Annotated in this window: 111 protein-coding genes (2 of these 111 cut by a window edge); 35 read left to right on the plus strand and 76 right to left on the minus strand. The window is 58.2% G+C overall.

What is annotated here, in order from left to right; all coding sequences use genetic code 11:
* The 5 genes from mmsB to QVZ43_RS14075 all read right to left on the minus strand — a co-directional run.
* On the minus strand, positions 1-131 hold the beginning of the coding sequence (mmsB, locus tag QVZ43_RS14055) for a 3-hydroxyisobutyrate dehydrogenase (RefSeq protein WP_302910435.1). The gene continues 763 nt to the left of window position 1, outside the view; only the first 131 of its 894 coding nucleotides appear in the window; its start codon is at positions 129-131; its stop codon lies off the left edge, out of view.
* A 72-nt stretch (positions 132-203) separates the two neighbouring features.
* Complete coding sequence (locus QVZ43_RS14060; protein ID WP_302910436.1) at positions 204-1277, minus strand: enoyl-CoA hydratase/isomerase family protein; 1074 nt, start codon at positions 1275-1277, stop codon at positions 204-206.
* Positions 1278-1310: 33 nt separating this feature from the next.
* Complete coding sequence (locus tag QVZ43_RS14065) at positions 1311-2090, minus strand: enoyl-CoA hydratase (protein WP_223792939.1); 780 nt, start codon at positions 2088-2090, stop codon at positions 1311-1313.
* Between the two features lie 38 nt (positions 2091-2128).
* Entirely contained in the window at positions 2129-3295 is a 1167-nt protein-coding gene (locus QVZ43_RS14070; RefSeq protein ID WP_302910437.1) for an acyl-CoA dehydrogenase family protein, read from the minus strand.
* A gap of 60 nt (positions 3296-3355) precedes the next feature.
* Complete coding sequence (locus QVZ43_RS14075) at positions 3356-4849, minus strand: CoA-acylating methylmalonate-semialdehyde dehydrogenase (protein ID WP_302910438.1); 1494 nt, start codon at positions 4847-4849, stop codon at positions 3356-3358.
* A 164-nt stretch (positions 4850-5013) separates the two neighbouring features.
* On the opposite strand from QVZ43_RS14075, the gene QVZ43_RS14080 reads away from it, so the two are divergent.
* Together QVZ43_RS14080 and QVZ43_RS14085 are read left to right on the plus strand one after the other, a co-directional pair.
* Positions 5014-5889, plus strand: coding sequence for an AraC family transcriptional regulator (locus tag QVZ43_RS14080; protein WP_302910439.1), 876 nt, complete (start codon positions 5014-5016; stop codon positions 5887-5889).
* Between the two features lie 104 nt (positions 5890-5993).
* The gene (locus QVZ43_RS14085; RefSeq protein ID WP_302910440.1) at positions 5994-6422 is read left to right on the plus strand and encodes an SRPBCC family protein; all 429 of its coding nucleotides are present in this window, start codon (positions 5994-5996) and stop codon (positions 6420-6422) included.
* A 68-nt stretch (positions 6423-6490) separates the two neighbouring features.
* On the opposite strand, the gene QVZ43_RS14090 is transcribed toward QVZ43_RS14085, so the two are convergent.
* The 3 genes from QVZ43_RS14090 to QVZ43_RS14100 form a co-directional block, all read right to left on the minus strand.
* Positions 6491-6829, minus strand: a complete 339-nt coding sequence (locus QVZ43_RS14090) for a hypothetical protein (protein ID WP_302910441.1) — start codon at positions 6827-6829, stop codon at positions 6491-6493.
* A gap of 277 nt (positions 6830-7106) precedes the next feature.
* Positions 7107-7412 carry a hypothetical protein gene (locus QVZ43_RS14095; protein WP_302910442.1) on the minus strand — a complete coding sequence of 102 codons (306 nt, stop codon included), beginning with the start codon at positions 7410-7412 and terminating at the stop codon, positions 7107-7109.
* A gap of 309 nt (positions 7413-7721) precedes the next feature.
* Positions 7722-8030, minus strand: coding sequence for a hypothetical protein (locus tag QVZ43_RS14100; RefSeq protein ID WP_302910443.1), 309 nt, complete (start codon positions 8028-8030; stop codon positions 7722-7724).
* Positions 8031-8334: 304 nt separating this feature from the next.
* Here QVZ43_RS14100 and QVZ43_RS14105 point away from each other — a divergent pair, with 304 nt between their 5' ends.
* The gene (locus QVZ43_RS14105) at positions 8335-9066 is read left to right on the plus strand and encodes a YebC/PmpR family DNA-binding transcriptional regulator (RefSeq protein WP_302910444.1); all 732 of its coding nucleotides are present in this window, start codon (positions 8335-8337) and stop codon (positions 9064-9066) included.
* A 42-nt stretch (positions 9067-9108) separates the two neighbouring features.
* Here QVZ43_RS14105 and QVZ43_RS14110 read toward each other — a convergent pair whose 3' ends face one another.
* Genes QVZ43_RS14110 through QVZ43_RS14120 form a run of 3 tightly spaced genes read right to left on the minus strand, consistent with a single transcriptional unit; the run spans position 9109 to position 11883 of the window.
* Complete coding sequence (locus QVZ43_RS14110; protein ID WP_302910445.1) at positions 9109-9459, minus strand: FHA domain-containing protein; 351 nt, start codon at positions 9457-9459, stop codon at positions 9109-9111.
* Positions 9460-9484: 25 nt separating this feature from the next.
* Complete coding sequence (locus tag QVZ43_RS14115) at positions 9485-10237, minus strand: PP2C family protein-serine/threonine phosphatase (protein WP_302910446.1); 753 nt, start codon at positions 10235-10237, stop codon at positions 9485-9487.
* Positions 10237-11883, minus strand: a complete 1647-nt coding sequence (locus QVZ43_RS14120) for a serine/threonine-protein kinase (RefSeq protein WP_302910447.1) — start codon at positions 11881-11883, stop codon at positions 10237-10239. Before QVZ43_RS14120 ends, QVZ43_RS14115 begins: the two co-directional genes overlap by 1 nt.
* A gap of 155 nt (positions 11884-12038) precedes the next feature.
* Here QVZ43_RS14120 and QVZ43_RS14125 point away from each other — a divergent pair, with 155 nt between their 5' ends.
* From QVZ43_RS14125 to QVZ43_RS14135, 3 genes are all read left to right on the plus strand, one after another.
* Positions 12039-13499, plus strand: a complete 1461-nt coding sequence (locus QVZ43_RS14125; RefSeq protein WP_302910448.1) for a phospholipase D family protein — start codon at positions 12039-12041, stop codon at positions 13497-13499.
* Positions 13500-13606: 107 nt separating this feature from the next.
* Positions 13607-14008 (plus strand): PA2779 family protein, encoded by a 402-nt coding sequence (locus QVZ43_RS14130; RefSeq protein WP_223792926.1) that lies wholly within the window; start codon positions 13607-13609, stop codon positions 14006-14008.
* On the plus strand, positions 14009-15025 hold the full coding sequence (locus QVZ43_RS14135) for a PA2778 family cysteine peptidase (RefSeq protein ID WP_302910449.1): 1017 nt from the start codon (positions 14009-14011) through the stop codon (positions 15023-15025).
* Here QVZ43_RS14135 and QVZ43_RS14140 read toward each other — a convergent pair.
* From QVZ43_RS14140 to thpR, 5 genes are all read right to left on the minus strand, one after another.
* A complete protein-coding gene (locus QVZ43_RS14140) occupies positions 15012-15662 on the minus strand; it encodes a class I SAM-dependent methyltransferase (RefSeq protein WP_302910450.1) in 651 nt (216 codons plus the stop codon). The two genes, QVZ43_RS14135 and QVZ43_RS14140, sit on opposite strands and share 14 nt — an antisense overlap.
* 115 nt (positions 15663-15777) lie before the next feature.
* Entirely contained in the window at positions 15778-16584 is an 807-nt protein-coding gene (locus QVZ43_RS14145) for an ABC transporter permease (protein WP_302910451.1), read from the minus strand.
* A complete protein-coding gene (locus tag QVZ43_RS14150; RefSeq protein ID WP_302910452.1) occupies positions 16571-17176 on the minus strand; it encodes an ABC transporter ATP-binding protein in 606 nt (201 codons plus the stop codon). Before QVZ43_RS14150 ends, QVZ43_RS14145 begins: the two co-directional genes overlap by 14 nt.
* Positions 17177-17192: 16 nt before the next feature.
* Complete coding sequence (locus QVZ43_RS14155) at positions 17193-17600, minus strand: hypothetical protein (RefSeq protein WP_302910453.1); 408 nt, start codon at positions 17598-17600, stop codon at positions 17193-17195.
* An 82-nt stretch (positions 17601-17682) separates the two neighbouring features.
* Entirely contained in the window at positions 17683-18219 is a 537-nt protein-coding gene (thpR, locus tag QVZ43_RS14160; protein ID WP_302910454.1) for an RNA 2',3'-cyclic phosphodiesterase, read from the minus strand.
* A 150-nt stretch (positions 18220-18369) separates the two neighbouring features.
* On the opposite strand from thpR, the gene rluF reads away from it, so the two are divergent.
* Positions 18370-19314 (plus strand): 23S rRNA pseudouridine(2604) synthase RluF, encoded by a 945-nt coding sequence (gene rluF / locus QVZ43_RS14165; protein ID WP_302910455.1) that lies wholly within the window; start codon positions 18370-18372, stop codon positions 19312-19314.
* 21 nt (positions 19315-19335) lie between these two features.
* On the opposite strand, the gene QVZ43_RS14170 is transcribed toward rluF, so the two are convergent.
* Positions 19336-19764: an organic hydroperoxide resistance protein gene (locus tag QVZ43_RS14170; RefSeq protein ID WP_302910456.1), complete on the minus strand. Its 429-nt coding sequence runs from the start codon at positions 19762-19764 to the stop codon at positions 19336-19338.
* 136 nt (positions 19765-19900) lie between these two features.
* Positions 19901-20221, minus strand: a complete 321-nt coding sequence (locus QVZ43_RS14175; RefSeq protein ID WP_302910457.1) for a putative signal transducing protein — start codon at positions 20219-20221, stop codon at positions 19901-19903.
* Positions 20222-20330: 109 nt separating this feature from the next.
* Between QVZ43_RS14175 and QVZ43_RS14180 the strand changes: the two genes are divergently transcribed.
* Positions 20331-21413, plus strand: coding sequence for an alpha/beta hydrolase (locus QVZ43_RS14180; protein WP_302910458.1), 1083 nt, complete (start codon positions 20331-20333; stop codon positions 21411-21413).
* Here QVZ43_RS14180 and arfB read toward each other — a convergent pair.
* Positions 21404-21817: an alternative ribosome rescue aminoacyl-tRNA hydrolase ArfB gene (gene arfB / locus QVZ43_RS14185; protein WP_223792915.1), complete on the minus strand. Its 414-nt coding sequence runs from the start codon at positions 21815-21817 to the stop codon at positions 21404-21406. The two genes, QVZ43_RS14180 and arfB, sit on opposite strands and share 10 nt — an antisense overlap.
* 55 nt (positions 21818-21872) lie before the next feature.
* On the opposite strand from arfB, the gene QVZ43_RS14190 reads away from it, so the two are divergent.
* Positions 21873-22556, plus strand: coding sequence for an SOS response-associated peptidase (locus QVZ43_RS14190; protein ID WP_302910459.1), 684 nt, complete (start codon positions 21873-21875; stop codon positions 22554-22556).
* A 79-nt stretch (positions 22557-22635) separates the two neighbouring features.
* Here the strand turns inward: QVZ43_RS14190 and QVZ43_RS14195 are convergent, their stop codons facing one another.
* Positions 22636-23241 carry a LysE/ArgO family amino acid transporter gene (locus tag QVZ43_RS14195; RefSeq protein ID WP_302910460.1) on the minus strand — a complete coding sequence of 202 codons (606 nt, stop codon included), beginning with the start codon at positions 23239-23241 and terminating at the stop codon, positions 22636-22638.
* Between the two features lie 86 nt (positions 23242-23327).
* On the opposite strand from QVZ43_RS14195, the gene QVZ43_RS14200 reads away from it, so the two are divergent.
* From QVZ43_RS14200 to QVZ43_RS14210, 3 genes are read left to right on the plus strand one after another with little or no spacing between them, the layout of a single operon-like run.
* Positions 23328-24203 (plus strand): LysR family transcriptional regulator ArgP, encoded by an 876-nt coding sequence (locus tag QVZ43_RS14200; protein ID WP_302910461.1) that lies wholly within the window; start codon positions 23328-23330, stop codon positions 24201-24203.
* A gap of 11 nt (positions 24204-24214) precedes the next feature.
* Positions 24215-24787 (plus strand): NnrU family protein, encoded by a 573-nt coding sequence (locus QVZ43_RS14205; protein ID WP_302910462.1) that lies wholly within the window; start codon positions 24215-24217, stop codon positions 24785-24787.
* A gap of 4 nt (positions 24788-24791) precedes the next feature.
* Positions 24792-25145, plus strand: coding sequence for a gamma-glutamylcyclotransferase family protein (locus QVZ43_RS14210; protein WP_302910463.1), 354 nt, complete (start codon positions 24792-24794; stop codon positions 25143-25145).
* A 19-nt stretch (positions 25146-25164) separates the two neighbouring features.
* On the opposite strand, the gene QVZ43_RS14215 is transcribed toward QVZ43_RS14210, so the two are convergent.
* Together QVZ43_RS14215 and QVZ43_RS14220 are read right to left on the minus strand one after the other, a co-directional pair.
* On the minus strand, positions 25165-25764 hold the full coding sequence (locus QVZ43_RS14215; RefSeq protein WP_302910464.1) for a CPBP family intramembrane glutamic endopeptidase: 600 nt from the start codon (positions 25762-25764) through the stop codon (positions 25165-25167).
* Positions 25765-25767: 3 nt separating this feature from the next.
* A complete protein-coding gene (locus QVZ43_RS14220) occupies positions 25768-26622 on the minus strand; it encodes a crotonase/enoyl-CoA hydratase family protein (RefSeq protein WP_302910465.1) in 855 nt (284 codons plus the stop codon).
* A gap of 210 nt (positions 26623-26832) precedes the next feature.
* Here QVZ43_RS14220 and QVZ43_RS14225 point away from each other — a divergent pair, with 210 nt between their 5' ends.
* Positions 26833-27705 carry a pirin family protein gene (locus QVZ43_RS14225; protein ID WP_302910466.1) on the plus strand — a complete coding sequence of 291 codons (873 nt, stop codon included), beginning with the start codon at positions 26833-26835 and terminating at the stop codon, positions 27703-27705.
* Here the strand turns inward: QVZ43_RS14225 and QVZ43_RS14230 are convergent.
* Positions 27702-28769, minus strand: coding sequence for a mechanosensitive ion channel family protein (locus tag QVZ43_RS14230; protein ID WP_302910467.1), 1068 nt, complete (start codon positions 28767-28769; stop codon positions 27702-27704). The two genes, QVZ43_RS14225 and QVZ43_RS14230, sit on opposite strands and share 4 nt — an antisense overlap.
* 180 nt (positions 28770-28949) lie before the next feature.
* On the opposite strand from QVZ43_RS14230, the gene QVZ43_RS14235 reads away from it, so the two are divergent.
* Positions 28950-29369 (plus strand): universal stress protein, encoded by a 420-nt coding sequence (locus QVZ43_RS14235; RefSeq protein ID WP_302910468.1) that lies wholly within the window; start codon positions 28950-28952, stop codon positions 29367-29369.
* A 45-nt stretch (positions 29370-29414) separates the two neighbouring features.
* Here the strand turns inward: QVZ43_RS14235 and QVZ43_RS14240 are convergent, their stop codons facing one another.
* From QVZ43_RS14240 to QVZ43_RS14255, 4 genes are all read right to left on the minus strand, one after another.
* The gene (locus QVZ43_RS14240; protein WP_302910469.1) at positions 29415-30086 is read right to left on the minus strand and encodes an SDR family oxidoreductase; all 672 of its coding nucleotides are present in this window, start codon (positions 30084-30086) and stop codon (positions 29415-29417) included.
* 17 nt (positions 30087-30103) lie between these two features.
* A complete protein-coding gene (locus QVZ43_RS14245) occupies positions 30104-30496 on the minus strand; it encodes a DUF2784 domain-containing protein (protein WP_302910470.1) in 393 nt (130 codons plus the stop codon).
* A 137-nt stretch (positions 30497-30633) separates the two neighbouring features.
* Positions 30634-31038, minus strand: coding sequence for a hypothetical protein (locus QVZ43_RS14250; protein WP_302910471.1), 405 nt, complete (start codon positions 31036-31038; stop codon positions 30634-30636).
* Between the two features lie 105 nt (positions 31039-31143).
* Positions 31144-31833, minus strand: coding sequence for an aspartate/glutamate racemase family protein (locus tag QVZ43_RS14255; RefSeq protein WP_302910472.1), 690 nt, complete (start codon positions 31831-31833; stop codon positions 31144-31146).
* A 217-nt stretch (positions 31834-32050) separates the two neighbouring features.
* Here QVZ43_RS14255 and QVZ43_RS14260 point away from each other — a divergent pair, with 217 nt between their 5' ends.
* Positions 32051-32845, plus strand: a complete 795-nt coding sequence (locus QVZ43_RS14260) for an SDR family NAD(P)-dependent oxidoreductase (RefSeq protein WP_302910473.1) — start codon at positions 32051-32053, stop codon at positions 32843-32845.
* Between the two features lie 33 nt (positions 32846-32878).
* Here the strand turns inward: QVZ43_RS14260 and QVZ43_RS14265 are convergent, their stop codons facing one another.
* On the minus strand, positions 32879-33760 hold the full coding sequence (locus QVZ43_RS14265) for a LysR substrate-binding domain-containing protein (protein WP_302910474.1): 882 nt from the start codon (positions 33758-33760) through the stop codon (positions 32879-32881).
* 183 nt (positions 33761-33943) lie between these two features.
* Here QVZ43_RS14265 and QVZ43_RS14270 point away from each other — a divergent pair, with 183 nt between their 5' ends.
* Positions 33944-34087, plus strand: coding sequence for a DUF1127 domain-containing protein (locus QVZ43_RS14270; RefSeq protein ID WP_302910475.1), 144 nt, complete (start codon positions 33944-33946; stop codon positions 34085-34087).
* A gap of 59 nt (positions 34088-34146) precedes the next feature.
* Here the strand turns inward: QVZ43_RS14270 and QVZ43_RS14275 are convergent, their stop codons facing one another.
* From QVZ43_RS14275 to QVZ43_RS14285, 3 genes are all read right to left on the minus strand, one after another.
* Complete coding sequence (locus QVZ43_RS14275) at positions 34147-35112, minus strand: zinc-binding metallopeptidase family protein (RefSeq protein ID WP_302910476.1); 966 nt, start codon at positions 35110-35112, stop codon at positions 34147-34149.
* Positions 35113-35408: 296 nt separating this feature from the next.
* A complete protein-coding gene (locus tag QVZ43_RS14280; RefSeq protein ID WP_302910477.1) occupies positions 35409-36074 on the minus strand; it encodes an AbiTii domain-containing protein in 666 nt (221 codons plus the stop codon).
* A gap of 433 nt (positions 36075-36507) precedes the next feature.
* Entirely contained in the window at positions 36508-37191 is a 684-nt protein-coding gene (locus QVZ43_RS14285) for a glutathione S-transferase family protein (RefSeq protein WP_302910478.1), read from the minus strand.
* A 101-nt stretch (positions 37192-37292) separates the two neighbouring features.
* Here QVZ43_RS14285 and QVZ43_RS14290 point away from each other — a divergent pair, with 101 nt between their 5' ends.
* The gene (locus QVZ43_RS14290) at positions 37293-38117 is read left to right on the plus strand and encodes a hypothetical protein (protein WP_302910479.1); all 825 of its coding nucleotides are present in this window, start codon (positions 37293-37295) and stop codon (positions 38115-38117) included.
* A gap of 55 nt (positions 38118-38172) precedes the next feature.
* On the opposite strand, the gene QVZ43_RS14295 is transcribed toward QVZ43_RS14290, so the two are convergent.
* From QVZ43_RS14295 to pdhA, 5 genes are all read right to left on the minus strand, one after another.
* Positions 38173-38673, minus strand: coding sequence for a copper chaperone PCu(A)C (locus tag QVZ43_RS14295; protein ID WP_302910480.1), 501 nt, complete (start codon positions 38671-38673; stop codon positions 38173-38175).
* Between the two features lie 82 nt (positions 38674-38755).
* Positions 38756-41038, minus strand: coding sequence for a putative bifunctional diguanylate cyclase/phosphodiesterase (locus QVZ43_RS14300; RefSeq protein ID WP_302910481.1), 2283 nt, complete (start codon positions 41036-41038; stop codon positions 38756-38758).
* Between the two features lie 119 nt (positions 41039-41157).
* Positions 41158-42279 (minus strand): dihydrolipoamide acetyltransferase family protein, encoded by a 1122-nt coding sequence (locus tag QVZ43_RS14305; protein ID WP_302910482.1) that lies wholly within the window; start codon positions 42277-42279, stop codon positions 41158-41160.
* Positions 42276-43268: an alpha-ketoacid dehydrogenase subunit beta gene (locus tag QVZ43_RS14310; protein ID WP_302910483.1), complete on the minus strand. Its 993-nt coding sequence runs from the start codon at positions 43266-43268 to the stop codon at positions 42276-42278. Before QVZ43_RS14310 ends, QVZ43_RS14305 begins: the two co-directional genes overlap by 4 nt.
* The gene (gene pdhA, locus QVZ43_RS14315) at positions 43265-44344 is read right to left on the minus strand and encodes a pyruvate dehydrogenase (acetyl-transferring) E1 component subunit alpha (protein ID WP_302910484.1); all 1080 of its coding nucleotides are present in this window, start codon (positions 44342-44344) and stop codon (positions 43265-43267) included. Before pdhA ends, QVZ43_RS14310 begins: the two co-directional genes overlap by 4 nt.
* 202 nt (positions 44345-44546) lie before the next feature.
* Between pdhA and QVZ43_RS14320 the strand changes: the two genes are divergently transcribed.
* Complete coding sequence (locus QVZ43_RS14320; RefSeq protein ID WP_302910485.1) at positions 44547-45341, plus strand: tellurite resistance TerB family protein; 795 nt, start codon at positions 44547-44549, stop codon at positions 45339-45341.
* A 74-nt stretch (positions 45342-45415) separates the two neighbouring features.
* Here the strand turns inward: QVZ43_RS14320 and QVZ43_RS14325 are convergent, their stop codons facing one another.
* Positions 45416-45988, minus strand: coding sequence for a histidine phosphatase family protein (locus QVZ43_RS14325; protein WP_302910666.1), 573 nt, complete (start codon positions 45986-45988; stop codon positions 45416-45418).
* Positions 45989-46147: 159 nt separating this feature from the next.
* Here QVZ43_RS14325 and QVZ43_RS14330 point away from each other — a divergent pair, with 159 nt between their 5' ends.
* The 3 genes from QVZ43_RS14330 (at position 46148) to QVZ43_RS14340 (ending at position 49056) form a co-directional block, all read left to right on the plus strand.
* A complete protein-coding gene (locus QVZ43_RS14330; protein WP_302910486.1) occupies positions 46148-46600 on the plus strand; it encodes a YaiI/YqxD family protein in 453 nt (150 codons plus the stop codon).
* An 84-nt stretch (positions 46601-46684) separates the two neighbouring features.
* Positions 46685-47809, plus strand: coding sequence for a PQQ-dependent sugar dehydrogenase (locus QVZ43_RS14335; RefSeq protein ID WP_302910487.1), 1125 nt, complete (start codon positions 46685-46687; stop codon positions 47807-47809).
* Between the two features lie 113 nt (positions 47810-47922).
* Positions 47923-49056 (plus strand): PQQ-dependent sugar dehydrogenase, encoded by a 1134-nt coding sequence (locus tag QVZ43_RS14340; protein WP_420890920.1) that lies wholly within the window; start codon positions 47923-47925, stop codon positions 49054-49056.
* Between the two features lie 3 nt (positions 49057-49059).
* Here QVZ43_RS14340 and QVZ43_RS14345 read toward each other — a convergent pair whose 3' ends face one another.
* A complete protein-coding gene (locus QVZ43_RS14345; protein WP_223792885.1) occupies positions 49060-49473 on the minus strand; it encodes a GFA family protein in 414 nt (137 codons plus the stop codon).
* A gap of 119 nt (positions 49474-49592) precedes the next feature.
* Here QVZ43_RS14345 and dkgB point away from each other — a divergent pair, with 119 nt between their 5' ends.
* Positions 49593-50402 (plus strand): 2,5-didehydrogluconate reductase DkgB, encoded by an 810-nt coding sequence (gene dkgB / locus QVZ43_RS14350; protein ID WP_302910488.1) that lies wholly within the window; start codon positions 49593-49595, stop codon positions 50400-50402.
* Here the strand turns inward: dkgB and QVZ43_RS14355 are convergent.
* Positions 50338-51048, minus strand: coding sequence for a DUF6064 family protein (locus QVZ43_RS14355; RefSeq protein WP_302910489.1), 711 nt, complete (start codon positions 51046-51048; stop codon positions 50338-50340). The two genes, dkgB and QVZ43_RS14355, sit on opposite strands and share 65 nt — an antisense overlap.
* Entirely contained in the window at positions 51045-51875 is an 831-nt protein-coding gene (locus QVZ43_RS14360) for an aldo/keto reductase (RefSeq protein WP_302910490.1), read from the minus strand. Before QVZ43_RS14360 ends, QVZ43_RS14355 begins: the two co-directional genes overlap by 4 nt.
* Positions 51876-52240: 365 nt before the next feature.
* Between QVZ43_RS14360 and dacB the strand changes: the two genes are divergently transcribed.
* Positions 52241-53812: a D-alanyl-D-alanine carboxypeptidase/D-alanyl-D-alanine endopeptidase gene (dacB, locus tag QVZ43_RS14365; RefSeq protein ID WP_302910491.1), complete on the plus strand. Its 1572-nt coding sequence runs from the start codon at positions 52241-52243 to the stop codon at positions 53810-53812.
* A 51-nt stretch (positions 53813-53863) separates the two neighbouring features.
* On the opposite strand, the gene QVZ43_RS14370 is transcribed toward dacB, so the two are convergent.
* Together QVZ43_RS14370 and QVZ43_RS14375 are read right to left on the minus strand one after the other, a co-directional pair.
* Positions 53864-55270 carry a DUF4397 domain-containing protein gene (locus tag QVZ43_RS14370; RefSeq protein ID WP_302910492.1) on the minus strand — a complete coding sequence of 469 codons (1407 nt, stop codon included), beginning with the start codon at positions 55268-55270 and terminating at the stop codon, positions 53864-53866.
* Between the two features lie 243 nt (positions 55271-55513).
* Positions 55514-56917 (minus strand): DUF4397 domain-containing protein, encoded by a 1404-nt coding sequence (locus QVZ43_RS14375; RefSeq protein ID WP_302910493.1) that lies wholly within the window; start codon positions 56915-56917, stop codon positions 55514-55516.
* 209 nt (positions 56918-57126) lie between these two features.
* Here QVZ43_RS14375 and QVZ43_RS14380 point away from each other — a divergent pair, with 209 nt between their 5' ends.
* Entirely contained in the window at positions 57127-58005 is an 879-nt protein-coding gene (locus QVZ43_RS14380) for a DUF6279 family lipoprotein (RefSeq protein ID WP_302910494.1), read from the plus strand.
* 5 nt (positions 58006-58010) lie between these two features.
* Here the strand turns inward: QVZ43_RS14380 and QVZ43_RS14385 are convergent, their stop codons facing one another.
* The 5 genes from QVZ43_RS14385 to QVZ43_RS14405 all read right to left on the minus strand — a co-directional run bounded on the left by QVZ43_RS14385 (position 58011) and on the right by QVZ43_RS14405 (position 62785).
* Entirely contained in the window at positions 58011-58781 is a 771-nt protein-coding gene (locus tag QVZ43_RS14385) for an SDR family oxidoreductase (protein WP_223792877.1), read from the minus strand.
* A 19-nt stretch (positions 58782-58800) separates the two neighbouring features.
* On the minus strand, positions 58801-59490 hold the full coding sequence (locus QVZ43_RS14390) for a histidine phosphatase family protein (protein WP_302910495.1): 690 nt from the start codon (positions 59488-59490) through the stop codon (positions 58801-58803).
* Positions 59490-60554, minus strand: coding sequence for a phosphotransferase family protein (locus QVZ43_RS14395; RefSeq protein ID WP_302910496.1), 1065 nt, complete (start codon positions 60552-60554; stop codon positions 59490-59492). The genes QVZ43_RS14390 and QVZ43_RS14395 overlap by 1 nt, the downstream gene beginning before the upstream one ends.
* 28 nt (positions 60555-60582) lie before the next feature.
* Positions 60583-61404, minus strand: coding sequence for an SDR family oxidoreductase (locus QVZ43_RS14400; protein WP_302910497.1), 822 nt, complete (start codon positions 61402-61404; stop codon positions 60583-60585).
* Between the two features lie 169 nt (positions 61405-61573).
* Positions 61574-62785: an acyl-CoA dehydrogenase family protein gene (locus tag QVZ43_RS14405; protein WP_302910498.1), complete on the minus strand. Its 1212-nt coding sequence runs from the start codon at positions 62783-62785 to the stop codon at positions 61574-61576.
* 136 nt (positions 62786-62921) lie between these two features.
* Here QVZ43_RS14405 and QVZ43_RS14410 point away from each other — a divergent pair, with 136 nt between their 5' ends.
* Positions 62922-63815 (plus strand): LysR family transcriptional regulator, encoded by an 894-nt coding sequence (locus QVZ43_RS14410; RefSeq protein ID WP_223792872.1) that lies wholly within the window; start codon positions 62922-62924, stop codon positions 63813-63815.
* 9 nt (positions 63816-63824) lie between these two features.
* Here QVZ43_RS14410 and QVZ43_RS14415 read toward each other — a convergent pair whose 3' ends face one another.
* Entirely contained in the window at positions 63825-64181 is a 357-nt protein-coding gene (locus QVZ43_RS14415; RefSeq protein ID WP_302910499.1) for a hypothetical protein, read from the minus strand.
* 176 nt (positions 64182-64357) lie between these two features.
* Between QVZ43_RS14415 and QVZ43_RS14420 the strand changes: the two genes are divergently transcribed.
* A complete protein-coding gene (locus QVZ43_RS14420; protein ID WP_302910500.1) occupies positions 64358-65512 on the plus strand; it encodes an isocitrate/isopropylmalate dehydrogenase family protein in 1155 nt (384 codons plus the stop codon).
* Between the two features lie 38 nt (positions 65513-65550).
* On the opposite strand, the gene QVZ43_RS14425 is transcribed toward QVZ43_RS14420, so the two are convergent.
* From QVZ43_RS14425 to QVZ43_RS14435, 3 genes are all read right to left on the minus strand, one after another.
* Positions 65551-66120 carry a YceB family lipoprotein gene (locus QVZ43_RS14425; protein ID WP_302910501.1) on the minus strand — a complete coding sequence of 190 codons (570 nt, stop codon included), beginning with the start codon at positions 66118-66120 and terminating at the stop codon, positions 65551-65553.
* An 89-nt stretch (positions 66121-66209) separates the two neighbouring features.
* A complete protein-coding gene (locus QVZ43_RS14430) occupies positions 66210-66401 on the minus strand; it encodes a CPXCG motif-containing cysteine-rich protein (RefSeq protein ID WP_302910502.1) in 192 nt (63 codons plus the stop codon).
* An 8-nt stretch (positions 66402-66409) separates the two neighbouring features.
* Positions 66410-67636, minus strand: a complete 1227-nt coding sequence (locus QVZ43_RS14435; protein WP_302910503.1) for a pyridoxal phosphate-dependent aminotransferase — start codon at positions 67634-67636, stop codon at positions 66410-66412.
* Positions 67637-67861: 225 nt separating this feature from the next.
* Between QVZ43_RS14435 and QVZ43_RS14440 the strand changes: the two genes are divergently transcribed.
* Positions 67862-68854 (plus strand): D-2-hydroxyacid dehydrogenase, encoded by a 993-nt coding sequence (locus tag QVZ43_RS14440; protein WP_338140899.1) that lies wholly within the window; start codon positions 67862-67864, stop codon positions 68852-68854.
* Positions 68855-68872: 18 nt separating this feature from the next.
* The gene (locus QVZ43_RS14445) at positions 68873-70504 is read left to right on the plus strand and encodes an FAD-binding oxidoreductase (protein ID WP_302910505.1); all 1632 of its coding nucleotides are present in this window, start codon (positions 68873-68875) and stop codon (positions 70502-70504) included.
* 84 nt (positions 70505-70588) lie between these two features.
* On the opposite strand, the gene QVZ43_RS14450 is transcribed toward QVZ43_RS14445, so the two are convergent.
* The 5 genes from QVZ43_RS14450 to QVZ43_RS14470 all read right to left on the minus strand — a co-directional run bounded on the left by QVZ43_RS14450 (position 70589) and on the right by QVZ43_RS14470 (position 77223).
* Positions 70589-71674 carry a fatty acid desaturase family protein gene (locus tag QVZ43_RS14450; RefSeq protein ID WP_223792864.1) on the minus strand — a complete coding sequence of 362 codons (1086 nt, stop codon included), beginning with the start codon at positions 71672-71674 and terminating at the stop codon, positions 70589-70591.
* Between the two features lie 276 nt (positions 71675-71950).
* Entirely contained in the window at positions 71951-72616 is a 666-nt protein-coding gene (locus tag QVZ43_RS14455; RefSeq protein ID WP_223792863.1) for a LuxR C-terminal-related transcriptional regulator, read from the minus strand.
* Positions 72617-72656: 40 nt separating this feature from the next.
* Positions 72657-74606 (minus strand): acetate--CoA ligase, encoded by a 1950-nt coding sequence (acs, locus tag QVZ43_RS14460; protein ID WP_223792862.1) that lies wholly within the window; start codon positions 74604-74606, stop codon positions 72657-72659.
* A gap of 312 nt (positions 74607-74918) precedes the next feature.
* Complete coding sequence (locus tag QVZ43_RS14465; protein ID WP_302910506.1) at positions 74919-76457, minus strand: fatty acyl-CoA reductase; 1539 nt, start codon at positions 76455-76457, stop codon at positions 74919-74921.
* A gap of 235 nt (positions 76458-76692) precedes the next feature.
* Positions 76693-77223, minus strand: a complete 531-nt coding sequence (locus QVZ43_RS14470) for a hypothetical protein (RefSeq protein ID WP_302910507.1) — start codon at positions 77221-77223, stop codon at positions 76693-76695.
* 216 nt (positions 77224-77439) lie between these two features.
* Between QVZ43_RS14470 and QVZ43_RS14475 the strand changes: the two genes are divergently transcribed.
* The 4 genes from QVZ43_RS14475 to QVZ43_RS14490 all read left to right on the plus strand — a co-directional run bounded on the left by QVZ43_RS14475 (position 77440) and on the right by QVZ43_RS14490 (position 83549).
* A complete protein-coding gene (locus tag QVZ43_RS14475; protein ID WP_302910508.1) occupies positions 77440-79485 on the plus strand; it encodes an HDOD domain-containing protein in 2046 nt (681 codons plus the stop codon).
* Positions 79443-81617, plus strand: coding sequence for an EAL domain-containing response regulator (locus QVZ43_RS14480; protein WP_302910509.1), 2175 nt, complete (start codon positions 79443-79445; stop codon positions 81615-81617). Before QVZ43_RS14475 ends, QVZ43_RS14480 begins: the two co-directional genes overlap by 43 nt.
* A gap of 232 nt (positions 81618-81849) precedes the next feature.
* Positions 81850-82503: a class I SAM-dependent methyltransferase gene (locus tag QVZ43_RS14485; protein WP_302910510.1), complete on the plus strand. Its 654-nt coding sequence runs from the start codon at positions 81850-81852 to the stop codon at positions 82501-82503.
* A 38-nt stretch (positions 82504-82541) separates the two neighbouring features.
* Positions 82542-83549: a DUF2156 domain-containing protein gene (locus QVZ43_RS14490; RefSeq protein ID WP_302910511.1), complete on the plus strand. Its 1008-nt coding sequence runs from the start codon at positions 82542-82544 to the stop codon at positions 83547-83549.
* Here the strand turns inward: QVZ43_RS14490 and murI are convergent.
* On the minus strand, positions 83532-84377 hold the full coding sequence (gene murI, locus QVZ43_RS14495) for a glutamate racemase (protein ID WP_302910512.1): 846 nt from the start codon (positions 84375-84377) through the stop codon (positions 83532-83534). The genes QVZ43_RS14490 and murI overlap by 18 nt on opposite strands.
* Positions 84374-85201, minus strand: a complete 828-nt coding sequence (gene nudC, locus QVZ43_RS14500) for an NAD(+) diphosphatase (protein ID WP_302910513.1) — start codon at positions 85199-85201, stop codon at positions 84374-84376. Before nudC ends, murI begins: the two co-directional genes overlap by 4 nt.
* A gap of 140 nt (positions 85202-85341) precedes the next feature.
* Here nudC and plsB point away from each other — a divergent pair, with 140 nt between their 5' ends.
* A complete protein-coding gene (plsB, locus tag QVZ43_RS14505; protein WP_302910514.1) occupies positions 85342-87810 on the plus strand; it encodes a glycerol-3-phosphate 1-O-acyltransferase PlsB in 2469 nt (822 codons plus the stop codon).
* Positions 87811-87812: 2 nt separating this feature from the next.
* On the opposite strand, the gene QVZ43_RS14510 is transcribed toward plsB, so the two are convergent.
* The 4 genes from QVZ43_RS14510 to ppc form a co-directional block, all read right to left on the minus strand.
* Positions 87813-88637 (minus strand): class I SAM-dependent methyltransferase, encoded by an 825-nt coding sequence (locus QVZ43_RS14510; protein WP_302910515.1) that lies wholly within the window; start codon positions 88635-88637, stop codon positions 87813-87815.
* A gap of 189 nt (positions 88638-88826) precedes the next feature.
* Positions 88827-89525, minus strand: coding sequence for a tRNA (adenosine(37)-N6)-threonylcarbamoyltransferase complex dimerization subunit type 1 TsaB (gene tsaB, locus QVZ43_RS14515; protein ID WP_302910516.1), 699 nt, complete (start codon positions 89523-89525; stop codon positions 88827-88829).
* A 20-nt stretch (positions 89526-89545) separates the two neighbouring features.
* Positions 89546-90199 (minus strand): adenylate kinase, encoded by a 654-nt coding sequence (gene adk / locus QVZ43_RS14520; RefSeq protein ID WP_223792850.1) that lies wholly within the window; start codon positions 90197-90199, stop codon positions 89546-89548.
* Between the two features lie 354 nt (positions 90200-90553).
* Positions 90554-93199 (minus strand): phosphoenolpyruvate carboxylase, encoded by a 2646-nt coding sequence (ppc, locus tag QVZ43_RS14525; RefSeq protein WP_302910517.1) that lies wholly within the window; start codon positions 93197-93199, stop codon positions 90554-90556.
* Positions 93200-93301: 102 nt separating this feature from the next.
* On the opposite strand from ppc, the gene QVZ43_RS14530 reads away from it, so the two are divergent.
* A complete protein-coding gene (locus QVZ43_RS14530) occupies positions 93302-93538 on the plus strand; it encodes a hypothetical protein (protein ID WP_223792848.1) in 237 nt (78 codons plus the stop codon).
* A 98-nt stretch (positions 93539-93636) separates the two neighbouring features.
* Here QVZ43_RS14530 and QVZ43_RS14535 read toward each other — a convergent pair whose 3' ends face one another.
* The 5 genes from QVZ43_RS14535 to cysM form a co-directional block, all read right to left on the minus strand.
* Positions 93637-93981, minus strand: coding sequence for a pilin assembly protein (locus tag QVZ43_RS14535; RefSeq protein WP_223792847.1), 345 nt, complete (start codon positions 93979-93981; stop codon positions 93637-93639).
* Positions 93982-94115: 134 nt separating this feature from the next.
* Complete coding sequence (gene mazG / locus QVZ43_RS14540) at positions 94116-94967, minus strand: nucleoside triphosphate pyrophosphohydrolase (RefSeq protein ID WP_302910518.1); 852 nt, start codon at positions 94965-94967, stop codon at positions 94116-94118.
* On the minus strand, positions 94964-97201 hold the full coding sequence (gene relA, locus QVZ43_RS14545) for a GTP diphosphokinase (RefSeq protein ID WP_223792845.1): 2238 nt from the start codon (positions 97199-97201) through the stop codon (positions 94964-94966). Before relA ends, mazG begins: the two co-directional genes overlap by 4 nt.
* Before the next feature lie 56 nt (positions 97202-97257).
* Positions 97258-98607, minus strand: a complete 1350-nt coding sequence (gene rlmD / locus QVZ43_RS14550) for a 23S rRNA (uracil(1939)-C(5))-methyltransferase RlmD (RefSeq protein WP_302910519.1) — start codon at positions 98605-98607, stop codon at positions 97258-97260.
* Between the two features lie 26 nt (positions 98608-98633).
* Positions 98634-99527 carry a cysteine synthase CysM gene (cysM, locus tag QVZ43_RS14555; protein ID WP_302910520.1) on the minus strand — a complete coding sequence of 298 codons (894 nt, stop codon included), beginning with the start codon at positions 99525-99527 and terminating at the stop codon, positions 98634-98636.
* A 236-nt stretch (positions 99528-99763) separates the two neighbouring features.
* Here cysM and QVZ43_RS14560 point away from each other — a divergent pair, with 236 nt between their 5' ends.
* Positions 99764-102652 carry an ATP-binding protein gene (locus QVZ43_RS14560; RefSeq protein WP_302910521.1) on the plus strand — a complete coding sequence of 963 codons (2889 nt, stop codon included), beginning with the start codon at positions 99764-99766 and terminating at the stop codon, positions 102650-102652.
* Between the two features lie 25 nt (positions 102653-102677).
* Here QVZ43_RS14560 and pdxJ read toward each other — a convergent pair whose 3' ends face one another.
* From pdxJ to QVZ43_RS14605, 9 genes are all read right to left on the minus strand, one after another.
* Entirely contained in the window at positions 102678-103418 is a 741-nt protein-coding gene (gene pdxJ, locus QVZ43_RS14565; protein ID WP_302910522.1) for a pyridoxine 5'-phosphate synthase, read from the minus strand.
* On the minus strand, positions 103408-104136 hold the full coding sequence (recO, locus tag QVZ43_RS14570) for a DNA repair protein RecO (RefSeq protein ID WP_302910523.1): 729 nt from the start codon (positions 104134-104136) through the stop codon (positions 103408-103410). The genes pdxJ and recO overlap by 11 nt, the downstream gene beginning before the upstream one ends.
* Positions 104137-104143: 7 nt before the next feature.
* Positions 104144-105061: a GTPase Era gene (gene era, locus QVZ43_RS14575; protein WP_302910524.1), complete on the minus strand. Its 918-nt coding sequence runs from the start codon at positions 105059-105061 to the stop codon at positions 104144-104146.
* Entirely contained in the window at positions 105061-105750 is a 690-nt protein-coding gene (gene rnc, locus QVZ43_RS14580) for a ribonuclease III (protein ID WP_302910525.1), read from the minus strand. Before rnc ends, era begins: the two co-directional genes overlap by 1 nt.
* Complete coding sequence (locus QVZ43_RS14585) at positions 105747-106136, minus strand: DUF4845 domain-containing protein (protein ID WP_223792837.1); 390 nt, start codon at positions 106134-106136, stop codon at positions 105747-105749. The genes rnc and QVZ43_RS14585 overlap by 4 nt, the downstream gene beginning before the upstream one ends.
* 27 nt (positions 106137-106163) lie before the next feature.
* Positions 106164-106964, minus strand: coding sequence for a signal peptidase I (lepB, locus tag QVZ43_RS14590; protein WP_302910526.1), 801 nt, complete (start codon positions 106962-106964; stop codon positions 106164-106166).
* Between the two features lie 15 nt (positions 106965-106979).
* Positions 106980-108782, minus strand: coding sequence for a translation elongation factor 4 (gene lepA, locus QVZ43_RS14595; protein WP_223792835.1), 1803 nt, complete (start codon positions 108780-108782; stop codon positions 106980-106982).
* A gap of 105 nt (positions 108783-108887) precedes the next feature.
* Positions 108888-111614 (minus strand): bifunctional diguanylate cyclase/phosphodiesterase, encoded by a 2727-nt coding sequence (locus QVZ43_RS14600; RefSeq protein WP_302910527.1) that lies wholly within the window; start codon positions 111612-111614, stop codon positions 108888-108890.
* A 125-nt stretch (positions 111615-111739) separates the two neighbouring features.
* Positions 111740-113015, minus strand: the 3' portion of a protein-coding gene (locus tag QVZ43_RS14605) for a DegQ family serine endoprotease (protein ID WP_302910668.1). It continues 143 nt past the right edge of the window; 1276 of the gene's 1419 nt are visible here — the last part of the coding sequence; its start codon lies beyond the right edge, outside the window; the stop codon is at positions 111740-111742.

Genomic DNA, 113015 nt, shown 5'->3' on the forward strand with positions numbered 1-113015 from the left:
CCTTCGGCTTCCAGCGACTTAACCGCCGCTTCGGACAGGTCAAATACGGTAACGTCATGCCCGGCTTTCACCAGGTTGGAGGCCATGGGGCCACCCATGTTACCGAGGCCAATAAATGCAATCTTCGCCATGTCTGTTCTCCTTGTTGTTGTGTCTGGCTGCCGCCACTCAACCGGGGCAGCCGTGCGATCTCGCTTTACCTCTCAGGCGGTAAAGAAATCTTCCAGCCAGGCATCGTCGATTTCGGACAGCGTGGCGTAGTGCCAGCGTGGCTGCTGGTCCTTGTCGATCAGCAGTGCCCGGATGCCTTCGGCGAACTCACCTTTTTTCAGGGCCTTGGTAGACATCACCAGCTCTTTATCGAGCACCTCGGTCAGACTGTCGCGGCGGCAGCGTTCAAGGTGGTGCCAGAACAGGGCCAGAGACGTCGGAGATGCGTTGCCCAGGGACCGGACTGACTTCGCCAGCCAGCCCTCACCGCCAGCCAGCTCGGTAAGCTGCCCAACGACAGCCTCCAGCGAATCGCCGTCAACCGCCTGATTGATCTCATCGAAGTGGTGACGCACAGGGGATTCCGGCAAGGCCTCGCGGCTCTGCTGTTCAAACTGCCGCAGGACGCTGCCAACCACTGCGCTGGCGTCTTCATCCTGCCAGTTACGCTGGCATAACTCGCCAATCACATCGGCCTTCATCTGATGCTGGATAAAGCGGTCGGCCAGACCAGTGAACAGAGCATCGGCCCCGTTCATGCGAGCCCCGGTCAGCCCCAGGAACAGACCGGTTCGCCCCGGAGCCCGGTTCAGGAACCAGCCGGCGCCCACGTCTGGATAGAGGCCGATGGAAACCTCCGGCATCGCCAGTTTGGAGCCTTCCGTCACTACCCGGTGGGAGGCGCCCTGGAACAGTCCCATGCCACCGCCCATCACGATGCCGTGGCCCCAGCACAAAACGGGCTTGGGGAAGCTATGAATCAGCTGGTCCAACTCGTACTCTTCGGCGAAGAAGGCTTCACCCTCGCCGCTGGCATTGGGCTCGGTCATGCTGCGATACAACGCGACTATGTCACCACCGGCACAGAAGGCCTTGTCACCCTCTGCCTCCAGCCAAACGGCGCAGACTCGCGAATCGTCCGCCCACCGGCGCAATTGCGGGGTCAGCAGGCGGATCATTTCCAGTGACAGGGAATTCAGCGCCTTGGGCGCATTCAGGCGGGCAACGGCAATCAACGCGCCATCCGCGGTTACCCACTCTTCAAATACAATGGGTTGCTCACTCATGTTCATTCCTCAATCCGGTGCTTGGCCGGAGCTTTAACGGTTCTTCCACTCGGGCGTGCGCTTTTCAAGAAACGCATTCACGCCTTCTTTCTGGTCTTCGGTGGAGAACAGTTCGACAAACAGCTCCCGTTCCATGCGCCAGCCATCTTCGTGGCTGCGGCCGTCACGGGCGCTCATGATCAGCTGTTTGCAGCGTGCGGTGGAGGATGGGCTCTGCTTGCAGGCACCTTCGGCCAGCTTCATGGCCGCGTCGAGGCTGGCGCCGGACGGAACGACCTCTTCCACCAGTCCAATTTCCAGTGCCTTATCGGCTTTGACTCGCTCGCCGCACAGAATCATGCGCTTGGCCCAGCCTTCACCCACCAGCCAGGGCAGGTTCTGGGTGCCACCGGCGCAGGGCAGCAGGCCAACGGTGGCTTCTGGCAACGCCATCTGGGCGTGTTCTTCAGCAATGCGAATGTCGCAGGCCATGGCGCATTCGAGACCACCGCCCATGGCATAGCCGTTAATCGCGGCGATAGAGACGCCCCGGAAATCGCTCAGGGTCGCGAAGGCCTCGCCGAACAACTGGGCCATCTCGTTGGCCCGGGCCTTGTCGCCGTCGGCAAAGGTTTTCAGATCGGCGCCGGCGGAGAAGAACTTCTCGCCCTGCCCGGTTACCACCAGCGCGAAGATGTTGGTGTCGGCGTTCAGGTCCTGCACGATGTCGCGCAGAGCCGGCAGGGATTCCGCCGTCCAGGTGTTGGCCGGCGGATTGTTGATGGTCAGTACCGCAATATGTCCGCGTTTTTCGATCTGGATCAGATCACTCATTGATTCTCTCCCTTATCCCTTGCGGTTTTATTGGTTGTTTACTGGATGGCCTCAGCCACACCGTCTTCCAGAATGCGACGGGCGACGATCAGGCGCATGATTTCGTTGGTGCCTTCGAGGATCTGGTGCACCCGGAGGTCTCGCAGGTAGCGCTCCAGCGGGTATTCCCGGATGTAGCCGTAGCCACCGTGCAGCTGCAGGGCTTCGTTCACGACGTCAAAGCAGGCGTCGGTGGCAAATCGCTTGGCCATGGCGCAGTGCAGTGTGGCTTCCGGGTCGCGGTTATCCAGCTTGCAGGCACCCAGCCGGACCATCTGCCGGGCAGCCACCAGATTGGTGGCCATGTCGGCGATCTTGAACTGCAGCGCCTGGAAGGCGGCCAGGGGCTTGCCGAACTGCGCCCGCTCGTGCAGGTAGTTACGGGCCCGCAACAGGGCCGCCTGGGCACCACCCAGTGAACAGGTGGCGATGTTCAGGCGGCCACCGTCGAGGCCCTTCATGGCGATGGCAAAGCCCTCGCCTTCGGCACCGATGCGGTTGGATGCCGGGATGCGCACATTTTCCAGACTCACCATGCGGGTGGGTTGACTGTGCCAGCCCATCTTTTCCTCATTTTTGCCGTAGGAGATGCCGTCGGCATCGGCGGGCACCACGAACGCGGAAATACCCCTGGAGCCGCTGTCGGCGTCTCCCGTGCGGGCCATCAGCACCAGTACATCGGTACTGCCGGCGCCGGAAATGAACATCTTGCTACCCGTGATCACGTAGCTGTCGCCATCGCGCACAGCCTTCGTCCGCAGGCTTGCTGCGTCAGAACCGGCACCGGGCTCGGTGAGGCAGTAGGAGGCCAGCCATTCGCCACTGGCCAGCTTAGGCACGATCTCCTGCTTGAGGTCGTCGGAGGCGAAGCTGGCGACCATCCAGGTGGCCATGTTGTGAATGGTGATAAACGCGGCGGTGGATGGGCAGGCAGCGGCCAGTTCCTCGACAATCACCGAGGTATCCAGGCGCGAAAGCCCCATACCACCGTAGGCTTCCGGGGTGTACATGCCCATAAAGCCCATCTCGCCGGCTTCTTTCAGGACATCCACCGGGAAAATGTGTTCGTCGTCCCACTTGGCGGCGTGGGGCGCCATGGACTTTTCCGCGAAGGCGCGGGCGGCGTCGCGAAACGCCAGCTGATCTTCGTTCAGGTCAAAATTCATGCTTTTACTCCCGGGAGCAGGAACAGGGCCGGTTTGGCCCTGCCCCACTCCACAGGCCTATCAACGCAACTGGATGGAGAAGTTTGCTTCGGTAGAGGCCACTTCGTTGGAGAACCAGCGAGAGGTGACGGTCTTGGTTTCGGTGTAGAAACGTACCGCCTGCTTGCCGTAGGCATGCTGGTCGCCGTAGAAGGAGCCCTTCCAGCCGGTGAAGGAGAAGAACGGCAGGGGTACCGGAATGGGTACGTTCACACCTACCTGACCCACGTCGATCTCGTGCTGGAAGCGACGGGCACAGCCACCGGAGGAGGTGAAGATGGAGGTACCGTTGCCATAGGGGCTTTCATTGATCAGCTCGATGGCATCACCCAGGGTGTCCACTTCCATGCAGGACAGGACCGGGCCGAAGATTTCTTCTTTGTAGATATCCATGTCGGTGGTGACACCGGAGAACAGGGTCGGTCCAACCCAGTTGCCGTCCGGGTAGCCATCCACGGTGCAGCCGCGACCGTCCAGCAGCAGGTTAGCGCCCTGGGCTTCACCAGCGGCAATCAGGGATTCGATGCGGTCCTTGGCCTGCGGGCTGATGACCGGGCCGTAGCTGGCTCCGGCATCGTCCCACGCACCCGGGCGCACCTTCGCCATGGCTTCTTTCAGTTCCGGGATCCATTCCTGGGCCTGACCAACGAAGACGGCCACGGAGATCGCCATGCAGCGCTGGCCAGCTGCACCGACGGACGCACCCACCAGGGCATTGATCACCTGCTGTTTGTCGGCGTCCGGCATGATCACCATGTGGTTCTTGGCGCCAGCGAAGCTCTGTACACGCTTCATATTTCGGGTACCGGTTTCGTAGATATAACGGCCAACCGGCACGGAGCCGACAAACGAGACCGCCTTGATGGCCGGATCGGTCAGCAGGGTATCCACCTGCTCCTTGCCACCGTGAACCACCTGCAGCACACCCTTGGGCGCACCGGCTTCTTCGAACAGCTCGGCGAGGCGCATCGGGGTCAGCGGATCCTGCTCGGACGGTTTCAGGATGAAGGTGTTGCCGCAGGCAATGGCCATCGGGAACATCCACAACGGAATCATCGCCGGGAAGTTGAACGGCGTAATACCGGCGCACACGCCCAGCGGCTGGGTCCAGGAGTGGGTATCCACGCTGCGGGCCACATTCTCAACGGTCTCGCCCATCATCAGAGACGCGACGTTGCCGGCGTGCTCAACCACCTCGATACCGCGCCATACATCACCCTTGGCATCTTCAAAGGTCTTGCCGGTTTCCTGGGCGAGGATTTCGGCGATTTCGTCATGGTGTTCTTTCAGGAGCGCCTGGTAGCGCAGCATCACCCGGGCGCGCTCGGAGACGGGCACTTCTTTCCAGGTCTTGAACACTTCACCGGCGTATTTAATGGCCTGCTCCATCTCCGCGTGGGTGGCGCAGGGTGCCTTGGCAATCACTTCGCTGGTGGCGGGATTGGTAACGTCAATCCACTCAGAGGTCTGGCTCTGAACGAACTCGCCGGCCAGGTACAGAGGTACGTTTTTCATCTTGATGGTCCCTGTTTGTTGTTGTGTGGGAATTAAGCCGAAACCCGAACTGGTTTCGTCCACGATTGAAAACAGCCTAGCATGCACCCCGGCTCCTGATGATTGACTAAATTTCGCCCTTGATGGACTATCTTTCGATTACCTAGCAAGACATTGGTCGAACTATGATTAAAACGTCGCAATGGCCGGTACCCAGGGACAGCGTTCGCTATGTCGTTCCCGAGCCCACTATAAAAAGGCTGGCCGCTCATCCGCTTACACGCGACTTGTACCCACTGGCCTTCGGACACTACCGGCGAGCAGCGGGCCACCACATGCACCGCGAGCACCACAGCGACAATCTTTTGATTTACTGTACGGAAGGGAAAGCTTTTCTTAATGTCGAGGGGGAGCCTTACACGGTTGGCGCAGGTGACCTGCTTCTGCTGCCGGCCGGTGCCGACCACCGTTACACCGCCGATCCCGACGATCCCTGGACCATTCACTGGGTCCACTACACAGGCCCCCTGGCAGAGGATTTCCAGCACTACATGGGGTTCTCGGGCACGACTCGCGTCCGGCAACTTGGGCGGCAGCCGCGCCTGCTGGTGGATTTCAACGGCCTGCTGTCGGTTCGGCAGACCGGTTTCCGAACCGTCGGACTGATACACGCCGCCAACCGCCTGCGCCAGTTGATGACGGCCATACCCCTGAACATTGATGACGCCAGTCAGCAGCGCAGCGAGGAACTGGAGACCCTTCACAATTACATGCGGGAACACCTGGATGAACGACTGTCACTGGAGCAACTGGCGGAATTGAGCGGCCTCTCGCCCGCCCATTTCGCCACCCGCTACCGCCAGCAGACGGGCACCTCCCCGATCCAGCATTTCCTGCACCTGAAAGTGGAACGGGCCTGCCAACTGCTGGACAGCACCGACGTCAGTTTTGCCGAAATCAGCCGTCGCCTGGGCTACGACGATGCCTATTATTTTTCCCGGCTATTCAAGAAGGTGATGGGGCAGTCGCCGCGGGACTATCGGCACACGGCAAGGCACTGACAAGGCATCGCAGGCCAGCTCAAACATATGTCCATCCTTGCGACTGTTGTTGTCGGCGGGAAACCGCTACCCTTGCAACCAACACCTATAAGAAGAGCAACTTCATGGCCGCGTACAACATTGAAATCATAGAAACTATTGATGCCCCCCGGGACAAGGTCTTTGCGCTGTTTGCAGACCATCAACGCTTCGGACAACTGCTCGGTGCCCCGATCAAGCGAATCAAAGACAGCGACCAGGCCGATCCAAACGGCATTGGCTCCGTCCGCAAGATTGGCTTTGGCCCGGTGGGATTTGAAGAAACCGTGCTGAACTTCGAGCCGGACTCCCTGATCGAATACAGCATCACCACCCTGAGCCCCATCAAGAATCACGTGGGCCGCATCTGCTTTGCGGACACGCCAGAAGGGCAAACCCGAATTAATTACACCATCAGCTTTGAAGACGTCGTGCCATTTACCGGCAAGATGGTGAGCTCCGCACTGGAGCAGGCCATACGCCGGGGCATTAAAAAGGCGCCAAGCCTGGCCTGAGCCTTTCAGGAAAACCTTCCGCCGGGTAACGGAACGTTACCCGGCCAGTGCCATCCGTCTTGGCCGCATTACTGGTATAACCCACGCTCCAGTTGCATCCGGCGATTGCCCTCGATTAAATGCCAGTCCATATCCGTAGACATGGAGGAGTCATCCGTGTCGGGGCTACCCGCTGCCGTTGGCGGCAGGCTCTCGAAATCAAACTCATCGTAAAGCCCCCGTTCCAGCTGAATCCGGCGATCGTTTTCCACCCCTTTGGGATTGAAGCTCACCGGGTTAGTTGTCCCCATACGTTCCTCGTTCATCGGGGAATCCTCAGGCGCTAGCTCTTCCCAGTACTCACCGTATGATGGCGAAACCGCGAGCAACAACGCCAGGGATGCAGAATAGGTGAATAGACGTTTCATGATTCGTCCTCCTCAACTTCTCTCCGATGGTGCCCACCGGAAGACTCTGAGAAGACGGACGTGTTGTTATCGAATAGGCCCGCCACCTCGGTTATCGCCAACCCTGATCCGAAGTAACTAGGAATTAGAGGACGATTGCGCGGATTAGTTACAGCTGGCGTAGAAAAAACATTGTTGAAATATTTAGTCTGAACACATAACCGTGAGGAGGTGCAAAGGCAGGACCGAGCAAGGGAATGGCAGCAAGCATTCCTGCCCGCTGCCACGTTTAAACCTATCAGTAGTCTGAATCCGATTCGTCCTGCTCCAGAGTCCTGGGATCGGTTTCATCAGGCGGTATGGCCATATTGTCTTCCATCTCAGAGTCCATGCTGTCCCCGGACTCCTGCCCCGCTGCGGTGGGTGGAAGATCCTCGACATCCACGGTCTCGTCCATCGCCTCTTCCCCATGCGCCTCCATAGCCGGAGCGTCCTTTTCCATGGAGTCCTTACCCTCGTCATGTCCGTGGCTGCTCCCGTAGGCTGGCCCGAAGGCGAGCGCAACTGCCAGGGATGCAGAAGAAATCAGTAAACGTTTCATCATGAGTTCTCCCAGAATAGTAATCAGCGCCATCCTGGGCTGTCAGTCAGTTGGAAAATGGCGGGCGCCGCGTCGGATCTCACCCACCTATGAACAGAAATTCAGTCGGTATAACCCGGGACTGATGAGAGGGAATTGACCACGATTAGTTTCATAGGTTTGAGTTATCAGGCGAAAACCAGTAATCCACTCAATCTATACATAATGATGCGCTTAGTTGATCGACAAAGCTGATATGACCGATTAGCAAGGTGGTGAGAGAAGCACGAAGGATGGCAGCGAGCGCCCTGCCCGCTGCCTCGTTGGCCAGAATTACATTTCTGAACCGGGCTCCTCCATATCCATTCGAGGGTCTCCTTCGCCATGCTCATCCATGTTGTCCTGCATGGTATCGTCCATTCCGCCCTCGGACTCCTGTCCTGCGGCTGTTGGCGGCAGCTCTTCAATATCGGGACCCTGGTGTGCACCGCGGTCCATCGCTTCCTCCCGATGCTCCTCCATCGCCTTACCATCTTCTTCCATGGAGTCCATCCCACTGTCGTGCCCGTGACTGGATCCATAGGCTGGCGCAAAAGCCAGCGCGAGAACCAGGGATGCTGCAGAAATCAGTAAGCGTTTCATCTTGAACTCCTGAACTGATCGACTCTGAACCGAGCCTTCTGGATTTCGTGAAAAACACAGGCTGACAACAGGACCACCTGTGCACCTAGTTCAGCAGTTACCACAAGTACGTCAAGTACGCTCCCTGCAGAGGTATCCTAAGTCCATCTAACTGAAGCCAATTTTGCCGGCCCCGAAAGAAACATGTCATGTCTCCCGGTCGCCCCGTGCAGTGCAGAACCCGAGGCGACCAATCAGGCCTGTCCTGAACGCCGAATGTTGAGTAAAATCCCGCACTTTCCGCATCAAACAAGAGGCAGCGAAGATGGGCAGAGCCTACCAGAATCGCAAAGAATCCATGGCCAAGACGGCCGCGGCAAAAACCAAGGTGTACAGTAAGTTCGGTCGTGAGATTTACATGTGCGCAAAGTCCGGCGGCATTGACCCGGACGGCAACCTGGCCCTGCGGGGACTGATTGACCGTGCCAAGAAAGCCCAGGTACCGGCGCACGTGATCGATAAAGCGATCGACAAAGCCAAGGGCGGCGGTGGCGAAGATTACGCAGCAGCCCGTTACGAAGGTTACGGCCCGGGCAACTGCATGGTGATTGTGGATTGTCTGACCGACAACCCGAACCGCACGTTCGGTGATGTTCGTTTTGCCTTCACCAAGACCAAGAGCAAGATCGGCACTCCGGGCGCAGTCGCCCACATGTTTGACCACTGTGCCATTTTCGCCTTCAGAGGTGAGGATGAAGAAGCTGTACTTGAGAGTCTGATGGAAGCGGATGTGGATGTTCAGGACATCGAAAGCGAAGACGGCATGATCACCGTGTTCACGCCGAACACCGAGTTCGCCAAAGCCCGTCAGGCGCTGGTGGATGCTTTCCCGGATATCGACTTTGAAACCGACGAAATCCAGTTCCTGCCTAAAACGACCTCACCGATTGAGGGTGACGACATTCCCATGTTCGAAAAATTCCTCGACATGCTGAATGAACTGGACGATGTCCAGAACGTGTTTCATAACGCCGAGTTGCCGGAAGAGTCCGAGTAACCCGACACCCGCCCTGCCGGAAGGCCCGGGCGGGAGCCCACCTCAGTCCAGGATATACGCCGTCTTTTCCAGGGCGCTTTCTTCTTCATCCACGAACCGGAACTCGTTCCAGCCTACCCGCACCATATCGTTGCTGTTGAGCCGCTGACGGGCTCCGATGCGAATGTCGTTTACAAAGGTGCCGTTTGTGCTGTCCAGATCCGTAATGTAGTAATCCACGGTACCTTCCAGATAGATGTTAGGCACAGTTTCAATAATCGCGTGCTGGCCGCTGACCGAGATTTCATCAATCTGGATGTCGTTGCCGGCAGCGCGGCCAATACGGATTTCAGACTGGTCCAAATCGAACGTGTTAACGACCACGCTATCAACCAGTTGGGAAAACGATGCCATATCAGGCTCCTATGTGTTGAAAGGGTTACTTCAGAGTCAGTAAAACAACCGACACATTGTCCGAGGCCTGACGCTCCAAAGCGGCTTCGATCAATGCGTTCACTGCGCTCTCCCTGCTTTCAGATTCCTTCAAAATCCTGTTCCACTCGGCCTCGGGCACGGAATGGGTCAGCCCATCCGAACACAGAAGCAAGCAATCCCCGGTGCGCACCGGCTGGCTGCAGAACGTCAGTTCCAGTGGGTTCATGGCCCCCACCGCCCGGGTCAGTACATTGCGAAAGGGGACATTGGCCACGTCGGCCTCGTTGATGCTGCCGTCTTCCAGCATGTTCTGAACCACGGTGTCATCCCGGGTCAGGCAGGTCGGCTGGCCGTCACGGATCAGGTAACAACGGGAGTCCCCGGCATGGGTAATGTGCGCCGTGTTACCCTCCACCCAGGCGACAACCAGAGTGGTGCCCATTTTCTCCAGACGCTCATCGGTCTTGCGCCGTTCCAGAATTCGGTCATTGGCCAGGTCAAAGGCCGTTTCCAAGCAGTCGTTCGGATCGATCTCACCTTTGTCGGCTTCGTCCATAAACAGCACCGGCACCATCACTTCCATCACCGAATCAGCGGCCAGCCGGCTGGCGATTTCTCCCCCCTGATAACCGCCCATACCATCAGCAACCACCAGCAGCGCCGAACCACCATCATCGGTCACCTGCCAGGCGACCACGTCCTGGTTGGATTCCCGAACGGCCCCCGTATGACTGATGCCAGCAACTTCCAGCTTCATCAGGACAACTCCATGGCTTCTTTGGTGGCTAGCCTGCGGATGGATTCGGCCATATTGGTGGCGGAGGAAAAGCGCTTGTCCGGCTCCCGCTGTATGGCTTTGTTGATCAGGCGCACCAGGCCACCAGGCAAGTCCTGGTTGAACTCGCGGACACTGCGCGGGCGCTTGTTGAGGATCTGATAAGTGAGATTGGCCAGGGTATCGCCTTGATAGGGTGTCTCGCCGCTGACCAGCTTGTAGAGGGTGACGCCCAGACTGTAGATGTCCGACGCCCCGGTCACTTTCTGTCCCTTCAGCTGTTCCGGGGACATGTAAAGCGGGCTACCCATCACGCTGCCAGTGCGGGTGCGGGAGTCATCGGAGATCTTGGCAATACCGAAATCGGTGATCTTGATACCACCGGTATCCGGATTGTAGATAATGTTTCCGGGCTTGATGTCCCGGTGCACGATCTTCTGGCTATGGGCGTAGGCCAGTGCCTCGGCAACACGAACCACGATGTCCAGCACGGTGGGCAACGGCAGCAATTTTCCCGGTTTGGCGAACTCGCTCAGGGGCCGCCCCTGGGCATAATCCATGGCAATGTACGCCAGGTCGGATTCTTCTCCCACGTCGTAGACGGTGACAATATCCGGATGACTGAGCCGGCCTGCGGCCTCGGCTTCGCGGAAAAACCGGGCCTTCAGCTCCTGCAACTGGCCGTCATCAAAGGCGTCGTAACTGAGGGTTTTGATCGCTACCGTACGAGCAATCTTGGGATCGGTTCCCAGATACACCACGCCCATGGCCCCACGACCGATTTCCCGCTCGATTTCATAACGGCCCAGCGCGGGCCGGCTGACCGACTGCTGGGGCATCAGCAGAGTTCGGGTCGCATCCATAGCGCCGGCCTGCACAGAGGGCGCATTGGCCGCCATGTTTTGCAGCGCCGCCAGACGCTCTGCGGTATCCCGGAAGTTTTTCTTGCGCTCAAGGATGCTGCGGTAGGTGCGTATCGCCTTGTCGTACTGGCGCTTGCGCTCTTGCTGGATGGCTATCTCGTGGCGAACATCCAGCGCCTCGTCACAGGCCGGGCAGGCATCAATGGCTTCCAGAGACTCATCGGTGTTGCCCTGCTGCAGGAGTATGCGTGCAAGGCGCAACCGGGCGGTCCGGGCATTCTCCGTCAGTGCCCGGATCTCCCTGCGGGGCTGAAGCCAGAACAGCATCACCAGAAACCCTGCAGCCAGCAGCAGAACCACTTCGCCCAGGGGCAGCCACTCGTTCCGGCTGACCGCCAACGCTGCCTGCGCAACCACCAGAGAACCACCCATCAGCAGGGTAACCGGCAAGGCCACTGAGGCGCCCATACGGGGAACCGCCAGCATCAGGTAACCGGCCATCAGGAGCAGACCAGAATGTACCGCCAGATCGGACCACAGGGGTTCCGACCAGCCCCGGCTGGCCAGCAGAACGGGCACGGCATCCACCGGCACTGGCAAAGCCGCCAGCCGGGAATCACCGGACGCAGTCAGCCCGAGCACAACGCGATCCACCCAGCCCAGAAAGGCAAGATGCTCACCAAACAGCACGGCCACGACGGCTGCTAGCAGGATCAGCAACCTGAGACTGAACAGGTGTGTTAATAAAAAGGCTATGGATTTCACAGGCAACTTTGTTCTAAATCTTTGATCTTGCTAGTTTAGAAACACCGAAGCCGCGATTGATACAGGTGATCGATTGCTTTTTGTAAGGGTTTGTTGAGCTGGGAGGCAGCGCACACGCTGCCCTGCTGTAAACACCACAGGATGGACAAACAGGGATGACACTGAAGTTACTGCTGACACTGACCGGCCTGTTGCTGCTGGCCACAGGAATCTACCATTCCTGCAAACCCCTGCCCCCTGGCATCCGTTACGAGGGTGAGCCCGCGCCGCTGGTGAATGCAAGGCTACACACAGACACCACGATGCATCACAAAGATGGCTCGGAAACCCGGCAACATGAAATCTTTGATGAGGTGTTCCGCCTGATTGCCGGGGCTGAGCAGTTCGTTCTGCTGGACATGTTTCTCTACAACAGCACCCGGCCCGAAGGCGTTCCCCACCGCCCGCTCGCGCAGCAGCTGACAGACACCCTCATAGCGCGCAAGCAATCACAGTCCGACATGGAGATCATCGTCATCTCCGATCCTCTGAACACCATGTACGGCGGCACCACATCGTCGTTCTTCAAGCAGCTTCGCGAGGCAGGCATAACGGTGGTGGAAACCGACCTCCGCCCACTCCGGGACAGCAACCCCACCTGGTCCGCACTCTGGCGAGTGTGCTGCCAATGGTTCGGCAACAACGCACAGGATGGATGGCTGGACAATGCCCTGGGGGAACACCCGGTTACCCTGCGCAGCTATCTGGCCTTGCCAAACTTCAAAGCCAATCACCGCAAACTGCTGGTAGCCGATCACGATGGGCGTTTGCAGGCACTGGTCACCTCCGCCAACCCACATGACGGAAGCAGCCGGCACAGCAACCTTGGCCTAACCTTTGGCGGTACGGCCGTCGCGGATGTGCTGCGGAGCGAGCAGGCCGTCATGGCCATGTCGGGCGAGGATGATTCGATTCTTGGGCCATGGATCAAGCTGGCTCAGGAAAGCCGGGCACAAGAAATGCCAGAGGGCCAGAAACCGCACAGTGGCACCCTTCGCCTGCTGACCGAGTCGGCCATTCGAGACAAAGCACTGGACATGATCGATCGTGCCGGCAAAGATGACGGTGTTGATATGGCCATGTTCTACCTGTCCCACCGGGCCATCGTGCAGAGTCTTTTGGCCGCGCACGAACGGGGCGTCGGCCTCAGAATACTGCTGGACCCTAACAATGAGGCGTTCGGCCACCAGAAAAGCGGAATCCCAAACCGACAGGTAGCCATGGAGCTGCACCGGGCAGGCATCCCGGTTCGCTGGTGCAATACCCGGGGCGAGCAGTGTCACAGCAAGCTACTTATGCTGCACCCAGCGAACGGCGATACCGAGATCCTTCTGGGGTCGGCAAATTTAACCCGACGCAATCTGGATGATCTTAATCTGGAAACGGATGTCTGGCTGTCTGTAGCACGCGAGTCACCTCTGGCCGGGAAAGCAACCAGCTTTTTCGACAGCCAGTGGCAGGCAGGTCCGGCGGAGGATCCCACGCTCAGCCTGCCCTACGAAGCATGGGCGGACGAATCCTCCTTCAAGTACTGGCGTTATCGCCTGATGGAGGCCAGCGGATTATCCACCTTTTGAGCCGTCGCCCGGGCAGAATCAAAGACCATGACAACTTTGTATGTTGAACCACCAACAAGCTGTGCTTTATTGTTTACCGTCAAATAGTTAATAAAAGGAAGCTCCCGATGTCAGGCATCAGAAAACACCTCAGACACATTTCATTTTTTATGGCACTGGTACTGGCAATGGGGACGGTATGGTCCTCCGCCGCCACCGCAGCCATGGTGGGCACCGGCGAAATGATTCATGGCCAACAGCAGGAACTGGATCGCCAGCAACTGATGGACATGCTCGACACCGAGGAGGTTCAGAACAAGCTTCTGGAGCTTGGCGTGAGTGAGGATCAGGTCCGGGACCGAATCCAGAATCTGACCCCAACCGAGCTGGCCGATTTTGAGCAGCAACTGGCCGAGGCGCCAGCGGGTCAGGATGTGGTCGGCATTATCGTGCTGTTCCTGCTGGTGTTTATTGTCACCGACATGCTCTGCGCCACCAACATATTCAGCTTTATCAACTGCATCCGGTAAGTGCAGGTACAAGCAACCAGAAGCTCGTTCAAGCACATCGCCGGCGCACTGCTGGCGATCGCACTGCTGGCGATGATGCTGAGTGCCTGTGCGTCCACGGACCACTGGCCTCAATCGGGCCCCGATTCCCACTCCCTGCCCCAGCGTGTCCTGCTGGAGGATGTGCCGTTTTATCCTCAGGAGCGTTTTCAGTGTGGGCCGGCCTCGCTGGCCATGACCCTGAACAGCCAGGGGCTGACAACGAACCCGGATGTGCTTCGGGAACTGGTTTATATCCCCGGTCGGGAAGGCACCCTCCAGGTTGAACTGATCGCCGCAGGCCGGGCCCACAATTTTCTGGTCTACCAACTCGATGGCACCCTGGACAGCCTGCTGAAGGAACTGGCGGCGGGCAACCCGGTGCTTGTGATGCAGAACCTGCGTTTTGGCTGGTGGCCACAATGGCACTTTGCCGTTGCCGTGGGATTTGATGCCGAAGAACGCACGCTGATTCTGAACACCGACACCCGGAAACACTACGAAGCTCCCATTCGTGCCTTTATCAATACCTGGGGCCGCGCCGATAACTGGGCTGTCGTCATGCTGCCCCCCGATCAGGTGCCGGCAACGGCCGAACCTCTGAAATTCCTCGACGCCGGGTACGACCTGGAAAGCACCGGGCAAACCCTCGCGGCCATGACCGCCTACCAGACGGCCGAGCAGCAATGGCCGAATCAACCAGCGGCGGTGTTTGGCCAGGGAAATCTCGCTTACGACATGGGTAACCGGAAGCAGGCAGTTCGTCACTTCAGCCGCATGGTCACCCGCTTTCCCGACATAGCCGAGGGCTGGAACAACCTTGGTCACACTTTGGGAGAGCTGGGGTGTCGCCAGCAGGCCACCGAGGCCCAGCTGTGTGCTTCGCGGCTGGCCCCCCTGCGCTTTTCGGCACCGGCCGAGGTGGAACCGCCCGACGAGATTGCCCCGGAATACTGCTCGATTCCCGACTGCCCTCAGACGCCAGTCACAGGCGAGTAAGCGGCTTCCGGAACAGCGCCACATCCTTTCTCGGAATACTCAGCTGCCAGCCACGCTGTTCGGCGATGATTCCGAGCGTCTTTTCCCGGAAAAACACCACATGAGTTGGGTCCCTGCGATAGTGCCAGTTGGCAAACCGGTCATCGTCGGTCTGAAAGCAGGTCATCACACCCAGCCAGCTGCCAGGCTTCATTAGCCTATCCAGTTGCCGGAAGACCCTGGCCGGCTGATGCAGATGTTCCACCACCTCGGTGCAGGTAATGAAATCGTAGGTGTCCGACAGGGCGCCGGTGTCCGGATAGAAAAACGGATCGTACAGCGACATCGACATACCCGCAGCCGTCAGCATGTCCGCCAGCGCCGGGCCCGGGCCACAGCCGAAATCGAGGCCACGCATCCCCGGCTCCAGCTCGGCCAGCAGCGGATCAAGGAGCTTGCTCAGAAAACGCCGGTAGCCTGGGTCCGCCGGATCGTTCTCGTGGCAGTCATAGATACCCCGCTCTTCATCAGCCGATAGCCGACAACCCTCCGCCATTACGGTGGCTTCGCACACGGGGCACCGAAGATAGGTGTATTGCCTGATCGTCTGGAAGGCGCTCAGCTCTGCCTGCTGGCACACCGGACAACGACTCACCATTTGCCACAACTCCTTACAGATTTCATGACCATTTGCAGCGGTAGCGACCGGGCCCCGGCGGATAAGCCTACGGCCCTCCCTCGCGTCAGGGGATATGAATCCGGTGCTGCATCAGTTAACGATTCCCGGCGCTGACCAGACGATCGAGTCGGAGCCGCTCACGCTCATCGAACAACCGGCGACCGCCCCAGGATACGGCCATCAGGGTGCCGAAACCGGTACCGACCGTGATGGTCAGCATCACCAGTATCTGGTATTTCACCGCCACCGCCGGTGGGCTTCCCGCCAGAATCTGACCGGTCATCATGCCCGGCAGGCTGACGATGCCGGCGGCCGCCATGGCGTTGATCGCGGGCATCATGCCGCTGCGCATGGCGTGACGACGGATGTCCTCCAGCGCTTCGCGCCAGGTTTCACCCAGCATCAGACGGTTCTCAATCACCGCGCGCTGACTCCAGACGGATTCGTTGAGCCGGTCCAGGCTCAGGGCCACGCCGGTCATGGTGTTGCCCAGCATCATACCCAGCAGGGGGATCGCATACTGGGGCGCGTACCAGGGCTCCGGCCCTATGACAACCGTGAGGGTCAGTACGGTAACGGTAAATGAAGAGACGAACATGGCGCCGGTGCCAATCCCGAAAGACCAGAAGCCCTTCAGCCGACGCTGCTGGCGAGCCATGACCTCCCGGCCCGCCACCAGCAACATCACCAGTGCCAGCAGGGCAATCCAGTAAAATTCCGATGAGGCGAACAAGGCCTCCAGAACCAGGCCAATGAGCGCCAGCTGAATCACCGTCCGGGTAGCTGCAATCAGCAGACTTTTCGCGATGCCCAGCCGGGTCATAAGGCTGACGCCTGCCAGCGCCAGCACCAGGACGGCTACCAGTGCCAGTTTCCACCAGGCCAGATCAATGATTTCCATGGACGGCCTCCAACTGGCTGCCAGCAAGGCGATAATGACGATCGGCTACCCGCTGAATCTGCGCGGAATCGTGAGCCACCCAGAGCACCACCAGATTTTGCCGCCGGATCTCGGCCTTCAGCCAGGCCTCCACCTGCTCGATCAGGGCTTCATCCAGGTTGGCTGTGGGCTCGTCCAGTAGTAGCACCTTCGGTTGACGGACGAGGGCACGAAACAACGCCAGGCGCTGTCGCTCACCGGAGGATAACCGGCTTACCGGCCACGCCATTACATCCGCGGGGAAACCCAGAGCATCCGGCACCCCCACTGGCGGAGGCTGGAAGTGTTCCCCAACCTGCTCGGACCACCATTGGCTGTCGACCGGAACCATCATAACCTGCTGGCGCCAGAGATGCCCCGGCACGGAACCTTGCGGGGTATCGTCCAGTTGCACGGCGCCCTCGTGGGGATCTAGATCGGCAATGGCCCGCAACAGGCGACTCTTGCCGCTGCCGGAAGGGCCGGACAGACAGACAATCTCTCCTCCCCTCAGCTCGAGATTAACGCCCTCCAACGCACCAGCGGAAACCTGTTCCAGTGTGAGAGTGGTCAAGGGGTTCCCCTGAACATCAGGACAGGTCGTCCTGTCCCAGAAACAGCCGGGTCATCCGGTCCGACAAAAACACATGGGCGAACGCAGGATACGGAAGGTAATGGGACAGCAGGGTCGCGACACCCAGCGTATCCAGGCCGGCATCCGACGACACCCAGGCCCCGAAAGCGGCAAACAGTGCCGCCAGGAAGCCCCCGTAGATCCACAGAATTCTGGATCGTTCGGCGGGGGTGAGTTCTCGCTCCAGCATTCGGGCCGCCGAAAAGCCCATGTAGGCCGCAATGAGCACGGCAATGACCACGGACGCCAGTACGCCGGAAAATCCGAGCAGATACCGGCACAGATAGTTGGCCAGGAAGAACAGGACGACGCCCGTCACTGCAACCATGGCTGTTCGTGTTTTTTCCATAGTATCCACTGTCATAAGGAAATCTTACTCACCAAAAAATTCTCCGTTTAACCGGCAGTTACCGGCACCTCTGTGGCACAGAATGGCAAAATCGGGACTAAGCTTCCAGAGCAAATCGCTCCACCACGGTGTAGACAGAGCCACCGGCACCTTGGGTGCTTTGATACAGCACAAATTCCGTCACCTGAAAACTTCCGAAGTCAGCATCACGGTATTCCTCGAGGAGTCCGGCCACCGATCCGCGCTGCTTCTTGAATCGTGCCAGGGTGATATGGGGGCGAAAGGTACGTTTCTCGAACTCAAATCCGAGTGGGCCAAGATTCTCTTTCAGGGCGGCTTGCAGAGCCACCAGAGGCTCTCTCGGGCTGGCTCCCACCCACAGGTTTCGGGGTGATGCCGGTTGCCCGAAACACCCGACACCAGCCACCGATAAATCGAATGGGGGCAGGCGCAAACACCGCGCGGCGTCACAGAGTTCGGATACCCGGCCCTCCGACACCTGCCCCAGAAACAGGAGCGTGAGGTGCAGCTGTGCCGAACTCTGCCAGCGGGCGCCGGCCACGGACGCCCTGACCTGCAACAGACGCTCCTTGACCGGAGCAGGCAGTTCTATGGAGAAGAACAGTCGCGGCATCCGAGCTCCTCTTCGTCAAGCCATTCACACCGGCCAACAAGGCCGGCAGTTATCCTCGAGAGCGTCTGGCAAACGAGCATCACCAAGGCAGCTGTAAGCCCAAAGCCCCCCTGTTATCATAACGCTTCAAAGTCACCGGCCGGATCACTCATGACCAACGACGCCTCTACCCGCCTGAACAAATATATCAGCGAAAGCGGTCTCTGCTCGCGACGCGAGGCCGACCGATACATCGAACAGGGCAACGTGTTCATTAACGGCCAGCGGGCTACCGTGGGCGACCAGGTTCGGGCAAGAGACACGGTCACGGTGAACGGTCAGGTGATCGAGCCGCGGGGTGAAGAGGATCTGGTATTCATTGCCGTCAATAAACCGGTGGGCATCGTGAGTACCACGGACGACGCCGAGAAACACAACATCCAGCGGTTCGTCGGCCACAGCGAGCGCATCTTTCCCATCGGGCGCCTCGACAAAGACTCCCAGGGTCTGATCTTCATGACCAGCAAGGGCGATCTGGTCAACAAGATCCTGCGGGCCGGCAACAACCATGAAAAAGAATATGTGGTGACCGTGGACAAACCCGTGACCCGGGACTTCGTCCAGGGGATGGCGGGCGGCGTGCCGATCCTGGGCACGGTCACCAAGAAGTGCAAGGTTCAGCAGGAATCCCGCTATGTTTTCCGCATTACTCTGGTTCAGGGATTAAATCGTCAGATACGGCGGATGTGCGAACACTTCGGCTACCAGGTCACCAAACTGGAACGAACCCGGATCATGAATGTGAACCTCGGGAATTTGCCCATTGGCCAGTGGCGGGACCTTACCCCCAAGGAGCTGACGACGCTGCTTGAGTCCATAAAAGACTCCTCTTCCGAGGCCCCTCCGGGCACCCCCAAGCAAACCCGCAAAGCCAAACCCGCTGGCTCCCCGGCCGGAAAACGCCCGGGCGGAAAGGCTGTTAGGCCCGGCGGTGCCAGAAAACCTGCGGGAAAACCCGGAGCGAAACCCGCCGGAAAGCCCCGGGGCAAAGCCGGCAATAAAGCGTCCGCGCCCCCGAAGCCGAAAAAACAGCGTCAGCGCTCTACCAAGCGCTGACAAGCCCGTAGAAGCCGGGTATTAATCGACACGAGTCAGGGTCACGTCAATGTTGCCACGGGTAGCGTTGGAGTAGGGACACACCTTATGGGCCTCGTCGATGACCTTCCGGGCTTCGGCATCGTCCATACCCGGCAGGCTGATTTTCAACTCCACTTCGATACCAAAGCCGGCGGGAATCTGGCCAATGCCAACGGCACCCTCAACGGAAAGATCTTCGGGCAGCTTGATGCCGTCACGGCCGGCAACAAACTTCATGGCGCCAATGAAGCACGCCGAATAGCCTGCGGCAAACAGTTGCTCCGGATTCGTACCCTTACCGCCCGCTCCTCCCAGTTCCTTCGGGGTCGTCAGCTCTATATCAAGCACACCGTCAGATGAAATGGCACGCCCATCACGGCCACCTGTGGCCTCGGCATGGGCACGATACAAAACCTGTTCAATCGACATTACGCTCTCCTTTTCACAGAAATAATCAAGGCCGGTCGTCCGACCGGGTTTTCACTGTCACCGGATAAATATAGCTGTCAATTAAATTGCGCACAATTTAGTTTCACAATAACCCCAATAGAGAAGGAGACAGGTGTCAGTTCGAGTTCAGTATCACCAACGCCAGAACCGCCAGCGCAAACAGGAACCATTGGGCAAAAAAGTCTGCCCGGCTCTCGCCCCTTCCCGTCGAGACCATGGCCTTTGGCTCGCCGGATTCATACTCCCGCACCAGCTCCCGGGCATGGAACAAGTCCTCGTCCTCCACATGAACGTTCGTGAACCCTGCTGCGCCAATCTCGCCCATGGCCCCCTGAAGATAGTGGCCGCCTACATAGGCCTCAACCCCGTGTGCACCCAGAAAGCCGGCCACAATGTGCGCTTCGGTAATATCCCGGGCCCGATAGGCTATTTGCATGCGGAGGCTCCTTCTGTGATCTTTAGAGGCACAAACCACGTGCTCCAGCGACTATGCTATTGAGCATAGTTCGCCCGACTTCACGGGGCCAACCCGATGAGGACCGCCCATGCTCTGGTTCTTTCTTGTACTGCTAGTGATCTTGGTCGCTGCCACCTACTTTCTGTTCCGGGTCGAGGACCTGTCTCACCTGGACATTCAGCACCAGCCATTTCGCGGCGGCCCGCCCAGCGAGGAACACCGGTATGTGATTGGTCGCATCCGTGAGCTTGGGCAAAGCTCCCGCGGACTTCGGGGCAAGGCAAGGCTGTATGCCCTGCGCCAGCACATGGATACCCTCAGCGACGGCCTGTCCCTGGAATCGGAGTTCCGCCCGGTCACCCACCCCCGGGGTGAGTGGGTCATAGCCCCCGGCGTGGATACGCGCCGGCGCGTTCTTTACATCCATGGCGGTGCCTGGGCGGCTGGCAGCCCGAAGAGCCACCGGGCCATTACCGACCGTTTTTCCCGTATCGCCAACGCGGCGGTCTTTGCGGTCGATTACCGCCTGATGCCGGAACACCGCTACATGGACGGAGTGCGGGATTGCCGGAAAGCCTATCGATGGATTCTGGAGCATGGCCCTGATGGCGAGGAGCCCGCGTCCTGCCTGATCATTGCCGGCGACTCGGCGGGGGGCAGCCATACCTTAGGCCTGCTGGGCTGGATCAAACATAAGGGTCTCCGGCAGGCAGATGCGGCCATTGCGATTTGCCCATCCACCGATCTGACGCTCACCGCTCCCAGCAACCGGGCCAACATCCAAACTGACCCGCTGCTGGGGCCGGCGTTCGGCGGGCTCTCGAAAGTACCGTTACCAGTTATCTGGTGGGTAACGCTGGCCGCGTTCCGGGTATCCCCCCTGAGCCCGATTGCATCGCCCCTCAGGGGTGACCTGCACGACCTGCCCCCCATTCTGATTCATGCCAGCGATTCGGAAATGCTGCTGGACAATGCCCGACGCTACGCCGCCAAGGCACAGTCCGAGGGCTCACCGGTTACCCTGCATACCTGGTCTGGCATGGTGCATGTCTGGCATATCTTTGTCCCGAACCTGCCGGAAGCCGAGGAGGCCTTCGAGGATATTCAGGCCTTCCTGCAAGAGGTCGAATCCGGACAGCCGGTACAAGAAGTGCACCTGGCTCAGAGCTGAACCTTGCCGCGCAGGGCCTTGGTTTTGCCCTTGCGGGTTTTCTCGTCAACGCGTTTGCGCCTGGCGGATTTGGAGGGTTTGGTGGGGCGACGCGCCTTCTCGATTTTGACCGCCTCAAGAATCAACGCCTTAAGGCGCCGCAGGGCATCGTCCCGGTTTTTCTCCAGGGTGCGGAAGGTTTGCGCTTTAATGATGATGACGCCTTCCTTGCTGATGCGCTGATCGCTCAGTGCCATCAGACGCTCTTTGTAAAACGGAGGCAGCGTGGAGTGCAGCACATCGAATCGCAGATGCACGGCGGAGGCAACTTTATTGACGTTCTGGCCGCCGGCGCCCTGGGCTCGGATCTGGGTAAACTGCAATTCCCAGTCCTGAATAGCGACATTGTTGGATAGTTTCAGCATCCGGCAAGGGTACCAGAACCTGACCTGCAACGCCCTGAAATCAAGGAAGAACCCTATGTGCGGACGATTCACCTTCTACACACCACCGGAAACCCTGATCGCCCGTTTTTTTCCGGATGGATTGGACATCGACACCCACGTCGAGGCCAGCTACAACATACCGCCTGGCACTGCCATTTCCATGATCCGGATGAGCATGAATGGCCAGCCGATTCTGGTGAAATCCCTCTGGGGCTTTCGCCCGGCCTGGGCCACCGACAAAGCGCCCGCACCGATCAACGCCCGGGCCGAAACGGTGGCGACGTCCCGTTATTTTCAGGAAGCCTTTGCCCATCACCGCTGCCTCATTCCCGCCAACGGGTGGTACGAGTGGCTGCAAACCGGACACGGTAAAGAACCCCACTACGTCACGCCGGTGGATCCCGACCAGACCCCGGCCATCTTCTTTGCCGGAATCTGGACGCCACGGGAAGGCGATGAGACCTCCACCTGCGCCATCATCACCGAACCCGCCTGCGACACCCTCAAACACATTCACGACCGCCAGCCCGTGGTGCTGGATCCGGACTGCCTGACTGGCTGGCTCGATTCATCAACAACCTCACGGGAAGCGATCCGCGCCACCACCCATCGGCTGCCCATGGAGCAACTGCGGGAGTACCGGGTGTCCGACGCGGTTAATAGCCCCAGGCACGACTCCGACGACCTGATCAAACCCCGCGGCGAACAGGCATCCTGACTCGCCGACGGCGGGTAAGTTTTTCTTGCGCACGTAAAGCACCTTGTGTACCCGGGCAACCACCTCGTCGGGCAGTGAACTACAATCCGCTTACCGCCAGCTGAATCGCGATGACTGCCATCATCACCCCGATTACACCGTCAATGACACGCCAGGCCATGGGGCGGGAGAGAACGGGAGCCAGTGCCGAGCCACCCCAGGCCAGGGCACCGAACCACAGAATGGAAGCACTGCTGGCACCGGCAACGAAGGTGGCCGGGTTCTCCTGCTGCGCGCCGATAGCCGGGATCAGTAGCAAGGTGTCGAGATAAACCTGCGGGTTCAGCAGGGTGACCGCCAGGGTGGTGAACAGCACCCCTTTCAGGCTTCGCCGGGTGATTTCACCGGATTCCAGAGCCGCCCTCCCGCGACTGGCACGAACCAGAGCCTGGATAGCCAGCCAGACCAGGAATGCAACGCCCAGCCAGCGCATGATTTCCAGGGCGTCGGGCATAGCCATCAGCGCTGCACTCACGCCAAACATCCCCAGTGAAAACAAGACAATGTCGGACACCATACACAGGCCTGCTGACCACCAGTGATGCTCCCGGCGGATTGCCTGGCCAAGGATATACGCATTCTGGGCGCCAATGGCCACGATGATGCCGCCGCATACCAGCAAACCTGTCAGATAACTTTCGAGCACAACCTACCTCCCAATGTGAGGGGCAAGAATACCGCCCTTCAGATATACTTAAAATTCATAATCATTACGCTATATAAGATTTACTTATGATTGACTACAAACTGCTGGAAGCCCTGGCAACGGTGGTCGAATGCGAGGGCTTCGAGCGGGCGGGAGCGGTGCTGGGGATCAGCCAGTCGGCGGTTTCCCAGCGCATCAAAACCCTGGAAGTCCGGCTGGGACAACCGGTACTGGTGAGAAGCCCTGCCCTGAAGGCAACTCCGGCCGGCCAGAGGTTGCTGAACCATGTCCAGCAGGTTCAGTTGCTGGAACGGGATCTGGCGACATCCCTGCCCGCCATCTCGGAGCCCTCGACCCGTCTGCGCATTGCCCTGAACGCGGACAGCCTGGCGACCTGGTGGGCGGACGCCATTGGCGACTTTTGCAGTCAGGAAGATTTGCTGCTCGACCTGGTTATTGAAGATCAGGACGTGGGCCTGCGCAGGATGCGGGAAGGCGACGTGGCGGCCTGCCTGTGCAGCACGCAGCAGCCGGTGGCCGGCGCCCGAAGCGTCTATCTTGGCAGCATGACCTACCGGCCACTGGCCACACCGGATTTCATCCAGCGCCACTTCCCGGATGGTTTCAGTCCAGAGGCACTGGCAAACGCCCCGATGATTGTCTTCGGCCCCAACGATCAACTGCAGAACCGGTTCCTCGCTCAGTGCGGTTTTCAGGGAAGCGCTCCCCATCACTTGTGCCCGTCTTCCGAAGGCTTTGTGAAACTGGCACTGGCCGGCATGGGTTATGGCATGATTCCGGAAATACAGGCGCAACAGGAACTTGAAGCAGGTACACTGGTAAGCGTTGCACCGGACCAGAGCCTTCGGGTAGACCTGTACTGGCACTTCTGGCGCCACAGTGGCGGAGTGATGGACCGCCTGACCCGGACACTGACCAACACCCACAGCCTTAACCGATAAGGAGCCAAGGAATGCTGACACTCATCGCCGGTCTGATCCTGTTTTTCGGGATCCACTCGCTGTCGATCATCAACGAACCCCAGCGGGATCGCTGGTGCGCCAAGCTGGGCGAAAACGCCTTCAAGGGCATCTTTTCCCTGCTGTCCCTCGCAGGCCTGGTCCTGATCGTCATGGGTTACGGCGCAGCCCGCATGGAACCGACCCTGCTCTACACGCCGCCCACCGGGCTCAGGCACCTGTCGATGCTGCTGCTGGTTCCGGTCTTTCCGCTGCTGGTAGCCACCTACCTGCCCGGTCGCATCAAGGCAGCGGTGAAACATCCGATGCTGGTGGCAGTCAAACTGTGGGCTTTGGCGCACCTGCTGGCCAACGGGATGCTCCATGACGTGTTGCTGTTCGGCTCCTTCCTGGCCTGGGCGGTGGTCGATCGCATTTCCATGAAGCGCCGCACCCAACGGGCTGTGACCAAAGCGACCGCCAGCAACAAGAACGACATCATTGCGGTCGTTGTCGGCCTGGCACTGTATGTGGTTACCGTGCTCTGGGCGCACCAGTGGCTGATTGGCGTTGCACCGGTCGGCTAAACCTATGGAACATCTGGTCGCGGTTTACGGAACCCTCAAGCGGGGCTTTTATAACAGTCATCTGCTTGAGGACTCGGCTTTTATCGGGGAGGACACGCTACGGGCGCTGACGCTTTTTGATCTCGGCGCCTTCCCCGGAGCGCTCCTCCACCCCTCCGCGGGTGTCCTGGTCGAAGTCTTTTCGATCAACGAACACACCCTGCGCCAACTGGACATCCTTGAGGCCTTCGTACCGGAAGCCCCGGAATCCAGTCTTTACCTTCGTCAGAAACTCCCCACCCGGCATGGCCTTGCGTGGACCTACATCTACAACGGCAAGGTGGAACCCCATCAGATCATCGCCTCGGGCATCTGGTAATCCCGCACGGGCAGGCAGGTTAGCGGGAAAGGTGTTTCGGCTCCAGGCCAAACCAGTGGGGAAAGCGCAGCAGGCAAAACAGCGCGATCACGTCGTACACCGCGTGCCACACCATCACCAGCGAGAGGCTGCCAGACACGACATAGACGGCTCCCAGCAGAAGGCCCAGACCGGTGGCCACCAGGAAATAGGTAAAGGAAATGTAGTGGGCCAGCCCGAACAGCAGCGACGCCAGGACAATGGCGGGATAAAAACCAATCAGCCCAACCAGCCCGCCCTGAATCGCACCGCGAAACAGGAGTTCCTCACCTACCCCCGCCAGCACAGACAAACCGATGAGTACCGGCACCCCGAGCCCCAGCGCAAAGTCGCGCAGGTTGCGCATTTGCTGTTCAAGGTCATCCGGGAACAGGCCCGGAATTCGGGTCAGAAGTATCAGGACCAGATAGGTCCCGAGCGCCCCCAGACATCCCAACAAGGTACTGGCCTGCCAGGACAGGCCGTCATTCTGGATCGGGATATCCAGGAGCAGGATGGCCAGCAGTCCCGCCACGCCGATACCGCCCTGAAACAGCAGGGCGGCCCCGGGTGATATTCCGCGACGCGTGTTTCCGGCCAACGATCAGGACTCGAACAGCCCTTTCACCGGAAACAGGTCTTCGTACTCCGCCTGCTGCTTCTGGGCCTTGGCCTGGAAGGTTTTCATCATGTCACCCGGGCGGAACATACCGGCCTGCCAGGTGGCCATGTAGCGCAGGCTGTCTTCCACCGAATGATCCCGGGTGAAATTGATCATGTCCTTGCAGCCAGTTACCGCCAGTGGCGAATTCGCGGCAATCTGGCTGGCAATGCCCATCACGGCATCGAGCAACGCTTCCGGCGAAGGATAAACCGCATTCACAAAGCCAAGATTCCGGGCTTCCTGTGCGGAGAATTTGCGACCGGTGTAGGCCAGCTCACGCACTACGCCTTCGGGCATCAGTTTCGGCAAACGCTGCAGTGTACCCACATCTGCCGTCATCCCCAGCTCGGTTTCCTTGATGGTAAAGAAGGCATCCTCGGTGCAGTAACGGCTATCAGCCGCGCACACCAGGTCCAGCGCACCGCCGATACATCCGCCGTGAATGGCCGCCAGCACCGGCAGTCGGACCTTCTCCAGGGAAGTCACCGTGTCCTGAATCTGCAACACGACGCGGCGCAGGTTCTCGGCCATGCGGCCGGGGTCACCAGTCATGGGGATGGACTTGGTGTCACTGAATACGCCCAGATCCATGCCGGCGGAGAAATGCTTGCCTGTGCTGGAAATGACGATCACCCGGGCGTTGGTATTGACTTCAATATCTCGCATGCACCGGGGCAATTCGTTCCAGAATGCCTTGTTCATGGTGTTCAGTTTTTCCGGGCGGCTGAACTGAACGTGGGCAATGTAGTCTTTCACTTCAACGTTGAAGCTTTCGTAGGAAGCAAGTTCAGACAAAACAGAACTCCTTGTCGATGTTGGGGTTCGCGCCAGGACAACCCGGCCTTTGGGCAATACCGCATAATGTCCCAGCCGATAGGGTGGTAACAACCCGGGTAGAGTATTTTTTGCCGCTGTTCTAGCCCTTCGGCTGGGAAGACATCGGAACAACTTGCCGATTAACCGGGTGCGAACCATGCTAGGGATACATTCGGGAGTTCCCCTGCCATGGCACAGCGCATAAAAGCAAGAACCGGAGAAGTGGGCGGCATTCCTGTCGCCCGCAGCCTTCCTACCGCAGGCCGCCGTCAAATCGGCGCCTGGTGTTTTCTCGACCACATTGGACCAGTGACCTTCGGCGAGGCGGACACCGGTCTGCGTGTGGCACCCCATCCCCACATCGGCCTGCAAACCTTCACCTGGATGATTGACGGCGAACTGCTGCACCGGGACAGCCTGGGCACCACCCAGCCCATCCGCCCCGGGGAGGTCAACCTGATGACCGCCGGGCACGGCGTCAGCCACACGGAAGAAACCATCTTCGGCGACCGCACGCTGCATGCTGCGCAACTCTGGATTGCCCTGCCCGAAGCCGACCGCAACATCCCGCCCAGCTTCGACCATTACGATACCCTGCCTTGCTGGCAGGATCAGGGCGCCAGCTGGACACTTCTGACGGGCGAGTACGGCAGCCGACGGGCCGATACCCTTCAATATTCGCCCCTGATTGGTCTGGATATCGAATGCACGCAGCCGCAAGACATTTTGCTGACTCTGGAGCCCGGCTTCGAATACGGCATCCTGCCGCTTACCGGTGCCTGCATCATTGAGGAGGAGCGCTTTGATACCGACGAGCTGGCGTACCTGGGGGATGACCTTGAGCAACTCACTATCCATTGCGAGCCGAACACCCGTCTGCTGCTGATTGGCGGCCTGCCCCTGCGCAGGGACGTTGTGATGTGGTGGAATTACGTGGGTTACGAAAGGGAGGAAATCGTCGAGGCTGAGACCGACTGGGCGAACCACAGTGCGCGCTTTGGCGAGATTCCGGCGTGGCCGGGCGAGCGCACCGAAGGCCCGCCCTCGCCCTGGCGGCGTTAGACTTCGCCGGGTACTTCTTCGTCCATCAACCGGGCACGAAGCCGCGGCAGGTACTCCGGATAATGCTCCTGAACGAAGGTGACCATCCCCTCCCGGATGGCGCAGCGCAGATCCCAGGCCTGGTTGGAGTTTGGCGCACTCATCAAAAAGCGCACTTCCATGGTCCGTTCATCCGAATCCGTCACCTGCACCGTTTCTACCCGGCCATCCCACTCTGGTGCCTGTCGCAGTAATCGACCGAACTCCTCCCGCAGCGCTGCTACGGGCATGTGGTAGTCCACCCGGATAAACACCGTGCCCAGCAACTCGGCGGAATTTCGGGACCAGTTCTGGAACGGGTTTTCGATAAACCACTGGAGCGGTACGACCAGTCGTCGCAGGTCCCACACCCGCAGCACCACATAGGTCGCCGTGACTTCCTCAACCCAGCACCACTCCCCCTGTACATACAGCACATCGTCAATGCGGAAGGGTTGCGTCAGGGCGATCTGCATGCCCGCCAGCAAGTTGCCCAGTACCGGCCGGGCCGCAAAGCCCAGGATGATGCCACCGACACCGGCCGATGCCAGCAGGCTGCCGCCCACATGCCGCACCGGCTCGAACGTCATCAGAGCCGCCCCCATCCCGATAATGACGATCAGGATGTTAAGCGCACGCACCAGAAAGCGAGTCTGGGTTTCCACCTTTCTGGCCCGTTTCCATTCCCCTTCGAGAACAGGATTGAGCATGACGATGACGTCACCAATGGCAGATGTACAACGCACCAGCGCCCAGGTAACGGCAAGAATCAGCAAGAGCGTCGAGAGATGCTGAACCTCCGACAACCAGATGAGTTCTGGTGGGGACGCGCCCAGAACCAGATTGAGCACCAGCAGGCACACGACCACGCTGAGAGCCCGGGACGACGCATCCAGAAACAGCCTGGGAACGGTTTTTCGATGGGTAAGCTTGTGAACGATCGCCAGTGCGAGATGAAAGGCCGCATACGTGATAATGACTGAAAACAGCGCTGTCAGTGCGGGGTAGAGCCATGCGGTCGCGCCCGCCTGAAAGTAATCCACCATACTCGGTATCCGTTTGCCTGCTTTGTCTTGAAGATAGCAGCAAGGAAAACTTGTGGGCATTCTTGCCGTGGGTTGATTACGGTCAACCCCTTAATTTTTGGCAGAGTTCACAATCCACTGCCATGCTTAGAACAAACGGTGAGTAAATTTAAACCCAACAGGGATTACGCGGGGGAGACCATGTACAGCAAGATTCTGGTACCAGTGGATCTGGAACACCTGGATAAACTATCCAAAGCTCTGAACACGGCCATCGATATCGCCAAGCACTACAATGCGGCGATCTGCTATCTCGCCATCACCAATACCACGCCCTCGGCCGCAGCGCACAATCCCGAGGAACTGACGAAAAAAATGGCAGAGTTCGCCGAAGAACAGGGCAAGGCTCACGGCGTTCATGCCAGCAGCAAGGTGGTCACAACACCGGACACCGCAGTGGAGCTGGACAAGAAACTGCATCAGGCGGTCGAGGAAACCGGTGTCGACCTTGTGGTGATGGCCTCCCACCCACCGGGACCCGGCGATCGCCTGCACGTGCTGCACTCGAACGCCGCCAACCTGATCAAACACACTGACATCTCGGTATTTGTCGTTCGCTAACAGACCGAGACATCAGCGTTCAGTGACGAAAGCCCTGGTAACGGCTTACCAGGGCAGCTCCTCCCCGTTGCTGTGCCAGAACGAGCCGGAGTTCTCCAGGCTCAGCTGATTGATCCGCTCCACCAGCCCAAGAGCCGACTCCGCCGGCGTAATCAGCCCGCCGAAGTTGACCATACGGGTCTTCACATAGCCCGGGTGCAGCTGCGCCACCGCAATGCCCTTCGGTTGCAGGTCTACCGCCAGGGATTTTCCGAACGCATTCAGGGCCGCCTTGGACGCCCGATAACCGTAGCGACCACCCGAGTCATTATCGGCAATGGAGCCCATGCGGCTGGTGATGTTGGCGATCTTGCCGCCAGAAGGAATCCGGGACACCAGTGCCTCGACCACTCGCAACGGCGCGTAGGCATTGATTTCCATCTGGGTTCGGATGGAGTCGAAATCGATCGACCCCAGCTGATCATCCTGCAACAGGCCCGCGTTATTAATCAGCAAATCAATCTGCTCATCCCCGAGCGCCGATGTCAGTTTTTCGATGCCCGCATCGGTAGTGACATCCACGCCATCAATCACCTGCTCAGCCACTTCCGACAACTCATCCGACGACGAACGACACACGCCGATCACCCTGCAGCCCTCGCCTGCGTACCGACGGGCCAGTTCCAGACCAATGCCTCGATTGGCGCCCGTAATAACGACTGTTTTCTTATCAGACATAACTACCTCCCTAACTCTTACCGTGGCCGGACCAGAAACCAGCTTGCCAGCACCAGGGTCCCGAACAACGTATAGGCCAGCATAAAAACCCATTCCGGCGCGTTGTAGTAAAGAATGGCATGCAGCCAGTGCTGGATAAAGGAACCCTCGTAGGTGCCAGTTCCTGCCCTGTCACGCAGTGCCATTTCCCAGGTGGTCAGCGGGCAGATAACCCCCAGCCATGACTGCAGCACGACAATAGCTATGGCCACCAGATGACCGACCCGGAACCAGCGGTTCCGAACCCAGAGCCAGTTCAGCGCACCGCCCACCAGAATCGCGACGAGCCCCAGCACCACGAACGCGACAAACAGCACATGAAGCACCAGCAGTCCGTCCGCCAGCATCAGATAAAACCTGTCAGACACCATGTCAGCCATACCTGCGCCGGGTCAATAAGGATCGTTTTGATTCCGGATTAACCAGTTTCCCGGCATTCAGAAGTGTAGTTGAGCCATCACAGGGTCGAATGGGGGGCCGGTGCGGCGCGCTACAGAAACAAAGAGTGTCAGCGGCGGGAAATCTCGGCCTCAAGGGAGCGGGCCAGCTGTTCCATGCGCTCCAGGCCGATGTCGGCTTTCTCGATAAAGTCCGGTTCCAGTTGCGAAGCATCGGCCCAGTAGCGACCGGAGATATCGCAACGCTTGGCCAGTTTGATCAGGCCGAGATCGCGCAGCTCGAACCCGAGGCGGGTCCATTGTTCCGACAACCTGGCTTCGGTGTCGTGGGAGGGCTTGCCGGTTTCGCGTACCTGGCGGAGATAGGTGGCGGTACTCCGTGAGGCCACAATCACGGATCTCAGCGCCTCTACCGACTGCTGCTTGCGGTGCTCCCCGGCCCGGTTGAGATTCGCCAGCCACTGGCGGAGATGCTTGATCAGTTCCCAGAGACTGCTCCCGGTTAACGGATCCATCCAAACTCCCTTTGATTCACTGGTGCGCCCAACCGGCAGTGTACATCGAACCGGCAGAAAATGACGTTGTATGAAAAACCGGGCCTGAGGTGACTTTTTTCGAGCTCAGAGTGCCCGTTCCACCGCCTTGGCGGAATGAATTTTTGCCGTATCGTAGAGCCGAATGTTGGTATCTTCCGGCTTAACAAGCAAACCGATTTCCGTGCATCCGAGAATGACGGCTTCCGCGCCTGCGTCGACCAGATCTCCCATGATCCTCAGGTATTCACGGCGGGATTCATCCCGAATCCTGCCCTGGCAAAGTTCCTGATAAATGATGTCGTGGACGCGCTGACGATCCGCCGGCTGCGGGGTGAGTACCTCAAGACCGAACTTTTCGGAGAGGCGCCCCTTGTAAAACGACTGTTCCATGGTGAAGGCCGTTCCCAACAACCCGGTACGGTGGACACCATCGGCCAAAAGTACCTCCGCGGTAGCATCGGCGATGTGCAACAAAGGTATACCCACGGACTGTTCGACGTCCTCGTAGACCCGGTGCATGGTGTTGGTGCCGATCAGGATGAAGTCCGCGCCACCCTGCTCCAAAGTCGCGGCAGCCTGACTGAGCTCTTTGGCGATACCTTCCCAGTCGCCCTTGCTCTGCATGGCTTCCAGCGGCGCGAAGTCCAGGCTCTGCAGGAGGATGTTCGCCGAATGAAGACCACCCAGAGCGGCCTTTACTCCCTCATTGAGTTCTCGATAGTAGCTGGCCGTGCTCTCCCAGCTCATCCCACCGATCAGCCCGATGGTTTTCATAAAGCCTCCTGTCTCCGGTTACCTGGCTAAGATCGCAAGACCGAAAAAGAAAGGCAACGGCCCCTTCCCACCGGCTGAAATCGGAGCTCCTGCCCGATCCTCCTCCCTGCGCTTTGGTTCGGAACTATACTGCCCTGCGATGCATCAACAACCTCATCGGTCTCCAGTTCGTGGTCGGAGCCTCTTCATCCATTCTCCCCCATCCTTCGAGGCACCCATGGATCTTCAATTAGGCGATAAGCTTGTCTTCATCAGTGGTTCAACCAAAGGCATTGGCAGGGCCATTGCCGAGACCATGCTGGCCGAAGGCGCACATGTCATCATCAACGGCCGGCACGACCTGACCGACCTGGTTAAAGAACTTTCAGCGAAAGGCCTGGTGAGCGGCGTCAGCGGGGATCTGTCCGATCCCGGGCAGTCGGAGCGGATCTGTGCGGAAATCGATGCCATTGGCGATCTCGACATCCTCATCAATAACGTCGGGATTTTCAGCCCAACCCCCTTCGCCGACATTGACGACCGGGCCTGGCAACAGTTTTTCGACGCCAACGTGATGACCACCGTCCGGCTGTGCCGGCACTATTTTCCTGCCATGCTGAACCGTAGCTTCGGGCGCATCATCAACATCGCCAGCGAAGCCGGGGCACGGGGGCTCGAGAGCATGATTCATTACTCCATGACCAAAGGCGCACAATTGGTTATCGGGCGTGGCCTGGCCAATCTCACCAAGGGCTCTGGCAACAACGTGACCGTGAACTCCGTACTGCCGGGTCCGACGCTGACCGACGGCGTGGAGAACTGGCTTAAGGAAAGTGCCGCGGGCCAGAACAAATCCGAAGCGGAATTTGTCGCCGAGTTCTTCAGTGAGACCGAGCCCGATTCGCTGCTGCAACGGTTCATCAAACCGCAGGAAATCGCCGATGTGGTGGCCTTCATCGCCTCGCCGCTGAGTTCGGCCGTGAATGGCTCAAGCATTCGGGCTGAAGGTGGACTGGTGAAAACGATTCTCTGAGGCCGAACCGGTGAGGCTCCTGACTGGGCGTCTTCAAGCGATTTCAGACGACAGCCAGGACACAAACGTCCTCACTTTTTCAGTCCGGAATTTCGCCTCCGGGGCGACGAGGTAATAGTGATATTCGGCGGGCATGGAGAAATCGACAGGACGGATCAAAAGTCCGGACTCGAGCATATCCGCCACCAGACTGAGACGGATCAGCGACAAGCCTCTACCAGCGAGAACGGCTTCCACCTGCGTCGAGGCTTCATTCACAGAAAGCCGTACCGAAGTGTCCGGAATCTCGACGCCAAATGCTTCCTGAAACTTGATCCAGGAGCCCTGCATGTCGATCGAATCATCCACCAACCACGGCATTGCCGCGAGCTCGGACTTGTCGGGCGTTCGGTCTCCGATCAGCGATTGGTGACACACAACCACGAGGGTTTCTTCCATGAAAAACCGCGCCTCCAGCCCGGGGTAGTTACCCTTGCCAAAACGAATCGCCAGATCGACACCATCACCCTGAAAGTCGACCAGACTGAAGCCGGGCATGACACTGAGCTTCAAGTGAGGGTACTTTTCCTGGAACCGGCTGATTCTCGGCATCAGCCACCGGCTGGCAAACGACGGCAGGGTCGATACTTTCAAATTCGCAGGATCTGAATTCGGCGCGAACATCGCAATGCCCCGCTCTATCTCCTGAAACCCCGTTTCAATAAACCCGGACAGTCGACTTCCCTCGGGTGTCAGTTTCACCTCTCGCGTCAGTCTTACGAACAGCTTGAACCCCAGGAACTCCTCCAGCCCACGAATGTGTGAACTCACCGCCGCATTGGAAATATTCAATGCCTCTGCGGCCGCTTTAAAGCTCAGATCCCTGGCCGCGTAGCGAAATGCCTGAAGTGCCCTGAGAGGTGGAAGCGCCTGCATACAGAAAACCCATAGTTAAGTTCAGGTTAATTATTTCAAAACTCAACCCGTTTGTTGAGACAAACAGGGAAAGAAATAATAAACCTCACCTTCACAGCCGGGGAGAAAAAAACGATGTCAACCTTATGCACTTCCGTCCCATCATCCGATTACGGTCACCATCAAACACACCGAAGAGAGAGCGTGATTCGCCGAGTCGCCCGCTGGCACATGAATTGGCGAACTCGCACTCAACTGGCCCGCCTCCCGGACCATATGCTGAAGGACATCGGCGTATCCAGAGCCGATGCCGAACGAGAGGCCCAAAAGCCCTTCTGGAAGGAGTGAAGACGCGGCAATGCGTGAACGATCAACCCCAATGGGAAGGGGCTGGATGCCCCCTGTGGTTAAAGCCCCAACGCTCCACGCCGCAACCAGCCGTGCACAAAAGCCAGTTTCTGACGTGCACGATTCGAAAGCACGAAGGGATAGAGATCCGACAATCCCATGGAGCGATTCACGTGATTCACCCCCACGGTAAGCGAGGCCGCCGTGTGGATCAGACGTTCTGAATCAGGCTCCGAATACGGGTCCCACCCGGAGCCTGGTATCTCTTTGGATGACAACCCCGTGGCCACGAAACTGTCAGTGATGTCGGTCAGATGCAGCAGATGCGCCGCAGTTTCTGCCCAGTCCTCGTGCGGGTGTGCCGTGGCGTAACTGGTCAGATAATTTTGTTTCCAGTCCGCCGGCGGGCCGTTTTGGTAATGGGCACTCAACGATGCCTGATAATCAATGCGTTCATCACCAAACTGCTCACGAAAGGCATCGAGAAAGTCCTGCCGGAGGCTCAGTCGCCACCAGAGCATGTGGGCAATCTCATGCCGCATGTGGCCAATCATGGTGCGATAAGGTTCCTGAAGCGCTTCACGGCGGGTTGCCAGCAGAACCGGATCGACTTCGGCCACACTGATGGTCACGACGCCTTGCACGTGCCCCATCGAAACCGGGGTAGGACCTTCAGCAAGCATGTGGAACAGAGGCCGGGTTCCGGGATCTTCCGGTCGAAACCAGTGCCAGCGCCCAAGGTTATCGAGAACCCAGCGTTTGGCCGCTTCTGTCTGTGCCCAGTTCGGTATGGCGTTTGCGATGGATGGGTCCGGTGCCAGGCCAGTCATGGCGCAGGATCGACAAAACGCACCCGCTTTCGGGGCGATCCAGTTACAACCAATTTTTTCCCGGTTGGCACAAAACGGCGGCGTCGGAACAAAGGCTCTCGCCTGCGGGTCGTAAGCCACCGGCGTGCCATCCGCTGTGGCCAGGTTGTCGAACCAAAGCGAACCGGCACCTACCGGATTGGCAAAAACGCGCATCGGGGAAACTCCAAGGAGGTCGGGCTATGGATTGAAGAATACGACCGGTGCTTCAAACGTAGCTGAAATACACCTTAGTGCCAGCCCGACTTTGGCTCACTCAGGTTTCGGGAATCTGATGGGCCGGATGCAGACAACTCTGAGGCGACTCACCAGTGCCAACTGCGGTCGCTCTACGCCCATGATCTCATTCTCCAAGCGGCAACCCCGGTGTTTCCCGCCTATTGGGAACGGTGCAGTTTTTGGTCAGCAGTATCAGAGTTGTCAGCGCCATTGGTAAGCATGGCGCCGGGCGTTCAGCCGGCGCGCCCGAACACCCTTTCGAAGAAACCGACCTCGCGCACATCAGGGATCGGCAGACTGTCAAGCTCTTCCATGGCACGCTTCCAGAACTTTTCGGGCTCATCCAGGTGGGATACCTGGGCTCGCTCGTCCGGGCTGTAGTGGTTGTGTTCGCCCGCAATTCCTTCCGCCATGAGCTCCTGGGTCCAGAGATAGATCGCGGCCCGGACGGTTCGCAGCAGTTGGGAGTAGACCTCGCGGCTCAGGTTGATGGCCAGTTCAGCCGTCAGGTTGATCTGCTTCTGCAGCAGGGCCATGTCGTCCTTTTCCAGCAGCACCCGGTTACCGTTGCCCTTCTTGCAGTTCACACAGATCTTCTCCAGGGCTTTTACCCCTTCGAGCAGATCCACGTATCCGAACTCTTTCTTTTGCTGATCGTCTACCGGTGCGGGAATCCAGTCATACTGGGGCGATTTGGCAACGATGTGCCCGTGCAGTTGCCGACGGTACGTTGGTGCGGAAGCAGAATCCTGGTAGCCGCCAAATTCGTTGCGCAGCCAGGCTGCCATTTTCCGGTGGCGAAGCATCATGGCCAGAGTAATGGCTGCAGGCATGATCTCCTCAAGCGCGTCCTCGGAATCCCGCGTGCGTTCGTCCAGATGGTTCACGGATGTTGACATTTTTCCTCCTCGGCAACGGGCTTACCGGTCCTTCACCCCGTTATCCGTTTCTTGTTTTTGGTATCCGGTGGTTGTATCTGTCATCGCCGGTGTCTAAAACCTAGTCACATAATCAAAAGGGCACCGTTGTAAAAAAGTTACTGCTTTGTAACGGGCGGTAAGCCCCCTGACCCTGAGGATGAAGGGCGGGGGAAAGGTTCTGGATATCGGAACCGGCTCAGGCTCTGCATGGCTGCATCACAGGCAAGGTGTTCACTATTGAACGGGTCCAGGAACTGGCAAAACGCGCTGGCCACGGGTTGGCCGCCGAAGGCTTCGCCAATGAATCGGTGTTCGTTGTTTCTTGGTCGCCTCTATCGCCTGGCTCTACGATAGGGTGTTGCGCTCACCAACTGAATCCACCTTTAAAAACAATCCCGACTCGAAACAAAGCCTATTCCTGACGAAAGTCATCGGTAATCCGCCCAAACTCCCGAATCTCGATTTCATGGGCATCGTCCCGAAAGCTTTCTTTCAGCGCGTCCTCATACCAGTCCACCATTGGAGGGTACTTCAGCATCCGTTCTACGTAATCAGCCGCGCTATCACTCAGAGCAATACCGTAGGTCTGAAATCGAAAGACGACAGGGGCGTAGAACGCATCCACGGCGGAGAACTCGGCGCCCGCCAGAAACGGGCCGCCAAACCGGGAGAGCCCTTCCTGCCAGAGCGTATCGACCCTTTTGATGTCTTTTGCCAACGCCGGTGTGACCTCATTTAGCGCCACCCGCTGACCGCAACTCATGCTGCAGAAGTTCCGGAGCGCTGAAAACCCCGAATGCATTTCCGCGGTTGCGCATCGTGCCCAGGTTCTTGCGGTCTTGTCGGCGGGCCAGACGCCTTCATGCTGTTCCGCCAGATATTCAACAATCGCCAGGGAGTCCCAGACCGGCAATTCGTCGTCCTGCAGGCATGGCACAAGCCCGGGCGGGTTAGCACGGCGGTAGTCTTCCCAGTCCTCAGGAAAGCCAAACCGGTGCATTACCTCTTCAAAGGGGATGTCCATCGCTTTCAACACCAGCCAGGGGCGCAACGACCAGGACGAGTAATTCTTGTTTCCGATGTGCAGGGTGTACATTGAGGAGATCCTTCCCTTGTTCGATGGTTTGCAATCATAGGCCCGGACGCCCGCCAACAGCTACCCTTGATTCACAGACAGACGACTCACAGAATGGTCCCATGCTAACCCCTGAAAACCGATTGCGCCTGCGTGCCGGCCCCCTGATGGTGGCCTTTTTGCTCTCCGCCACCATGGCCAGGCCAGCCATCGCCGAAAGTACCTTTTCCAACGGAGGCATTTCCCATGTCGGCACTACTCAGGTGTGGGACAGTGATGGTCAGAACATGCGCATCCGCCGCCCGTCTGGCAGCAAAGAAGGCGACCTGTTGGTGCTGTTTCTGCACCGGACGGACGACGTTCTGCCATTCCATGTCGATGGGTGGCAACGGGCTGGCGAATGCTACAAGGAAAACAACGGTTACGACTGCCTGACGGTCCCCGACTGCACGGACATCAGTGGCTCCTTCTGCAACCGGTTCGAAAACTCATACTATGGCGATGACCTGGCCCAGGTGGTCCTGACCCGCGAGGTGAGTCCCGACGAGCCTGATTCCTACACCTTCCATCTGGGCGCCTGGTCCGACGGCCAACCGGGCTGGGCCATCCTGACCGCGCTTCGTGGCGCAGACACCCGCGACCCGGTCCGGGACTGGTCTCACAGAGGCTGCGACAACGACCCTCGCAGTGCTTTTCCGTCGGTCGACGGCCGCAAGGGAGACATGCTTCTGCTGTCCCAGTCGTTTGACGACGCTGTGAGCCAACGTCGTTTCGGCGCGCCCAGCGGCACCTCAACCTTTGGCTATGTCAGCAACAGCGATGAGGCCGGCTTCCTGTATGGCGGCCTGATCATGTCCGATGGACCAACAGGGGTTATGGAGACCCATGGTGATGGAGCATCCAGCTGTAAAGACGCGTTGATATCACTCACCATCCGCCCTCGGTGAAACCGGGCAAAGGCGTCGCTCATGCCACCGGGGAACACCCAGCGCCGTTCGGGCCTCAGTGCATCGAGTGGTCCATGCTCTTATCCATGTTTCCCATGGAGCCTGCGGATGCGTCATCGAGGGTCTCAACGGCCAGCTCAACAGCCATATCCTCGGCCCCGTCGAACAGTAAGGTCGCGGGAATACGTTCACCCTCCACCAGAGGCCCACTCAACTGCTCCAGCATCAGGTGATAACCGTGAGGTTTGAGTTTCACCGTATCACCCGCCGGGATAACCAATCCGCCACTTACCGGCTGCATCCGCATCATCCCCTCGCTCATCAACGACTGATGAATGGACACCCGGCCCGCGCGTGGGGTTTTGGCACCTGTCAGGATGATGTTTGTGGAACCATGGTTAGTGATGTCAAGATACCCCACGCCAACCGGAGTGCCTGGCGGTGTTGGCCGGCTCCAGGGATGGTCAATGGATACGGTGTCGTTGCGGTAATCGTGGGCGTACGAAAGGGAAGCAAGTAACATCATGACTGCTGACGCAAAGCGGGAGACGATCACTGGCACCAATTCCTTTGTTTAACGGTTTTGGCCAGAGACTATACCAAGTGCATGAAAAGTATCCTACTTTCCCTATGCCCGATCACTCCTGCGGTTCCGATTCAGTGGTGAGCAGTTCGCGAACCTCATCCATGCTCACGGCCTGGCTGTAGTAATACCCCTGTAGCCGGCCATACCCCATTCCAATCAGTGTGTCGGCTTGTGATTTCTGCTCCACACCCTCGGCCACCAGATCCATGCTGTGGGACTTGGCAATGGCGACGATACTCTCGACCATATTGCAGGCCTTCATATCATCGTTGATGTGATCAACAAAGCTTTTGTCCACTTTCAACTCGTCGATGGGTAACGCCCTCAGCATGCTCAGCGAGGAGTACCCGGTGCCAAAATCATCCATGGCCAACCGGATACCCAGAGCCCGAAGCCGGTTCAACACGGGCAGTATCTGGCTTCGACGCGACATAAACAGGGATTCGGTGATCTCAAGAGTGAGGTCAGAGGGCGCCACCTGGTGGGCTCTGAGTCTGTCCAGAACCGTGTCCGCGAATCCTGGCTGCATAAACTGCAGCACCGAGATATTCACCGCCAGCTCGCAGCTTGATGGGATGGCACGACGCAATTCACTGAACTCCCGCAGACTTCGATCCAGCACATGAGTCCCCAGCTGGACCATCAGGCCCGACGATTCCGCGACTTCCACAAACTCGCTGGGGGGCACCTGCCCAAGCTCTTCATCCCGCCAGCGGGCCAGAGCCTCCACTGCCACAACGTTACCCTCTGCATCGAACTGTGGCTGGTACGCCATAACGATCTCACTCCGCTCCAGAGCACCCCGCAAACGCTGTTCAATATGCACCCGGCGCAGGTAACCGGTTTCAATATCGGGCCTGAACAGGCAGATATCGTTCCGGTTCTTCTTGGCCCGATACAGGGCCAGGTGGGCATTTCGAAGGACGATGTCGAACGACCTTCCATGCTCGGGGAAGGTGGCGGCGCCCACACTGGCGCCCAGCTGAATCTCCAGCGCCCCCTCGACCATGAGACGCGAGGTTTCCGACAGCAGTCTCTTGCAGAAGGCGTCCAGATCGCCAGAGCGAGTCAGTTCGGTCACAACCGCAAATTCATCGCCGCCCAGGCGAGTGACAGTGCAGTCCTTCCCTGCGGCAATGCTCAGGCAGCGGGCCAGTTCGACCAGTACCGAATCGCCGTACTCCTGCCCAAATCGATCGTTTATGCCTCGAAAATTATCGACATCCACCACCACCAGGCTGAAGGGTGCCCGTTCATCAACATACTTCTGAGCCGAATCCAGTAATCCCATCCGGTTTTCCAAGCCGGTCAGGTCATCACGGCGCGAGCTTCGGAACAGCGCCTCAATCCGTTTCCTCTCGATCCGGTCTATCAGACCGAACAGGTAGTACAGAAGCCCTGTCAGGCAGATAAACAGCGTGAGATGAATCATGAGCTTATTGAAGAAATCATTGAGTACGCTGCGGGATTCGGATTCAGAGATCACCCACATCTCGTATCTGGGATGCCAGACCGCAGCGCCGATAAAGCGACCACTATCCCGTCTGGAGTAATAGACCACGGCATCTTCACTGGCGCGAATTTCCTCAATCGGCTTTCCCGACTTCTCGACAAGCATCTCTATGTCGGCCTGCATTTCCTGCTCGGTTCGGCGAATGGTGGAATAGACCTCCGGGCCGATCCCCGCCCGCGACATGTACTGAAGGTAACCATCCCGTTCCCGGAAGAGCATGACGCTGTCCTCATCGTTGTCATGGAGAACGCTCCGGAAAATTCCGTTGTCGCCGTCAATACGGACGCCTCCTGTCATCACCGCCAGCACTTCTCCCTCGCGATTGCGCAATGCCTTGCGAACCGGAATCACCCACTCTTGCAGCGACTCGACGAAGTAGGTTCTGCCCAGCACCATCTTTGTTTCGTCCAATGCACGCTCGAAGTCGTCCCGAGTGCTCTCATTGGCCAGCAGGTTTGGCATCTTCTCAGGTTCGAGATTGGAACTTAACGACACCAGTTCGCCGTCGGCTCTTGCCAGCCCGAGCCCCACCAGTGAACGGCTTGAGGCAACGATGCTGTCCAGGAGTGGCATGGTATGGGGGGCTCGCTCCAGCTCGCCCTGCCGGAGTAACTCCCGGCCGATGACGTCCAGAGCCATTTCCTGGGTGGTAAAGATGCTGTCGACAGCCTGAGCGTAAAGCTCTGCGCGGGATTCGTGGTGGTCTTCGAAGTGTGAGACGGTGTTTTTCCAGGAGGTAAACAAGACGACCAGCAGGAATACGAAAGCAACCGCGTAAACCAGCCAGAACAGTTTCCAGATATTACGTTTGGGTATTGCCACGCTCACTCCCCGGGCCCTTACCGACGTCATCAGACAGGCAGAACAATGGTCTGATTATAGGCGTAACCGACCCTACCCTCTGCCGGATTGCCCCGAATTAATACCTTGCCAAGGTTACGTCAGGATTTGGAAAGTGCATCAACCAGGCCACCGAGGAAGCGTGACGCCTCACCCCCGGTGGCAGCGCGATGGTCGAAAGTCAGTGACAGGGGCAATATCCGACGGATGGCGGGTGCACCTTGCCAGGGCACCACTTTCTCGCGAATTGTGCCAGCCCCGATGATGGCAACCTGAGGAGGGGTGACAATGGGATTGGCGTATTGGCCGGTCATGGTGCCGAAATTGGACAGAGTGATGGTGGCACCCTGCATTTCCCTGGGCGGGATCTTCCGGGTAGCGACGGCTTCGCGCAGGTTTTCCAGCCCCTGGCGCAGGTCCTTCTGGCTGCGGTGGTTCACATCCCTCAATACCGGCACGAACAGTCCCTCCGGCGTATCGACCGCGATGCCCACATGGACCTCGTTGAGTAGTCGCCGGCTGAGATTGTCACCATCGAACCAGGCATTGAGTGCGGGCACTTTGTCACAGGCCGCCGCAATGGCCTGCACCAGGCGCATGGTGATGTCCGTACCGGCTTTCCAGTCGCCAATGTCAGCATCTTCGTAGATCGAAACCGGCACCACCTGGGCGTGGGACAGCGCCATGTTCTTGGCCATGGTGCGGCGTGGTCCCCGCAGCATTTCAGCTTCACCCAGTTGCTTCTGGTGGCTGGCCTGCCGATGCACGTCGTCGTTGGTGATCAGTCCGCCGGGGCCACTGCCCCTGATGGTTTCCAGGCTCACGCCCAGACGCTCCGCCAAGGCGCGCACCCCAGGGGTTGCCCGATTGGCACGGGCACGCTTGCTGGACGCGGCCGCGCCAACAATGAACTGGTCCTGTTGCGCCTCGCCATCTGAGTCCTTACCCGACGATTTCAGTTCGCCGACCACCGTCCCGGTGTCACTGCCTTCGCCTTCAAACGCCAGCAGCGGTTCGCCGGTGTGGATGATATCCCCCGGCTCACCATACAGCTTGGCAATGGTGCCCGCCTCGGGCGACGGCACTTCCACGATGGCCTTCGCCGTTTCCACTGACACCAGCACCTGATCCACCTCAACCGTGTCGCCGACCTTCACGTGCCACTCGACAATTTCGGCTTCCGGCAGGCCTTCCCCCAGATCCGGCAGTTTGAAGTTCTTCATAGCGCAATCACCTGTTCCACAGCCTCAACAATGTCCGTCACCTTGGGGAGGTAGGCCTGTTCGTTCCGATAGTAGGGCATGATGGTGTCATAACCGGTTACCCGAACCACCGGCGCCTGCAAATCGAGAAAAGCGCCTTCGGCGATGGAGGCGGCGATTTCCGCCCCGACGCCGCCACTTCGACACGCCTCGTGCACGATGACAACACGACCGGTCTTGGCCACGGAACACAGCAGGGTTTCCCGGTCCAGCGGGCTGACGGTCGCCACGTCGATCACCTCGGCAGACACCCCCTGCTCGGCCAGCAGATCTGCCGCCTGCAGGGTTTCCATCACGCAGGCTCCCCAGGTCACCAGCGTGACATCGTCGCCTTCGCGCAGGGTAAAACACGTGTCCAGCGGCAACGCCTCACCGTTGTTGGCAACACTGTAGGTGACTGCCCGGTAAATACGCTTGGGTTCCAGGAACACCACCGGGTCCGGATTGCGGATGGCCGCCAGCAGCAAACCGTAGGCCCGCTGGGGTGAACTGGGCACAACCACGCGCAGCCCCGGAATATGGGCAAACAGCGCTTCGGTACTTTCGGAATGGTGCTCGGGGGCATGAATGCCGCCGCCAAACGGCGCCCGGTAGACAACAGGGCAATGCAGCCGGCCGCGGGTGCGATTACGCATGCGCGCCGCGTGGCTTATGATCTGCTCCATACCCGCGTAGATGAACCCCATGAACTGGAATTCGGCCACCGGTTTCAGCCCCTGGGTCGCCATGCCGATGGCGGTGCCGGCGATCAGGGTTTCTGCCAGCGGAGTATCCAGCACCCGCTTGTAGCCGAATCGATCCCGGAGGCCGACGGTGGCCCGGAACACACCACCATTGGTGGCCACATCCTCCCCCAGCACAACCACCGATTCGTCCTGCTCCATTTCCCAGGCCAACGCCATATTCACCGCTTCGACGAGAGTGACATCGCGAACCTCCGGGTTGCTCATGACTCACCTCCGTCACTCTTACCGGCCAACCGCTCCCGTTGCTGCTTCAGGGACGCCGGCAAGCTCTCGAAGAGGTAGTCCAGCATGGCCGTGGGCGGTTCCGGCTCAGTGGCAAGATAGGCCTCAACCGCTGCATCGACGGTCGACCTGCACTCCGCCTGTAACGTTTGTTCTTTGTCAGCATCCCATAGCCCGTTCTGGTGCAGGTAATTCTGCAGCCGTTTGATGCCATCCGCTTCCCAGGCCTTTTTCAGCGCCTCGGCGGTCCGGTAGCGGGTGGCGTCATCGGCGGTGGTGTGATCCCCAAGCCGATAGGTGACTGCCTCAATGATGCTACCGCCCTTTCCGCCCCGGGCACGCTCCAGGGCTGTGTCCAGGGCCTCGATGGTGGCGAAGTAGTCGTTCCCGTCAACGATGTGGCCCGGTAAACCGACGCCGATGGCTTTCTGGGCCAGGGTTTCAGCGCCGCTCTGAACGCTCCTGGGTGTGGATATGGCCCACTGGTTGTTGATAACCACAAACACCACGGGCAAATGCCACGCGCCAGCCAGGTTGATGCTTTCCAGAAAATCCCCTTTCGAGGTTCCGCCATCACCCACACAACAGACAACCGCCCGTGCCTCATCACGAATCCTGATGGCCGACGCCACGCCCACCGCATGACAGCACTGGGTGGCAATCGGCACGGCGATGGGCAAATCCTCCGGGCAATGCTTCCAGGCACTGCCGCGTTCATCACCGCCCCAGTAAAGCAACAGTTCGCACAGCGAAACCCCTCGCAGAATATGGGCGGCCTGATCCCGGTAGTAAGGGACGAATACGTCGGAGGGGGCGAGGCTCTGGCCAATAGATGTGCTGATCACCTCGTGCCCCAGAACGGAGGGATAGGTTCCGCACTTGCCGGTTCGCTGAAGGGCAATGGCCTTGGCGTCAAAGGTGCGGGTCAGCACCATGTTTCGGTACGCACCGAGGACACGCTCGATGTCGCTGGCCTGGGCAGGCAAGTCGTCGAGAGGCTTGCCCTGCTCATCCAGATAGCGGGTGCTATCTACATGAAATTCATGGCGTTGCTTCATTCCGCCCTCCTGCTACCACTGGTGAAAGGCGCCAACGGCCTTTCTGTCTAATACTTAGTCGATGCCCAGGGAATGAGCAACGAGTAACCGACGGCCCCGGGTAAGGAACCAGGGGTATCTGCGGTTTGCGTGAATACCGCCAGACAGGACGATCGGACGGCGTGGGGCGAATCCTTACAGAATCATTTACAGGAGCTGAGGAATGAACGTCACATCGATTCTCAACGAAATTATGAAGCAGGCTCAGGGAGCGTCTCCCCAGGGCAGAGGCAGTACCGGAGGCGGAGTCGACCTGGGTGGCATGATGCAGGATCTTGGCAAACAGATGCGAGGCGGAGCAGGCAGCGGCGGTGTCGACCTGAAGAGTATGCTCGGCGGCGGACTGCTGGGCATGCTACTGGGCTCCAAGCGGGGACGGAACATGGGTGGCAAGGCGATGAAGTACGGCGCGCTGGCCGGCATTGGCGCGCTGGCCTGGAAGGCCTATCAGAACTATCAGGCCCAGCTACAGGGCCAGAGCCAAAGCCAGGGCAAGGCTCAGGACGCCTCGACTTCACTGGGCGCTTCTCTGGGACCGTCGTCCATGGGGGTCATGGGGGATGAGCAGGGACAACCCATCGAACAGCTGCACGGCAGTGAACAGGAGCAACGAGGATTGGAAATACTGCAGGCCATGATTCTGGCTGCCCGGGCGGACGGCCATATCGATGAAAACGAGCAAGCCGTACTGGTGCAGGAAATCGAAAAGCTGGGCGCCGACCCGGAACTGCAGAGCTGGGTACAGCAACAACTGAAAGCCCCGCTGGATGCCCGGGACCTCGCCAGCAAGGCCGATTCGCCACAAGCCAGACGGGAAATTTATCTGGTCAGCGCGGCCATGATTGATGACCAGAATGATCTTGAGCGTGCCTGGCTCAACCAGCTCGGCTCTGCGCTGCAACTGGAGCCGGCGATGGCCCAGGAACTGGAACGTCAGGTTCAGGCGGTGGCAGCCTGACTAGATTCCGATGTTTGGGCAGGGGAGGAAATCCCCTGCCCTTCAGGCGGAGAAGCTCATCCCATAGTCACCGACTACTCGCCGGGGGTCACCCTCGCCAGAACGCGGGCCGGTTCGGACAACGGTAAGGCAAGGATCACCCCTTCGTTTGAGGCCGGATAGACGCCGGTCAGGCCGGTGATATTCACTTGATGAGACACCAGCACAATGGGAGCGCCTTCGGGTATGGCATTGACTGCCTCAATGGTTTCCCGGGTTTGCCCGGGCCCCTCGGAGCGGTTCCGGAAGAACGAGTTAATTGGCGGCAGGGGCGTCACTTCGCCCATGGCCATCTCCGTGGCCGTATCCATGCAGCGGCACCACTGGCTGGAATACAGGCGCACGTCCTCAATGCCCTGCGCCACCAGGAATGGCTTCCATGATCGTGCCTGGGCCCTTCCCTCCGCATTCAGATTGCGCTGTGTACTGCAGTCACCGAGCTTAAAGTTGGCGGGATCGCCCGTTCCGGGCGCCAGGGCGTGCCGCATCATCAGAACCGCGTCGCCGTTGCGCAGCGCAGTCCAGGCCGCCTCATCGGACCCGTCGGCAATCGCCGACGCACTGATCAGCAGGAACGACATTACTGAAATCGCCAGCCGGACTATCATCAATACCTCCTCCTCTTCGATAGGCGTGTGGTGCGAAAGATCTGGAGTCCCCCCGTCCCTTTCAAGCGACGTTCCTACGCGATACGCCCAAAGGATCTATCGGGCTCACACCAACCGCGGGTAAACTTCAGTCTCGACACTCATCAGAAGGAAACCACCATGCCAATCTGGGTCGATGCCGACGCCTGCCCTGTGCCCATTCGCGAAATTTTGTGCCGGGCCGCCGACCGCTGGCAGATTCAGACCACCTTTATCGCCAACCATGGTATCAGCCTGCCGCCCAGCCCTTACATTCACCGGCGCCAGGTCCCCCAGGGGTTTGACGTGGCCGACAATGAAATCGTTGATCAGCTCAGCTCAGGCGATCTGGTGATAACCCAGGACATCCCCCTGGCAGCCGAGGCCATCGAAAAAGGCGCGGACGTATTCAACCCGCGAGGCCAGGCGTTCACCAAGGAAAACATTCGGCAGCGGTTGGCCATGCGCAACTTCATGGAAGAAATGCGCAACGCTGGCCAGGTCACCGGTGGGCCGCCCCCGTTCAGCAAACAGGACAGAAAAGAGTTTGCGGACAAGCTCGACCGGTGGCTGCAGCGCAACCACAAGCGCTGACCGGGACACGGCAACCGCATGGCCCCGCTGCTGCTATGCTGAACTCATTGTTCTTACTCCAAACTTCGCTGCCAAGGGGTTGTCTTGCCGGTACTCAAGCACATACTGATCCTGGGCACTCTGATCCTTGGCACTGGAGAACTAACCTTAGCCCAGACCTTCTCGTCACAACGAGCCGATTTCAAACTGGAAGAGGTGGCTTCCGGGCTTTCCAATCCATGGAGCCTTGCCTTCCTGCCGGATGGTTCGATGCTGGTCACCGAAAGAGCCGGTCGCCTGAGAATCATCCGTAACGGCGAACTGGACCCGATCCCCATAGAAGGAACGCCAGAACTGGTTGCCAGTGCAGAAGGCGGCCTGCTTGATCTTCTGCTTCATCCCGACTTTGCCGATAACCAGACCCTGTTCCTGAGCTATGCCCACCAGAACAGTGAGGGCATGACCACCCGCGTCGTCCGCAGCCGTTTCGTTGATGGTCATCTTCAGGATACCGAGGTCATCTTCGAGGCTCTGCCCCGCTATAGCTCCAGCAACCACTTTGCCGGTCGGCTGGTGATGGACGCCCAAGGCTTTATCTACGTTTCCGTGGGAGACCGACTGGAGAGGGACCAGGCCCAGGATACCGCTGATGACGCCGGAGGGGTCCACCGCATTACTCAGGATGGGGAACCCGCACCGGGCAATCCCGGCCTGGGGAACAACGCAATAAACGACACCTTGTTTACCTGGGGCCACCGGAACCCCCAGGGCATGACCGTGCACCCGAGCAGCGGCGAGGTATGGACCCACGAGCACGGCCCCCAGGGTGGGGACGAACTCAATATCCTGCACGGCGGCACCAACTACGGCTGGCCCGAGATTAGCTACGGTATTGCGGATTCCGGCGAACTCATCACGCCCTACACCCACAGGAAGGGCATGGCCCAGCCACTGTATTACTGGAATCCGTCCATTGCCCCGTCCGGCATGGCGTTCTACACCGGCACCTTGTTTCCGGGCTGGCGGGGTGACCTGTTCATCGGCGCACTGAAGATGAGACGACTGGTGCGGCTGCGCATTCTCAATGGCGTGGTGATTGAGGCAGAAGACCTGCTGACCGACCTGGGCCAGCGCATCCGGGATGTCCGCATGGGCCCGGAGGGTTCCCTGTGGATTCTCACCGACTCCAAAAAGGGCATGGTGTACCGGCTCGCCCCCACCTATGAGTAAGCGCCAGCAAGCGCTGCACTACCCTGTGGCCGTCCTGCGATTCGTGCGAGGCGGTGCTATGCTGAGGGCACACTCAAGCCATGGATCACGTGACTGGATCCCCGGAGAGTCTCGTGCCGTCACTCAGACACCTGACCGTCGCTGCCAGCCTGGTTGTCGCTGGCCTTTTCAGTTCCGGATGCAGCGCCGAACGCGAGCTCTTTTCATCCGATAAAACAGACTTTCAACTCAAGACCGTTGTTCAGGGGCTCGAACACCCCTGGAGCCTGGCCTTTCTGCCTGATGGCTCCATGCTGGTGACCGAGCGGGCCGGGCGGCTTCGCATCATTCGCAACGGTGAACTGATGTCAGAACCGGTCCGGGGCGTGCCCGACCATGTGGTGACCGGCCAGGGCGGCCTTCTGGATATCGTACTTCATCCCGAGTTTGCCGATAACCAGACCCTGTTCCTGAGCTATGCCCACAGAAATGACGACGGCATGACCACCCGGGTTGCCCGGGCAACCTGGAGCAGCGATCAGCTGAAAAACGTAACGGTGATCTTCGAAGCCCTGCCCAGATCCGGCACCAGCCGCCACTTCGCCGGCCGCATGGCCTTTGATGCCGATGGTTTTCTGCACGTGTCAGTGGGTGATCGCGGCAACCGCCCCCGGGCGCAGGATACCGGCGACGATGCGGGAGGGGTGCATCGAATCACCGTTTCGGGTGAGCCGGCGCCCGGTAATCCAGGCCTGCAGGACGACAATATCCGCGACACCCTGTTCACCTGGGGCAATCGCAATATTCAGGGCATGACGGTCCATCCGGATACCGGGGAGATCTGGACCCACGAGCACGGCCCCAGGGGCGGCGATGAAATCAATATTCTTCGCCCGGGTACCAACTACGGCTGGCCAGAAATCACCTATGGTATCGCCTATTCCGGTGCCCAGATTACCCCCTACACGGAAAAACCCGGCATGGCCCAGCCCCTTCACTACTGGGACCCATCCATTGCACCCTCGGGCATGGCCTTTTACAGCGGCTCCCTGTTTCCGGAATGGCAGGGGGACCTGTTTGTCGGCGCCCTGAAGCTGCAGAAGCTGGTCCGGCTGAGGATCCGGAACGGACAAGTGGTGGAAGAAGAGGATTTGCTGGCCGACCAGGGCGACCGGATCCGGGATGTGCGGATGGGGCCGGACGGTGCCCTGTGGCTGCTTACCGATGACTCGGACGGTAAGGTTTACCGGATTGTGCCCGCCCCCTGATCTTCAGTGCGGGTCGTTGGTCCTTTCGGTTTTCTCGAACTGGGGCAGGTCGTCGGTGATCTCATGCCAGTCGGCTTTAGAGCCGACAAACTCGTGGCGGGATGCGCCTTTGCCAAGCGGCTCGTTGATGACGCCAGCCAACAGGCGAAGGATGCCCGGAATGGCGTCTACCCGGCTGTAGAGATGGCTGCCGCAATGGCTGCAGAAGGCCCGGTATTTGCCCGGCCGTGATTCGAACTCGGTGACCAGCGACTCACCGTCCAGAAAACGAAAGCGAACACGCTGGACCGGCACGCTGGCAGAAAAGGCACTGCCGTGAGCCCGGCGGCACTGGCTGCAGTGACAAAGGGTAATCGGACCAATCGGACCATCGTATTCGAACGTAACGTCACCACACAGACATTGACCTGTATACATAGCTTTCACTCAGGCTGTAAGTTCGGAAGAGTCGGGTAGCGGGGATGATACCCGCCGGTTACTTGAAGAACCAGCCAACAGGCTCTATCTAACATACAGGCATCGAGCAGGAGGAACGTATGTCATTCAGCTCAATTCCCAGAATCGGCATGGGCACATTCCGTCTCAAGGGCAATGATGCCCGGGAAGCGGTGAAGAGCGCCCTGTCACTGGGCTACCGGCACATCGACACCGCCCAGATGTATGAAAACGAAGCCGAGGTGGGAGATGGCATCACGTCCAGTGGCATTCCGCGCCGCGAGGTGTTTGTCACGACCAAGATCTGGTTCGACCAGCTCCATGCCAGCGACCTGATAAACAGCCTGCACGACAGCCTTACCCGACTGAAAACCGACCACGTGGACCTGACCCTGATCCACTGGCCGTCCCCCGATGACGAAGTGCCCATGGAAGAATACCTGGGTGCGCTGCGTGACGCCCAGCGCGAAGGGCTGACCGAACACATCGGCGTCTCCAACTTTACCTGCGCCCAGATGGACCAGGCGGTGGACATTCTTGGCCAGGGCACCCTGCTCACCAATCAGGTCGAGGTGCATCCGTTTCTGGCCAACCGCAAGGTTGTGGAGCACGCCCAGTCGCTGGGGCTGACGGTCACCGGCTATATGCCCCTTGCCGTGGGCAAGGTGATGGAGGACGAAACCCTGCTGCGCATTGCGCGGGAACGCAACGTCACACCCGCCCACATTGCCATTGCCTGGGTTGCCTCCCGTGGTGTTGTGCCCATCCCCTCCTCAACGCGTCCGTCTCACCAGAGCGCGAACATCGAAGCGCTCGACATCAAACTGAGCGAAGAGGAAATACAGGCTATCGATGAGCTGGATCGTGGTGAGCGGATTGCCGATCCGGGCTTTGCGCCGGACTGGGACTGAGCCAGTACCCGATGACCAGCAATACCAGCCCGGCGACGGGCAAACCCAGCAGCCAGTAAACCTGCAAGCTCCAAAAAGTGGCTGCGCTGAAAGCCAGCCATAGCAGCGGAATGGGTACGAGCAACCAGCCCAGTCGCCCGGACAGAGCGCCGGGCACAAGATTGGTGGCAGCGACCGTCACGCCCGGGGCCAGCCCGAACACCGCCAAGGCCTGAACAGTGCCGGATTCCAGCACCGTAACCCAGGGAAGCAGAACGACCGTCAGCCACCAGACGAGCTGAAAGCGGCGCCCCTGAGGGAAGATCGGCTGACTCACCGACCGCAACCCCAGCCATGCCAGCAACACCCCCTGCACCACAAATGCCCAGCCAAAACCGGCGGCAGGCCAGTTGATCTCGCTGTAGTACGTGAGCAGAAACCCTGCCCCACTCAACACCCAGGCACTGGCAATCGCCAGCCACGCCAAACGACGCAGACTGGCCTCCGGCCTTCCGAGCAACACCGGGACCAGCAACCCCAGCGCCACAACCGGCAACTGCCAGGGCCAGAACTCCTGATTCAGGCGCACGTACAGGCGCAGGTAAACCTCCGGACCGAACATCAACAGATCCTGGAGGGAGTAGGTCGTCCAGACGTCCGTCCTCACAGGGACCTCACGTAGGCCACCAGTTCCTGTCGCTGGGAGGCATTGGGCAGGTTGCCATACAGGGCCGCCATGTTTTCCTGCATATGGTCGACTTTCGAGGTTGCAGGAATGGCGCAGGTGACGGCGGGATGAGAGATGACATACTTCAGGAACAGCTCCGCCCAGGTGCTGATGCCCGCCTCCGCTGCGACGCCTGGCAGAGGCTTCGCCTCGAAGCGCCGGAACAGCTGCCCGCCCTGGAACGGACGATTGACCAGCACGGCAATTCCTCGGTCCTGCGCAATGGGCAGCAACCGCTCCTCGGCCTCCCGGTCCAGAACGTTGTAGGTCAGCTGAACGAAGTCCAGTTCTTCGGTTTCCATGATTCTGGCAAGATCCCGGTGGCGCCGGCCATGGGAGGTGGTGATGCCGATGTAACGAATCTCACCGCTGGCTTTCATTTGCCTGAGCGTCTCGAGGTGGCCCTGCCAGCCCACCAGGTTGTGAATCTGCTGGAGGTCGAAACGCGCCACCCCCCATTTTCCGAGGGAGGCCCGGGTTTGTTCCCGGGTTGCCGACTGATCCGATGTCCAGACCTTGGACGCCGAGAAGACTTGATCATGAGCCTGCAGATTTTCAAGCGCTGCGCCAACCACGTTTGCCGAAGACCCATACATGGGTGAGCAATCCACCACCGTACCACCGGCTGTCAGGAAGGTTTCCAGCACCCGGGTTCGCTGATCGATCAGGTAAGGATCACTGCCCACATTGAAGGTAATCCAGGTTCCCATGCCAATTGCAGGGATGGTTTCGCCGGTTGACGGAATCACCCGGGCGATGGCTGACACAGTTTCAGTCCCCGAGGGGTTAGCCAGAAGAGGACGGCTGACTATCGCCATACCAGACAAAGCAGTTCCCAGCACAAATTGTCTTCGGGTTAATGCCACTGCTCTTCTCCCTTATGGTTCGTGTTCGGGTAAAGACAAAGCCCACTTCGCTCAGTTCCAGACCCCACATTTTCGTTTACCCGAACAAGCGCCTCGTCACATTTTCAACGACAGCTTACAGGCCGTCACAAAGGTCCCAATAAAATCCTGCGTTAACTGCCATTTTTTAACGTCATGTATAGCGTTTCTGCATAGTACGCGATCAAAAGATGGGCTATGTTTGAAGAACAACAAAACGATGAACAATCTTCACGGTAGTTTGGGGTATGCGACGGGTAAATACAGCAGCCGGCAATGGGCCGGTTTCAAGGCCATCCTTTTTCAGGCGGTCCACACTGGCTGTTTGTACGGCGTTAACACTCGCCGTCAGCCCTGTACTGAAAGCGGACACAAACGAAAGCTCCGGACTATCCGCGGGTAAAATCTGGAGTTCAAAGGTCCGTGACTACGCACAGAAGTCCCTCCGCGACGAGAAAGCCCTCAGCGTGGCGGCCATCCCCCTGAATGGCCCCGGCATCGAGCAGTTCATCAACGCCGATGCACTGATGAGTCCCGGCTCTATCATGAAGCTGGTCACCACCTTCGCCGCCCTGGAAATCCTTGGCCCAACCCACAGCTGGGATACGGACTTCCTGACCGATGGCGACATGATTGGCGACACGCTCAAAGGTAACCTGTACGTGCGATTCGGGGGCGATCCCAAGCTGTCCATTGAGCGCCTGTGGAGCACCTTGCGTGAACTTCGCAGCATGGGCATCACTCGCATTGACGGGGACCTGGTACTGGATGGCCAGTATTTCCGGGTCGATGGCGGCTTCCCCACCTTCGAGGACAATGGCGACAACCCCCATGCGCCCTTCCTGGTGGAACCCTCTGCCTATCTGGCCAACCTGAACCTGCTGCATTTTCAGGTGCGTGCTGACGAGCGCGGCACCCAGGCCTGGAGTACTCCGGCACTGGACGAAGTCATCATCGATAACCGTGTGATCGCAACCGAAGAAGGCCGCTGCCCCAGCCGCCGGAGCTTCGAATGGCAGCCCATTTTCCATGAGGACAACCGGGTTACGATTCGCGTCACGGGTGAACTGCCTCAGGGTTGCCGCACCACACGCTACTTATCCCTGTTGCCCCACGAACAGTACAGCGCCTCACTGATTCGCTCGATTCTCGAAGAAGTCGGGGTCGTCATGACCGGTGAAAACCTGACCGGAGAAACCCCGGAAACCGCTCGGCTGGTGATGAAAACCACCTCGCCGGATCTGGTATCCATGGTGCGAGATATCAACAAGTGGAGTAACAATGCCATGGCGCGCCAGTTGCTCCTGACCATTGGCGCCGAGAACCGTCTTGAGGATGAAACCGATGACCGGGTTGCCGGCATCCGGGTCATCTACGAGTGGATGGAACGCAAGGGCATTGATACCGAGGGCATGGTGATCGATAACGGCGCCGGCCTCACCCGCCACGGTCGCATCACAGCCCGACAGGGTGTGCAGCTTCTGCAGCACGCCTGGGACAGCCCGTTTTCAATGGACCTGCTCGCCTCCATGCCCATCATCGCAATGGATGGCACCATGGCGCGCCGTCTGAGAAACACCGGCATGGACGGTTCCGGACGCGTCAAGACCGGCTATCTGCAAAACGTTCGCTCCATCGCCGGCTTTACCCGCGACGAACACAACACCACCTGGGCGGTGGTCGGTATGGTCAACAACGATCCGGCCTGGAATGGCCAGGCGGTACTTGATCGGGTCCTATACTCGCTGCACTATCGGCCGCCAACGGGAACGGCCTTTTCCAAGGCAGATTCCGGTTCTTCGAATAGGGCCATTCAGTAACAAACAAAAACCCCGGCAAGCGCCGGGGTTTTTGATGCAAGACCGCACGTTTTACTGCGGCTGCTGCGAAACAAAATCGTCGAACAGAATAAGACCAAGTTCATTGAGAGGTGGCTCCGCTCCTGCGTCGGCATCTCGCGCTACTACTGTGTACACGTCGCCCGCGCTTAGCTCAACGCCTTCGGCCGTAATGGCCGGCGTGCCCGTACCTGTCGGCGCAATGTAAACGTTATATGTGCCCTCTGCTACCGCAAGGTAATCTGTCACTGCCTTAAAGGGTACGTCGGACAGTGCCGGATCAGCATTGCCGATACCCTCCTGAGTGCCAGGCACCAGATAGATGTCCACATTGCCAGCAGCGGTGGACGCATGGACGATTCTCAGAGATGCCTGGGTCACAATGCTACGCACCTCATCCTCAACAACCAGCGTCTCAATATTTTCCAATTGACCGACCGCCAGGGCGGTGTAGCCTTGCCCATTTACCAGCGGCAGAGTCTCATCTATTACCACTAAACCGTTGTCCGCAGATGCAGCCACCCGGACGCGAGTTTCCCCAGCCGGCAACGCTGCATAACCGTCTAAGAAGTCAAAAGGAGCAACGCTTCCAAATGGGATATTAGTCAGCGGTTCAGGAATCAGAGGCGGGTTGTCGCCGACAAGAATGTCGACGTCTGGCGCATTAGACGAGGCATGAACAACACGAACTCCAGCGCCCTGGTCAGCGTCATAGACTTCTGTAACATCCCCGCCGTTCAGCACGATAAGACTGATTGGGCTGGCATCTCCGTTGGCACCGGTGTTGTCAACTGCACCCACGAGCAAGTCAGCACCCACAGGCAACGGCAATGCGCCACTGTCGAAAACTACTGTATCGGTACCCGCGGGCGTAACTCTCACTTGATACTCACCGGCCGGCACTTCCAGCGGTCCGACGCTCTCTTTAAAGCTGAAGCTGAATGTCGCTTCTTCGGGAAGTGCTGCGCCGGCGGCGGTCACGTACACATCGACAGGTCCACCCGCAGCTTCCTCGGCATCCGGAGACAGGTGAGCAACCCGCAGGCGCACAGAATCAGAAGATTCGCGTTCACCATCATCAGTCAGGATCAAAGGCTCAATGGTTTGGTCACCTACTTTCCCGACCGCAATGACATCGTATTTTGTGTTGAACAGAAGAGGTACGTCTTCCTCGATCACCGTTACGGTGTCCCCTCCCGGCAGAATTCCGTCAATGGACAAAGAAGGCCGGCCAGCATTCGGAGTCAATACCACTGCCTGTTTGTAGTCAGCCCCAGAGACCATGGTACTGCCGTTAAAATTAACGTTAACAGCGGGCGCATCGGAAGACGCATGAATGACCCGGACGTTAGACTTCAGCGGATCGTCGTCATCATCGAAACAACCAGTCAGCACAACGCTGCCGACAACCACTAGGGGTAAAGCGAGTAAGGACTTCATTGTGTTATTTCCTCATGCTGTGAGCGTGATTGGCTAATACCTGAACTTAGTGGTTCGTCCCTGCACATGTTCATTCCCTGAACGATGCAACACCTGTAGCTACGGGTAGCTTTTCCAAACGGATTATCGGCAGGCCACATTCAGCGCACACTTGCGCTCTTTTCTACGAAGAAACCATCAATGAAACAGCCAGAACTAAAACCCCGGCCATGTCGGGGTTGATGGAGGGTCACAGCATTGCTGTCAGGGTAAGGGATCGGTGTTGTCGTCCAGCTGGAAGAGGAGCGTTCTATCACCGGCCGCGCTATCGGTGGCGACGAACGTGTAAACGCCACCGTCGCGAAGCCCGACCCGCACCGGACCTATTCTCACGTTACCGTCGGCATCCCGGATGAAGAGGTTGTAGTTTTCCTGCTCTACGGCGAGGTAGCCGGATTCGGTACCAAAGGGTACATCCCGTAAGATCGGAACCGCACCCGACACACTTGTCTGGTCTTCCGGTAACAGATAAATATTGACCGGCCCGGCGAGTGCAGCGACGCGAGAACCATGGAAGATTCTCAGGCTAGCCTGGGTGGATACTGAGCGCACCAAGTCATTCACGACCAATGACTTGATCTGTCCCTTAGAGTCTTTAAAGTCATATGCGATAATCGTCTTTCCTTCACCCACAATCGGATTGACCATCGCAATGCTGATTTCCCCGGTGGAATCGTTAATGGCAACGTCCTGAGTTCCGGGCGGGACGGTCGCATAAGCATTTCGCTCTGAAGAAGGCCCTGTCTTTCCGAAGGGCACGCTGGCAATCGTCAATTCTCCGTCAACGAAAGCCGAAATGGACTCATTAATTCGTGCAACATGAACCACCCTAACACCTGACCGTTGATTGATATCGTACACCTCGTTCACTTCCGGCCCATCGGCGACCAGCAGGCTGATCGGGCTCTGGCTGCCAGAACCTGCAACATTATCGACCGCCGTATTGTCCACCGCGGCAATCAGCAGGTCATCCCCTGAAAGGAACGACAGCGGGCCACTCTCGAAGACAACCGTTGCCGTACCTGCCAGGGTCACCCTGACCCGGTAACGTCCCGCGCTCACCAGCACGGGGCCCTCAACGTCCTCATACCCCATCCTGAAATTGGGGCCTGCGGCTAACCACTCATCCAACTCATCGTCCGCGTCGCTCAGGTAGACATCCACATTCCGTGCCGCCGCCTGGGCATCCGGGGACAAATGCACGACTCGAACCCTCGTCTGGTCTCCAGCCTCGGTCTCCAGGTCATCGGTCAGCACAATGGGTTTAATCGACTCATTCGAAACATTGCCCACCACGAAGAAGTCGTACTTTCGGTCCTGACGGAAGGAATAAGTGGAGGTCAGGATAGTTTCACGCTGGGATCCAGGCAGATCAGCGTTGATCGACATCTGGGACGAGCCTACGTTCGGGGTAAACAGTACGCCTTCCTTGTAATCGAGGCCTTCGATTTCCCTGTCGCGCCCCAGTCGCACATCTACCGGCGGGGCATCAGACGATGCGTGAATGACACGAACACTGCTCTTTTTGGGGTCGTCCTCCTCAAAAAAGCAACCCGCAAGCGCCATCGTGCCGGCTACCACTATCGGCAGCACATGTCTTGTTTTCATGGTTTCATCCCTCGAATCCTGAGGTCCTTGTCCTGTTTTTCATGCCTTTCACGCGCAACGCCGTGAAATCCTTTTCAAAAAGTCAGTATGGTCAATCTGGTCGGAATTTGCCCAATTTTGGCGGGCCAAACTACGTCCAATGCGGTCGGAATGTCGTAAGCTACAGTAGGAAAATGAAGCTAAAACGAAGTCCGGTGAACCAAGATCCCATGCCTGTTAATCGATTTTTTAAGCTCTGCACCGCTGTGATCCTGACGCTGACCCTCGCCGCCTGCAGTTCCAACCGTATGGCCTATCGCTATGCGGATTGGGGAATTGTCTGGTGGGTGGAGGATTACATCACGCTCACCAGTGAACAACGAGAACAACTCGCCAGCGACATCGAGTCGTTCAGGCAATGGCATTGCAGCAGTGAACTGCCTCGTTATCAGGCCTGGCTGGAGGGCTTCATGGTCGATCTTGACGAGCAGGATATGCAATATCAAACGGTCGCCCTCCATCAGCAGGACCTGTTCAGCCTGTTTCCCCCACTCCTCGATCGTGTCGTCCCCATCGCCACGAATCTTCTATCCAGCCTGTCAGACCAGCAAGTTAGAGAACTTGCCCGGAACATGGAGGATAATCAGCAGGAATACCGCGAGAAATATCTTGAGGATTCCGCCAGCGACACCATCGAAGCCAGGGCAGAACGGGCTGAGGAACGGATAGAGCGCTGGTTTGGCGAACTCAACCGTGAGCAGAGGACGGTGGTGAAACAGTGGGCGGAAAACCGTGGCAGGCAGACGGAAGTGTGGCTACAGGGCCGCAGGAACTGGCAAAAGGCCCTTCTGGCAGCACTCGAACGACGGAACGAACCGGGCTTCAGTGACGACGTGGCCCTTCTGATCAAACAGTCGGAGCAGGTCCGGGGCGCGGAGTATCAGGCCATGATGGAAGACGGCCGGGCCGCTTTGACCACCCTTCTTCACGACCTGATGGAAACATCAGATCCGGAACACCTGGCCCACCTGCAACAGCAGGCAAACGGGCTGGATGGTGACCTGGAGGCGCTGACCTGTTCGCCGTCCTCCGAGGTCGCTTCTGGATAACGCAGTTAAACCGTCAGATAACCGCCATCGGCATTGATGCAGGCGCCGGTGGTGTAAGTGGACGCATCCGAGACCAGGTACAGTACTGTACCGGCCATCTCATCCGGGTCCGCTACCCGCTTCATCGGGATATGCATCATCGCCTGCTTCTTGATGGCCTCGTTGGTGGTCAGAGCACTGGCGAACTTGGTATCGGTCAGACCTGGCAGCAACGCGTTCACCCGGATGTTCTGCTGACCCAACTCCATGGCAAAGGACTTGGTCATGGAGATGACCGCGGCCTTACTGATGGAATAGATGCCCTGGAAATGGCCAGGAATCACGCCGTTTACGGACGCCACGTTCACGATGGCACCGCCACCACCCTTCTTCATGATCTTCGCGCCTTCGGCACACATGAAAAAGTAGCCGCGGATGTTTACGTCCACGGTCTTGTTGAAGGCACCCAGGTCGGTGTCTTCCACCGGGCCAAAATAGGGGTTGGCCGCGGCGTTATTGACCAGAATATCCAGTTTGCCGTGTTTTTCCGCGATATGGGCCCAAACCGCTTCGATCTGATCCATCTCGCCAATGTGGCAAGCAAAAGCCTCGGCACTGCCTCCCGCTTCGCGAATGCTGCTGGCCACCGCTTCACAACCGTCGATTTTCCGGCTGCTGACGATCACGTGGGCGCCTTTTCCGGCCAGTGTACGCGCAATGCTCTCACCGATTCCCCTGCTGGCACCGGTTACCAGGGCGACCTTACCGGTCAGATCAAACAGGTCCTTGTTACTCATGGATTCACCTCAAACACACTTATCGGAATGTCACCAGGGCGGGGTCTTCCGCCTCCAGATGGCTGTAATTATTAAAAACGGACAGGCTGCGCCGGGAACCTGAATAAAGCACCCGGCTGACACTGGCGTTGGCAATCACTTCGTTCAACATAAGGGCCCGCTCATCGGTCAGCCCGAGTAGGTGCTGGCAGATCACCGAAATCGGCCCGCCGGAGGTAGCAACCAGAATGTCGCCGCCATCGACATACTCGATCATATCGTCGAATGCCCGGAGCACTCGCTCCCTGAACGCAGGCCAGGTCTCGTTATAGTCCTGATCGTGCTGACCTGTTGCCCAACGATGCACCGCATGAACAAAGGCCTCTTGAAAGGCCCGTGCGGGCTTGGGAAAGGCCTGCAGATCACGGGCCATGACATTTCGGTCCACCCATTCCGGCCGGGACCGGATCAGCACCTCATGGTGGTCAAACTCATTGAAACCAGGGGCCACCTGCATGTCCGGAAACTGGCTGCCAAAACCCGAGGCGATAGCCTCAACAGTTTCCCGATGACGCTCCAGATTCCCCCCAAACACAGCATCAGGTTTTATCCTGCCAGCCATCCATCGGCCAAGGACTTTCCCCTGCTCCCAGCCGGTCTTGGACAACTGGTCATAATTTTCCTTGCCAAAACTCGCCTGTCCGTGGCGCACCAGGTAGATGGTTGCCATTAAAGAGTGCTCGCTTCAATCAGTTTCAGGCAGCGCTTCTCCAGGTAATTGGCCGCGTGACCAAAAGCAGCGAAACGCTTGTCCCTGGTCTGGCCGTGGTAGAAGCGGTAATAGATCTGCTGGATGATAACCGCCAGCCGGAAAAGTCCGTAAATCTCGTAGAAATCGAAGTTATCCGTGCGGAAACCGGATTTCTCCATGTAGTACTCGACCACCTCTTTACGGGTCAGCATGCCCGGGCGGTGTGTCGGCTGACGGCGCAGCATCTGGAACGGCCCCTCGTCGTCCGCCTGAATCCAGTACGCCAGGGTGTTGCCGAGATCCATCAACGGATCACCGATGGTGGCCATTTCCCAATCCAGCACACCGATCACTTCAAACGGGTTGTCCGGATTGAGGACCACGTTGTCGAAACGGTAGTCGTTGTGAATAACCACCTGGGCGACGTCCCCGGGCATCTTGTCGTTCAGCCAGGCCATGACGGCTTCGAAATCACCCACGTCCTCGGTACGCGACTTCCGGAACCGGTCACTCCAGCCACCGATCTGGCGCTGAACGTAGCCCGCGCCCTTGCCCAGGGAATCCAGGCCGGCGGCCTTGGCATCCACACGATGCAGGTCCACCAGTTTGTCGATCACGCTCAGGCAGAGCTTGCGGGTGTCCTGCTCGCTCAGCGCGAGATCTTCTGGAAAGTCCTGTCGGAGGATGATGCCCTTGAGCCGCTCCATCACATAGAAATCGCAGCTTAAAATGTCATGGTCGTCACACACGGCAATAATGTTGGGTACGTAGGGATAAACCGGCTTGAGCGCCTGCATGACCCGGGCTTCCCGCAGCATGTCGTGGGCCGACTTGGCAATCTTGCCAAACGGCGGACGGCGCAGAACGTAGGAACGATCGCCGTAATCCACCTGATAGGTCAGATTGGACGCACCGCCGGGGTACTGGCGGATGACCGGTTCGCCGGTCAACTCCGGAATGGCCTGCTTCATGAAACGGTCGACGGCCGCCGCATCCAGCTCTTCCCCCTCGCGAACATCCTTCGCCTGATCAATCTGCGTCATGTCGGACTTTCCTCCTCGTTGCATCCGGTCAGGCTTTGGCCTTGCCGCCCATTTTGCTCATCCAGCGCTTGCCTTCCTGGTGCATTAGCCAGTCAAAGGCTTTCGGCGCGTGGCGCTTGAGCATCCACATCCGGCGCTCCTTGGCATGGGGCAGTACCCAGAAGCTCTTGCTGTCGACGGAGCGAACAATGTCCTCGGCCACATCCTCTGCAGTGATCGACGAACGCTTCATCAGCTTGTTCACGTTCTGCTGAATGCCCGGGATATCCGAACGCATGGTGGTGGCCAGATTGGTCTGGAAAAACGCCGGGCACACGCAGCTCACGTGAATACCGTCATCCCGCAGTTCCTGACTCAGGGTTTCAGACAACGCAATCACGCCGGCTTTGGAGACATTGTAGCTGTCCATCAGCGGCGCAAGCATCAGCCCGGCCATGGAGGCGATATTCACGAATGCACCCGAGCCCTGCGCCTTGAACTGTGGGGTAAAGGCCTTGCAGCCCCGAACCACACCCAGCACGTTGATATCGAGAATCCACTCCCAGTCGGCCATGGAGGTTTCTTCGATGGAACCTGCCGAGGCCACGCCCGCGTTGTTCACGACCACGTCCACGCCGCCCCACTTCTGGACGATGGCGTCCCGGGCCTTTTCCAGATCGGTCAGGCGACGGACATCACACTCAACAAAATGCCCTTCGCCCCCGGCCGCATTGATTTCCTGCTCGACAGCCGCACCCTGCTCCGGGTTGATGTCGCCAATGCATACCCGTGCGCCGTCTTTGGCATATCGCAACGCCAAGGCGCGACCGAGGCCGCTTGCGCCGCCTGTGATGAATACTCTCTGTGTCATGCTGTTTCCCGTTATTTGTCTTCGAAAGTCGAAACCGACGCAAAGTGACGACGGAGCCGGCGGGAGGGAGTAGCTGAAACTGTGCGGAGCCATGGATGGCGGAGCCCAAGCGTCACATGGATGTGCTTGAGCGTGTTTCAGCTACTCCCTCCCGCCGGGTCCCTGCACCTTAATGCTTGTACTTGCGCATCTCCAACCGAGCCACCATAGCCCGATGCACTTCATCCGGACCATCCGCCAAGCGCAGCACCCGGGCGTAGGCAAACAGTGAGGTCAGAGGGAAGTCCTCGTCGCTGACACCACCGCCACCATGAATCTGAATCGCCTGATCCACAATGGTTTGCAGCATGGAAGGAATCACCGCCTTGATCATGGACACTTCCTGCAGCGCTCCCATGATGCCTTTGGTATCCAGCGCCCACGCACATTTCAGGGTAAGCAATCGAGCCTGTTCGATCGCCATACGGGCGTTGGCGATGATGTCCGGATTCCCTCCCAGCTTGGCGATAGGCCGGCCGAAAGCTTCGCGAGTCATTGCCCGCTTGATCATCAATTCCAGCGTGCGCTCGGCCGCTCCGATTGCCCGCATGCAGTGATGCACCCGGCCCGGACCCAGGCGCCCCTGGGCGATTTCGAAACCGCGTCCCGGGCCGGCGATGAAGGCGCTCTTGGGCAGGCGAACGTTGTCGAACACCACTTCACCATGACCGTACGGCTCATCGTAGGCACCGAACACCGGCAGCATGCGCTCCACTTTCACTCCCGGGGTGTCCATGGGCACCAGCACCATGGAGTGCCGGCGGTGCTTGTGGGCATCCGGGTCGCTCAGCCCCATGAAAATAGCCACCTTGCAATCCGGATGACCAACACCGGTACTCCACCACTTCCGACCATTGAGCACCACCTCATCGCCTTCCACGACAGCCGTTGCTTCCATGTTGGTCGCATCCGAAGATGCCACGCCCGGCTCGGTCATGCAGAAGGCAGAGCGGATCTCACCACTGAGCAAACGCGGTAACCACTCTGCTTTCTGTTCATCGGAACCATAGTGAATGAGGACTTCCATATTGCCCGTATCCGGGGCGTTGCAGTTGAAAATCTCCGGCGCGATGAAACTGCGGCCGGTTTCTTCTGCAATCAGGGCATAGTCAGAGTTCAACAGACCACAGCCGTACGTTTCATCCGGGAAGAACATATTCCAAAGCCCCTGGGCCCTGGCCTTTTCTTTCAGCTCACGGATGATGGGCAGTTCCACCCAACGGTTATCCAGCGCAGCCATGTCTTTGTAGTACTGCTCTTCAATGGGAAAGATCTCCTCCGCCATGAATTTCTTCACGCGGTTGAGATAATCCTGTCCCTTCTCGGAAATATTGAAATCCATCGACGTGTCCTCACTCGCTCTTTGCCCAGCTGTATTCAAGTTGGACCCAGTCTAGGCGGCCGACCACTATTACGCGACTGAATTTTACTTATCGTTTATCATTACTGCTGCTTATTGAGTTTTATGGAGTTGTGCTGTGGCCCTGAACCGCCTGGACCTGAACCTGCTGCATGTGTTCGAGACTATCTATCGCGAAGGCAGCCTGACCCGTGCTGCCGCAGCCCTGAACCTGACGCAGCCGGCGGTCAGCCATTCCCTGTCCCGGCTTCGTGAACATTTTGATGACCCTTTATTCACCCGTCAGGGCAACCGAATGGTGCCAACGCCGTTGGCCCGCCGGTTCCGGGAATCCATGCGGCCCGGACTGACTCAGATCCAGACCGCAGTAAACCAGTTCCACGCCTTTGACCCGGCCAGCCAGCGCAAGACTTATGCACTGGCCCTGCGGGATATCCTGGAATCCACCTTCCTGCCTCCGTTGATGCAGCGACTGGAGCCCTATCGGGAGCTGGAAATCGTCAGCCAGCGGGTGGCGCGACGGGATATGGAAAGCCAGCTGGCAGCAGGCAAACTGGACTTCGCGGTGGACGTGCTGTTACCGGTGAGCGATCAGACCGCTCACGAACTATTAAGGAAGGATCGTCTGGTGGTTCTGGTGCGAAAGGATCACTCGCTCTCGACATCCCCCATGACCATGGAGGACTACCTGAGCCATCAACATGTACTGGTGTCATCACGCTCGGAAGGACCGGGAATCGAGGACTTTGAGCTGTCCCGGCTTGGCGTTCAGCGCAGTATCCGGCTCCGCTGTCAGCATTACTATGCGGCCTGCCGGGTGGTGGAACAAAGTGATCTGCTGCTGACTATGCCCGAAGCCTACGCCCGGATCATTGCCGAGCGGGCGGACATCCACATTCTGAACCCGCCGGCGGAAATGCCGTCAATTGATGTCTACCTATACTGGCACAAGGCCTATGAAAAGGAGCCAGCGCTGGTCTGGTTTCGGGACCAGCTACGGGCCATTTGTTGAGCTGGAACGTCAGTAAGCCCCCACCGCCTTCAAAAACAGCAAGAAACCGATCGAAGTAATACCCAGGGCCGCCACCACGATGCCAAAGCCCCACCAGATGGCGGCACCGTCAGAGATGGGCACATCGTGCCCCCGCAGTGTACGGTAGAAGGCCCAGGGCCCGGCAATGAAAGCACCTACCACCGCCAGTAACAGGCCCACGCTGATACCGGCAAAGGTCCAGGTTGCCAAGACGGTTGCCCGGTCCGATACCTGATCGGTGACTCCGTGATGCTGCAGGAATTTCTTGCAGAAGAACCACAGCAGCCCAAACAGGGCAACCACGAACACCAATGCGCCAATGACGGTAATGATACGGTAGAGCAAGGCCACCTTCCTGTCTGTTGTCTCTGAAGTCGTCACTATAACGTCAGGGAAAGGGCTGGTAAAACAAGCATCAACAGGCCACTCTGACGGAAGCCCCGGTGGTGGCATCGAAACCTGAGACGACTACACTGGGGTTGTCATGCCTATACGTGCCGATTCAGAGAAGGAGTCCCAGAATGGCCGACAATATCCGCATTGCTGTCACCCCCGGCGACGGGATTGGCCCTGAAGTCGTCGGCGAAGCGATTCGCTGCCTTGAGGCTCTCAGAGCCAAGCACGACCTGGCCCTGGAGTGGACCCGCTTTCCCTGGCCATCCCACGCCTGGCATGAGAGCAACGGCGAGTCCATGCCGGAAGATGCGCTGGAGCAGCTCAGAGCCTACGACGCGATCCTGCTGGGGGCGCTGGGCGATCCCGGCCCGATCGATGACAAAAACCGCTACCTGCTGCCAGACAGCATCTCACTCGCGCCACTGCTGGACATGCGGAAGGGTTTTGATCAATGGGTATGCGAGCGCCCTGCGCGCCTGCTACCGGGTGCACGCCAGTATCTGGCCGACGAGCGCGCCCGCGACATCGACATGCTGGTCATCCGGGAGAACTCGGAAGGTGAATACGTCAGCCAGGGTGGGCGCCTGCGCAAGGGGACGCCGGACGAAATCGCCACCCAGATGGAGGTGTTCACCCGAAAAGCCACCGACCGCATCATCCGGTACGGATTTGAGCAGGCTCGCCTGAGAGCCGCTGAGCGCGTCAAGGAGGGCCGGACCCGAAGCTTCCGGACCCTGGACGGTCGAACCTGTGAAAGCCAGGTTTGCCTGATCACCAAGCGAAACGCACTGCGCCACTGGGGTGACATGTACACCGAAGCGTTTGAGGAAATCAGTCAGGAGTTTCCGGATGTTGCCATCCATCACGAACTGGTGGATGCCGCCTGCATGAAGTTCGTTCAGTGCCCCTGGGCCTTTGATGTGGTGGTTGCCAGCAATCTGCAGGGCGACATTCTTACGGATCTGGCCGCAGTGCTCTCCGGCGGCATGGGCGTTGCGCCCTCCTGCAACCTGAACCCGACGGACCCGAACTCGCCGTCCATGTTTGAGCCGACTCACGGGAGTGCTCCAGATATCGCCGGTCAGGGGCTGGCAGATCCCACCGCCATGCTGTTCACTACCGCTCGAATGCTGGAATGGCTGGGGCGAAAAGATCCGGCGCTGGCCGCGGCGGGCAAGGAGTTGCACGACGCGGTTGCTGCCGATCTGGCAGAAAGTAAAGGCGGACAGCGCAATACCCGGGAAATTGGCACGGCGATCTGCGACCGGATTGCGAGCTAATCATTCACCGATGGGAGGTGGTCATGAGATTGGCCACCTCATTGATCGTCCATGACGAACTCAAGTCGCCCTGGTGCCACCCTTACATCAACCGGCAGGGCGCCAAACAGCCGCTGGCTCAGATCGGTTTCGTCCAAACGGTAGACGGGCATGGTTTCGAGCATTTGGGCGACCACGCGCATCACGTTGTCGGTCACCGGCTTCAAATCACCTCTGAAAAAGGGTGAATCGATCTCGCTTTCCAGCAACTGGAGTCTGCGCAGGTAAACCGCCTTTTCAGTGCTGTCGTAAACCGGCGCCCCTTCCACCTTGAGCGCAATATCTACTGGAAGCTTGGCCAGCAGCGCATTGAGCGAGACCTGCCCTTTCAAATCGATTACCGCCACGTCACGGCCATCGGGACCCAAGGTAATGTCGGCGTCATCCAGACTCAGGCTGAGGGGGGAACCACTTCTTAGCTGCTCGCGATCAAAGTCCTGCACCACTTCCTTGAGGCGTTGCTCAATCTCCCGCTCGGAAATGGCGTAGGGGGTGATACCCGCGCAACCACTGGTCAGCATAAGAATGAAGGTAAGCAGGGGCAGGAAGCGCCTGTAGGCGTGGAACATGTTTATTCTCCATCGGGGTGCATGTCGCCACAGCCGAGAGGTCGTCTGAAGGCGAGTCTGCAGGCCACACAGTCACAATTTGAGGTCGGCTAATCGTTTTCTGCCCGCACATCGACCCTGAATGTCAGGTCATCGTCCACCGTCACTGTGAACACAATGGGCCGGCAGCACACCTGGCAGTCTTCGACGTACTCCTGCTCGGGAACCGAGGGATCAATGGCGATTTCCTGTGCCTCCCAGCAATAGGGGCACTGGATCACCATCGAATCCAGGGCAGGCATGGGCTTACCTAAAACTGCTGCTTGGCCATCCAGGGGATAATACGATCAAACGCTTCCTCAAGTTTCTCGCAGGTTGTGGAAAAACTGATACGAAGCGCGTGAGTCGACTCTTCCCCGAAGGCATCGCCGGGTACCACGCACACACCGGTTTCTTTCAACATGCGCAAGGCCAGATCGGAACCGTCCACATGCTTGGGCAAGTCAGGGAAAATAAAGAACGCGCCTCCGGGCTTGTATCCCTGCAAGTGCGGCGTTTGCTCCACCAGATCTACCACCTTGTCCCGGCGCTCCCGGTAAATATCCACCATATCCCTCACGCACTGCTGGTCTCCGGTAAGCGCCGCAACACCGGCAAACTGGGACGGCGTATTGGCCACCGATGTGGTGAACATATGGTAGCGACGCAGGGACCTGATGGTCGCCTGGTTGGAGATGACCCAACCGACCCGGAGCCCTGCCATACTGTAGGTCTTGGAGAAACTGCTGATGCACATGATGTTGTCCAGATCCACAGAGCAATTCAAGACACTGGCAAAGTCATCATCATCAAAAATCAGGTGGTCGTATACCTCATCGGCGTAGACCTGAATCCCCCGGAAGGCACATTCCTCAAGAATGGTTTCCACCGTGCTACGGGGGTACACAGCACCGGTCGGGTTATTGGGGTTGTTCAGAATGATCGCATAGGTGCGCGGCCCCATGGCAGCAATCACCTCATCCGGGTCCAGCTGATGATCGTTCTCTACACGGGTAGGCACGAACTTCACCTCGCCACCGCTCATCCGGATCAGCGGTGCGTAGAGCAAAAAGGACGGATCGGTCACGATGAACTGGCGCCCCGGGGCCGAGGTTGCCGAGATGGCCAGATACATGGCCTCGGTGGCCCCGCTGGTGATCAGGATGTTGTCGCGGGTCAGTTTCCGGTTGTATCGTTTGCCGTAATAGTCTCGCAGCGCCACCAGCAGTTCCGGCAGACCTGCATCCATGGTGTAACCGGTCTGGCCGGCATTGAGTGCATCAACGTAGGCGTCAACAATATGTTTTGGAGTTGGCAGATCTGGCTGGCCAATCGAGAGGTGCAGCACATCCTTCATGGTCGCCGCCATGTTCACCATACGGCGGATACCCGGCACCGGGATCGAGTGCATCGCAGGATTCCAGCTGGCTTTCGTCTTCCGATACTTCACTTTCCGGGGGACCGACTGGTCGGTTTCCTGATTGACACTCTCTGCCATAAACACCTCCTGCGACCGGTTCAAAAAGTGAGCGTTCTGATGCAGGGTAGCCAGTAAGCCGGGGCCATACAAGACATAGATGACAAAGAGTTTGCGGTGCCACACATCTCGCCCTGAAGATGCCATAAACCCGCCCAGTCACGAGTTGACCCCGGCTCGAGGGAGGACCAGACTGTTGCTAAGCCTAGCGGCATGCCCGACAGTCAAATAACAGTTGGAGGTTTAATGACACAGCCAAGCAAGCCCGTTGTAACGGTCCTGACAGCCCCCGGAGAACAGGAGCCACCAGGTATGGAGGCGGTCAGATCCCGGGCAGAAGTGCGTTTTGCCTGCGACGAACAGACCCTGCGTGACACCCTTCCCGGCACGGATGTGATGATGGTGACCGACTTCCGGACCGAAGCCCTGAAAGCCGCCTGGGGCTCCGCCGATCGGCTGCGCTGGATTCATGCAACGAGCGCCGGTGTGGACGCCCTGATGTTTGACGAGCTGATCAGCAGCGATGTGGTTGTCACCAATGCCCGTGGCATCTTCGACCGCACCATTGCCGAATACGTGCTGTGTACCATTCTCATGTTCGCCAAGGATTTCCCCGGTTCTATCCGCCTGCAAATGAAGCACGAGTGGAAACACCGGGACACGGAACGGGCTCAGGGCAAGCAGGTTCTGGTCGTGGGCGCCGGCTCCATTGGCCGTCAGATCGGCCGTCTGGTCAGCGCCATCGGAATGCCGGCCCACGGTATTGCCCGCACGCCGCGTAACGAGGATCCGGACTTTGTTGCCGTGCATGGCCACGACAGCCTCTATGAACAGCTCAGTCACGCCGATTTCGTGGTGATCGCCGCGCCCCTGACGCCGCAAACTGAAGGCTTGTTTGACGCCAAAGCATTCAGTGCCATGAAACCAACAGCACGCCTGATCAACATCGGCCGAGGCCCCATCGTAAAAACCGACGATCTCATTACTGCACTCAGAAACGGCGAGATTGCCGGCGCAGGGCTGGATGTGTTTGAAGAGGAGCCACTTCCCAAAGACCACCCCCTGTGGGACATGGACAATGTGACCATGACCGCCCATATGGCCGGGGACTTCATCGGTTGGAAGCGTGCTCTGACAGACCAGTTTCTGGAAAATTTCGACCGCTGGCATGGCGGGCAGGACCTGTTCAACCTGGTCGACAAGGCGCTTGGCTACGCTGGCTCGTCGAAGCCCGCATAAGAAAAACGGGAGGGCAGTTTGCAGACAGTAGAGGACTTCTTACGGCGAAAGTTCTGGGGCTGGGGGTATCAGGCAGGCCCCCTGGACGACACCCTGACAGATACCTTTGTTGATTTCTTGCGAACGACCACTGGCATGGAGGCCAGCCCCCCTCTGGCACTCCCGGATCGGGAATCCATCCCCTTGCCCGACCCGAGATTTCCCCTACCCTCTGCCTGGGAAAACTGGATCACCAGCGATAAAGAAATTCGACTACATCATTGCTTTGGCAAGTCTTACCGGGATTCCTGGCGATGCGCCCATGGTCAGTTTGATAACCCCCCGGATTACGTGGCGTTTCCAAACGATGAGGAGCAACTGTCCGAATTAATGGTATTCGCCCGCAATAACCGTATAAGTCTCATTCCATACGGCGGCGGCTCCAGCGTGGTTGGCGGCATTGAGCCACCGAAAAGAACGTCCTCTGGCGGGGTCATCACAGTCAACATGCTGCACTTCAACAAGGTGCTTGAAGTGGACACCCAGTCCCGCTGCGCCCGCATTCAGGCCGGCACCTACGGCCCGGATCTGGAACAGCAATTAAAGCCCCACGGGCTCACCCTCAGACACTTTCCCCAGAGCTTCGAGTTTTCCACGCTCGGCGGTTGGATAGCGACCCGAGCGGGTGGTCATTTCGCCACGCAATACACCCACATTGATGACTTTGTGGAATCGGTTCGCGTGGTCACTCCCCGGGGCGTCATTCAAACCCGTCGCCTGCCCGGCAGCGGTGCCGGCCCCAGTGAGGAGCGGCTGTTCCTGGGCTCAGAAGGTACCCTGGGCATCATTACCGAGGCATGGGTACGACTTCAGTCCGCCCCTGAGTATAAAGCGTCTGCCACGGTCGGCTTTAAAGCATTTGAGCACGGGGTCGAAGCCTGCAGACAACTCAGCCAGTCAGGCCTTCATCCAACCAACGCACGATTCATTGGCCGGGGTGAAGCCCTGTTCATGGGGCTTGGTGACGGCAACCTGGACATCCTGATTCTGGGCTGCGAATCCAGTACTTTTCCGGTCACTCAAAAACTTAAGGATTGCCTGTCGATTGCCACCGCGTGCGGTGGCATCAACCTGTCCGAGCCAGCAGCGTCCGGAATCGACAACCAACGGGATGACAAGGCCGATACGTGGAAGCAGGCCTTTATTACCGTACCTTACCTGAGGGATGAGTTGGTCCGCAGGGGCCTGATTGTCGAAACCTTTGAAACGGCAATCACCTGGGACAAGTTTGAACATTTCAATGCCCGGATTCTGGCTGCCGCTGAGCACGCCATTGAAAGATTATGTGGCAAAGGGTTTGTTACCTGCCGATTTACCCACCTGTATCCAGACGGTCCCGCGCCCTATTACACGGTGATGGCGCAGGGCAATGGCACGGATGATCTACAGCGGTGGGATGAGATCAAGCGTGCAGTTTCGGATGTGATCATCAACGAAGGCGGCACGATTACTCACCATCATGCCGTGGGTAAGGATCACCGAGAACACTACCTGCGACAGGCGTCTCCGCTCTTTATTTCCATGCTGGAGAATGCAAAAACTTCGGTGGATCCGGAACAGATTCTGAATCCCGGTGTTCTTCTGAAAAGCCCGGAAAGCCGGACGAACTAGCTCGAAAAACAACTCGAGGAGGCCTAGGCCTCCTCGACAAAAGGTATCCCTCAGGAAGGGCACCAGGCTCTGCCATTTCGTAAGTTAGCGAGCGCTGGCGGCATACTGTTTCTGTAGCGGCAGCAAATCAAACACCCGCTCCGGCCGATTCGGGTCCACCAACTGGGTTGGCGATTTGTATACCCGGGGAGTGCTGTAAAGCATCTTCAAAGCCGTGCTGTGAGGCATGGCCATATACCGGTCGCCATGGTGCTCTTCCAGCCACTCACGCACCCGCGGCGCCATGTTGGACGACATCTTCGGGAAGAAGTGGTGTTCGATGTGGTGGCTAAAACGGAAGTGCAGACGATCCAGCACGGGCCCCACCCGCAAGCTCATGGAGTTATCAAGCGGGTTATTCGTCGGTGTTTGTGGGCGCAGGAAGTGGTTGGTCAGGATGTATCCCTGCCCCAGGGCATTGGCAATCATGAACGGTACCAGCACCGTGAATACCGCCAGTGGCCCGGACAATACCGCCAGGACACCCCATGCAGCCACACACACAAATGACTGAACAATGGCCTTCCTTCGATTAAAGCCCTTGAACTGTTTGCGTCGCTTGGCCTGAAACCACAGCACCAGCTGGGCGTGGAAGGTGAAGGAGTAGAAGAGGAAGAAATAGCTGTACCAAGTGCCGGATCCCGGCGCCAGCTTGGTGAATTTCTTCTGCTTCGGATCCACCTTGTAGCGGCGCAAAGTACCAAAACTGTCCGGGTCGGTATCCCCCGAATTGGTATTACCGTGATGGACCACGTTGTGCCATTTGCGCCAGAACTCAGGCGGAACAATCAACGGTCCAAAGCCAAGCCAGCCAAAGAAGTTCTGCCATCCCTTGCTCATGCCAAGGGCACCGTGCATCACCTCGTGGGCCAGCAGCGCCTGGCAACCGATGGTATGACCAACGACCAACGCCAGGCCAAGATTCGCATACCAGGGCAAGCCAGCGAGAAGAATGGTTGCCAACCCACCCCAGATCACCATCTGCAGGGGCAAAAACCAAATTACCCGCCAAGGTTTGGCCTTGAAGGTATCCGCCGGCAATTCCTTTTTCATTCTGTCTCTGAGCTCACGCTCATCGGCCTGTCCAAACACCACACTTTCCAACGGTTCGGGTTTCACGGCTGCATTCATTTTTCACCTATTCGCGTGTTCATATCTTGCACAAAACTAAGAGTACACGTGTACGCTGAAATCTACAAGACAAAAAAGGAAATAACAACCAGAACCCATACCAATTACCATTAAACGACCATTAATGAGTACACATGTACTTATTTAATTCGCACCCAAAGACCATTCCATGCTTCACCCCAGTGGAACGTCAAAAAGCTGAATGGCATCAACGGGCAAAAAAAACGGGAGCCGAGGCTCCCGTTTCTTAACACTCATTCTGGTGAATATTCCGGCTCAGCCGCCAGATAAAGACTGGTCCGTTGGGTCAATCTCCATCTGCTGGATGGCGATAACGGCCTGAGTTCGATTCCGGACACCCAGCTTGCGAAACACGGCCGTGATGTGAGCCTTAATGGTGGCTTCCGAGACATCCAGATCGTAGGCAATCTGCTTGTTAAGCAGCCCCTCTGCCAGCATTCCCAAGACCCGGAATTGCTGGGGTGTAAGGGATGCGAGCCGCTCCGAAAAATCCGTTGCTTCGGAATCCATCCGCTCGATTTTTTCAGCCACCCCTTCCGGCAACCAGACGTCTCCCTCGAGTACCGCCTGAATGGCTTCGGTAATGGTCGGAAGTGGTGCCGACTTCGGAATGAAGCCGGACGCCCCATAATCAATGGAGCGTCGCATCACCTGAAGTTCCTCGGAACCTGAAACGACGACCACCGGCAAACCGGGATACTGGCCACGCATAAACACCAGCCCGGAAAACCCGTGGGCCCCCGGCATGTTCAAATCCAGCAGAACCAGATCCGCATCCGGGTGCGACTCAACCGCCGCCTGCAGTGCCTTGATGCTGTCCACTTCAACGGTCTTGGCATCCGGCACTGCCTGACTGACCGCCTGCTTCAGCGCAGCTCGAAACAGCGGGTGGTCATCAGCGACGATGATTGTCTGTGTCATTCACTTGGTTCCTCTCAGGTTCAAGGCCCTGTTCCGGGCCTTATTTAAACTCACGATTGCTGATCAACTCATCCACCACGCCCGGATCGGCCAGGGTGGACGTGTCGCCCAGCTGCTCATGCTCGTTGGCTGCGATTTTTCGCAGAATCCGGCGCATTATCTTACCAGAGCGAGTCTTTGGCAGCCCGGGGGCCCATTGGATAACATCCGGTGAGGCAATCGGACCAATCTCCTTACGCACCCACTGGACCAGTTCTTTCTTGAGCTCGTCCGACGGTTCCTGACCCTGGACCAGGGTCACGTACACATAAATACCCTGCCCCTTGATGTCGTGCGGGTATCCTACCACGGCTGCTTCAGCCACCTGGCTATGAGCCACCAGGGCGCTTTCCACTTCGGCGGTGCCCAGACGGTGCCCCGACACATTCAGCACATCGTCCACCCGGCCCGTGATCCAGTAGTAGCCGTCTTCATCACGACGGGCACCGTCACCGGTAAAGTAGCGGCCTTTATAGGTACTGAAGTAGGTCTGCTTGAACCGTTCGTGGTCACCGTAAATGGTCCGCATCTGGCCGGGCCAGCTGTCCAAAATCACCAGATTGCCCTCGGCCGCACCGTCAAGGATATTGCCATCGTTATCCACCAGCGCCGGCTGAACACCGAAGAACGGCAGCGTGGCGGAGCCTGGCTTGAGATCAACCGCACCGGGCAGCGGTGTTATCAGAATGCCGCCGGTTTCGGTCTGCCACCAGGTGTCCACAATCGGGCACTTGCTGTTGCCGATCACCCGGTAGTACCACTCCCAGGCTTCCGGGTTGATCGGTTCACCTACGGAGCCCATCAACTTCAGTGAATCCCTGGACGTATCTTCCATACAGGATTCGCCCACCGCCATCAGCGCCCGAATGGCCGTCGGCGCGGTGTAGAGGATGTTCACCTTGTGTTTATCAACCACCTTGCCGATGCGCGATGCGTCCGGGTAATTGGGCACGCCTTCGAACAACAGGGTCACGGCGCCATTACACAGCGGGCCGTACAGAATATAACTGTGGCCGGTGATCCAGCCGAAATCGGCAGTACACCAGTACACATCACCGTCGTGGTAGTCGAAGACGTATTCATGGGTCATGGAGGCATACACCAGGTAGCCCCCGGTGGTGTGCAGCACCCCTTTCGGCGCGCCGGTGGAACCGGAGGTATACAACATGAACAGCGGGTCTTCCGCATTCATCGGCTCCGGCGGGCAGTCGGTTGACGCCGACGCCATCAGGTCTTCGTAACGCTCATCCCGGCCGTCATTCCAGGGCACATTGTCATTGCCTGTGCGCGTCACCACGACCACTTTTTCCACGTGGCCGGCGCTCTCGTTTTTGAGGGCCGCATCCACATTCTTCTTGAGCGGGATCACCCGGCCGCCACGAATCCCCTCGTCAGCAGTAATGACATAACGGGACTGACCGTTAGCAATCCGGGCCGCCAGGGCTTCGGGGGAGAAGCCGCCAAAGACCACTGAGTGAATCGCACCGATTCGGGCACAGGCCAACATGGCAACGGCCGTTTCAACAATCATCGGCATGTAGATGGTGACCACATCGCCCTTCTTGACCCCAAGCCCTTTCAGGACATTGGCAAACTTGCAGGTCTCTTCGTACAGCTCACGATAGGTCACGTTGCGCGAATCAGACGGCTCATCGCCTTCGAAGATAATGGCGGTCTGATCGCCCCGCTCTTCCAAGTGGCGATCCAGGCAATTGGCGGAGGCGTTGAGCTCACCGTCTTCAAACCATTTGATGGACAGGTTATCGAAATCGTAGGTGGTATTTTTTACTTTCGTGAAGGGCTTGATCCAATCAACACGTTTGCCGTGCTCAGCCCAGAAGGTGTCCGGATCTTCGACTGACTGACGGTACATGTCCTCATATTGTTGCCGGTTAACCAGCGCCCTTTCGGCAACCTCAGAACTTACCGGAAAAATGTGTTTCTCAGTCATAGTGCTCTCCCTTTCGTTAAATTCTCTTGTCATTGTGTTCTAACAGAGTGCTGGGCAGCGTCGACTCTCAGGCCCTTTTCCTGCGAATAGCCGTAGTTCACCATGTGTTCAATAGAACAATGAATTAGACCAACGTCCAAACCGAACACGGGCCGCCAACGGCAGGCGGAGGCGTTCCGTTTCCGCTACCACACCTGCTTAAAGCTTAGAACACGCATAACGAAAAACAGCCGGGGGGAGAGCCGCCCGGCTGTAATGGTCTTACATCAATCAATAGGGCCCGACGGTACTTCCGGAGACAGGCCTTTTCGATCAGGCCGCTGCTTTGCGGACCTTTGCAGAGCGTAGGCTATACACCTTGCGTTTCTTGAGCGCATACCGGTTCAAACCGGCAAGATGCGTGTCTCGCAGATAAGAGCGCCAATCGATGGCTTTCGCATCTACCGGGAACAGGGCCTGGTCAACACTGCCCATCCGCCTCGCGAGGGCCTGAAGACGATCGTTATGGAAGACGTAATCCGGCGCAGTGTAGAACCCGAAGATCGTCGCCAGCGAACGGGTGGTATCCAGATTTCGAAGTATTTTCAGCTCGCGGCTATTGCCCAGCATTTTCAGCATCCGGTCGGTGATGCTCAACGGCAACCTTGCGCCACTTACGACCAGGTCAAAGAGCTTCCGATCCACCGCAAAGAAAGGCTTCGAGGGCTGACGGTAGAAAAGGTGGTCATACCGATCATAGTTTTCTCTGGCTTCAGCCATGATGTGGTCAATGAACTCGCCAAGTCGAATGGGATTGGTTCCGCCGCTGCACGACTGGTAGATACGATGTTTGCCGGGCTCGGCCATGGCTTCAGCCAGCGAAAGAATGATGGAATTCGCAACCAGGTCCACCGGAATCACATCGATAATGCTCGAGCGTTTGCCCGGGAACAGAGTGACCTTCTCACGGGCGTAGGCCAGGATGATGGCATCAGCGACCTTCACGCCTTCAATCCAGCCCGGTGCTGGTTCGTCCAGAGCACTTTCAATAATAGAAGGACGCAGAATGGTCAGCGACCGGCCTGACAACGCCTTCATCAACAGCTGCTCTCCCAACCACTTGGTAAAGGTATAGGTATCACTCCAGCCATAATGGTTAGCCTCCCGAATACCCAGGTCGACCAGCTTTTTCTCCAGGGCGCTCCCCGAATAACGGGACCGCACATCCGCAATCTTATCCTCAAGCAAACGGACCAGCTCCTCGATTTCGAAGTAACCGTCGTCGCTTTGGGGAATGTCGGCACCAGCCGGCTTAATCACGGCCTCACCAACGTTACCGGCATTCTTGCCATTGACGTAGCAGGTGGACACCTGAATCACCGCAAGTTCACTGTTCCGGAATGCCAGTTCAGCAATGTTGTACAGGCACAGCGTGTTGATTGAGAGCGCCTTGTCCAGCTCTTCCCGGAAATTCACGCTCGCTGCGGAGTTGATAATGGCATCCAGATTGCCAGCCAGCGCCTCAAACGCCTCATCTGACAAACCGAACATCGGCTCGGTCACTTCACCGGTAATGCAGTGGACACGCTCCTCGATGAAATTCTCGAAGGCCTCATTATCATCATGTCGCAAGCGCTCAAACACGGAAGACGTGGCGATTTCTTCCAGAAACCGACCCCGTGCATCCGGATGGCGCTTGTTACCACGAATGAGAAGATGAATACCGCCAATCTCGGGTACGGCTCGGATCAGTTTTTCAAGCACGACCTTGCCAAGAAATCCCGTCGTTCCGGTAATCAGAACATGTTTGCCTCGAAGCTGTTCGAGGACTTTCGATGTCGTCTCTCCGGACGATAACTGCTGTGCTGCCATGGGCGAACTCCTTCTCAATTGTCTATCGATCTTCGGCCACTAACTTCCTGTGACCTCAAGTCAGCTAAAAATGGGTGCATGAAACTCGCTGCACAATGCGGGCCATAGTCACCAGACCTTTGAACAATAATTGCACGGGCATCGTGACACTCTAGTGACAGAGCACAAGTTACGGGACGGTAACCGCCGTTGCGGTAATGGGAAAAGGCAGGAGGATTTCCTGCCTCAAGAAGGTTTAGTGCTGGCCGCCGGAGCCACCTGTCATCGTATTAAGCAACTGGTCGACCGAGACATCCTCTGGCTGTTCTTTCAGGGCCTCAACCAGTCGCGACTGGTCTCCGAATCGCCCCGAGTCATAGGCTATTTCAGCTGCTGGCAACACAGGTTCCGGCTTGGCAGCCGGTTCGGGCGTGATCAACGATTCGCCTGCCCCGGAAGACGGGGTCTGAGACGCAACGGAAACCAGTTCCGTCCGAACCGAAACAGGTAAGACCTGATCTGCCAGATGCCGCAGGTGCTCAGCAAAACGCACACGGTCTTCCTCGGACAATTGCTCCCACTCGAGCCCACCTAGACCTGTCTGGATGATTTCAATGGTGTCACTGTCGGGCATGCTCCCGAGCAGTGCAAACAAACGGGTGAATGCCTCATAACGCAGCATGCTGTTTCTGGCCACCATGGGGAGCACCGTTTCCAGTTCCCGCACCGCGCTCATACAACGATCCCCGGGACGCGCCAGCGTCTCTCCAAGCTGTTTCCCTGCCATATCAAACTCCCTGTATCCGTTCAGAGTGGCTTCGGCTTACCTGCCTTAAAAATCCTACACAAATCACAAGTCCGGCAAGAGACTGCCAGAAATACGACCTCAGCCGTTTAATCGCCGGCTGATATTGTCTAAGCTCGACCCCTGTTACAAAAGCAAACATTTTTCGGAGCATTAACTGCTTCTCAAAATCCTCGAACGAATGCGGCAGGCAAGCGTATGGATTTAGCTCCTGATCTTCAGTTACCGAGTCTTCCTGAGATCATTCTGCGTGTATTGGACGCCTGTCGCCAAAACGACACCCCCCGCTCAATCAGCGACCTGGCGAGCATGGATACGGCCATGATTGCCCGAGTGCTCTCACTGGCCAACTCATCAAGCCCGAAAACCGAAAGCATCACTTCGATCGATGAAGCGCTGATCCGGCTCGGCAGTGAACGCTTTCGAAGCCTTGTACTTACCGCTGCGCTCCAGCAGCTACCACTGGATCTGGGCTATGAAGAGTGGCTCCAGCTCAGGGACTTCTGGCGCCATTCCCTGAGCACGGCACTGACGGCCCGAGCCCTGGCCACATTGACCCGCTACCCGAGCCCGGACCAGGCGTTTATGCTGGGCATTCTGCATAACGTGGGGGAACTGCTTGCCATCAAGACCCCCACGCCCGAGGGCAAGCAATACTACTTCAATAATCTGACTCTAATTGCCGCCAAGCTAGCCACCGACTGGGGGCTGGGTATCGTTCCCGCCGACGCCATGCGTTATCAGCAGGCACCTCCGGACGAACTGCGGGACGCAGGCCACCTGGTCAAAATCATCAGTGTCGCGACGCGGCTGGCATTATCCGATGCGGCCGGAATAAAGGCCGCGAAAACGGTGTTTGGCCTGACCGAGGAACTGATCAAGGAACTCAACCGGCGCATTGCGCATGAAGTTGCCACGGCAGCCACCGGGTTCGGAATTACGCTGGATGGTGACTACCATGGAGAGCGCGCAGCCCGCCAACTTCAGCAAACCGTGTTACAAGAAAGCATGGCGAGTCAGGCTCTGCAGCGGTCCGATCTGACCGGGAGCATGGACAACATACTCGCCGACACGGTGAACAGCCTGAGCATGGTAACCGGGCGCCCCGCCCTCTGTTTCCGCCATCGCGGTGAAAACCTTGACCTGCTGGCCGGAACCCTCGATTCTCTGCCCGAGCTATCGGTCTCCTGCAGGCCGGGCGGCAGTGTGTTGACCGAGGCGTTCAACACAGGAAGCGCCACCCAGCTCGGCGACCGTCAACCCACGATCCTGGATCGCCAGATTCTTTCGATATTGCGCACCCCAGCGCTGATTGCCGTCCCACTGCATACGGGCACGGAATGCCCGGGCGTCTACCTGCTCGGCACCGACCGTCAGAATCTCGACGCCACTACGGAACTGGCCTCCCTGTTCACCAATTTATTGTCCACACGCCTGCACGAACATTCAGACCACTTACTGGAGAGTAAGGACCGGCCTGACTCGCCTGAGCTCAACCAGGAACTGATTCGCAAGCAGGTGCATGAGATCAATAATCCTCTCACCATCGTACGCCAGTACCTTCATCAGCTGAGTCGGCAGGCCCAGAGTGAGGAAATTCTTGAGAACCTGGTCGTCATCAAGGAAGAGCTCGATCGTGCCGGACTTCTTATTGATCAACTGGGGCGCCCGGCACAACAAAGCTTGCCCGAAAGAACTCAGATCGAATTGAACGACGAACTCAAGAACCTGCATCGCATTCTGGGCGACACGCTTTTTGATGATGACAAGCACCAGTTTGAGGTTCAGCTTTGTGAATACCCCTCGCGACTGGCCGCGGATGCATCGGCCATCCGGCAGGTAGTGATCAATCTGGTTAGAAATGCGGCCGAGAGCTTGCCCGAGGAAGGCGGCAAGGTTGAGGTTCGAACCGCCTCACCCATATGGCACGACTATCGCACCTGGGTAGAACTGGAAATATCAGACACCGGCACCGGAATCCCCATCGACGTTCGGGAAACCCTGTTCAAGCCGGTACAAAGCACAAAGGGAGAGGGCCACAGCGGACTGGGCCTGAATATTGTGAAGAAAATCGTTGATGACATGGACGGCATCATCGCTTGTCGAACGGGACTGGAGGGCACAACCTTCCGGATTTTGCTGCCGACGGTGAGCGAACAAACATCTCTCGTTGAAGACGTAGAAACAACGGAAACAGCCCAATGGCATCTGAATTCACAGCCAACAAACCCGATGGTCAACTGACAGCCCGGATACTACTGGCCGATGACGAACCGCGACTCTTAACCATGTTGGCCCGGCTCCTCAGGGAGCAGGGCTATCAGGTAACCGAGGCACACGGCGGCAAACAGGCCTGTGAGATCGCGTCAAAGGAAGTATTTGACCTGGCCCTGCTGGACCTGCGTATGCCCGAGGTGGACGGCTTCGCAACCATGACTCACCTTGCCCGCAGTCAGCCCGACTGCGGGGTAGTCGTGGTCAGTGGTGAGAGTTCGTTTAATGCTGTGAGCCAGGCCCTGAGACAAGGCGCCCTCGACTACATCCGCAAGCCCTACGACCCGGAAGAGCTGCTCACCACGGTTGCCCGGGTTCTGAAAAAACGCTCGCTCCTGAAGGCCCATGAGCATATTCAGGTCCGTCTTGAAAAGTCCGAGGCGCTGCACCGCTACATTGTTAACAGCTCCCCGGACATTGTGTTCATGCTCGATTCCCAAGGCCAGTTCTGTTTCGTCAACAGCAAAGTCAGTGGTTTGCTGGGCTACCAGCCAGCCGAATTGTGCGGTCGTCACTTCCGCCACATTATCGACGAGCGGGATATCACCAAGGGTATTTACTCCCTGAAAGACCCAACCATTTCCGCCGACAATCCCAAGACCCTGGAGCTGAGATTGAAATCCCGGGGCGACGGGAACAATGCCCGGCACTTTGAAGTGACTGCATTTCCCATCGACCCCCAAACCTGGCCCCACGCCGGCACCACCCAGGGCAATGGCAGCGGGAAAGGCGCTCGCTATTACGGCACAGCTCGGGATGTCACCGAGCGTAAGGAAGCTGAGGCCTTCATTAACTACCAGGCCTACCACGATCTGCTCACCCGGCTGCCCAATCGCAGCCTGTTCCAGGATCGTCTGGAACTGGCCATCACCCATGCCCGGCGAAACAGGCAGCGGCTGGCCGTCATGTTCCTGGACCTTGATCGTTTCAAGGTCATCAATGACACCCTCGGTCATGGAATGGGCGATCAGCTGCTGCAGGCCGTCGCCCAGAGACTGGAAAAATGCCTGCGCAAGGGCGATACGCTGTCTCGATTTGGCGGGGATGAATTCACCCTTCTTTTACCCTCCATTACTGACGAGGAAGACGCCCGCGGGATCGCCAAAAAGCTAATTGATGCCTTGAGGGCCCCTTTCCGCCTGGGTGACCACGAGGTCTTCGTCGGCGTCAGCATCGGCATATCGATTTATCCCGAAATGGGCACCAGCCTGGATCAGTTGATCCAGAACGCCGACATCGCGATGTACCACGTGAAAGCCTCGGGTAAGGACGGCTACCGTTTTTACAATGAAACCATGAGCGTCGATGCCACCAGCCGTCTGCAGATGGAACGTGACCTCCGCCTGGCACTGGAAAGAAATGAACTGAAAGTGTTTTATCAACCGCAGGTATGTTCAACGTCGGACCGTGTTGTGGGCCTTGAGGCGCTGGTACGATGGCAGCATCCAGAGCGAGGTCTGATTTACCCGGGCGAATTTCTGCCTCTGGCAGAGGAAACGCGCCTGATTGGTCAGGTCAGCGAACGGGTACTCGACCAGGCCTGCCAGGATGCCGCACGCTGGATTCGGGCCGGGCACAAGGATTTGAGGCTGGCGGTAAACCTCTCTCCGGTGCAGGTGGAGCACCCGCGCTTTGTCGAAACCCTGCTCAGGAAAGTCCGTGCCCATGGCCTTCCCACCAGTAACCTCGAAATCGAAATCACCGAAAACACCATCATGAATGACCTGGAACAGATCAGTGAAAAGCTCCGGGAACTGGCAGCAACGGGTGTTCGGATTGCCATTGATGACTTCGGCACCGGCTACTCGTCACTGAATTACCTGCACAGGCTTCCGATTCACACTCTGAAAGTGGACCAGTCGTTTGTGAAAGCCATTCGTGGCGGGGAAGACGGTGCCTGTATCGTAAACGCCATCGTTGCCATGGCACACGGCCTGAAGCTGGACATTGTGGCCGAGGGGGTGGAAACGAACGAACAACTTACCTACCTGCGCCGCCTCGGCTGCCACCAGGTGCAGGGTTTTTACTATGGCCCGGCAAGGCCGTCCGCGAACATCTTGCAATCGCTGGTAAAAACCCGAACGGCTGCGCCAGTCTTCTAGCTATCCTTTTTCCGATTGTCTAACACTCAGCTAACGAACATTGACAAGGTTTGCAAAGCGAGCCTTTGCGTAACTTTTTGTATATCGAAATGCGGATTGCTGCACATAATTCAGCCAGCCTGTTCACTAATCTCAGACCTACCAGGCGTTGATCATCGTCCCCGGCTGTCAGGCCAACAATGACAAAAAACGATGACAACATCCCGAACAACAAGAACAGGCGGCAGTCACCATGCGCGACAAGTACAAATACATCGGTCCGGCCTACGATTTTCTGAGCCACCTGTACAGTGGCAAGAACATCCATCGATGCAAGACGGCGATGCTCGATGTTGAAACCGTCAAACCGGGTGATCGCATCCTGTTTGCCGGTGTAGGCCATGGGCGTGATGCCATCCGTGCCGCGGAACTGGGTGCCGAGGTGACCGTTGTCGACCTGTCCGAAACCATGCTGCGCAAATTCGCTGCGGCCCAGCAAAAAGAAGCACCGCGCCTGAAAATCCGTCGAATCCACAGCGACATCATGAACGTCGAAGAGGTTGAGCAATACGACATGGTCGTTGCCAACTTCTTCCTGAACGTTTTCGACGAGGACATGATGGTACGGGTGCTGGAGCACCTGATTCGTCTGGGCAAGCCCAATGCCAAAGTAGTGGTGGGTGATTTCTGCTACCCAAGTGGCAACCCCCTCGCCCGCATGTTCAAGAAAACATACTGGTATCTCGCCGTTTTGATCTTCTGGCTATTTGCCAACAACGCCTTCCACAAGATCTACAACTACCCCGAACACATGCAGCGTCTTGGATTGCAAGTGACCGACAAGAAGCATTTCAGGCTGCTCAACATGGACTGCTACTGGTCCATTCTCGGTAGAAAGCAGGCCTGAAACGGCCACCTTAGGGACAAACATCAGGGAACAAACGCATGTCGGATCAAACCCTTGCCCTGGATGGACTCCAGACACTCGCCAACAACACGTTCACCTTTGCCGAGCGGGTAAGCTACCTGAAAAAGCACGGGATTCACTCCCAGTCCTTCTCCACCCTTCAGCCTGGCATGAAGTATTTCGACATGCCGGGAATCGGGTACATCGCCTACATGAGGAAATGGGGCGGAACATTCGTTCTATCTGACCCGGTCTGTGCCCCGGAGCAGTTCGCAGTGATTCTGGAACACTTTCATAACCGTTTTCCGAACGCCAACTACATCCAGGTGTCGAAGGCAGTCGTGGATTTTCTCCACCTGCGCTTTGGTCTCTATGGCACCCAGTTCGGCTGCGAATCCCGAATCGACCTGCGCAAATGGTCCATGAGCGGCAAGAAAAAGCAGATTTTGCGCACTGCACTGAACCAGGCCGAGAAGCACAACATTTCTGTCAAGGAGCGATTCAGCGATGACCATACACGGGAAATTTCCGAGGCCTGGATTCGCACCCGCAAGTGCAAGAGTAACGAGATCCGCTTCCTGATCCGCCCGATGGAAATGAATTATCGGGAAAACGAGCGGCACTTCTACGCCTACCAGGATGGCAAGGCTGTTGGGTTCATCTACTTTGACCCGATCTACCTGAACAACGAAATCATCAGTTACGTACCGAACATTTCCCGGGCCAACGCCGACTTCAAGCAGGGCATCTTCTATACCCTGATGATTCGCGCCATGGAGGTCTTCAAGGCGGAGGGGGTCCCATTCGTCGATCTTGGGCTGATTCCCATGTCACTGGACCCCACCACAGAACATCAGGAGAGCCGCATCCTTAAGAAGCTTGAGCATCTGGTGTATGAAAAAGGAAACTTTCTCTACAACTTCAAGGGGCTCGAGTTCACCAAATCACGGTTCCGGGGCGAACAGTTCAAAACCTATTGCTGCCATAAGCGAGCGCTGCCCGCACTTGAGTTCCTTGCCATGTTCCGGCTAACCCGTCTGATCTGACGGGTTCGGCCATTGCTCAGAAATGCTCCTGGGAGCCAACCCCAGACCCGCCATGAATTCCTCCACATGATCAGGGGCTGGCCCGGAAAACAGCGCATGCTGGACGGGCCAATGGCCTCTGCTCTGCTGGTTCTGGGCTGCCTCGAGTTGCCCCTGCTCCTGTAACCAGTGTCCAACCCGCCGTGCAATGGCCTGCCCGGAGTCCACCCAGTGGTCGACTCCGGGCAAGACTTCCTTCAGCGCGTCCTTGAGCAACGGATAATGGGTACACCCCAACACCACAGTATCCACCTCCAGCTGACGGAAAGCCGCAACCACCTCCTGCAGTTCCTGTTCAGGCACCGGGACACCGCGCACAAGATCTTCCGCCCAGCGCACGAGTCCCGGATGACCTATCCGTTCCACCTGGCAGTGCGCCGCAAACTCGTTCACCAGATTATCCAGGTAAGGTCGTCGAATGGTGGCCGGGGTAGCGAGGACGCCTATTCTTCCGTTGCGAGTCTGGGCGGCGGCCGGCTTGATGGCGGGCACCACGCCAACGACCGGCACGGGGGTACTGGCACGAAGGTGAGGCAGAACCACAGTACTGGCGGTATTGCAGGCGACCACAATGACATGACAGGGCATCTTTTCCAGCGCCGCCGAAATCAGGCTCAGGCAGCGTTCCACCACAACGGTTTCCGGCTGATCGCCATAGGGAAAACCCAGGTTGTCCGCGAGGTAAATCAATTCAACCCCAGGCCATTCACGGGCAATGCAGGACGCCACACTCAAGCCGCCAACGCCGGAATCGAACACAAGCACCCTGGGTGCCGGCTGTTCACTCACTGGCGGTCTCCATCACCACGAATCTGCCTGCCCATGGCGTGAATCAGGCGACCCGCAATGGTTGTGCTCGGTGGCACCGGAGGCATACTGTTTGGCATAAACCAGTCGGCATCCGCCAGCTCATCTTCCTGAAGCTTCAACTCGCCACCGGCATAATCAGCGAAGAAACCGACCATCAGCTGGTGGGGAAAGGGCCATGGCTGGGAGGCGTAGTAACGGACATTGGCAACATCCATCCCGGTTTCTTCCTTCACCTCCCGGACAACGGCTTCTTCCAGGCTTTCCCCCGGCTCAACGAAGCCCGCTATCAGGCTGTAGAAGTGCCGCTTAACCCGAGAGGATTTGGCCAGGAGCAGGCGATCGGCCTTCCTGATCACCACAATCACACAGGGCGCTAATCTCGGATACCAGGGAATCTGGCAGGCCTCGCACCACTTGGCTCGCTCCCTGTCATGCACTTGGGTCTGTTCACCGCATCGTCCGCAGTAGCGATGATCTCGCCACCACTGCCAAACCTGGGCGCCTGTACTCAGCAGTCCGGCCGGCGCATCCTCCGCCATCAGAAGGGCATCACGGAGACTCACCAACTCCAGCTCTGGCAAAATGTGCTTTTGTCCCTCGGTCACAAACACCGACTGCCTGCCCAGGGTGCCCAGAGAAACCATCTCTTCCGACAACTCCTCCAGCAGGTGCTCGCTGGCCGGCACCAGCCAGCCTTCCGCTGGCTTTAGGATGTCATGTCCTGAAAACAGTAACAGCGAGTCTCCTGGTTGAGGAGCGGTTGTTGCCCAGCCCGGAAGCCATTCGTCGTCGGGAATCGTCATATCGGCCTTTTAAATATCCTACGGATGCGCCACGCTGAAATGTAACATACCGGCAAGGAAACCAAGTATGTACTCCGGCTTTCCGCACCGGTCTCAACCAAGTAAAATTAATCCCTTTATGTTCACCGGAGCACGAAAGTATGCGACTTTTCCAGGGCATTCACAGCCTGATTCTGGCTTTTTTCCGGAAGATCCTGTTTCTCTGGGTCAGGACCGATGCCAGCGGCAACAGTGCTGAAGCCCTGGGGCTGGATCCTGAAAAACCGGTTTGCTACGTACTCCCGACCAGCTCCCTGTCTAGCCGCCTCGTTCTTGAGCATGAGGTTATTCGTTCCGGCCTGCCCGGGGCAACGGAAGCCCTACCGGTCAAGAACGGCCCGGCCCACTCATTCTTTTTCCTTTACGAACGTCCGGGCGGCCTCATTCGTCGCCGGCCAACCCCCACCACAACACCCGAGTTTGAAGCACTGATCCAATACGGGCTGGCGCACCCTGACGAAGACGTTCAGATCGTGCCGGTGTCCCTGTTCTGGGGCCGCTCACCCGACAAGGAAAAATCGCTGGTCAAGCTGCTGCTGTCCGATACCTGGAACGTAGCAGGGCGACTGCAGAAGCTCCTCATCATTATGGTGCACGGCCGCAGCACCTACGTGCAGTTCAACCAGCCGTTGTCACTGAAACTGGTCATTGATGAGTACCGCCATTCCGAAGAGCGGGCCAAAAGAAAACTCGCGCGTATCCTGCGCACCCACTTCCGGCGGGTACGTCAGGCGGTCCTCGGGCCGGACCTGTCACACCGGCGAACACTGGTCAGCAGTCTGGTACGCACCCCCGCGGTAAAGGAAGCCATTCGGGAAACCGCCGCCAAAGAAGGTGTTGCCCCGGAGAAGGTGCGGGCGAAGGCCTGGAAGTACGCAGACGAAATTGCCGCCAACATGTCCATCGTCACCATCCGCTTTCTGGAAGTGGTGCTGTCCTGGCTCTGGAACCGGATCTACAACGGGATCGCCGTCAATAATATCAAGGTGGTCAAAGAGGTCGCCCAGGAAAACGCGGTTGTCTACGTTCCTTGCCACCGGTCCCACATTGATTACCTGTTACTGTCCTACGTCCTGTACAAGAATGGCCTGATGCCCCCCCACATTGCTGCCGGCATCAATCTGAATATGCCCGTGGTTGGGCCGATCCTGCGCCGCGGCGGTGCCTTTTTCATGCGCCGGAGCTTCAAGGACAACCCGCTCTACGCCACTGTGTTCAACGAGTACATGCACGTGATGTTCTCCCGGGGCTATTCGGTGGAGTACTTTGTGGAAGGTGGCCGCAGCCGGACCGGGCGGATGCTTCAGCCCCGCCCCGGCATGCTGGCCATGACGGTGCGCAGTTTCCTGCGGGATCACCGCAAGCCCATCGTGTTCGTGCCCGTCTATATTGGCTATGAGAAAGTGATGGAGGGGCGAACCTACCTGGGTGAGCTTCGGGGCAAGAAAAAGCAGAAGGAAAGCATCTTCACCCTGGCCAAGACCGCTCGCAAGCTGAGCAACTCCTTTGGCCAGGTGGCGCTGAACTTTGGCGACGCAATTCCGCTGACTGACGTACTCGATGAAGTTCACAATAGCTGGCGCGAGGAAGCCTATGATTCGGAGTACCGCCCGGCCTGGCTCAACAGCGTGGTGGACCAGCTCTCTCAGCGGGTGGCTGCCAACATCAATGCTGCCGTCGCAGTAAACCCGATTGGCATGACCGCAACCGTCCTGTTAGGTACCGAGCGTCTGGCGATGGACGAAAAACAACTGATCCGCCTGATGGATCAGTACGCCGAGCTACTCAAAGCCTTCCCCTATGCCGATACCGTCACTCTGCCCGAGGGGAGCGGTAAGGACTGGGTGGCCTACTGCGAAAATATGGGTCTGGTGGAGCGCCAGCCCCAGAAACTGGGCGACATTATTGCCCTGGAAGGCAGCAATGCCATCCTGATGACCTACTACCGGAACAACATCCAGCACCTGTTCGCCCTGCCGGCGCTGGTGGCCAGTCTGTTTGAAAACAAGGATGCCCTCAGCAGGGAAAAGATCCTGTTTCTGGCCGGTGTTGCCTATCCGTATCTGCAGGCTGAACTGTTCCTGAAGTACAGCGCCGACGATGCTGAAAAGGTCATCGATCAGTGGATTGATGTATTGATCGATCAGGGGCTGCTGATTACTCTGGAGGACGGCCGGATTGGTCGCCCTGCCGAGGGCACAGAAGAAATGCTGCGCCTGCGGGTACTGTCCCGCTTTATTATTCAGACCCTGGAGCGCTACCACATCGCCCTGGGAATCCTGCGCAAGAATGGGTCCGGCAAGCTGACCGCCGAAGAACTGGAAAATCAGAGCACCCTGCTCGCCGAGCGCATGTCCATTCTGTTCGGCCTCAATGCACCGGAGTTTTTCGACAAGACTCTGTTCCGCAATTTCATCGCCCATCTCAAGAAGAACGGTGTCATCACAACCGATGACAACGGCCTGATCAGCTACGGAGATGGCCTGGATGAGGTAGCGGACGATGCCCGGCTGGTCCTGGGGATAGAGAAGCGGCAGGCCATCCAGCAAGTCACCATGCTGGATGCGTGAGCCTAGCTGGCCGGCAACGCCTTGATCGGATAAATGTCGTAACGGCTGCTCTTTCCCTCGACCACTGTTGCCGGCTCTGTACCCTCAATCGAGGGTGCCTTCCTGGGACGCTTGACCACAACGCGGTAACGGGCACAGTCAAGAGCGGCGGCCAGCAACTGCGCGGAATCCTCATCGTCACCAACGACTTGCCGGAACACCTGCATTTCCTTTTTGACCAGCGCAGACTTGTCCCGATGCGGGAACATAGGGTCCAGATACACCACGTCCACTGCATCCGGGCCGGCTTCCGATAGCCAGTCGATACTGCTGCCCGACATCAGCGTCATGCGCTCAACGATGGGCGCACAATCCACATTGAGTGCTGCCCGGGCCAGGCCATCGGCCAGCAGCGCATGAATGATCGGGTTGCGTTCGAACAAGGTTACCGTGCAGCCGAGACTGGCCAGCACAAAACCGTCTTGCCCCAGGCCTGCCGTCGCATCGAGCACATGCAGCGCTGCCTTGGTTTTTTGCATTCCGACTGCCTTGGCGACCAGCTGCCCCACTCCGCCGCCATGCTCGCGCCGGTAACCCATTTTGCCAGCAACGAAGTCCACGCAAACCGGGCCCGGGGCACCTTTGCCGGTTACCTGCAGACACAAGCCCTGTTCGTCGGAAAACAGAATGACTGGAAAATCCCGGACATCTTTGGGGCGAACCACCCCAAGGTCGGGCAGGCCCAAGCTGTCTGCGAGAGAGGACGTAAGAGAAGAATCACCGAGTGGACTTCGGCCAATGGCCAGCCCGTTACCGGAGGAAGAGGGTGCGTTCCGTGCCCGTTTCATTAAACCAGAATACTGATGTCAGCCAGCGCGCGAACCGGCCCAGAGCGCTTCCTGCCGGAAGAGCTGCTGCCAGTCTGAACACCGAAATTACCAGATGCTACGCCGCCAATCATGAAAGTAACCAGGACTCAGGAAAAAGGACAAGTAAACGGCAAGTATGGGCGATGTACGGGCGGAAAAAAAGTCGCCCTATTCCCGACCGGGCAGCTTCTTCCAGGCCACTTCGTCCCGGATGTAAACTGGCTGAGCCTGTTCCGCCGGGACGCTCCGCCCGTGCCGGACCTCTTGTTCTGCCAGCCGGGCAACCCAGGCGGCCCGAGGCACCAGCGACTTGTCTGCTGAATCAACCTCGCTGACCACCGACTCCGGCATCTGATCCCTGAAAGCCCAGCCCATTCCGGCACCGATCCAGCGTTTCGGAGCACCTTCGAGCGTCACCAGAGACGGAGGACAAACCCGCTCTTCCCCCTGCAGGATGGGAAAATTGTCCTGACAGGCGAAGCAGCCCCAGTACACCTCGCTCATTCGAGCATCAAAGGCCACCGCTACGGCATCCCCATCGTCGAGCCTGTTGGCATCGATTGCCCCCAGCGCCACTGCTTGCAGCGAGGACACAGGAACCACCGGCACTTCGAGGCCCCAGGCGAGGCCCTGAATGACGCCGGTGGCAATCCGAACCCCCGTGAACGAGCCGGGGCCGCGGGCAAAGGCCAAGGCATCCAAATCCGAAGGTGCGAGTTCCGCTTCTGAAAGCAGTTCGCGAACCATAGGCATGAGCAGACGCGTATGCCCACGGGGCGCGATTTCAAATCGCTCGGACAAAGCACCATCCACCAGGAGGGCGGCAGAGCAACCCTCCGAGGATGTATCGAGTGCCAGCAATTTCACAGAGAGGAAATCCCGATGTCTTATTTAAGTTCGGACAGGATCTGGTCGCGAATGCTATCCAGGCTACCAACACCTTCAACGCGGACGTAACGCGGCGCAGCTTCCGGTTCCTTGGAGGCCCAGTCCTGATAGTAACCAATCAGAGGAGCGGTCTGGTCGTGGTAGATACCCAGGCGCTTACGCACGGTTTCTTCCTTGTCGTCCTCGCGCTGAACCAGCGGTTCGCCGGTTTCGTCGTCCTTGCCCTCAACTTTGGGCGGATCGTATTTGACGTGGTAGATCCGACCGCTGCCCTCGTGTACCCGACGGCCAGACAGACGGCTAACGATCTCCTCGTCGTCTACGGCGATTTCAACCACGTAATCGATAGAGATGCCCTGGTCTTTCAGAGCCTCGGCCTGAGGAATAGTGCGTGGGAAGCCGTCCAGCAGGAAGCCATTCTTGCAATCCGGCTCCTGGATACGTTCTTCGATCAGAGCGATGATGATGTCATCAGACACCAGCCCACCGGTCGCCATCACTTCCTTGACCTGTTTGCCAAGCTCGGACTCAGCCTTAACCGCGGCTCGCAGCATGTCACCGGTGGAAATCTGCGGGATGTCAAAGCGCTCGGTAATGAACTGGGCCTGGGTTCCCTTTCCTGCGCCCGGTGCGCCTAGCATGATGATCCGCATAAATTTGTGCTCCCAATATAAGTAGTATCGTGTGAAAAGTTGCGGCAAAAGCTCTCGCCTTTGCGACAACCTCTCTCTCGGTTGACAACCACTGCCCCCAGATTCAGAGAACGCGCATTATACGAAGTCAGCCCTCTTAGAGAAAGTCGACCTACGTACCAGTCCCAGAGCATAGTGTTCTCTGCAACCGCCATCCATCCTGGGTTGGACTGTCAAGGTAACCGCAGAAATCCGGCGCTGAATGGACGACAATCGGCCGCCCGCACACTCCGTGAGGTGTCGGGCAGTGTTCCAGAGCCCAGCCAGCGCTGTGTGCCTGGAAGGTCAGCGACAGTCTACTCTTCGCATCCCTAATTAACCGGTGTTTCGCATGCCAGCCGATATTCCGGCCATGGTTACTTTCAGTGCGCGCTCTACCAGCTCCGACACTTCACCCTGCTCCTCCCCTTGCCGGCTACGTCGAAGCAGCTCAGCCTGCAGATAGTGCAGAGGATCCGTGTATGGATTGCGCACCCGCATGGAGTGAGCGAATACCGGCTCGGCTTCCAGCAACTCACTCTGTTGCTTGAGTTCCAGCAGCCGCTGAATGCACTGCTGCAGCCGACTGCGGAGGTCGGCGCCCAACTCCTTGAGCTGTGGGTCATCAAGCAACGTCTTCTCATAATAACTGGCAATCCTGAAATCAGCCTTCGCCACCACCATTTCCAGCATGTCGATGTACGTTCGGAAAAACGGCCAGCCTCGCATCATCTCCCTGAGTTGGGGCAGCTTTTTCTCCTGCGCCGCTTCTTCCAGAGCAACGTCACTGCCCAACCAGCTAGGGAGCATCAATCGCATCTGGGTCCAGGCAAAGATCCACGGAATCGCCCGAAGGCTCTCCACCCCGCCGGTCGCCTTGCGCCGGGCCGGTCGACTGCCGAGGGCCAGCTTGCCCAGCGCCTGCTCTGGCGTGACCTGCCGGAAATAAGGCACAAAATCCGGGTGCTCCCGAACCACTTCACGATAAGATTTCAGAGACCGCTCTGTCAGCCAGTCCATGGTCTCCCGCCACCCCGGTTCGGGTTGACGCGGCGGCGCCAGGGTGGCTTCAACAACCGCTGTGGTGTAAAGCGTGAGGCTTTGAACCGCCAGTTCCGGCAGACCAAACTTGAAGCGGATCATTTCACCCTGCTCGGTAATTCGAAAGCTGCCATTCACAGATCCTGGAGGCTGGGAGAGGATCGCCCGGTTGGCCGGTCCGCCACCCCGGCCGACCGTGCCGCCACGCCCGTGGAACAGGGTCAGGTGCACACCATACTGGCTGGCGACTTCCGTCAGTTTTTCCTGGGCCTGGTACTGCGCCCAGGCGGCCATCAGCTGACCGGCGTCTTTGGAAGAATCAGAATAACCAATCATCACTTCCTGGCGACCCTGGGTGTACTGCCGGTACCAGTCCACCTGATACAGGGCCTCCATGCTCTCAGGAGCCCCACGCAAATCGTCCAGAGTTTCAAACAGCGGCACAACGCGCATCGGGTGCCTCATCCCGGCTTCGCGAAGCAGCAAAATGACATTCAGGACATCGGAAGGCTTGCTGGCCATGGAAATCACGTAGGAGCCCAGGGCCTGAGGCGTCTGTCCGGCAACCACTTCACAGGTGGCCAGCACTTCGCGAACGTTATCCGAAGGCTCCCAGCTGCGAGGAACCAAAGGGCGTCGGCCCTGCAGCTCCTCAACAAGGAACGCCTGCCGCTGCTCTTCCGACCAGGACAGGTAGTCCCCAAGGCCGAGATAACTGACCATCTCGGCCACAGCCTCAGCATGACGGGAGGCCTCCTGCCGGATATCGAGACGAATCAGCGGCAAGCCAAAGGTATGCGCACGGCGAATAGTGTCCAGTAAGGGTCCATCGGCAATACTGTCCAGGCCACAGGCCACCAGCGATCGGTAGCACAGCTCGAGGGGCGCGGTCAGATCCTCGTTTTCAAACAGTATGCCGGTAGCATCGGCCGGCTCATCGTTGATGCAGGCCTCGGCCCAATCGCGGGTTTTGATCAGCCGCTCGCGCAGACCGCCGAGCACTTCGCGGTAAGGTTCCCGGGCATCGCCCACCACACCTTTCAGTTCATCGCTGGCCTGCCACATGGAAAGCTCGGCACGCAGCATCTTGATGTCCCGCAGGAACAGGTCAGCCGCCATCCAGCGGCCAAGCAGGAACACCTGCCGGGTGACATCGTGGGTCACATTCGGATTGCCGTCCCGATCCCCGCCCATCCAGGATGCAATGCGAATGGGCGACACCTGCATGGGGAGACCATTGCCCGTCGCGTCCATCAGCGAGGCATCCAGACTCCTCAGGAACTGGGGTAATGCATGCCAGAGGCTGTGTTCGATGACCGCAAAGCCCCACTTGGCTTCATCCACCGCCGTCGGACGCTCGTGGCGTATTTCATCGGTGTGCCAGGCCTCCGTAATTAACCGGAAGAGTCGGCCAACGATCTCTTCCCGCTCGGCGGGCAGCAGATCATCGTGATCCAACTGCCCCAGGCAATGGGACATCTCGTCATACTTCATAATCAGCGTACGGCGAGCGACTTCCGTCGGGTGAGCGGTCAGCACAAATTCGAGCCGCAGATCCGCCACTTTCTGGTGCAGCTCTGCCGGGCTGACGCCACCCGCTTTCAAACGAGCAAAGACGTCCCCCAAGGATTCAACCACCAGGTCGGATTGGTGCCCACGCTTGCGGCGGATGCCGTGATATTGCTCGGCCAGATTGGCAAGATTGAGAAACTGGTTGAAGGCGCGGGTAACCGGCAGCAACTCGTCATCGCCCAGCTTACCCAACAGGCTGACCAGACGCTGACCGGAATCGTCTTCCTGGAGCCGGTCGCTCTTGGCGGCAGCTCGGATCTCCTCGATCAGCTCGAAACAGTCCTGCCCCGGGGATCGTCGGATACTCTGCCCCAGCAGCTCTCCCAACAGGCGAACATTTTCACGAAGATCAGGGTGAAGCTCGGTCACGGTTACGTCCTTTTAATTGACGGCGACAAACGAAACTTACGATACTAAGGTTTGGTTCAGAAAGTCTATTGGCGAAGCTCGCCGGCGGCCCTAGGAGTCCACATGAAAGTAACCGATCTGCCAAAGCACTGGGAAAGCGACAAGCAAACTGTTGAGCGCACTCACGACTACAATCTGAGACTGCCGTTGGAAGATGCGGCTCGGATTGCAGCACTGGCAGAGATCTATCCGGACCGCAGTGAAAGCGACATCCTGAACGACATGATCAGCGCCGCGCTGGATGATCTGGTGCGCCAGACACCATTGAAAGACCGACTGGAAAGCAAGAAAGCCAAGTAACACCCATCGGGCCGTGGCACCTTGTTCTGAGGCCCAACGAAATGGAGCGCCGTTCGGCGCTCCAGATGCTTCATGACTGAGATATCAGGGAAGAAAGGTCAGGCGACTGAGTCCAGCTGACGAGCCTTCAAGCGCTGGATGTGCTTCTGGCTCAGACTGACAAACTTGGGCGTCAAGCCCTGATCTTCATAGATTTCGAAACCATCCTCGTCGTACGCCACAACTTTGGTTCCCTGGACATAGGGGAAACTGGTTTCAAGTTCGTCCAGCGCCGCAGACACCAGATCCCGCATCAGGTCCTGCGGAGATTTCATCGGATAAAGCGCCGCCAGCTTTTCCAGGCGACTATGATGCTGGTCAGACAAAGCCGCAAAATAGGCGTCGCGAGTCAGCCGTCCCCGCGCATGTTTGTCCCAGTAATTGACCAGATCCTTAATTTTCATCGTGCCCTCACTCCTGCATCTTTTTTATCGCGAACGGACTCTGATTTCCGCTGCGGAGAAGTGTAGTCGAACCGGCTTTTCAGGGGGCATGAAATTGGTAACGAATTGTACTTACGACTTTTTTCCAGCCCACGCTAAGTGCCAGTGCTGCCTTTTTCAACGCCCTTAACCGACTGCCAGACAGCATCCAGGGCATCCAGACTTTCGTCGTCCATACTTCGCCCTTCCCGCTCCAGAATCCGTTCGATCTCCCGGAACCGGGACTCGAATTTGTGATTGGTTCGCTTCAGGGCTTGCTCAGGATTTACGCTCAAAAAGCGTGCAAGGTTCACACAAACGAACAGGAGATCGCCCATCTCATCTTCAACGGCATCCGCATCGCCGGTGCCAGCCTGAAGTTCCGTCCAAGCCTCCTTCAGTTCGTCAATTTCCTCATGCAGCTTATCGAACACCGGCTCAATGTCTGGCCAGTCAAAGCCGTGCCGGGCAGCCCGTTTCTGCAGTTTTTCCGCCCGGGCCATGGCCGGTAATGTGCGGGCAATACCAGCGAGCCGGCCGGGCTCTTCCTCCGCAGGGGGCATCATCGCACGCTCTTCCGCCTTGATGCGCTCCCAACTCTCTTTGATCCAGGCCTCGTCCGGGCGGTTGTCGGGATCAATGCGGCTATCCAGCGTGCCCGCCGGAAAAACGTGAGGATGGCGACGTACGAGCTTGCGCACCAGATTATCCACCACTTCGTCAAACTCGAAGCGACCTTCCTCCCGGGCAATCTGCGCATAGAAGATGACTTGGAACAGCAGATCCCCAAGCTCGTCCTTCAGATGACCATAGTCGCCCCGCTCAATAGCATCGGCTACTTCGTAGGCCTCCTCGATGGTGTGAGGAACAATGCTGCTGTAGGTCTGCCTGGTGTCCCAGGGGCAACCGGTGTCCGGCTCCCTGAGGCGGGCCATCAGCGTTTTCAGATCATCGATTGAGTAGCTCATCCGCGCCTGCGTCTTACATCGATAATGTTCGAAAGATTACGAATCTGCGCCAGCAAACGTGCCAGCTGCTCCAGGCTCGAAATCTCCACCGTTACCGTCATCGTGGCGGTGTTTTCGTCCTTGTTGGTTTGTGTGTGCAGCGCCACCACGTCCGTTTTAGAGGCCGACAACACTTGGGTAATATCTCTCAGAAGACCCGAACGATCGTAGGCTTCGATCTCGATGTCCACCGGATACACCGCCGTGGGCTGGCCACCCCAGCTCACCTCGATGATCCGGTTCGGCTCATACTCCCGCAGGTGCAGGAAGGTCAGACAGTCGAGCCTGTGCACCGTCACGCCCCGGCCAACCGTGATATAGCCGCCGATGGGGTCTCCCGGCAGGGGCTTGCAGCACTTGGCCACCTGGGTCTTGAGTTTGCCTACCCCCACGATATGGATGTCTGAATCCGCCGGGATCGGTTTGCGTCGCTGGGGTGCCAGCTTCAGATCAAGCTGTTCGCTCTTCGGTTCCAACAGTTGCTGGGCACAGTGGGCCACGTGCGCCGGCCGAAGATCGCCAGCCCCGATGGCGGCAAACATGTCATCAGCGCAGAGGTAGTTCACCCTCTGGGCCAGATCGTTCAGGTTCACGTCGTAAATGGAAAGGCGCTTGAACTCATCCTCCAGAATGGCCCGGCCGTCGACAATGTTCCGGTCACGGTCCTGCTGTTTGAACCAGTGCGTTACCTTGGCACGCGCCCGGGAGGTCTGGATGTAACCGAGACTGGGATTCAGCCAGTCGCGACTTGGAGCCGGGTTGTTAGAGGTGAGAATAAACACCTGATCCCCGGTCTTCAGCGGATAGGTCAGAGGAACAATGCGGTTGTTCACCCGGGCTCCTCGACAGGCATGACCTATCTCGGTGTGCACACGGTAAGCAAAGTCCACCGGTGTAGCGCCCTGGGGAAGATCCACCACGTGGCCTTCGGGCGTGAAGACATAGACCCGATCGGAGGTCACATCGGATTTGAGGTGGTCCGCCAGCCCGGACAAATCCCCCAGCTCTTCCTGCCACTCAAGAACCTGGCGCAGCCAGTTGATCTTGGCGTCGTAGCCGGTGGACTTGTTGCTCTTGTCAGTGCCTTTATACAGCCAGTGGGCGCACACCCCCAGTTCAGCTTCCTCGTGCATCTGATGGGTGCGAATCTGCACCTCGACCACTTTGCCTTCGGGGCCAATCACCGCGGTGTGCAGGGACTGGTAACCATTTTCCTTAGGGTTGGCGATGTAGTCGTCAAACTCGTTCGGGATATGACGCCAGAGCGTGTGCACAATCCCCAGCGCGGCGTAACAGTCCCGGACTTCGGGCACCAGAATGCGCACCGCCCGAACGTCGTAGACCTGGGAAAAATCGATGTCCTTGCGGCGCATCTTTCGCCAGATGCTGTAGATGTGTTTGGCTCGCCCGGAAAGCTCCGCCTTGATTCCGGACTCTTCCAGCTGTTCTTGCAGAATCTCGATCACGCTGCGGATATAGCTGTCCCGCGCCAGACGCTTTTCGTCCAGCAACTTGGCGATTTTCTTGTAAGCGGATTCATGCAGGTAACGGAACGACAGATCTTCCAGCTCCCACTTGATGTGACCGATGCCAAGCCGGTGAGCCAGGGGGGCGTATATGTCGAATACTTCCCGCGCCACCCGCATGCGCTTTTCTTCGGACGCATTCTTGACCGCCCGGATGACGCTGGTCCGCTCCGCCAGTTTGATCAGGGCCACCCGAACATCATCAATCATGGTGACCAGCATCTTGCGGACGTTATCGAGCTGGCCTTCGCTCTGGCCGAGGACATTGCCTTTCAGGGGATGATGAATGGAGGAAATTGCCGCCATCTGCAGAACACCCTTGATCAGCCCGGCAATCTCGTCGCCGAACTCCCGCCGGATGTTTTCCAGCGGCAGACGTTCCTCGCGTACAGCCCGGTAAAGCATGGCAGCCACCAGGCTGGCCTGGTCCAGATGTAGTTCGGCCAGCACCTGCACCATTTCCAGCCCGATCCGGAAACTGCTGGCGCCCTCAGTCCACTGCTGTTCATCACGTATAGCCCGCAGGTCAGCTTCCGCGGCCCTCTCACAGGCCTGGCGGAACTGATCAATGTCTTCGAGTTGCGTCAGGCCGGAAACGTGCTGCACGCAACGCTCTATGTCGACCTCGCCCTCTTCAGTGACGACGTAATCTTCGCGGACTTTTACCATAGCGTTTTCGCTGTCCCTGTTTGTTACCGCCCATTATCCCATAGGGCGAACTACCTTTAGGAAGCGTCCCGCTCGAACAGAGCAATGGACTCAACATGGGTGGTGTGGGGAAACATATCCATCACACCGGCACGCACCAGCCGATAGCCATTGCGCACCATGACCCCGGCATCACGGGCCAGCGTTGCCGGGTTACAGGAAACATAGACGATTCGGCCGGCGCCGAACGCTGTCAGGTACTTGCAGATTTCCTCGGCGCCAGACCGGGGCGGGTCAATCAGAATCTTGTCGAAGCCCTCTTTCGCCCAACTCTGACCGGTGAAATCACCATGCAGGTCGGCGCCATGGAAGCTGACGTTGTCCAGGCCGTTCAGCCGCGCGTTCTCGCGTCCGCGAACAACCATGGCATCATCGCCTTCCACGCCGACCACCTGGCCGCTCCTGCGCGCCAGCGGCAAGGTAAAATTACCCAGACCGCAGAACAGATCCAGCACCCGTTCACCCGGCTGAATGTCGAGCCACTCGACCGCTCGACGAACCATCTTCTGGTTAATACCCGCATTGACCTGGGTGAAGTCCATGGGATGGAACTGCATGGTGAGATCGAACTCATCCAGCCGATAGCTTAGTCGCTCATCCTCATGCCCGGACGACTCTGGCCAGATTCTGTGAACGGTGTCAGGCCCTTTCGGCTGGAGGTAAATATGCAAATCGTGGGCCTTTCCAAACTCGATCAGGCGCGTGCGATCTGACTCGCTCAGCTCATCCATATTTCGGAAGACCATAGCCGCCACATCGTCGCCGCAAGCCACCTCCACCTGGGCAATCCGCTTGTAGGCTTCCAGCTCGTACAGCATCTCCCGTAGAGGCATGATCCGCTCGCCAATGCGCGGATCCATCACCACACACCGATCGATGTCGGTCAGGAAGCTGTTGCGCTTCTCGCGAAAGCCCACCAGCACAGACTCCCGCGCCGTCACGTAACGCACGCCCAGACGGGCCTTTCGGCGGTAGCCAAGGGTGTTGTCGGAGCGCATGGGAGCAATCCACTCTTCCGGCTCAATGCCTCCGAAGTGGGCAAAATGCTCCCGGAGGGTATCTTCCTTGAACCGAATCTGGGCATCACCGCTCATGTGCTGGAGACTGCATCCGCCACACAGGTCAGCAAAGCCGCATGGGGATTCCTGACGCTCCGGCACGCTTTCCAGTACCTCGATAGCCCGCAATTCATCAAATTTGCTGCGGGTGGATACCATCTTGGCCATCACGGTCTCACCCGGCAGGGCACCGTCGACAAACTGTGTCTTGCCATCCTGACGGGCAATGCCCCGGCCGTCGTGGCTCAGGGTCTCGATGGAACAGCGCACAGGCTCCGTCGGTAGAGCCTTGCGGCGTCGTCTGCTCATAAAACTACTCTCGGTTAGACGGTGGTTCAGGCGCCGGAAAAGACGCCGGTGGAAAGGTATCGGTCGCCTCGATCACAGATAATGGCAACAATAACGGCGTTTTCAACCTGGCGAGACAGTTTCAGGGCGGCAGCAATCGACCCACCGGAAGACACCCCGCAGAAAATGCCCTCCTCGGCGGCCAGGGCACGCATGGTGTCTTCGGCTTCCTGCTGGTCAATGTCCATGACCTGATCGACGCGGCTAGCGTCGTAAATTTTCGGCAGGTAAGCCTCGGGCCAGCGACGGATACCGGGGATGGAGGCACCCTCTTTCGGCTGCAAGCCTACAATTCGGATATCCGGATTACGCTCTTTCAGGTAACGGGACACGCCCATAATGGTGCCCGTGGTGCCCATGGAGCTGACGAAATGGGTGATACGCCCCTCCGTCTGCTGCCAGATTTCCGGGCCGGTGGTTCGGTAATGGGCCAGAGGATTGTCCTGGTTGCTGAACTGGTCCAGCACCTTGCCCTTACCCATTGCCTCCATATGCTGGGCCAGATCACGGGCCGCCTCCATGCCCTCTTCCTGACTGACCGTCACGATTTCTGCCCCGTAGGCACGCATGGAAGCGCGGCGTTCTTCACTCATATTGGCAGGCATGATCAGCACCATCCGGTAACCCTTGATGGCAGCTGCCATGGCCAGGGCGATGCCGGTATTGCCACTGGTGGCTTCGATCAGCGTATCGCCGGGCTGGATGGCGCCCCGACGCTCGGCTTCCTGGATCATGCTTAACGCCGGCCGGTCCTTGACCGATCCAGCAGGGTTATTGCCTTCCAGCTTGGCCAGAATGATATTGGAGGTCTCGCCCGGCAGACGCTGCAGGCGAACCAATGGGGTATGCCCTACATAATCTTCAATTGTGGGGAAATTCATATCATTACCCTGTGGTACACTTTTGAGGTAGGCATGATACGCGTTATGAGCGCCATCTCCCAATAAAGCTTCTAGCTATATCCATGACTGGCAGCTATAACTGTATCGACTTTTCAGTGGGCACGGGAGGCCGTGTTAACGCAGCCGCCTGCTGGTAATCAGTCAAGACAGGGAAGGCAGGTCCGGGCCATTTCTTTCCAGAGGTTCAGGGCCAGACAAGAATTCGGGATCAGACTATGCGACGCTGGGGCATTCGCAAAAAGGTGCTGGTGGTAACCCTGGTTCCCACCCTGCTGACCACGCTCATGTTGGGGATGTTCTTTACGTATAGCTGGGTCACCAACATTGAAAGCCTGCTGAAAGACCGGGGTGAGTCCCTGTCCCGTCAGCTGGCCGCAGGTTCCGAATACGGGCTGTTCACCGCCAACCGGAGTCTCCTCAACAGTCTGTCTAAAGCACTGCTTGAGGAGCAGGACGTCCGCTCCATCACCTTTTTTGATCGCGAAGGCAACCGCCTGCTGCACACCGGGCCGGTCGGGTCGGATACGCTGACATCCGATGAGCTTTCAGGGGAAGCGGCCACCAACTTCCGGCTCGAGCACAGCACCCGCTTCATCACCCCCGTGTTCCTGCAGGACCTGATGATTGAGACCATGCTGGCACCGGAAGCCGGACAACCCATGTCCCAGCCCCAAGCACCCATGGGCTGGGTCGCTGTCGAGATGTCCCACATCCGTACCGAAAAGGAAACTTATAAGGCGCTCCTGATTTCACTACTGCTGGTTCTGGCAGGTGTGGGGCTCAGCCTTGCGGTTGCACTGCGCCTGAGCCGGGCCTTCACCTCACCGATCTTTGAATTGAACGAAGCGGTCGCAAAATTCAAAGAAGGCATGCTCGACACCCGGGTTCACACGGAAGCCGGCCCGGAGTTCGAGCAACTGGAATCCGGGCTCAACGCCATGGCAGCCGAATTGAGCCAGGCCCAGGCTGAAATGCAGCAAAACATTGACCAGGCCACGGAAGACCTTCGGGAAACCCTGGAAACCATCGAAATCCAGAACATCGAGCTGGACTTCGCCCGCAAGGAAGCCCTGGAGGCCAGCCGCATCAAGTCGGAATTTCTGGCCAATATGTCCCATGAAATCCGTACGCCGCTGAACGGGATCATTGGCTTCACCGAGTTGCTGCTCAAAAGCCCGCTACCCCGCCAGCAACGAGATCACTTGAATACCATTCGCAAGTCGTCGGAAATCCTGCTGACCATCATCAACGACATCCTCGACTTCTCGAAGATCGAGGCCGGCAAGCTGATTCTGGACCGGGTGCCTTTCCAGATTCGGGATACGGTGGAAGAGGTCATGACCATGCTGGCACCGGCAGCCCACACCAAGAACCTGGATCTGGTACCGCTGGTCTACAACGACGTACCGGATGGCATTCTTGGCGACCCGCTGCGGGTGAAACAGGTCATCACCAACCTGCTGAATAACGCCATCAAGTTCACCCAGACTGGTGAGGTTGTCCTTCGCGCCAGCCTGGAAGAAGAAAGCGAAACCGCAGACGGCAGCCGTGTCACCCTGCGCATCAGCATCACCGACTCTGGCGTCGGGCTGTCCCGCGCCCAACAGCAATCCCTGTTCAACGCGTTCAGTCAGGCGGATGCCTCCACCGCTCGTCAATACGGCGGCACTGGACTGGGGCTGGCGATTTCCAAGCGACTCGTCGAGGAGATGGGCGGCAAGATCGGCCTCGAAAGCGAACTGGGCAAGGGCTCGACGTTCTGGTTTACCCTGACCTCGGACATCGCCGCCGGCAGCGACACCATCGATCCCAAGGATTCGCTCCGAGGCGAACGCGTGATTTATCTGGAGCAACAACAGACCACCGGGTTGGCCGTTGAGCACCTCCTGCGTGACTGGGGCATGACAGTGGACCGGGTGAACTCGCCGGCGGCCCTGCAGGAACGCATCGAGGAAGCACAGAAAGATCAGGCCGGCTACGCCCTCGCCATTATTGGCATTACCCGGCACCTGTTGAACTCGAGCCAGTATTGCGGCCTGGTGCGCAACCTGGAGATTGAACGGGATTGCCGGACACTGCTGCTGACACCCACCCTGGAAACCCAGGACCCGCCGCTATCCGGTCTGGCCAGCGGGCACATTACCAAACCCGCGTGCCGCGATACCTTCTACGATGAACTTGTGCTGCTTGTTCATGGCGTCAGTTCCGCAGGTCGAACGTCGCTGGTAGCCACGACGCCCGTTCAGCCGCTGCCAGGAGGAACCGCACCGAGGATCCTCGCTGTGGATGACAATGAGGCGAATCTCAAGCTCATCATGACCCTGCTTGATGACTACCAGATCGAGGCCGTGGGCGCCTCCAGCGGGTTCGAAGCGTTGAGCAAGAGTCGGGGCAATCCCTTCGACCTGGTGTTCATGGACTTGCAGATGCCCGGCATGGATGGCGTTGAAACTACCGCCCGGCTGCGGGAAATGGATCCGGCGTCACACCGAACGCCCATCATCGCCCTGACCGCCCACACCCTGGCCGATGAACAGGAACGCCTTGTGCAGCAGGGTTTTGACGGCTATATGCCCAAGCCCATCAGCAGCGCTCAGCTGGTGGACATCATCCGGGAATACACCGGATACGTGTGCCATGGGCACACACCGGTCTCTGAGCACTATCGGGTACCCGAAGTGCGAGACACCCACCTGTCGATTCGCCCCTCGGCCCGGAAAATGCAGCAGGACTGCGTCAGTATCGAGGAAAGCATTCAACTTGCAGCTGGCAAAACCGATCTGGCGGAAGAGCTGTTCAGCATGCTTCTGGAGCAAATGGAACTGGACCGCGATCGGGTTGAGGAACTCTGGGACAACAACGATCTGGAGGGGCTCCTTGACTGCGTACACAAGCTGCACGGGGCAACCCGTTACTGCGGTGTGCCGGAACTTCGTGCGGCAGCCAACCGGCTTGAGACTGCGCTTAAACGACACGCACCGGACCTTGAGCACCACAAGGCGCAGCTCGTATCCGCCATGGAGCGGCTACAGATCTGGAGCGATCAAACCGACTGGCAGCAACTGTTCAGGGAACAACGACCGGAAACAGAGGAAAGCACCTGATTTCCCGCATATGGGTGGGGGCCGGTCAGCCCAGCCCCCGCGCCCGGTCCAGAATCCCCTTCATTTCACGAACCGCCTCTTTCAGCCCGGTGAACACGGCACGGGCAATAATGGCATGGCCGATGTTCAACTCGTTGATGTGAGGAATCGCGGCAACCTGTTCGGTGTTGTGGTAATGCAGACCATGGCCAGCATTGACGATGAGCCCCTGCGAATGGGCGTAGATCACCGCATCTGCAATCACCTTCAGGGTTTTCTCCAGTTCTTCCGGTGTTTTCGCCTCGGCGTACTCGCCGGTGTGCAGTTCAATCACCGGAGCACCACAGCGTACCGCCGCATCAATCTGGTCCGGGTCCGGATCAATAAACAGCGACACCTCAGCGCCAAAGCCAGCCAGACGCTCACAGGCCCGGGCAACGCGGTTCTCCTGCCCAATGACATCGAGCCCCCCTTCGGTGGTCAGTTCCTCCCGCTTTTCAGGCACCAGGCACACACATTCGGGACGAACCTGCTCGGCAAACGCCAGCATGGGATCGGTCACCGCCATTTCCAGATTCATCTTGGTCTGCAGAATGTCTCTCAACAGGAGGACATCCCGATCCTGGATGTGGCGACGGTCTTCCCTCGGATGAATGGTAATTCCGTCAGCGCCGGCTTCCTCAGCCAGGATCGCGGCCTGAACCGGATCCGGATAGCGGGTGCCGCGGGCCTGTCGCAGTGTGGCCACATGGTCGATATTTACGCCCAGTAAAACTCTAGGATTCATTCCGTTCTCCCCGAAGGTGGGTGAATAATGTCCGACTATGCAGTGGTTTGCCTTGCAGGAGATGGTCCGTCAGCACCCGCATAACGCGCTTTGCGGTTTGCCGGCACAACGCTTGTTCCAATTCGCCCCGAGCAAGTGCCAGAAGCGCTTCTCCAGGCAGGTTTTGTAACCGGGTTCCCGGCCCCGCATTCAAAACAATCCCCTGCTCCGGATCATAGCCATAGCTGTACTCGGGCAAGACAGGTTGCCCCACGTCGGTGGCCAGGTCCCACGCAAAACCATAGCCCAAGGCTTCGGCGAACGCCGCCTCAAATCGCCGCAAGACCGGCTCGACATCGGTCGCATCCGCCAGCGCTGAAATGGTATCGATGTAGGCAGCAAACACCTTGGGATGAGGGTCGGCGACGGGAAGAGCGCGCTGGAGAAGCTCGTTCAGGTAGAGGCCGCTGTACAGCGAAGCCGTGCGCGTTGGCGCGGGGCCACGGCGAACCTCAACACTGGTCAGGGTTTTCAGCTCTCCCCGCCCGGTCCAGTCAACCAGCAGGGGCTGGAAGGGCTGGAGCTGCGCCTTGAGCGGGCTCCTGGCGCTGCTGGCTCCCCGTGCAATCAGCGCGACACGCCCGGCGTTCAGGGTGAACAGTTCAACCAGCAGACTGGATTCACGCCAGGGCCGGCGGTGAATCACATAGGCAGGCTCCTGGTGCACTGTCCCGCGCATTCGGGCCTCAGTTGGAGTTCATGCCAAGGCTTTTCAGGGCCCGATCGCTGTCTGCCCAGCCACGCTTGACCTTGACCCACAGGCGTAACATGACCTTGCTGCCAAACAGCCTCTCCATGTCGGTTCGGGCTTCCTGCCCGATACGGCGCAGACGCTCGCCCTTATCTCCGATCATGATCTTTTTCTGCCCTTCCCGCTCGACCAGTATCAGCGCGGAAATGTGCAGGGTCTTACCCTGGTGTTTGAATTCTTCAATTTCCACGGCCACCGAATAAGGCAACTCCGCCCCCAACTGGCGGGTGATTTTCTCCCGCACGATCTCCGACGCCAGGAAACGCTCACTGCGGTCGGTAATCTGGTCGTCGGGATAGAAATGGATACTCTGGGGCAGGTAACGCCCCACCGCCTCTTCCAGCGGTTCCAGATTATTTTCCTTGAGGGCAGACAGGGGGATGATCTCGGCAAAATCCCGTTTCTTCGACAGCATCTCGAGATGGGGCAGCATCGCCTCACGCTTTTCGAGCTTGTCGATCTTGTTGACTGCAAGGATGACCGGGCACTTGAGGCGACTGAGCTTCTCCAAAACCATCTCGTCACCAGCGGTCCAGTTCATCTGGTCAACAACGAACACGACGACATCTACATCGATCAAAGCCGAGGTTGCAGCCTTGTTCATATACCGGTTCAGTGCGCGGGGTTCTTCCTCATGCATCCCCGGCGTGTCGACATAGATCGCCTGCACCGGACCATCGGTCTTGATGCCAAGGACCTGATGCCGCGTGGTTTGAGGCTTGCGAGAGGTGATGCTGAGTTTTTGTCCGAGGATATGGTTCAGCAGGGTGGACTTGCCCACGTTGGGACGGCCCACGATGGCAACAAATCCACAACGACTGTCAGGGTTGTCCGGTCGGGTAATATCGTTCATTACGAGGTCTCCACGCCCAGTTCTTTCAGGGCATTGCGGGCCGCCTGCTGCTCGGCGATTCGTCGACTGCTGCCGGTGCCGGTGGTTTTCCTGTCCAGTGACGGCAGGGCGCACGAGACATGGAAAGTCTGATTGTGGGCCTCGCCATCTACCGAGATCACATCGTACCGAGGCAACGGAAACTGCCGGGACTGCAAGTATTCCTGAAGGCGTGTTTTTGGATCTTTCTGAGTATCCTGCAAGTCCAGATTCTGGAGCCGCTGCGTAAACCAGTGCAGCACCTTTTCCCGGCAGGTCTCGAAATCACTGTCGAGGTAAATAGCACCAATAATGGACTCAACCGCATCGGCCAGAATCGACTCCCGCCGGAATCCGCCGCTTTTCAGCTCGCCGGAACCCAGCCTGAGGTATTGTCCCAGCTGGAATTCCCGGCCGATCTCAGCCAGGGTCACACCCTTGACCATTCTGGCACGCAGGCGGCTGAGCTGCCCTTCGCGAGCCTTTTCGAAATGGCAGTACAGGTACTCGGCAATCACCATATTCACGATGGAGTCCCCAAGGAACTCCAGCCGCTCATTGTTCTGATTGCCGTAACTGCGGTGGGTGAGCGCCAGCGTCAGACGCTCGGGCTCTTTGAAATGATACCCGATGCGCCGCTGAAGCTGATCAAGATCCGGTTGCGAACTCACTGGCCCTTCATCTCGTAATCGTGTTTGAAGTGGACGACCGCATCCACATTGCGGAAAAGGTTTGTCCTGACTTCGTAATCAACAAGCAGAGCAACCAACTCGCCGTTTTTCTCGACGGTAATGGCCTCTTTCTCGAGGGTTCGGACGTTATTTACGCTCAGGCGCTTGTTAATCAGGGCGTGCACCTGGGCAGGCCCCATCTTGGAAAGTCCCTTGGTGCCTTCCAGGCCCTCCAGAGTCTGTTGAATCGTATAGTCATCCATATACGCAGGACCGAGCTTGATCACCAGGGTCAGCAAGCCGCCGAAGAAAAGCACCATGACCATCATGGTCAGGCCAGAAGCACCACGCTGACGTCCAATGCCAGAGATTTTATTTTCGTTCATGTTTACTGCACTCCAGACTCGTTGGAATTATTCGATACCACCTACGCGATCAAAGGACGGCAGACTGGTCAGCGATTTCCAGTGCATCCAGATCGCAAATGCCTTTCCAACCACAAGCTCGTCCGGGACAGTCCCCCAGTACCGGCTGTCGTTGCTGTTGTCCCGATTATCACCCATGACAAAGTAATGACCCTCTGGCACAACCCATTCACCCTCGCCTTCGACACCCGGGCGCCCCATGGTCAGGAAAATATCGTGCTCGAGATCACCCAGGTCCTCCCGGCGGAGTTCCACCGGCGGCAATCGGGCAATAAACTGGCTTTCGACCTTGTCACCGTTGATAAACAGCTGCTTGTCCCGGTAACGGATTTCATCCCCCGGCAGCCCTACGACCCTCTTAATGTAGTTGGTTGAACCATCCTGAGGGTAACGGAAGACCATCACATCGCCGCGTTCCGGATCGCCCATCTCGACCACCTTGGTACCGGCTACGGGCAGCCGAAGGCCGTAGGCGTACTTGTTAACAAGAATAAAGTCGCCCACTTCCAGAGTCGGAAGCATAGACCCGGAAGGAATCTGGAACGGTTCTACCAGGAACGACCGCAAGACCAGTACGATGGCCAGTACCGGAAAAAACGAGCGGCTCAGGTCAACCAGGTAGGGTTCCTTGGGCTCCTCGCTTTCCCCTGCTACGGCTGCAGAGTCCGCTGGCTGACCAGCACGAGCCGCGGCCAGACGCCGCTCCCGTAAAAACAGTTTATCCGCCAGCCAGATCAGACCCGTTGCGAAGGTCAGAACTACCAGCACCAGGGGAAAATCAATATCCATCCAGAAGCCTTTTTGTTATTTGTCCACTTGCAATACCGCCAGAAACGCTTCCTGAGGCACTTCGACATTGCCCAACTGCTTCATGCGCTTCTTGCCTTCTTTCTGCTTCTGTAGAAGCTTTTTCTTCCGACTCACGTCACCACCGTAACACTTGGCCGTTACGTTCTTGCGTAACGCCTTGACGGTTACCCGGGACACCACCTGAGTGCCGATGGCCGCCTGAATGGCGATATCAAACATCTGACGGGGAATCAGCTCTTTCATCTTTTCGATGAGCTGGCGTCCTTTGTAATGGGACTGGTCCTTGTGAACGATCAGTGCCAGCGCATCCACCCGATCGCCGTTGATCAGCACATCCAGGCGCACCAGGTTCGCCGGCTGGAACCGCACAAAATGGTAGTCCAGTGAGGCAAAACCCCGACTCGCCGACTTGATGCGGTCGAAGAAATCCATCACTACTTCCGCCATCGGAAGCTCGTAAGTCAGCTGCACCTGGGATGACATGAAGTGCATGTTTTTCTGTACGCCACGCTTCTCTTCGCACAGCGCAATCACATTCCCCAGATGTTCTTGAGGCACAAGGATATTGGCCTCCACGATGGGTTCTCGCATCTCTTCGATGGAGCCAATATCCGGCAGCCGCGAGGGGTTGTCGACCGACAGGGTCTCACCCTGCTTGGTGATAACTTCATAGATAACCGTTGGCGCGGTGGTGATGAGGTCAATATCGTATTCGCGCTCAAGACGCTCCTGGATAATCTCCATGTGGAGCATGCCCAGGAAACCACAGCGGAAACCAAACCCGAGAGCGTCAGAATTTTCCGGCTCGAAGAACAGGGAAGCATCGTTGAGGGTTAGCTTTTCCAGGGCATCGCGGAAATCGTCGTAATCGTCCGCACTGACCGGGAACAGGCCAGCGTATACCTGGGGTTTGATCTTCTGGAAGCCCGGCAGCATCGGCGTTTGTTCCGCATGCTTCTGGTGCACGATGGTATCGCCCACCGGCGCGCCGTGGATATCCTTGATACCGGCCACCACAAAACCGACATCACCGGCCTCCAGGATGCCGGTATCTGTCTGCTTCGGGTTGAAGATGCCCACCTTGTCGACGCCCCATACACGGCCCGTCGATTTCATGACAATCTTGTCGCCCTTGCGAAGGGTGCCTTCGGTGACACGAACCAGAGACACAACACCGAGGTAATTATCGAACCAGGAATCGATAATCAGCGCCTGCAGGGGAGCCTGGCGATCGCCCTTGGGAGGTGGAATGCGCTTGATCAGGTCTTCCAGCACATCCTCGACGCCCAGGCCACTTTTGGCGCTGCATTTCACCGCGTCAACGGCCTCAATGCCGATAATATCCTCGATTTCGGCAGCAACCCGCTCCGGCTCGGCCTGCGGCAGATCCATCTTGTTGAGCACCGGAACCACTTCCAGCCCCTGCTCGATGGCGGTATAGCAGTTCGCGACCGACTGAGCCTCCACGCCCTGGCCCGCATCCACCACCAGTAACGCCCCCTCACACGCATAGAGAGAGCGTGAAACCTCGTAGGAGAAGTCCACGTGCCCGGGTGTGTCGATAAAGTTCAGCTTGTATTCATGACCATCCCGCGCCTTGTAATTGAGCGTCACGCTCTGCGCCTTGATGGTGATCCCTCGTTCTCGTTCCAGATCCATGGAGTCCAGCACCTGCTCCGCCATTTCACGGTCGGTCAGGCCGCCGCAGATCTGGATAAAGCGATCTGCCAGGGTCGACTTACCGTGGTCAATGTGGGCAATGATGGAGAAGTTACGGATTCGGCTCAGTTCACTCACAGATGATGCGTACTCACAATTGGACGAAGAATTGGGCCCAGACAGGCCGCTGCCGGAGGCCGGCAAAGGCGTGATTTTACCGGTTACCGGCCCGCATTGCCATGATCAGGAGATGAGGGGCTTCTCGTACTGCCGGATCAGGAAACCGATCAGGGTATCCTCGTCGAGTGGGTAGCTGAACAGATTACCCTGACACTGGGAGCAACCGGACGTTTTCAGGAAGCTCAGCTGCTGGGGCGTTTCCACGCCTTCAGCCACGATAGTCAGGTGTAGTTTGTGGGCAAGAGCAATGACCGCGGACGCCACATCAGTAGCGCTGACGTTGTAGGGAATATCTCGAATGAACTCGTGGTCGATCTTGACCACATCCAGAGGCAGCTGCTGAAGCGCCACCAGAGAACAGGTTCCCGTACCAAAATCATCCAGGATCAGGCACACGCCGAGATCGTGCAGTGCCACCAGCACTTCCCTGACGGTTCTGGCATCTTCATTCAGAAGCTGAACCGGAAGTTCCAGTTCCAGGCGATCCGGAGACACCCCGGTTTCAGTAATGACCTGCCGCACCATGTCGAGAAAACCGTTATCCATCAGCTGGCGCACCGAGAGGTTGACGGCCATTTTCAGTGACTCGAAGCCCGCCCGTTCCAGCGCCTGCACCTGGATGCAGGCCTGGCGCAACGCCATCTCACCAAGCCGCACGATCATCCCGGTTTCCTCCACGAGTCCGATAAACTGACTCGCCGGAACCAGACCTTTCTCCGGATGGTGCCAACGCAAGAGCGCCTCAACCCCTATCACCCGCTCGGAGGCCAGATCCACCTTGGGCTGGTAGTGCAGGACAAAACGATCCTCGTTCAGCGCCGAGGTAAGTTCTTCTTGCTGCAGCATTCGGCGGGCGGCCTTGATGTTCATGGCCGGAGTGAAGAACTGGAAGTTATTGCGCCCCAGCTCCTTCGCTTTGTACATAGCCAGATCGGCGTATTTCATCAGGGTGACCGGATCTTCGCTATCGTCCGGGATCATGGTGATACCGATGCTCACGGTGACTGCGACCTCGTGATCGTTCAACCGCACCCGCTGACACAAACGCTCCAGGATGCCCTCGGCCACCCGGCCTGCGTCTTCTGGCCCACCAACTCGGGACAAAAGAACCACAAACTCGTCGCCACCCAGCCGTGCCACCGAATCGTCTTCCCGGACACCGCCTTCCAGCCAGCGTGCAATCTGGCACAGCAATTCGTCACCTGCGTCATGACCAAGGGTGTCATTGATTCTCTTGAATCCGTCCAGATCCAACAGCATCAGCGCCGCCGCTTCTCCGGACCGACGGCTGCCAGTCACCACATGCTTCAACCGGTCTCGCAACAGCTGACGATTGGCCAGCCCGGTCAGCGGGTCGTAGAACGCCAGGCGATGCAATTCAGATTGCGCCGCTTTCAACTGCGTGAGATCCCGCAGGCTCAGCACAACTCCGTTGACCCCCGGCGTCGCCAGCATGGCGGTGAAGGTACCCTCCATTTCACGCCATTCTCCTCCGGCATCACGAATACGTGCCCGGGTAACCGGCACCGGACGGCCCGAGTGCCCCACAGCTTCTTCAAAGCACTCCTGCAACTTCGGCCAGTCATCGGTGTGCACCAGCGGATCCAGCGCCAGCGAGGGAAGCTGTGCCGGATCAAATCCCAGGATGTCGTAGCTGGAGGGGCTGGCAAAGGTCACACGCCCCTCGCGATCCATCACCAGAGTGACGTTTGCCGCACCTTCGGTGATCGCCCGATAGCGACCCGCACTCACCTGCGCCATGAGACGGGAGCGAATCAATGCCAGAACCAGCAGGAACAACAGTGCACTGATCGCGGCACCACTGCCCAGCACGATGGACGGGCGTGGATCCGACGCCAGGTAATCAAACGCTGGCGTGGAACGGGTCTGGAGCAACCAGTCACGACCGCCGGCAGAGACAGTCTGGTTCATCTGGAAACTGAAAAGCTCGTCCAGCGACCCGAGGTTGGAGCCATACATCAGGAAGTCCTTCTCGGGGACCCCCTCGTCGTAAATACGGACATCGAGAAACGGCGAAATCAGGCCAACGATACCGTCGATCAAATTATTCATCCGAAACGCACTGAATACGTAGCCAGACAGCATCATCCGGCGTTCTGTGCGGTTACCCGGAGCCTCACCTCCCTGGTACACGGGGTAGTACATGAGAAAGCTTGCCTGATCCTCAGCCAGCTCTTCCTGCACCAGCACCAGCTTGCCGGTAACCATCGGAGCCGCCTCGTCCCGCGCCCGCTCCATGGCTTCGCGATGCACCGGGTCGCTGAACGCGTCGTAGCCCAGGGCTCGACGATTGCGATCGGTACCTGGCTCGAGATAAACCATGGGGTAATAGTCCGGACCGGTACCCAGGGGGCGAACCAGATAACCGGGAATGCCGTTGGCGCGAACAAAGGCGATGTGATCGGCCATGTCCCGTACATCAATCCTGCGCACGTAACCGATGCCCTGTATGCCGGGGTAATACCGATTGATATCGACCTTCTCGATGTATTCTCGCCACTCATCGCGGGTGACGCTTCCAGTCACGGAGAACAGTCCCGCACCGCCAGCGAGCACCTGTTCGTAGTTGAGAAGACGCTCTTCAATGGCGGTTTTGAGCTGCAGGGATTGGGTACGGAAACGGGCTTCAGTGCGGTCTTCAACCAGACGAATCGACAACTGCCACAACAGGACGGTAGCCCCAAGAGCAACAGCCAACACCAGCCACGCTGCCCATCCATGACGCAAGGACAGCAGTTGCCCTGTCGTGAGATCCTTTTTCTTCGTCATCTGGTCTGTTCCAATCCCTGGCCGCTCTGCTTGAAATGCGAGCAAGTATAACAAAAGCCCCCAGAAGTGTCGTTTTTGACACCAGCCGGGGGCTCAGCTTCAGACGCCTTCCTAATTTGGCTCGATCAGGGCTTCATGACGAGATAAAGAGCACGCCCTTCCCTGACCACACGCACCGAAACAGCCTTTCCCTCGGGTAGCGATTCGACCACCTTCCGGAAGTCAGCCACGGAGGATACGGTTTCCCGGTTGATCTCAGTAATGACGTCTCGCTGGCGAATACCCGCCTCGAAGGCTGGCCCGCGAGCCACTTCAGTAACCAGCACGCCGTCCTGGACGCCAAGTGAGTCGGCAAACTCCCTCGGAATGGGCTCTACGGTAAGGCCCAGCGGTGCGGACGAGGAGGCCGGACCACCCTCGGACGGCGCAGCCGCCAACTCACCACCCTGTTCGGGCAAGGCACCGATCTTCACGCCCAGCTCCATTTCCTCACCGCGGCGAAGTATCGTCAGCGTGGCCGTTTCCCCAATGGGCGTGCGGCCAACTTTCGGCGGTAAATCGGACGAAAGCTGGATATTCTCACCTTCGTATTCCAACACGATATCACCCGACTGCAGACCAGCCGCCTGCGCGGGAGAACCATCGATCACCTCAGCAACCAGCGCACCGCGAGGACGCTTCAGGCCGAAACTCTCAGCCAGATCCCGGTTCACTTCCTGAATCAGCACACCGAGCCAGCCACGGGCCACACGACCGTTATCACGAATCTGACGGAACACGTTCATCGCATCGTCGATCGGAATTGCGAAGGATACCCCCATGAAGCCACCGGAACGGGTGTAGATCTGAGAGTTGATACCAATCACCTCGCCATCCAGGTTAAACAGAGGACCACCGGAGTTTCCGGGGTTGATGGCCACGTCAGTCTGGATAAACGGCACGTAGTTTTCTGACGGCAGGGACCGACCCAGAGCGCTGACAATGCCAGCGGTTACCGTGTAGTCGAAGCCGAATGGCGAACCAATGGCAAACACCCATTCACCAACTTCCAGATCTTCCGAACGGCCGACCTGAACCACCGGCAGGTCATCGCCATCGCTCAATTTCAGAACCGCCAGGTCGGACCGGGGGTCCGTACCCACGAGCTTGGCAGGCAATTCCCGGCGATCACTCAGGCGCACAATGATCTCTTCAGCACCTTCCACAACGTGGTTGTTCGTCAGGATGTAGCCATCGGAAGAAACAATAAACCCAGAGCCCATTGACTGGCGGGGAGGCCGGTTACCGCCCGGACCGCCGAAATCACCCCGGGGACCACGCCGGAAAAAGTCCTGGAAGAATTCGGGCAATTCCTCAAATTCACGTTCATTGAAGGGCAACCCGAACGTGTTGCCTTTCTGG

Source organism: Marinobacter suaedae, from assembly GCF_030519635.1.
Taxonomy (GTDB): Bacteria; Pseudomonadota; Gammaproteobacteria; order Pseudomonadales; family Oleiphilaceae; genus Marinobacter; species Marinobacter suaedae.

Excerpts from the sequence above, each read along its gene's own strand:
- QVZ43_RS14060 (WP_302910436.1), bottom strand. The coding sequence starts at position 1,277 with ATGAGTGAGCAACCCATTGTATTTGAAGAGTGGGTAACCGCGGATGGC.
- QVZ43_RS14065 (WP_223792939.1), bottom strand. The coding sequence starts at position 2,090 with ATGAGTGATCTGATCCAGATCGAAAAACGCGGACATATTGCGGTACTG.
- QVZ43_RS14070 (WP_302910437.1), bottom strand. The coding sequence starts at position 3,295 with ATGAATTTTGACCTGAACGAAGATCAGCTGGCGTTTCGCGACGCCGCC.
- QVZ43_RS14075 (WP_302910438.1), bottom strand. The coding sequence starts at position 4,849 with ATGAAAAACGTACCTCTGTACCTGGCCGGCGAGTTCGTTCAGAGCCAG.
- QVZ43_RS14080 (WP_302910439.1), top strand. The coding sequence starts at position 5,014 with ATGATTAAAACGTCGCAATGGCCGGTACCCAGGGACAGCGTTCGCTAT.
- QVZ43_RS14085 (WP_302910440.1), top strand. The coding sequence starts at position 5,994 with ATGGCCGCGTACAACATTGAAATCATAGAAACTATTGATGCCCCCCGG.
- QVZ43_RS14090 (WP_302910441.1), bottom strand. The coding sequence starts at position 6,829 with ATGAAACGTCTATTCACCTATTCTGCATCCCTGGCGTTGTTGCTCGCG.
- QVZ43_RS14095 (WP_302910442.1), bottom strand. The coding sequence starts at position 7,412 with ATGATGAAACGTTTACTGATTTCTTCTGCATCCCTGGCAGTTGCGCTC.
- QVZ43_RS14100 (WP_302910443.1), bottom strand. The coding sequence starts at position 8,030 with ATGAAACGCTTACTGATTTCTGCAGCATCCCTGGTTCTCGCGCTGGCT.
- QVZ43_RS14105 (WP_302910444.1), top strand. The coding sequence starts at position 8,335 with ATGGGCAGAGCCTACCAGAATCGCAAAGAATCCATGGCCAAGACGGCC.
- QVZ43_RS14110 (WP_302910445.1), bottom strand. The coding sequence starts at position 9,459 with ATGGCATCGTTTTCCCAACTGGTTGATAGCGTGGTCGTTAACACGTTC.
- QVZ43_RS14115 (WP_302910446.1), bottom strand. The coding sequence starts at position 10,237 with ATGAAGCTGGAAGTTGCTGGCATCAGTCATACGGGGGCCGTTCGGGAA.
- QVZ43_RS14125 (WP_302910448.1), top strand. The coding sequence starts at position 12,039 with ATGACACTGAAGTTACTGCTGACACTGACCGGCCTGTTGCTGCTGGCC.
- QVZ43_RS14130 (WP_223792926.1), top strand. The coding sequence starts at position 13,607 with ATGTCAGGCATCAGAAAACACCTCAGACACATTTCATTTTTTATGGCA.
- QVZ43_RS14140 (WP_302910450.1), bottom strand. The coding sequence starts at position 15,662 with ATGGTGAGTCGTTGTCCGGTGTGCCAGCAGGCAGAGCTGAGCGCCTTC.
- QVZ43_RS14145 (WP_302910451.1), bottom strand. The coding sequence starts at position 16,584 with ATGGAAATCATTGATCTGGCCTGGTGGAAACTGGCACTGGTAGCCGTC.
- QVZ43_RS14155 (WP_302910453.1), bottom strand. The coding sequence starts at position 17,600 with ATGACAGTGGATACTATGGAAAAAACACGAACAGCCATGGTTGCAGTG.
- thpR (WP_302910454.1), bottom strand. The coding sequence starts at position 18,219 with ATGCCGCGACTGTTCTTCTCCATAGAACTGCCTGCTCCGGTCAAGGAG.
- rluF (WP_302910455.1), top strand. The coding sequence starts at position 18,370 with ATGACCAACGACGCCTCTACCCGCCTGAACAAATATATCAGCGAAAGC.
- QVZ43_RS14170 (WP_302910456.1), bottom strand. The coding sequence starts at position 19,764 with ATGTCGATTGAACAGGTTTTGTATCGTGCCCATGCCGAGGCCACAGGT.
- QVZ43_RS14175 (WP_302910457.1), bottom strand. The coding sequence starts at position 20,221 with ATGCAAATAGCCTATCGGGCCCGGGATATTACCGAAGCGCACATTGTG.
- QVZ43_RS14180 (WP_302910458.1), top strand. The coding sequence starts at position 20,331 with ATGCTCTGGTTCTTTCTTGTACTGCTAGTGATCTTGGTCGCTGCCACC.
- arfB (WP_223792915.1), bottom strand. The coding sequence starts at position 21,817 with ATGCTGAAACTATCCAACAATGTCGCTATTCAGGACTGGGAATTGCAG.
- QVZ43_RS14190 (WP_302910459.1), top strand. The coding sequence starts at position 21,873 with ATGTGCGGACGATTCACCTTCTACACACCACCGGAAACCCTGATCGCC.
- QVZ43_RS14200 (WP_302910461.1), top strand. The coding sequence starts at position 23,328 with ATGATTGACTACAAACTGCTGGAAGCCCTGGCAACGGTGGTCGAATGC.
- QVZ43_RS14205 (WP_302910462.1), top strand. The coding sequence starts at position 24,215 with ATGCTGACACTCATCGCCGGTCTGATCCTGTTTTTCGGGATCCACTCG.
- QVZ43_RS14210 (WP_302910463.1), top strand. The coding sequence starts at position 24,792 with ATGGAACATCTGGTCGCGGTTTACGGAACCCTCAAGCGGGGCTTTTAT.
- QVZ43_RS14225 (WP_302910466.1), top strand. The coding sequence starts at position 26,833 with ATGGCACAGCGCATAAAAGCAAGAACCGGAGAAGTGGGCGGCATTCCT.
- QVZ43_RS14230 (WP_302910467.1), bottom strand. The coding sequence starts at position 28,769 with ATGGTGGATTACTTTCAGGCGGGCGCGACCGCATGGCTCTACCCCGCA.
- QVZ43_RS14235 (WP_302910468.1), top strand. The coding sequence starts at position 28,950 with ATGTACAGCAAGATTCTGGTACCAGTGGATCTGGAACACCTGGATAAA.
- QVZ43_RS14240 (WP_302910469.1), bottom strand. The coding sequence starts at position 30,086 with ATGTCTGATAAGAAAACAGTCGTTATTACGGGCGCCAATCGAGGCATT.
- QVZ43_RS14245 (WP_302910470.1), bottom strand. The coding sequence starts at position 30,496 with ATGGTGTCTGACAGGTTTTATCTGATGCTGGCGGACGGACTGCTGGTG.
- QVZ43_RS14250 (WP_302910471.1), bottom strand. The coding sequence starts at position 31,038 with ATGGATCCGTTAACCGGGAGCAGTCTCTGGGAACTGATCAAGCATCTC.
- QVZ43_RS14255 (WP_302910472.1), bottom strand. The coding sequence starts at position 31,833 with ATGAAAACCATCGGGCTGATCGGTGGGATGAGCTGGGAGAGCACGGCC.
- QVZ43_RS14260 (WP_302910473.1), top strand. The coding sequence starts at position 32,051 with ATGGATCTTCAATTAGGCGATAAGCTTGTCTTCATCAGTGGTTCAACC.
- QVZ43_RS14265 (WP_302910474.1), bottom strand. The coding sequence starts at position 33,760 with ATGCAGGCGCTTCCACCTCTCAGGGCACTTCAGGCATTTCGCTACGCG.
- QVZ43_RS14275 (WP_302910476.1), bottom strand. The coding sequence starts at position 35,112 with ATGCGCGTTTTTGCCAATCCGGTAGGTGCCGGTTCGCTTTGGTTCGAC.
- QVZ43_RS14280 (WP_302910477.1), bottom strand. The coding sequence starts at position 36,074 with ATGTCAACATCCGTGAACCATCTGGACGAACGCACGCGGGATTCCGAG.
- QVZ43_RS14285 (WP_302910478.1), bottom strand. The coding sequence starts at position 37,191 with ATGTACACCCTGCACATCGGAAACAAGAATTACTCGTCCTGGTCGTTG.
- QVZ43_RS14290 (WP_302910479.1), top strand. The coding sequence starts at position 37,293 with ATGCTAACCCCTGAAAACCGATTGCGCCTGCGTGCCGGCCCCCTGATG.
- QVZ43_RS14305 (WP_302910482.1), bottom strand. The coding sequence starts at position 42,279 with ATGAAGAACTTCAAACTGCCGGATCTGGGGGAAGGCCTGCCGGAAGCC.
- QVZ43_RS14310 (WP_302910483.1), bottom strand. The coding sequence starts at position 43,268 with ATGAGCAACCCGGAGGTTCGCGATGTCACTCTCGTCGAAGCGGTGAAT.
- pdhA (WP_302910484.1), bottom strand. The coding sequence starts at position 44,344 with ATGAAGCAACGCCATGAATTTCATGTAGATAGCACCCGCTATCTGGAT.
- QVZ43_RS14320 (WP_302910485.1), top strand. The coding sequence starts at position 44,547 with ATGAACGTCACATCGATTCTCAACGAAATTATGAAGCAGGCTCAGGGA.
- QVZ43_RS14325 (WP_302910666.1), bottom strand. The coding sequence starts at position 45,988 with ATGATAGTCCGGCTGGCGATTTCAGTAATGTCGTTCCTGCTGATCAGT.
- QVZ43_RS14330 (WP_302910486.1), top strand. The coding sequence starts at position 46,148 with ATGCCAATCTGGGTCGATGCCGACGCCTGCCCTGTGCCCATTCGCGAA.
- QVZ43_RS14345 (WP_223792885.1), bottom strand. The coding sequence starts at position 49,473 with ATGTATACAGGTCAATGTCTGTGTGGTGACGTTACGTTCGAATACGAT.
- dkgB (WP_302910488.1), top strand. The coding sequence starts at position 49,593 with ATGTCATTCAGCTCAATTCCCAGAATCGGCATGGGCACATTCCGTCTC.
- dacB (WP_302910491.1), top strand. The coding sequence starts at position 52,241 with ATGCGACGGGTAAATACAGCAGCCGGCAATGGGCCGGTTTCAAGGCCA.
- QVZ43_RS14370 (WP_302910492.1), bottom strand. The coding sequence starts at position 55,270 with ATGAAGTCCTTACTCGCTTTACCCCTAGTGGTTGTCGGCAGCGTTGTG.
- QVZ43_RS14375 (WP_302910493.1), bottom strand. The coding sequence starts at position 56,917 with ATGAAAACAAGACATGTGCTGCCGATAGTGGTAGCCGGCACGATGGCG.
- QVZ43_RS14380 (WP_302910494.1), top strand. The coding sequence starts at position 57,127 with ATGCCTGTTAATCGATTTTTTAAGCTCTGCACCGCTGTGATCCTGACG.
- QVZ43_RS14385 (WP_223792877.1), bottom strand. The coding sequence starts at position 58,781 with ATGAGTAACAAGGACCTGTTTGATCTGACCGGTAAGGTCGCCCTGGTA.
- QVZ43_RS14390 (WP_302910495.1), bottom strand. The coding sequence starts at position 59,490 with ATGGCAACCATCTACCTGGTGCGCCACGGACAGGCGAGTTTTGGCAAG.
- QVZ43_RS14395 (WP_302910496.1), bottom strand. The coding sequence starts at position 60,554 with ATGACGCAGATTGATCAGGCGAAGGATGTTCGCGAGGGGGAAGAGCTG.
- QVZ43_RS14400 (WP_302910497.1), bottom strand. The coding sequence starts at position 61,404 with ATGACACAGAGAGTATTCATCACAGGCGGCGCAAGCGGCCTCGGTCGC.
- QVZ43_RS14405 (WP_302910498.1), bottom strand. The coding sequence starts at position 62,785 with ATGGATTTCAATATTTCCGAGAAGGGACAGGATTATCTCAACCGCGTG.
- QVZ43_RS14420 (WP_302910500.1), top strand. The coding sequence starts at position 64,358 with ATGGCCGACAATATCCGCATTGCTGTCACCCCCGGCGACGGGATTGGC.
- QVZ43_RS14425 (WP_302910501.1), bottom strand. The coding sequence starts at position 66,120 with ATGTTCCACGCCTACAGGCGCTTCCTGCCCCTGCTTACCTTCATTCTT.
- QVZ43_RS14430 (WP_302910502.1), bottom strand. The coding sequence starts at position 66,401 with ATGCCTGCCCTGGATTCGATGGTGATCCAGTGCCCCTATTGCTGGGAG.
- QVZ43_RS14435 (WP_302910503.1), bottom strand. The coding sequence starts at position 67,636 with ATGGCAGAGAGTGTCAATCAGGAAACCGACCAGTCGGTCCCCCGGAAA.
- QVZ43_RS14440 (WP_338140899.1), top strand. The coding sequence starts at position 67,862 with ATGACACAGCCAAGCAAGCCCGTTGTAACGGTCCTGACAGCCCCCGGA.
- QVZ43_RS14450 (WP_223792864.1), bottom strand. The coding sequence starts at position 71,674 with ATGAATGCAGCCGTGAAACCCGAACCGTTGGAAAGTGTGGTGTTTGGA.
- QVZ43_RS14455 (WP_223792863.1), bottom strand. The coding sequence starts at position 72,616 with ATGACACAGACAATCATCGTCGCTGATGACCACCCGCTGTTTCGAGCT.
- acs (WP_223792862.1), bottom strand. The coding sequence starts at position 74,606 with ATGACTGAGAAACACATTTTTCCGGTAAGTTCTGAGGTTGCCGAAAGG.
- QVZ43_RS14465 (WP_302910506.1), bottom strand. The coding sequence starts at position 76,457 with ATGGCAGCACAGCAGTTATCGTCCGGAGAGACGACATCGAAAGTCCTC.
- QVZ43_RS14470 (WP_302910507.1), bottom strand. The coding sequence starts at position 77,223 with ATGGCAGGGAAACAGCTTGGAGAGACGCTGGCGCGTCCCGGGGATCGT.
- QVZ43_RS14475 (WP_302910508.1), top strand. The coding sequence starts at position 77,440 with ATGGATTTAGCTCCTGATCTTCAGTTACCGAGTCTTCCTGAGATCATT.
- QVZ43_RS14480 (WP_302910509.1), top strand. The coding sequence starts at position 79,443 with ATGGCATCTGAATTCACAGCCAACAAACCCGATGGTCAACTGACAGCC.
- QVZ43_RS14485 (WP_302910510.1), top strand. The coding sequence starts at position 81,850 with ATGCGCGACAAGTACAAATACATCGGTCCGGCCTACGATTTTCTGAGC.
- QVZ43_RS14490 (WP_302910511.1), top strand. The coding sequence starts at position 82,542 with ATGTCGGATCAAACCCTTGCCCTGGATGGACTCCAGACACTCGCCAAC.
- nudC (WP_302910513.1), bottom strand. The coding sequence starts at position 85,201 with ATGACGATTCCCGACGACGAATGGCTTCCGGGCTGGGCAACAACCGCT.
- plsB (WP_302910514.1), top strand. The coding sequence starts at position 85,342 with ATGCGACTTTTCCAGGGCATTCACAGCCTGATTCTGGCTTTTTTCCGG.
- QVZ43_RS14510 (WP_302910515.1), bottom strand. The coding sequence starts at position 88,637 with ATGAAACGGGCACGGAACGCACCCTCTTCCTCCGGTAACGGGCTGGCC.
- adk (WP_223792850.1), bottom strand. The coding sequence starts at position 90,199 with ATGCGGATCATCATGCTAGGCGCACCGGGCGCAGGAAAGGGAACCCAG.
- QVZ43_RS14530 (WP_223792848.1), top strand. The coding sequence starts at position 93,302 with ATGAAAGTAACCGATCTGCCAAAGCACTGGGAAAGCGACAAGCAAACT.
- QVZ43_RS14535 (WP_223792847.1), bottom strand. The coding sequence starts at position 93,981 with ATGAAAATTAAGGATCTGGTCAATTACTGGGACAAACATGCGCGGGGA.
- mazG (WP_302910518.1), bottom strand. The coding sequence starts at position 94,967 with ATGAGCTACTCAATCGATGATCTGAAAACGCTGATGGCCCGCCTCAGG.
- relA (WP_223792845.1), bottom strand. The coding sequence starts at position 97,201 with ATGGTAAAAGTCCGCGAAGATTACGTCGTCACTGAAGAGGGCGAGGTC.
- rlmD (WP_302910519.1), bottom strand. The coding sequence starts at position 98,607 with ATGAGCAGACGACGCCGCAAGGCTCTACCGACGGAGCCTGTGCGCTGT.
- cysM (WP_302910520.1), bottom strand. The coding sequence starts at position 99,527 with ATGAATTTCCCCACAATTGAAGATTATGTAGGGCATACCCCATTGGTT.
- QVZ43_RS14560 (WP_302910521.1), top strand. The coding sequence starts at position 99,764 with ATGCGACGCTGGGGCATTCGCAAAAAGGTGCTGGTGGTAACCCTGGTT.
- pdxJ (WP_302910522.1), bottom strand. The coding sequence starts at position 103,418 with ATGAATCCTAGAGTTTTACTGGGCGTAAATATCGACCATGTGGCCACA.
- recO (WP_302910523.1), bottom strand. The coding sequence starts at position 104,136 with ATGCGCGGGACAGTGCACCAGGAGCCTGCCTATGTGATTCACCGCCGG.
- era (WP_302910524.1), bottom strand. The coding sequence starts at position 105,061 with ATGAACGATATTACCCGACCGGACAACCCTGACAGTCGTTGTGGATTT.
- QVZ43_RS14585 (WP_223792837.1), bottom strand. The coding sequence starts at position 106,136 with ATGAACGAAAATAAAATCTCTGGCATTGGACGTCAGCGTGGTGCTTCT.
- lepB (WP_302910526.1), bottom strand. The coding sequence starts at position 106,964 with ATGGATATTGATTTTCCCCTGGTGCTGGTAGTTCTGACCTTCGCAACG.
- QVZ43_RS14600 (WP_302910527.1), bottom strand. The coding sequence starts at position 111,614 with ATGACGAAGAAAAAGGATCTCACGACAGGGCAACTGCTGTCCTTGCGT.